This is a genomic window from Streptomyces sp. NPDC047880, assembly GCF_040706515.1.
GTDB lineage: Bacteria > Actinomycetota > Actinomycetes > Streptomycetales > Streptomycetaceae > Streptomyces.
The window spans coordinates 1-113,093 of the sequence record NZ_JBEZOK010000014.1 but is presented as its reverse complement, the minus strand read 5'-3'; the positions used below and the strand labels follow the sequence as shown (position 1 = coordinate 113,093).

Sequence of the window (113,093 nt, the reverse complement as noted above, 5' to 3'; positions counted from 1 at the left end):
TCCGCGTCCGCGTTCACCGGGTCGAGGTTGTCGACGAAGTCCTTCAACCGCGGGGAGTCGAGCGGGGCCTTGAGGCGGCCGAGGTTGACCTGGGCGAGTTCGTACGCGGCGGGCTCAGTCATGAACCGAACGGTAGGTCGGGCACCCCGCGGCCCGGTAGTCCCGTCTCATCAACTGGGCGGCGGCTCAGGGTGACTTCAGTACCGCTTCCATCACCGCCCGCGCGATCGGTGCCGCGTCGCCGCCCCCGCTGATGTCCCCGCGGTCCGCCTCCGCGTCCTCCACCACGACCGCCACCGCCACCCTCGGTGCCGGATCGCGCGCGCCCTGCGCCCAGGAGACGAACCAGGCGTACGGGATGCCCGAATTGCCGAGACCGTGCTGCGCGGTGCCGGTCTTGCCGCCCACCTTGGCGCCGCGGATCGCGGCGCCGCGCCCGGTGCCGTTCTCGACCACGTCCCGCATCATCGCCCGCAGCCGGACGGCGGTGGACGGGTACATCGCCTGGCGGATCGCCCGCGAACCAGCCGTCGCGAGGGTGCTGCCGCCCGGCCGGGTCGTACGCTCCACCACATAGGGTTCCCGCACCTGGCCGCCGTTGGCCACGGCCGCCGCGACCATCGCCATCTGCAGCGGCGTGGCCCTGGTGTTGTACTGGCCGATCGAGGACAGGGCCAGCTGGGCCTCGTCGAGGGTGGTGTCGAACGTGGACCGGGCCACCGGGAACGGGATCCTCAGCCCCCTGTTGTTGAAGCCGAAGGCGCGGGCCGTGGCCGTCATGCCCCCCACGCCCACCTCCACGCCGAGCTTGGCGAACACCGTGTTGCAGGAGAAGGTGAAGGCCTCGCGCACGGAGGCGTCCGCGCAGCCCTTGGAGGAGTTGGTCAGGCGCGTCCGCGTGCCGGGCAGGCGGTAGGGGTCGGGGGAGTCGGTCGGCGCCTCCAGGTCCGTGACCACGCCGGCGTCCAGCGCGGCGGCCGTGGTGACGACCTTGAACGTCGAGCCCGGCGGATACGTCTGCCGCACCGCCCGGTTGAGCATCGGCTTGTCCTTGTCCGCGGTGAGCCGCGCCCAGGCCCGGGCCGCCGCGGAGCCGTTGCCGGACAGCGGCTGGGGGTCGTACGACGGGGCGGACATCAGGGCCAGGATCCGGCCGGTCGACGGCTCCACCGCGGCCACCGCGCCCTTGCGGCCCGCCAGACCCCGGAAAGCGGCCTGCTGCGCCGCCGGGTGCAGCGTCGTGACGACGTCCCCGCCCGCGTTGCGCGCCCGCGTGAAGTCGTTCCACAGCGGGAACGGCGCGAGCATCGGATCCGCGCCGGACAGCACGCCGTCCTCGGCGCTCTCCAGGAACGTCGTGCCGTACAGCTGGGAGGCGAAGCCGGTGACCGGGGCGTACAACGGGCCGTTCGTGTAGGTCCGTTCGTAGCGGAGGTGCTCGCGGGTGTCCCGGGAGCCGGTGACGGGGCGCCCGCCCACCCAGATGTCCCCGCGTGGCTGCTCGTAGCGGGCGATGTCGGGCCGCCGGTTGGCCGGGTTGCGGTCGTACGACGGGGCCTGGACGACCTGGACCCGGGCGGCGTTCACCAGCAGGGCCACCAGCAGCAGGGCGCAGAAGTACCCGGCGTGCCGGATGTGCCGGGTCACCGGGCGTCCTGCCCGTCGTAACCGCGCCGGGCCGAGTCGCTCACCCGGACCAGCAGCGCCACGATCGCCCAGTTGGTGACCACCGACGAGCCGCCCTGCGCCAGGAACGGCATCGCCATGCCGGTCAGCGGGATCAGCCCGGTCACGCCGCCCGCGATCACGAACACCTGGAGCGCCACCAGTGAGGCGAGGCCGACCGCGAGCAGCCGGCCGAAGGGCTCGCGCTGCGCGAGCCCGGCCCGGAAGCCGCGCTCCACCAGCAGTCCGTAGAGGAGGAAGACGGCGCTGAGGCCGGCCAGACCGAGTTCCTCGCCCGCGGTGGCCAGGATGAAGTCCGACTTCACGGCGAAGCCGATGAGGAACGAGTGCCCGAGTCCGAGGCCCGTGCCGAGCATGCCGCCTTCCGCGAAGGCGAACAGCGACTGGGCGAGCTGGTTCGAGCCCTCGCCCGTCTCGATCGATGCGAAGGGGTGCAGCCAGGTCTCGATCCTGCTGTGCACGTGCGGTTCCAGCCGGCCCACGGCGACCGCACCCAGCGCGGCCAGTAGCAGACCGACCGCGATCCAGCCGGTGCGGCCGGTGGCGACGTAGAGGAGCACCACGAACAGGCCGAAGAACAGCAGCGACGTGCCGAGGTCGCGTTCCAGGATCAGCACGCCCACGCTGACCAGCCAGACGGCGACGATCGGGCCGAGGACGCGGCCGGTGGGCAGCTGGAGCTTCCAGACGCGGCGGCCGGTGTAGGCCAGCGCGTTGCGGTTCGCCGCCAGGTACGCGGCGAAGAACACCGCCAGCAGCACCTTCGCGAACTCGCCCGGCTGGATGGAGAACCCGGCGATGCGGATCCAGATGCGGGCGCCGTTCACCGCCGGGAAGAGGATCGGCAGCGTGAGCAGGGCCAGGGCCGCGACCACGCAGACGTACGTGTAGCGCTGGAGCACCCGGTGGTCGCGCAGCAGCAGCACGACGAGGATGAACAGGGCCACGCCCAGCGTCGACCACACCAGCTGGGCCGGCGCCGCCCGGTCACCGGGGGTCTCCAGGTCGAGCCGGTAGATCAGCACCAGCCCCAGCCCGTTGAGCAGCACCCCGATCGGCAGGAGCAGCGGGTCGGCGTACGGGGCTCGCAGGCGTACCGCCAGGTGGGCCAGCAGTGCCAGCACTCCGAGGCCGGCGCCGTAGCCGGCGGCGCCGGGCGGCGGCGTCCCGTGCCGGGCGAAGCCGACGGCGCAGTAGCCGTACACCGACAGCAGGACGGCCAGCACGATGAGGGCGAGTTCGATACCCCGGCGCCGGGGGAGGCGGCGGACGGCGGGTGCGGGCGGGTCCGCCGTCGCCACGGTGATTCCGGCCTTGCTCATGTCCGGAACCTACCCAAACGGTGCGTCTTGTGTGCCTTCGGGTGGGTGAGTGTCAGCACCAGCGTGGCGCGGGGCCGATGTTGTCGATGTACCGGGCCGCGCCCCAGGCCCAGGTGCCGTCCGTCAGCAGGTACCAGAGCGGGTTGCCCTGCACGGTCTCGCCGCCCGTCTTGCAGAAGATGCTGACGACGTCGCCCCGGTGGGCGTACCGGATGATCTGAGAACCGCGGTTCGGGGCGCTGCGCAGCGCCAGTGTGTCCGCCGTGACGACGCCCCTGTAGAGGCCCTGGTCCTGCCCGCCGTTCCCGCCGTTCCCGCCGCTCGGGTCGTGGTGGCCGTTGCCGCTCCAGTTGCCCGGGTCGTCGTTGCCGTTGCCGCCGTTGCCGTTGCCGTCACCGTTGCCGGGCCGGCTGCTGCTGTTGCCGTTGCCGCCGTTCGGGTCCCAGTCGTCGTGCGCGGCGGCGGCAGGTGTGATGGCGGCCGCGGCGGCGAGGAGGCCGGCGGCGGCCGCTATGCAGAGGCGGAAGCGCAGGGACATGGGAGGTACCTCCATGTGGGGGGGGCGAAGTGCCGAAGCTGACTAATCGCCACATTAGGAGCGGGCTGCGGGTGCCGCCCCTCACGCTGGGCCAGAGGGGGACGCGCTCCGGCCCCTCACTCCGCCGTGAGTCTCAGGGTGGCGACCGCGCCGCCCTCCGGCGCGTTCGCGAACTCCAGCCGCGCACCCAGCACCTCCGCCTGGCCGCGCGCGATGGTCAGCCCCAGGCCGTGCCCGCGCGTACCGCCCTCCGTGCGGAACCGCTGCGGGCCGTGCGCGACCAGGTACTCCGGAAACCCGTCCCCGTGGTCGCGAACCGTCACCACCGGACCGTCCACGGTCAGCACCACCGGCTCGCGCCCGTGCTTGTGCGCGTTCGCCACGAGATTGCCCAGCACCCGCTCCAGCCGCCGCCGGTCCGTCTCCACGGCCACGTCCCGTACGATCCTGATCTCCGTGCCGCTCCCTGCCGCCCGCACCGCCCGCTCGGCCAGCGGCCCCAACTGCTCCGTGTCCAGCTCCACCCGCTCCCGGCCGGTGTCCAGCCGGGAGATCTCCAGCAGGTCCTCGGTCAGCGTGCGCAGCGCCGCCACCCGGTCGCGCACCAGCTCCGTCGGACGGCCCGGCGGCAGCAGTTCCGCCGCCGCGTGCAGCCCGGTCAGCGGCGTACGCAGCTCGTGCGCGACGTCCGCGGTGAACCGCTGTTCGGCCAGCAGCTTCCCCTGCAGCGACGCCGCCATGGAGTCCAGCGCGGCGGCGACCGCGGCCACCTCGTCCTGCGGACTGGCCGTGGTCCGTGGGCCCGTGCGGGGGTCGTTCACCCGGGCGTCCAGGTCGCCCGCGCTGATCCGCCGGGCCACCCGGGCCGTGGTGTGCAGCCGCCGCGTCACCCGCGTCACCGCGAACGCCCCGACCAGCAGCGTCGCCCCGATGGCCAGGCCCGACGACCACACGATCGCCCGGTCCAGGCCCTCGATCGTGCGGGCCTGCTGCGAGTGGTCGACCGCGACGGCCAGCGCCCGTCCGCCGTCGACGGGACCCGCCGCCCACATCGTGGGGCGTCCCTCCTGGTCGGCGACCATCGTGCCGCGGTCCCCGGCCACCGCCAGTTCCCGCAGCTCCACGGGCAGCTCGGGCGGATCCACCCCGGCACCCCGCCCCAGGGTGTCCCCGGCCTCGTAGCGCTGCGTCGCCTGTGTCAGCCGCTGCAACGCCTGGTCACGGGCCTGGCCGACGGTCTGGTTCGTGACCTGTACGTGCACCAGGACGCCGAGCAGGGCCGCGAGCGCGCAGCACATCACGGTGATGAAGGCGGCGGCCTTCGCGGCGAGCGTCCCGGACCACAGGGGGAGTACGCGCCTCATCCGCCGCTCGCCGAGGAGGAGGCGGTGGGCGAGACGGTGGGCGAGGCGGTGGGGGAGGCGGACCGGGAACCGCCGGCGGAGGACGAGGGGTGCCGGGAGTGCGGGCGCGGACCGGTGCGCAGCATCTCGTCGTGGGTGAGCAGCATGGCCTTCTGGTCCCGGTCCCAGGTCCACTGCAGGCGGTACTCGTAGCCCGCGACCTCCGACGGCGAGCGGATCACCAGGGAGCGCCCGGCCACCTCGACGCCGCTCAGCGCGTCCTCCCAGGCCATCACCTGCACCAGCCGGTGCTTCTCGACCGTGTAGACGCGGACCGCGGTCGTCTTGCCGGGCCGCAGCGGGAAGCCCAGCGTCAGGTCGTCGTGCCCGTCGCCGGTCAGGTCCCGGTAGTACGGCCTGAGCACCGGGCACTTCCCGTGCGCCGGGCCCCGCGCGCAGTCGGCCATCTCGCGCTCGGTGTCGCGGTAGGGCGCCTTGGGGCCGTCGAAGTCACCCGGATTCCCGGCGATCTCGGCCCGGACGATCCGGACCGGGTCGACACGGCGGATGTCGTCGCCGGGCACCTTCACCCCCTTGACCACCTCGGTGTTCACCTCACCGATCTCGAACGCCGGGCTGGAGGCGGGCGTCAGCTCCGGCCAGAGCCGGGCAGGTCCCTGTGCCGTCGGGGTCGCCCCCGCGCCCTCCAGACCGCCTGCGTCCCCGCAGCCCGCGGCGGCGGCCAGCAGCAGGGCGACGACGGCCAGGCGGCGGGCGGCCTGTGCGGGGCGACTGAGGGGCACTGCGCTGCACTCCTGGCGGTTCACGGGCGATCACCCGACGGACATACTGCCGTACGGCAGGCGTACGGCAGGCGTACGGCAGACCTGCGGCGGGCATGCGACGGACGTACGACGGCACACGACGGACACCGCGGTCGGCCCCGTACACCTTATTCGCGGGGAAGTCCCATTTGCGCGCGAGGGTGGCCGTGTACGTACAGCCGTACGGGCGCACCGCTACTCCGTGAGCTCCTCCAGCAGCCGGGCCGTGGCCAGCCCGGCCCGCAGATACTCGACGAACAGGTCGTTGTGCAGCGCCCAGGGCGAGCGGCGGGCCCGGATCAGCCGGATCGCCGCCTCCGCGGAGTTGCCCTGGCGCATCAGCGCGTGCGCGACGACGAGACCGGAGCGGTTGTACCCGTGGAAGCAGCGGACGAGGACCCGGCGACCCTCCTCCAGCGCCTCGCACGCGGCCTCGGCCAGCCTGATCACCCCGGCGAGGTGGGTCCCGTCCAGCGGCCCGTCGGGAATGGGCCACACATGGTGCCGGACGCCCGGATCGGGCCCGTGCCCCGGCAGCCGCAGCAGCGTCTGCACAAGATCGAACTCGTCCCGTACGACGGCGAACTCCAGGTGCCCCAAGGCCCCCGTGTACTCGTGACCGCCCATCCAGAGCCCGGGAACGACCTCGCTCCACGGGCTCTCCGGCGCGGGCACGTCCGGTTTACTGCGGGTACGCAACGGCGCCTCCCCACCATGACCGCCCGAGGGTCCGCGGGCCGCCTGCCCAACTCCTCTCCAAGGTAACCGGGTTCTTGCCCCCGCAGCACCCCGCCTGTTCCCATGGACTGGGGTGATGGTGCATGAACGGACTGCGCGTCATACCGACCTGGCGGCACGGCAGGGAGCGGCTGTACGTCTGCCTCCCGGACGGCCGTAACATCGCCTGGTACGACCGTGAGGCCGCCCGGGTGAACCTGCTCGGCCGGGACCGCGAGGACGACGTCCTCAGGGTCCTCGGTCCATTCATCACCGGCCCCGTGACGGTGGGACCGCCCCCGGTGCCGACCCCCGCCGAGCTGGCCCGCCTCGCCCTCCACCCCGACGACGACCTGGCCCCCAACCGCCCCGGCGAAGCCCTTGTCATCGCCCTCGACCGCGACCCCGGCCCCGCCCACCGGCTGCGCCCCGACCCCCGCCGCAGGGCCCTGGCGGCCGAGCAGACGGTCGGCGACGCCCTGGACCGCCTCGACGGTGCGGGCTGGCACACCCTGCACTCCGTGCCGCTCCCCGGCGGCGACCGCATCCACCACCTGCTGATCGGCCCCGGCGGCCTCTACGCCGTCCACGCCCTGCACGCGCGCAAGCAGCGCGTCCGGGTCACCGACCCCATGATCACTCTGGGCCGCCACGACCCGTACCCGCTGCTGCGCCGCCTGCGCACCGACGCCGACCGTGCCACCCACGCCCTCACGGCGGAGGTCCGCCCCGTGCTCGCCCTGGTCGACCCGGCCGCCCTGTCGATCCCGACCGCACCCAGCGAGGTCCACGTCCTGACGGCGGCGGAGGTGGAGGGCCTGTCGCGACGGGGCGGCGTGCTGAAGCCGGCGGACGTGGAGGCCTTGCATGCGATGGCGCGGGACCGGAATACGTGGGCGCGGGTGTGAGGGGGGTGGGGGTGTGCGGGGTCGGGAGTGTGTTGGTCGGGAGTACGGGGGGAGTACGGGGGGCGGGGGACAGTGCGCTGGTCGGGGCGTACGGGGGACAGTGCGCTGGTCGGGGGTGCGCTTCATGGCGTGAGCGGTCGATCGGGGGTGCGCTTCACGGCGTGAGCGGTCGATCGGGGGTGCGCTGCACAGCGTGAGCGGTCGATCCGGGACGCACTCCACGGCGTGACGGCAGTCCGCCCGGGATGCGCCTCACGGCGTGACGGCAGGTCGCCCGGGATGCGCTTCACGGCGTGACGGCAGGTCGCCCCGCTACGGCAGGGTCCCGGCCTCGTCCGCGTCCAGCAGCGGAGCCAGGAGGTCGCCGTAGTCCTGGACCCTCGGGGCGATGTCCCCCGCCTGGAAGTCCAGCTGCCCCGGGGCGCGGCACTCCTCGATCTCCCCCCAGGTCACCGGCGCCGAAACGGTCGGTTCCGGGCGGGCCCGGAGGGTGTAGGGGGTCGCCGTGGTCTTGCGCGCGGCGTTCTGGCTCCAGTCGACGAAGATCTTCCCCGGGCGCAGACTCCTGGTCATCCGGTGCAGCGCGAGCCGGGGCATGGCCTTCTCCGCCTCGACGGCCAGCGCCTTGGCGTACTCGGACACCCGCTCGGAGGACGCCCCACGCACGGCGGCGAGCACGTGCAGCCCCTTCGAGCCGGAGGTCTTGGCGTACGTGTCCATGCCGTCGCGCGCGAGCCGTTCCCGCAGCCACAGCGCGACCTCGCAGCACTGGACGATGCTCGCCGGCGCCCCCGGATCGAGGTCGAACACGATCCGGTCCGCCTCGTCCGGCGTGCCCACGAGCCACTGGTGGGTGTGGAACTCGGTCACGAGGTTCGCCGACCACATCAGGCTCGGCAGATCCTGCACCAGGACCATCCGCGACGGCCCCTCCACCCGGGGCACCTCGGCGGTGGTGACCCACTCGGGCGTACCCGGCGGCACGTTCTTCGTGAAGAACACCTGCCCGTCCGGCCCGTCCGGGTAGCGCAGGAAGGACACCGCCCGGTCCCGCAGATGGGGCAGCAGGACCTCGGCGACGGTCGCGTAGTAGTGCAGCACCTCGCCCTTGGTGAAGCCCGTGGCGGGATACAGCACCTTCTCCAGGTTGCTGAGAGCGACCCGTCGCCCCTCCACCTCTGTGATAGGCGCCATACGATAAGAATCCCACGCAAACCATGACGAACACTCCCCAGAGTGACCGGAAGGGTGCTGCACGTGAGATCCATTTGGAACGGCGCCATCTCGTTCGGCCTGGTCAGCATTCCGATCAAGCTGGTGAACGCCACCGAGAGCCACTCGATCTCCTTCCGCCAGATCCACACCGAGGACGGCGGCCGCATCCGGTACCGCAAATTCTGCGAACTGGAGGACCGAGAGGTCACCCAGGGAGAGATCGGCAAGGGCTACGAGGACGCGGACGGCACGATCATCCCGATCACCGAGGAGGACCTGTCGAGCCTGCCCCTCCCGACCGCCAAGACCATCGAGATCGTCGCCTTCGTCCCGGCCGACCGGATCGACCCGCTGCAGATGGACGCCGCGTACTACCTCCAGGCCGGCGGCGCCCCGGCGGCGAAGCCGTACACCCTGCTGCGCGAGGCGCTGAAGCGCAGCAACAAGGTGGCCATCGCGAAGTTCGCCCTGCGGGGGCGGGAACGCCTGGGCATGCTCAGGGTCGTCGGCGAGGCCATCGCCATGCACGGCCTGCTGTGGCCGGACGAGGTCCGCGCCCCCGAGGGCCTGGCCCCCGACGCGAACGTCACCGTCCGCGACCAGGAGCTGGACCTGGCGGACGCGCTGATGGACACCTTGGGCGAAGTCGACCTGGAGGACCTGCACGACGAGTACCGCGAGGCCGTGGAGGAGGTCATCGCCGCGAAGGCCGCCGGCGAGGCCCCGCCGCAGGCCCCGGAACCGGCCACGGGCGGCAAGGTCCTGGACCTGATGGCGGCCCTGGAGAACAGCGTCCGCGCGGCCCGCGAGTCCCGCGGTGAGGAGGCGGAGCACGCCGAGGTGAAGCCGCTCCCGCAGCGCAAGACGGCCCGGGCGGCCCCCAAGCAGACCGGCGGCAAGAAGTCGACGTCCACCGCGAAGAAGACGGCGGCCAAGAAGACCACGGCGGCGAAGAAGTCGACGGCCAAGTCCGGCCAGGGCCAGGGGACGACGAAGAAGACGGCCTCGAAGAGCACCGCGAAGAAGACGGCGGCGAAGAAGTCGACGTCCCGCAAGCGCTCGGCCTGACAGACCGCGCGCCCGGTACCGGCCGGCTTCCGCCGGGGCAGCCACGCGGGGCCGGGGAGCGGGGGAGCCGGGGAGACCGTGGTCGTCATGGACGGCACCCAGGGCGCCGAACCGGCCCGCCGTCTCGACCCCCGGCTCGTCCTGCCCGTGCACTACGGGGACTGCACGGTGAGGCGCTCGCCCCTGTCCGCGTTGCACGCCGAGGCCGACGCGATCGGCCTCGGCGACCGCGTCGGCCCTGCGACCACGGCGACCGCGTCCGCCCGCCGAGCGACCCCGGGGCGGTCCCGAGGTGTACTGAAGGGCGGTCCCGGAGGCGTGACGAGGTGTACTGAATGAAGGTCGTCGCGGAGGTGCCCTGCAGGCCGGTCCGGTCAGGCGACCCGCCTGCCCTCCTGCTCCTCGGACTCGTCCTCCTCGTCCGGCAGGTGGACGTCGCCGACGGCGATGTTGACCTCCACGACCTCCAGTCCGGTCATCCGCTCCACCGCGTTGATGACGTTGGTCCGCACGTCCGCGGCCGTGTCGGCGATGGCGGCGCCGTACTCGACGACCAGATCGAGATCGACGGCGGCCTGGCGCTCGCCCACCTCGACCTTCACCCCCTGGGTGACCCCGCTGCCCCCGCCCGGCACCCGCTGACGGACGGCCCCGAAGGCCCTGGTCATGCTTCCGCCGAGGTTGTGCACCTCGGGAATCTCCCGGGCCGCCATACCGGCGATCTTCGCAACCACCGTGTCCGCGATGGTGGTGCTCCCGCGGGCGCCGGGAGCGCCCCTGCCGCCCTGCGATGGTGCCCCGTCCTGCCTGCCCGCTGTGGTCTTGCGCTGAGTGGTCTCGGTCATGACCGTCACCTCGATGATCGGTGAGGGGGATGAGCAGCGTCGTTCCCCTCCACCGTAGAGCAATGGTGCGAATGGGGCGAAAGTGGCAATTCTCCAGTCCCTGAACCTCACCCTTCACGGGTGAAGCTCCCCCTCTTTGCCGTGGGCACGCTGAGAGCAGCACGCGCCACCGGCCGGGGCCACCCCGCGCCGATCGCGCCCGGAACGGAGGACGAACATGAGCGCGCAGACGTACCTCGCCTACGACTTTCCGCTGTTGAGCGCCTTCTGGACGGTGTTCTGGGTCTTCCTGTGGATCATGTGGTTCGTCCTGCTGTTCCGGATCGTCGTCGACATCTTCCGGGACGACTCCATGAGCGGCTGGGCGAAGGCCGGCTGGCTGGTGTTCTGCTGCGTCCTGCCGTTCCTCGGGGTCTTCATCTACGTGATCGCCCGCGGCAAGAACATGGGCCGCCGCGAGGTCGCCCAGGCACGCGCCCAGCAGGAGGCGTTCGAAAGCTACGTCCGGGAAACCGCCAAGGGCGGCGACACCCGGTCCGGCAGCGTCGACGACCTCGCCAAGCTGTCCGAGATCCGCGCCCGCGGCGACATCACGGACGAGGAGTTCCGCAGGGCGAAGGAACTGGTCCTGGCCGGCGGCCACCCCTCACCGGACGACCTGAGAACGCGGTAGCGAGGCAGGACCGCCACGCACGGAGGACGGCGCGGCACGTCACACAACGAAGGGGCCACCGGCGTGACGGTGTTCGCGCCCACCATGCTGATGGTCACCGGCATCATCGACATCCAGCGCGGCGTGGCGAAGACATCTTCGCCACGCCGCGGACGTACATCTTGACGTTCGACCTGACGGCCCAGGGCTGCATCCACACAGCCCTGGGCGTCGTCGCCCTCGTCGTCAGCTCCGGCCTGTTCGCGGCGTCCACGTGAGCCCGAATCACCGGCGTGGCCAAAGCGGGCCACGTCATCATCGCCAACTCCCTCTCCCGGCCGCACTACCCGGCCTGGCCCATCGTGATGATCGCCGCATCAAGTTTCGTCGTCTGGCGCTGTGCGCAGGAGAAGGGACGAAGCATGAGGCTGCCGGGCACGCAAAAGAGGGCGGAGCCAGTGAAACTGACTCCTGCCCTCTGTCGGCATCCGCCCTGGTCTCAAACCAGACGAGTGCCCCCGGCAGGATTCGAACCTGCGCACACGGCTCCGGAGGCCGTTGCTCTATCCCCTGAGCTACGGGGGCGTGTCGGTCGCGTTGCTCGCGGCGACGGGTAGAACACTACCAGCTCCCATGGGGTGGTCATGAACGGGTTTCCGCTGTCGGGGGCGGGGATGTGAGTCGTTCGTGCGGGGTGGAAGTGGGGAAAACCCGGACGCGATGGCCGGGGCCGACCTACTCTCGAGTTGTGCCAGGCGCGTCGGGTCGGGTGCTTGTTGTGGACGACAACAAGGTCATCCGGCAGTTGATCAGGGTCAACCTCGAGCTGGAGGGGCTGGAGGTCGTGACCGCGGCCGACGGTGCCGAGTGTCTTGAAGTCGTTCACCATGTGCGGCCCGATGTCGTGACCCTCGACGTCGTCATGCCCCGGCTCGATGGGATCCGGACCGCCGCTCGCCTCCGGGCCGACCCGCGGACCCAGGACACGCCCCTCGCCATCGTCAGCGCCTGCGGCCACCACGAGATCGAGGCCGGTCTCGAAGTGGGCGTCGACGCGTTCCTCGCCAAACCCTTCGAGCCTGCCGAACTGGTCCGCATGGTGCGCCAGTTGGTCGATCGGGCCCGCGGCGGGGGGCGTCAGCGCGGTGGCGGCCCCGACCCCGACGGCGGTGGCGGCCATGCGAGGCAACTCGCACAGGGGGCAACGGAGGAGCAGGTGCACGGGCAGGCCGAGGGGCCGACGGTGCACGGGCAGGCCAAGGGGCCGACGAAGGAGCAGGCGAGGGAAGTGGATCTACCCGCCGTGCCGTAGCGGGTACAGCCTGCCGTAGCGGGAAGCAGGCCGTGCCGTAGCGGGAAGCAGGCCGTGCCGTAGCGGGAAACAGCCGTGCCGTAGCGGATGCGAGGGCAGCTCTCGATGAACGGCCGCCGTCCACATCCCGGACCGTACGGAAACCGGCTCGCATACCCACCCCCTCCCTCCCATACGCTTGTCCCGTGACCCCCGCCGAGCTCTCCCGCACCGTGCTGCACGCCGTGCGCCGTGCCGTCGACGAGGGTGAGCTCAGCGTGACCGTGCCGGAGCGGGCCGTGGTCGCTCCGCCGGGGCCGGGGGGCTGTGGCGACTACGCCACCAGCATCGCTCTCCAGCTGGCACGCGCGGCGGGCCGGCCGCCGCGTGACGTGGCCGAGGTCCTGCGGGCGCGGCTCCTCGACGAGCAGCGGTTCGCCGACGTCGTCGTCACCGGGCCCGGCTTCCTCAACGTCAGCCTGCAGGGCACCGCCTCCGGCGACCTGGTCGAGGAGATTTTGCGGCGCGGGCGGCGCTACGGGCACACGGAGAACGGGTTCAGCGGGATCGCCCTCGAGATCTGCTGCCGGGCGGAGGTGCGTGCCGTCGTGGTCACGGACGTCGTTGCCCGTCTGGCGCGCAGCCAGGGGGATGTCGTCCGTGTCTCGTGCACCGGACCGACCGCCCCGGAGTGGAAGTCCGTCCTCGGGGCGGACATCACCACCCGGGGGCCACGTGTCGTCCCCGACCGGTCCGTCACCGTCCAGCCCGTCCCGGCCCCCGCCGACCCCCTGCCGCTCGGCCGGGACGCCGCCCGCTGGGCGCTGCTGCACCCCGCCCCCCACGACCGGCCCCGGATCCCCGGTGACCACCTCGTCCAGCGGGAGACCAACCCCCTCTTCCGCGTCCGGTACGCCCATGCCCGCACCCGGGCCCTCCTGCGCAACGCCGCCGACCTCGGCTTCCACCCCGAGCCCGGTCCCGTGAGCGAAGCGGAAGCGCTGATCGCCGTACTCGGCGACCATCCCCGCGTCCTCGCCGCCACCGCCACGCAGCACACCCCCGACCGCCTGGCCCGGCACCTCATCGCCGTCGCCGATGCCGCGATGCCCCTGCTCCCCGCCGTGCTGCCCCGCGGTGAGGAGAAACCCTCGGCCGCCCATCGTGCCCGGCTCGCGCTCGCCGAAGCCGCCGGGACGGTGCTGGCCGGCGGCCTGTCCCTGCTCGGCATCGACGCACCCGACCACCTCTGAGAGACACGAACAGATCATGAGCCGATCCGCACACCCCGCCGGGCCCCGTCACGCCGATGTCCTTCCCGAGGGCCACTACTCCGCCCCGCCCTCCGACCTCAACGCGCTGGACCCCAAGGTGTGGGCCCAGACCGTGACGCGTGACGACGACGGAGTCGTGACCGTAGGCGGCATTCCCGTCACCCGGCTCGCCGAGGAGTTCGGCACCCCCGCCTACGTCCTCGACGAGGCCGACTTCCGGGCCCGTGCGCGTGCCTGGCGCACCGCTTTCGGGACCGACGCGGACGTCTTCTACGCGGGCAAGGCGTTCCTGTCCCGTGCCGTCGTGCGCTGGCTCCACGAGGAGGGGCTGAACGTCGACGTCTGCTCTGGCGGCGAGCTGGCCACCGCCCTCTCCGCCGGCATGCCCGCCGACCGCATCGCCTTCCACGGCAACAACAAGTCCGTCGGCGAGATCACCCGGGCCGTCGAGGCCGGTGTGGGGCACATCGTGCTCGACTCGTTCCAGGAGATCGTGCGCGTCGCCCACATCGCGCAGGGCCTCGGGAAGCGGCAGAAGGTCCTCATCCGCATCACCGTCGGTGTCGAGGCCCACACCCACGAGTTCATCGCCACGGCCCACGAGGACCAGAAGTTCGGCATCCCGCTGGCCGGCGGGCAGGCCGCCGAGGCCGTACGGCGGGCGCTGCAGCTCGACGGTCTCGAGCTGGTCGGCATCCACAGCCACATCGGGTCGCAGATCTTCGACATGTCCGGGTTCGAGGTGGCCGCCCACCGGGTGGTCGGGCTGCTCAAGGACATCCGCGACGAGCACGGTGTCGAGCTGCCCGAGATCGACCTCGGCGGCGGGCTCGGGATCGCGTACACCAGTGACGACGACCCGCGCGAGCCGCACGAGATCGCCAAGGCGCTCACCGAGATCGTCACCCGCGAGTGCGAGGCCGCGAAGCTGCGCACCCCCCGTATCTCCGTGGAGCCGGGGCGCGCCATCGTCGGGCCGACCGCGTTCACCCTCTACGAGGTCGGCACCGTCAAGCCCCTCGACGGGCTGCGGACCTACGTCTCCGTCGACGGCGGCATGTCGGACAACATCCGCACCGCGTTGTACGACGCCGAGTACAGCGTCGCGCTGGTCTCCCGCACCTCCGACGCCGAGCCGATGCTCGCCCGGGTCGTCGGCAAGCACTGCGAGAGCGGGGACATCGTGGTCAAGGACGCGTTCCTGCCGTCCGACCTGGCACCGGGCGACCTGGTCGCCGTGCCGGCCACCGGCGCGTACTGCCGCTCCATGGCCAGCAACTACAACCACGTGCTGCGCCCGCCGGTCGTCGCCGTCGAGGGCGGTGCGGCCCGGGTGATCGTCCGCCGCGAGACCGAGGAGGACCTGCTGCGTCTGGACGTGGGCTGAGGGACAGAGGCCGAAACGCCGGCGGCGGAAGATCTCCTGTCTTCCACCCCCGTGAAAATGAAATAGACATCTCACGATCCGGACCGGGGGCAGAAACTCCCGTCCGGTGAGTGAGACTGGTTCCACCGTAGACGGTAAAGAGGAAACGAGGTCGGATGATGCGTACGCGTCCGCTGAAGGTGGCGCTGCTGGGCTGTGGAGTGGTCGGCTCAGAGGTGGCGCGCATCATGACGACGCACGCCGACGACCTCACGGCCCGCATCGGGGCCCCGGTGGAACTCGCGGGTGTGGCCGTACGGCGGCCCGACCGGGTGCGCGAGGGCATCGCCCCCGAGCTCGTCACCACCGACGCCACCGCCCTGGTCAAACGCGGCGACATCGACGTCGTGGTCGAGGTCATCGGAGGCATCGAGCCCGCCCGGTCCCTCATCACCACCGCCTTCGAGCACGGCGCCTCCGTCGTCTCCGCCAACAAGGCGCTGCTCGCCCAGGACGGCGCGGCCCTGCACGCCGTCGCCGAGCAGCACGGCAAGGACCTCTACTACGAGGCCGCCGTCGCCGGTGCCATCCCGCTGGTCCGGCCGCTGCGCGAGTCCCTCGCCGGCGACAAGATCAACCGGGTGATGGGCATCGTCAACGGGACCACGAACTTCATCCTCGACAAGATGGACTCGACGGGCGCGGGATACCAGGAGGCCCTCGACGAGGCCACCGCCCTGGGGTACGCCGAGGCCGACCCGACCGCCGACGTCGAGGGTTTCGACGCCGCCGCCAAGGCCGCGATCCTCGCCGGCATCGCCTTCCACACGCGCGTGCGCCTCGACGACGTCTACCGCGAGGGCATGACCGAGGTGACCGCGGCCGACTTCGCCTCCGCGAAGGAGATGGGCTGCACCATCAAGCTGCTCGCCATCTGCGAGCGGGCCGAGGACGGGCAGTCCGTCACCGCGCGCGTGCACCCCGCGATGATCCCGCTGAGCCACCCGCTGGCCTCCGTCCGCGGCGCCTACAACGCCGTCTTCGTCGAGTCGGACGCCGCCGGTCAGCTCATGTTCTACGGTCCCGGTGCGGGCGGTTCCCCCACCGCCTCGGCCGTCCTCGGCGATCTCGTCGCCGTCTGCCGCAACCGGATCGGCGGCGCGACCGGACCGGGCGAGTCCGCCTACGCCGCACTGCCGGTGTCCCCGATGGGCGACGTCGTCACGCGGTACCACATCAGCCTCGACGTAGCTGACAAACCGGGTGTTCTCGCCCAGGTCGCGACCGTCTTCGCCGAGCACGGAGTCTCGATCGATACGGTTCGCCAGTCGGGGAAGGACGGCGAGGCCTCCCTCGTCGTCGTCACGCACCGTGCGTCCGACGCCGCCCTCACCGGGACCGTCGAGGCGTTGCGCAAGCTCGACACCGTGCGTGGTGTCGCCAGCATCATGCGGGTTGAAGGAGAGTAACCAGCAATGACCCACCAGTGGCGCGGAATCATCGAGGAGTACCGGGACAGGCTGCCGGTATCCGACAGCACGCCGGTCGTGACGCTCCGTGAGGGCGGTACGCCCCTCGTCCCCGCGCAGGTGCTCTCCGAGCGCACGGGCTGCGAGGTCCACCTCAAGGTGGAGGGTGCGAACCCCACCGGGTCCTTCAAGGACCGCGGCATGACCATGGCCATCACCCGGGCCAAGGAGGAGGGGGCGAAGGCGGTCATCTGCGCCTCCACCGGCAACACGTCGGCCTCCGCCGCCGCGTACGCCGTGCGGGCCGGGATGGTCTGTGCGGTGCTCGTGCCGCAGGGCAAGATCGCCCTCGGCAAGATGGGGCAGGCCCTCGTGCACGGCGCGAAGATCCTCCAGGTCGACGGCAACTTCGACGACTGCCTGACACTGGCGCGCGGCCTGAGCGACAACTACCCCGTGGCACTGGTCAATTCGGTCAACCCGGTCCGTATCGAGGGTCAGAAGACGGCCGCCTTCGAGATCGTGGACATGCTCGGCGACGCGCCCGACATCCACGTCCTGCCCGTCGGCAACGCGGGCAACATCACGGCCTATTGGAAGGGCTACACGGAGTACGCCCGCGACGGCGTGGCGAGCCGGAAGCCCCGGATGTGGGGTTTTCAGGCCTCCGGCAGTGCCCCGATCGTGCGCGGCGAGGTCGTCAAGGACCCCTCGACCATCGCCACGGCCATCCGCATCGGCAACCCGGCCTCCTGGCAGTTCGCGCTCGCCGCGCGGGACGAGTCGGGCGGTGCCATCGACGAGGTGACGGACCGTGAGATCCTGCGCGCCTACCGGCTGTTGGCGTCGCAGGAGGGCGTCTTCGTCGAGCCGGCGTCGGCCGCGTCCGTCGCCGGTCTGCTGAAGGCCGCCGAGCAGGGCAAGGTCGACCCGGGGCAGCGGATCGTGTGCACCGTCACCGGCAACGGGCTGAAGGATCCCGACTGGGCCGTCGCCGGTGCCCCGCAGCCGGTCACCGTACCCGTCGACTCCGCGGCCGCGGCGGAGCGCCTGGGTCTCGCCTGACGGCGCTCGAACCGGCCTGACGTGCGCCTATGCACCGAGCGCCGGTGCTGCGCCCGACATGGTCCGGCGTAAGACCGCGCCTGCCGGGGGAAGTTCCCTACGGGGGGTGCACAGGGGGCTTACGACACGCATCGTGCGCCTCCTGTGCGCCCTATGTCGCCACAGAACCTTCCTTCGATAGGCTGTACTGAACCCGCCCGCCGCATATGCCTCCGCATGAGCAGGGCGCCGCGCCGTCTCCGCGGCCGGGCAGCGGCCGGCCGTCCCGGTCGGCAGCGGCCCCCAGGGTTCTCGTACGCCATCGAATGTCCACTGAACGTCATTCGACAATCACCGCAGCTCAAGGAGAGTCATCGAGCGATGGCCGGTCCAGCGTTCCGCGCCGCCGCCGTCCGGGTGCGCGTCCCCGCCACCAGCGCCAACCTCGGCCCGGGCTTCGACGCCCTCGGCCTCGCGCTGGGCTTGTACGACGACGTGGTCGTCCGGGTGGCCGACTCCGGGCTGCACATCGACATCGCGGGTGAGGGAAGCGAAACGCTCCCGCGCGACGAGAAGCACCTGCTCGTCCGTTCCCTGCGCACCGCCTTCGACCTGCTCGGCGGACAACCGCGCGGTCTGGAGATCGTCTGCGCCAACCGCATTCCGCACGGACGGGGCCTCGGCTCGTCCTCGGCCGCCATCTGCGCCGGGATCGTCGCCGCCCGCGCCGTGACCATAGGGGCCGACGCCAAGCTCGACGACACCGCGCTGCTGGAGCTCGCCACCGAGATCGAGGGCCACCCCGACAACGTCGCCGCGTGCCTGCTGGGCGGCTTCACGCTGTCCTGGATGGAGGGCGGCGCGGCGCGCGCGATCAGGATGGACCCCTCGGATTCCATCGTTCCGGTGGTTTTCGTCCCCGGAAAGCCGGTACTCACGGAGACGGCGCGCGGCCTGCTCCCGCGCACCGTCCCGCACGTCGACGCCGCCGCCAACGCCGGCCGGGCCGCCCTGCTCGTCGAGGCCCTGACGCGCCGCCCCGAACTGCTGCTGCCGGCCACCGAGGACCGCCTGCACCAGGAGTACCGCGCCCCCGCCATGCCCGAGAGCGCGGCACTGGTGGAGCGGCTGCGGGGCGACGGCATCCCCGCGGTCATCTCCGGGGCCGGGCCGACGGTCATGGCGCTGGCCGACGCGGAGACCGCCGACAAGGTCGAGGCCCTGGCGGGCGCGGACTGGGCCGCGAACCGGCTGCGCCTGGACCAGCGGGGCGCGAGCGTGCTGCCGCTCGCGACCTCCGGTGACATCTGAAAGCGCTCGATTACCGGATTTCGAGAGGGGGAATGTTTGTTGGATCCGGTAGTGTTAACCTCAAGTCTGCACCCGACCCCACCATGGCGAGGTGCCTCGTGTCCCCGTCCGGGACAGACATTCTTCCGGGAGCCCCCCAAGCCGCACTGTGTTCCGTACGTCGGACCGTACGCCGTACGAGGACACTGAGCGGGGCGCAGGGCACGCTCCGGAACCGGTGCGACCACGCCGCGTGACACTGACACTGAGTGCCACGGCTCAAGGAAGCGCCATCACCAGATTCCTCCGCCGCTTAGGCGGACCACCGCCCCGGCACGGTTCACACCACACGGACCGAAGCCGGACAGCACAACCGGTCGCCGAGCCAGACAGGCCGACGTCCGCTCCAGGGAAGGACCCTTCGTGAGCGACACCACCGATCTGATGGGCGCACGTGTCGAGGAGACCGCTGCCGCGCCCGCCACGGACGCCTCCGCGCCTGCCACCGGTGCCGGCTCCCGGCGGCGCCGCGGTACCGGCCTCGAGGGCATGGTGCTGGCCGAGCTGCAGCAGGTCGCATCCGGCCTCGGCATCAGGGGCACCGCGCGTATGCGCAAGAGCCAGCTGATCGAGGTCATCAAGGAGGCGCAGGCGTCCGGCGGCGCCGCTCCGGCCGCGAAGGCCGACGCCCCCGCCGAGACCAAGCCCAAGCGCCGCGCCACCTCGCGGACCCGTACGGGCGACAACGCCGAGAAGGCGGACAAGAAGGCGGACGCGAAGGAGGCCTCCCCGGCCCCCGCGGACCAGGCCGAAAAGGCCGTGGCCCAGCAGCAGATCGAGATCCCCGGCCAGCCGGCCGGCGGCCCCTCCCGCGACGGGTCGCGCGCGAGCGCGGGCGAGGACGCGCCCGAGCGCCGTCGCCGCCGGGCCACCGCCGAGGCCGGAGCCCCGGCTTCCGCCACGGAGACCGTCGTCGCCGAGGCGAAGAACGACACCAAGGCCGAGACGCAGTCGCAGAACAACGACGCCAAGTCCGACGGCGGTGACGGCGGTGAGGGCCGTCGTCGCGACCGCCGTGACCGCGGCGACCGCGGCGACCGTGGTGACCGCGGAGGCCGGGACCGTGACCGCCGTGGCGGCAAGGGCGACGACCAGCAGGGCGGCGGCCAGCGCGGCCAGCAGCAGAACCAGCAGGGCGGCGGCCGCCAGGACCGCGGCCAGCAGGACGACGACGACTTCGAGGGCGGCCGTCGTGGCCGTCGCGGCCGCTACCGCGACCGCCGTGGCCGTCGTGGCCGCGACGACATGGCCACCGAGCCGCAGATCAACGAGGACGACGTCCTGATCCCCGTCGCGGGCATCCTCGACATCCTCGACAACTACGCGTTCATCCGGACCTCCGGCTACCTGCCCGGTCCGAACGACGTGTACGTCTCCCTCGCCCAGGTCCGCAAGAACGGCCTGCGCAAGGGCGACCACATCACCGGTGCGGTCCGTCAGCCCAAGGAGGGCGAGCGCCGCGAGAAGTTCAACGCGCTGGTCCGCCTGGACTCCGTCAACGGCATGGCCCCCGAACACGGCCGCGGCCGCCCGGAGTTCAACAAGCTCACCCCGCTGTACCCGCAGGACCGCCTCCGCCTGGAGACGGACCCGGGCGTGCTCACCACCCGCATCATCGACCTCGTGTCGCCGATCGGTAAGGGCCAGCGCGGTCTGATCGTGGCCCCGCCGAAGACCGGCAAGACCATGATCATGCAGGCGATCGCCAACGCGATCACGCACAACAACCCCGAGTGCCACCTGATGGTCGTCCTCGTCGACGAGCGTCCGGAAGAGGTCACCGACATGCAGCGGTCGGTGAAGGGCGAGGTCATCTCCTCGACCTTCGACCGCCCCGCCGAGGACCACACCACGGTCGCGGAGCTCGCCATCGAGCGCGCCAAGCGCCTGGTGGAGCTGGGTCACGACGTGGTCGTGCTGCTCGACTCGATCACCCGTCTGGGCCGTGCGTACAACCTCGCCGCCCCGGCCTCCGGCCGCATCCTGTCCGGTGGTGTCGACTCGACCGCCCTGTACCCGCCGAAGCGCTTCTTCGGTGCGGCCCGCAACATCGAGGACGGCGGTTCGCTGACCATCCTCGCCACCGCGCTGGTGGACACCGGGTCCCGCATGGACGAGGTGATCTTCGAGGAGTTCAAGGGCACCGGCAACGCCGAGCTCAAGCTCGACCGGAAGCTCGCCGACAAGCGCATCTTCCCGGCGGTGGACGTCGACGCGTCCGGCACCCGTAAGGAAGAGATCCTGCTGGCCCCCGACGAGCTCGCCATCGTCTGGAAGCTGCGCCGGGTGCTGCACGCCCTCGACCAGCAGCAGGCGGTCGAGCTGCTGCTCGACAAGATGAAGCAGACGAAGTCGAACGCCGAGTTCCTGATGCAGATCCAGAAGACCACCCCGACGCCGGGCAACGGCGACTGAGGTACGTCGGCTGAGGCAAGCACCGCACAAGAGGGCCGCTCCCCGAACCGGGGGCGGCCCTCTGTGCTGTTCGTGTGCGGGTAGGATCACGCTCTCTTCGAACTTGTGATCCCGAGGGGGGACATACGTGGGTACACCCATGCCCGGGGGCGGTCGTCACAGACGCCGGATACGCATCGCACTGCCCGTCGCCGCGGCGGGTGTCGCCGCCGCCGTCGCCGGCGCGCTGCTGACGACGTCCGCCGACGCGGCCACCCCGCTGCCGCAGCCGACGGTCAAGCCCGCCGTCAGCTCGCCGTCGCTCGCCGAGCTGGAGAAGCGCGTCGCGGGCGCCATGGCCGGTGACGACGTCGCCGGCAAGACGAGCAAGTCCTCGCTCACCGCGGGCACCGTCGCCGGTAGCATCGACCCCAAGATCATCGGTGGCAACGAGACCACCATCAGCACGGCCCCGTGGATGGCGCAGCTCCACTACTACGACGACCGGGGCACCTCCGGCACCAGCGACGACATCGGCTTCTTCTGCGGCGGCGCCGTCGTCGCGCCGACGAAGATCCTCACCGCCGCGCACTGCGTCAAGGGCTACAACTGGAACGCCAACGGCGCCGTCATCACCGGCACCTCCCAGCTGCCCTCCGCCGACGGCACCGACCTGCACGGCGGCACCGTCACCGGCGTCTGGCGGCAGTGGAACCACCCGTCGTACAGCGCGACGACCATCGACAACGACATCGCGGTGCTGACCCTGCCCGTCCCGGTCAAGGCCACCCCGATCCGCATGACGACGTCCGGCGACACCACGTCGTACCAGGCCGGCACCAGTGCCAAGGTCTACGGCTGGGGCCGCACCAGCTCCACCAGCGACGACATCTCCGAGACGCTGAAGACGGCCACGCTGCCCATGCAGTCCGACACGACGTGCTCCGGTGCGTACGGCGCCGACTTCGTCAAGGGCCACATGGTCTGCGCGGGCAAGCCCGCCACCGGCAGCGACACCGGCACCGTCTCGGCCTGCAACGGCGACTCCGGCGGCCCCCTGGTCGTCAACAACCGGATCGTCGGTGTCGTGTCCTGGGGTGTGACCGACTGCGTCGCCAAGGGCGCGTACAGCGTCTTCAGCAAGGTCAGCACGTACGTGGGCGCCGCCTACCCGCGCCTCGACGACACCAACATCAGCGGTGACCACAAGGCTGACCTGTGGGTGCGCAACGCCTCCACCAAGACCGGCTACTCCAAGGACTCCAACGGCACGTCGTTCGCCGCCCGCCAGTCCTGGGGCAACTGGGACGGCGTCAACGTCGTCCTGCAGACCGACCTCGACCGCGACGGATACCAGGACCTGGTCTACCGGCGCAGCAGCGACGGGGACGTCTTCTGGACGCACTACGTCATCTCCAGTGGCAGCTGGAGCACCAAGCAGATCGCCGACAACTGGAAGACCCGCACCCGGATCATCACCCCCGGTGACGTCACCGGCGACTACCTGCCCGACCTGCTCTCGGTCGACTCGGCGGGCGTGATGTGGATCTACCCGGGCAAGGGCAACGGCACCTTCGCGTCCCGCGTGCAGGTCGGCTCCGGCTGGAACCAGTACAACTCCGTGCGGGGCAAGGGCGACTTCAACGGGGACGGCAAGACCGACCTGATCGCCCGCAGCAAGTCCGGCAGCTACCTCTACCTGTACAAGGGCACCGGCAAGGCCGGCTCGGGCGCGTTCTCGGCCCGGGTCAAGGTGCGCACATGGGACGGTTACAACGCCTTCGACGCGCCCGGTGACGTCACCGGCGACGGCAAGGCCGACTTCCTCGCCCGCACCCCCGGCGGCACGCTCTACCTGTACGCCGGCACCGGCAAGGGGACCAGCGAGATCTTCACCACACGCAAGTCCGTCGGCACCGATTTCAAGCAGTACGACATCTTCGGCTGAAATTGCAGGTGAGTGGGGTACATCCCGCCGCGCCGAACACGCACTGTGCCCACCGTCGTACACGGTGGGCACAGTCCGTTGTGCAACCCTTTCCCGAGTTTCCCCGTCTGACCTGGTGGGGCGACGATAGTGCGAGGAAGGTTCATTTCGGCCACGCCTGGCACTGACCGCAGGGGGTAAGCGACCGTAGAAGAGCTGAGGAGTACATGTCTGCCGAGAGCACGCCGGATCCGGGCATACCGGGAAGTAACGGCACCGACGGAGCGCGCGACCGCGGCAAGGGCCGGCGGCGCAAGCCCCCGAGACGCCGCAAAGGCCTGATGATCACGGCCTGGACCACCGCGGGCATCGTCGTGCTGGGTGGCGCCGGAGCCGGTTACCTGTACTTCAAGCTCAACGGCAACCTCAAGAGCGTCGACATCGACCAGGCTCTCGGCACGGACCGGCCCAAGAAGGCCGACAACGGCTCCGAGAACATCCTCGTCCTCGGCTCCGACACCCGCGCCGGAGGCAACAAGAAGCTCGGCGGCGGCACCGACGACGGCAGCGCTCGCTCCGACACGGCGATGATCGTGCACATCTACAAGGGCCACAAGAAGGCCAGTGTCGTCTCCATCCCGCGCGACACCCTGATCGACCGCCCCTCCTGCACGGACACCCAGGGCGACGACCACCCCGCCGCCCAGAGCGTGATGTTCAACTCCGCGTACTCCACCGGCGGGGCCGCCTGTGCCGTGAAGACCGTCGAGTCGATCACCGACCTGCGCATGGACCACTACCTGGAGGTCGACTTCGCCGGCTTCCAGAAGCTCATCGACGACCTCGGCGGCGTCGAGATCACCACGACCAAGGGCATCGACGACCCCGACAGCCACCTGAAGCTGAAGGCCGGCACCCACACGCTCGACGGCAGGCAGGCCCTCGGCCTGGTCCGCACCAGGCACGGTGTCGGCGACGGCTCCGACCTGGGCCGCATCCAGCTCCAGCAGGCCTTCATCAAGGCCCTGGTCAACCAGATCAAGGACGTCGGCGTCTTCTCGAACCCGAAGAAGCTGCTCGACCTCGCGGAAACCGCGACCAAGACGGTGACGGCGGACTCCGACCTCGGTACGGTCAACAAGCTCGCGTCCTTCGCGAACGGCCTCAAGAGCATCAGCCCGTCCCAGATGCACATGGTCACGATGCCGGTGGCCTACGACCCGGCCGACCCCAACCGCGTCCTCCTCCAGAAGAAGAAGGCCGACCAGATCTGGAAGGCCCTGGAGAACGACAAGCCGATCCCGAAGTCGGCCACGTCGGGCTCGGCGACAGGTGAGGCCAAGGGTGTCGTGACCGCACCCTGACGGCACGTCCCCAAGGGACGCGGGGAACCGCGCGAACACCCCCACCGGCCCGCGGGGGAATAGATCACAACAACCCCCGGTTTTGGGAGTAGGCCCCAGTCCTGGCAGACTGGTACGTCGGCCCCGGTTCACGCTCCCGCACCCCGCGGCAGCGACCCGGCGCCCTCCCGAATCTAGGAGACACCTTGAAGCGCGACATCCACCCCGAGTACGTCGAGACGCAGGTCAGCTGCACCTGCGGCGCGTCGTTCACCACCCGCAGCACCATCGAGTCCGGCACCATCCGCGCCGATGTCTGCTCCGAGTGCCACCCGTTCTACACGGGCAAGCAGAAGATCCTCGACACCGGTGGCCGTGTGGCCCGCTTCGAGGCCCGCTTCGGCAAGGCCGCCGGCTCCAAGAAGTAGCGAGCCTCCTAGGGCCTGCCCGGCGGATCCTGTCGGAGACGCGGGGCCTGGCACGCACATCTGCGGCGTTGTCGCTGCACGCACCAGGCCCCGCTCACCGGCACTGACAGGTACGGCGGCTTTCCTCCGACCTGATCCGCCGGGCAGGCCCTAGCGCCGGTCCACGGACGCGCTCCCTCACCGGGCGCTCCGGGACCGGCGTTTTTGGTCGCCCGCCCTTCACCCCCGCCGTACACAGGAGCCCCAAGATGTTCGAGGCCGTCGAGGAACTCGTCGCCGAGCACGCCGACCTGGAGAAGAAGCTCGCCGACCCGTCGGTCCACGCCGACCAGGCCAACGCGCGCAAGCTGAACAAGCGGTACGCCGAGCTCACCCCCATCGTCGCCACGTACCGCTCCTGGACGCAGACGGGCGGCGACATCGAGGCCGCGCGTGAACTGGCCGCCGACGACCCCGACTTCGCGTCCGAGGTCAAGGACCTGGAACGGCAGCGCGAGGAACTCACGGAGAAGCTGCGCCTGCTGCTGGTCCCGCGCGACCCCAGCGACGACAAGGACGTCATCCTCGAGATCAAGGCGGGCGCGGGCGGCGACGAGTCGGCCCTGTTCGCCGGCGACCTGCTCCGCATGTACCTGCGCTACGCCGAGCGCGTCGGCTGGAAGACCGAGATCATCGACGCCACCGAGTCCGAGCTGGGCGGCTACAAGGACGTCCAGGTCGCGGTGAAGACCAAGGGCGGCCAGGGCGCCACCGAGCCCGGCCAGGGCGTCTGGGCGCGCCTGAAGTACGAGGGCGGCGTGCACCGCGTGCAGCGCGTGCCCGCCACGGAGTCCCAGGGCCGTATCCACACCTCCGCGGCCGGTGTGCTCGTCACACCCGAGGCCGAGGAGGTCGACGTGGAGATCAACCCGAACGACCTCCGCATCGACGTCTACCGGTCCTCCGGGCCCGGCGGACAGTCCGTCAACACCACCGACTCCGCCGTGCGCATCACGCACCTCCCGACCGGAGTCGTCGCCTCCTGCCAGAACGAGAAGAGCCAGCTGCAGAACAAGGAGCAGGCACTGCGTATCCTGCGCTCCAGGCTGCTCGCAGCGGCGCAGGAGGAGGCGGAGCGGGAGGCCGCCGACGCCCGCCGCAGCCAGGTCCGCACGGTCGACCGCTCCGAGAAGATCCGCACGTACAACTTCCCGGAGAACCGCATCTCGGACCACCGGGTCGGCTTCAAGGCGTACAACCTGGACCAGGTCCTGGACGGCGACCTCGACGCGGTGATCCAGGCCTGTGTCGACGCGGATTCCGCGGCGAAGCTGGCGGCTGCGTAAGGCAGGCACGAGCACGTACGAGTGATCACGTACGAGTAATACGGAGGACTTGCGTGAACCTGCTGCTCGCGGAGGTGGCCCAGGCCACCCAGCGGCTCGCCGACGCCGGCGTGCCCTCGCCGCGTACCGACGCGGAGGAACTCGCCGCGTTCGTGCACGGCGTCAAGCGCGGCGAGCTGCACTCCGTCAAGGACTCCGACTTCGACGCCCGCTACTGGGAGGTCATCGCCCGCCGTGAGGCCCGCGAACCGCTCCAGCACATCACCGGGCGCGCCTACTTCCGCTACCTGGAACTCCAGGTCGGCCCCGGGGTGTTCGTGCCGCGGCCCGAGACGGAGTCCGTGGTCGGCTGGGCCATAGACGCCGTACGGGCCATGGACGTCGTCGAGCCGTGCATCGTCGACCTGTGCACCGGCTCCGGCGCCATCGCGCTCGCCCTCGCCCAGGAGGTGCCGCGCTCGCGCGTGCACGCCGTGGAGCTGTCCGAGGACGCCCTCAAGTGGACCCGCAAGAACGTCGAGGGGTCCAGGGTCGACCTGCGGCAGGGCAACGCGCTCACCGCCTTCCCGGACCTGGACGGACAGGTCGACCTGGTCATCACCAACCCGCCGTACATCCCGCTCACCGAGTGGGAGTACGTCGCCCCCGAGGCGCGGGACTACGACCCCGACATGGCCCTCTTCTCCGGCGAGGACGGCCTGGACCTCATCCGCGGCCTGGAACGCACCGCGCACCGGCTGCTGCGCCCGGGCGGTGTGGTCGTCGTCGAGCACGCGGACACCCAGGGCGGCCAGGTGCCGTGGATCTTCACCGAGGAGCGGGGCTGGGCCGACGCGGCCGACCACCCGGACCTCAACAACCGCCCGCGCTTCGCCACGGCCCGCAAGGCGCTGCCGTGAGCACACCGGGCACCCCGCGTTCCTCGCGGACTTCATCCCAGCAGCACGTGTACGAGGAGGCCAGCTAAAGATGGCACGGCGATACGACACCAACGACGCGACCGACCGTGTGACCGGTCTGCGCGAGGCAGCGTCCGCCGTCCGCCGTGGCGAGCTCGTGGTGCTGCCGACGGACACGGTGTACGGCATCGGCGCCGACGCGTTCTCCTCGGAGGCGGTCGCCGACCTGCTGGACGCGAAGGGCCGGGGCCGCAACATGCCCACCCCCGTCCTCATCGGCTCCCCGAACACGCTGCACGGCCTGGTCACGGACTTCTCCGAGCTGGCCTGGGAGCTGGTCGACGCCTTCTGGCCGGGTGCCCTGACGCTCGTCGCGCGGCACCAGCCGTCCCTCCAGTGGGACCTCGGGGACACCCGTGGCACGGTCGCCGTGCGCATGCCGCTGCACCCGGTCGCCATCGAGCTGCTCACCGAGGTCGGTCCCATGGCCGTCTCCTCCGCCAACCTGACCGGCCACCCGGCGCCGGAGGACTGCGACGCCGCGCAGGAGATGCTGGGCGACTCGGTCTCCGTCTACCTCGACGGGGGCCCGACCCCCGGCATCGTGCCGTCGTCGATCGTCGACGTGACCCGTGAGGTGCCGCTGCTGCTGCGCGCGGGTGCCATCTCGGCGGACGAGCTGCGAAAGGTCGTACCCGACCTCGAGGTGGCGAATTGACGGCCCCTGGATCGGGGCGTGGCATAGGCAACGGGGAAAGCGCGGCGGAGATCACGACGACGTTCGTGGGGCTTCCGCGTGACAGCTTCCGCATCCTCCACGTCAGCACCGGCAACGTGTGCCGCTCGCCCATCACCGAGCGGCTGACCCGCCATGCCGTGCGGGAGCGGCTCGGGATCCTGGGCGGCGGGCTGATCGTGGAGAGCGCCGGCACCTGGGGCCACGAGGGCGCGCCCATGGAGTCCCACGCGGAGACCGTCCTGGCCGACTTCGGCGCGGACGCCTCCGGCTTCACCGGGCGCGAGCTCCTCGACGAGCACGTGATCCGCGCCGACCTGGTGCTGACCGCCACCCGGGACCACCGGGCGCAGGTCATCTCCATGGGGCACTCGGCGGGCCTGCGCACCTTCACGCTCAAGGAGTTCACCCGCCTGGTCAAGGCCATCGACCCGGCGACCCTGCCGCCCCTGGAGGAGGGCGTGGTCATCCGCGCGCGTGCCCTGGTCCGCGCAGCGGCCGCTCTACGCGGGTGGCTGCTCGCGCCGACCGCCGAGGCGGACGAGGTCTACGACCCCTACGGCGCGCCCCTGACGTTCTTCCGTTCCATCGGGGACGAGATACACCAGGCCCTCGATCCGGTCGTCACGGCCCTCACCGGCGTCCCCGCGAAGACGTAACAGCCGAGCGCTCCGCAGGCCCCGGGCCTACATTGGTCGTACGTCACCGTCGACGCCCGGAGCCCACCATGACGGTCACCCCTGCCATCGAGGCCGACGTCCTGCGCCGCCAGGACCCCGAGCTCGCCGACATCCTGCTCGGGGAGCGGGAGCGGCAGTCGACGACGCTCCAGCTGATCGCCGCCGAGAACTTCACGTCCCCGGCCGTGCTGGCCGCGCTCGGGTCCCCCCTGGCCAACAAGTACGCCGAGGGCTACCCGGGGGCGCGGCACCACGGCGGCTGCGAGATCGTGGACGTCGCCGAACGCATCGCGGTCGACCGGGCCACGGCCCTGTTCGGCGCCGACCACGCCAACGTCCAGTCCCACTCGGGCTCTTCGGCGGTGCTCGCCGCCTACGCCGCCCTGCTCCGCCCCGGCGACACCGTCCTCGCGCTCGGCCTGCCCTACGGCGGGCACCTCACGCACGGCTCGCCCGCCAACTTCTCCGGCCGCTGGTTCGACTTCGTCGGATACGGCGTCGAGGCCGAGTCCGGGCTCGTCGACCACGAGCAGGTCCGCACCCTGGCCCGCACGCGCCGGCCCAAGGCGATCGTGTGCGGCTCGATCGCCTACCCCCGCCACCTCGACTACGCGTTCTTCCGCGAGGTCGCCGACGAGGTGGGCGCGTACCTCATCGCCGACGCCGCGCACCCCCTGGGCCTGGTCGCCGGGGGAGCGGCCCCCAGCCCGGTGCCGTACGCGGACATCGTCTGCGGGACCACCCACAAGGTGCTGCGCGGCCCGCGCGGCGGTCTGATCCTGTGCCGCGCGGAGCTGGCCGAACGGGTCGACCGGGCCGTGTTCCCCTTCACACAGGGCGGTGCGCAGATGCACACCATCGCCGCCAAGGCGGTCGCGTTCGGGGAGGCGGCGACACCGGCGTTCGCCGCGTACGCCCACCAGGTGGTGGCCAATGCGCGGGTGCTGGCGGCCCGGCTGGCGGTGGAGGGCCTGGTCGTCACCACCGGCGGCACGGACACCCACCTGATCACCGCCGACCCGGCGCCGCTCGGCGTCGACGGACGCACCGCCCGGGGCCGGCTCGCGGCGGCCGGCCTGGTCCTGGACTGCTGCGCGCTGCCGCACGGCGACGCCCGGGGACTCAGGCTCGGTACGGCCGCGATCACCACCCAGGGCATGGGCGAGGCGGAGATGATCCGGATCGCCGGACTGCTCGCCGGGGTGCTCCGGGGCGTGACGGATCCCTCAAGAGCCCGTGAAGAAGTGCGGGAGCTGGCCGGTGGATTTCCGCCGTATCCCGCTTGAGTCGGGGTAGGCGCACCAGGGTGCACAGACACTCGTGCAACCATCGTCGCTACCCGGAAGTCCCCACCCATATGCGCGCATCGCTAGGGTGTGGGGCTGAGATGGCCAGCGAGACCTGTGGGGAAGCCCGTGCGTGAATACCTCCTGACGCTCTGCATCACGGCCGCGGTGACGTATCTGCTGACAGGGCCGGTACGGAAGTTCGCGATCGTGGCCGGAGCGATGCCGGAGATCCGGGCACGTGACGTGCACCGGGAGCCGACCCCGCGCCTCGGCGGTATCGCGATGTTCTTCGGCCTGTGCGCGGGCCTGCTGGTCGCCGACCACCTGACCAACCTCAACCAGGTCTTCGAGACGTCGAACGAACCCCGGGCACTGCTGTCCGGGGCCGCCCTGATCTGGCTGATCGGCGTCCTGGACGACAAGTTCGAGATCGACGCCCTGATCAAGCTGGGCGGCCAGATGATCGCCGCGGGCGTGATGGTCGTGCAGGGTCTGACGATCCTGTGGCTGCCGGTCCCGGGCGTGGGCTCGGTCGCGCTCACCCAGTGGCAGGGCACCCTGCTCACGGTCGCCCTGGTCGTCATCACCATCAACGCGGTCAACTTCGTCGACGGACTGGACGGCCTCGCGGCCGGCATGGTCTGCATCGCGGCCACGGCGTTCTTCCTGTACGCCTACCGCATCTGGTACTCGTACGGCATCGAGGCCGCCGCCCCGGCCAGCCTCTTCTCGGCGATCCTGATGGGCATGTGCCTGGGCTTCCTGCCGCACAACATGCACCCCGCGCGGATCTTCATGGGCGACTCGGGCTCCATGCTGATCGGCCTGGTCCTGGCCGCCGGTGCGATCTCCGTCACGGGCCAGGTCGACCCGGACGCGCTCAACCTGTACGTGGGCTCCGAGAAGGAGGCCGTGCACCAGACGGTCCCCGTCTACATCCCGCTGCTGCTGCCGCTGACGATCATCGCGGTACCGGCCGCCGACCTGATCCTGGCGATCGTGCGCCGCACCTGGCGGGGCCAGTCCCCGTTCGCCGCCGACCGCGGCCACCTGCACCATCGGCTGCTGGAAATCGGCCACTCGCACAGCCGCGCGGTGCTGATCATGTACTTCTGGTCGGCGCTGATCGCCTTCGGCGCCCTCGCCTATTCGGTCAACTCTGCGTCCATGTGGATCGTGCTCGGTGTGGTGTTCCTGAGCGCGATCGGTCTGCTCCTGCTCCTGCTGCCGCGCTTCACGCCACGTGCCCCGCGTTGGATGGAGCGTTTCGTGCCGCCGCGCTACCGGCGCCGCGGCTCGGTGGAGGCGCTCGCACCGGAGGCCTCGACGCCGGCGTCCGCGGCGGACCAGCACACGCCGGTCGGGGCGGAGAGCCGTACCCCGGTGGTGTCCGGGGTCGGTGGCGTCAACGGGGCGACCGCCATCGGCGCCCGTTCGCGTCCGGCCGACCGGCGCAAGGCGGGGACAAGGTAAGAATCTGACGAGAGCATTGCCAAGTCGTGGGGTGGTGATGGGGGTGCGAAGCGCCCCAATACCAGACATCTCGGCGCGGTTCTCGCTCAGACGCGCAGGTTCACTCTCATGTGTGACTGTCCGCACACCGTCAGGTAAAGACTGCATCAAATAGTTTGTGATACGGTTCACGAGAACCCCCCGGATAGAGCCGAAGGACCGTAGTGCGACGGTCCATTGGTGTGAGGTCTCCACTCAGCCCGGGACTACGCTCGTCCATGACGACACCCCTGCCCCCTGCGAAAGCGGAGTTGCCGCCATGCCGTCCAATGACGCCCGGAACCTCTTGCAGTGCGCTGTGCCCACAGCCGCTGCTGGTGCTGTTGTGGTCGCCGTCAGTGGCGTGGTGGCCGGAGGTAAGGGGGCCATCGGAGCGGCCGTCGGCGTCGTGCTGGCCATCCTCTTCATGGGAATCGGCCTGTTCGTTCTTCAGTGGACGGCAAAAACGCTCCCGCAGCTGTTTCAGGCCATGGGCCTGATGCTTTATGGCGCTCAGCTGCTGCTGCTTCTGATCTTCGCTGCTGTCTTCAAGGACACTTCTCTCTTCAACCCGAAGACGTTCGCCCTCGGGCTCGTCATCGCGACCGTCGTGTGGATGGCTGCGCAGGCTCGTGCGCATATGAAGGCCAAGATCTTCTACATCGACCCGGACTCCGCGAAGAGCGAGAAGCCCGAGAAGACCGGACCGTCGTCGTGACGAGTAGGGGCGCGATAAAGGGCAGTAGGAACTCCTGCTATCGTCCGGTGCCAACTGCGGCATCGCGGGCGCGGGCATCTGAGCTGACGCCTGCTCGAACGCGAGGCTCGATGCCCCCCAGCCGCTCTCACATCCGTAACACCAGTCCGGTGCCGATCCGCGGCTGCGCGCCGCGCCGACACAACGAGGTTGCCGTACCTATGCGTCACGCCGAAGGAGCCCGCGGTGAGTGCTGACCAGACCCAGCTCGCCTTTGACTGGAGCTGTCGGATCATGTCCGACAACGGGTGTGGTTTTCCGGCTCCGGGCCTGCACTCGTTCCTCTTCAAGCCGATCACCACGGTCGGGGGGTTCGAGTTCAACAAGGTGATGCTGCTCGCCATCATCACCACCGTCCTTGTCATCGGCTTCTTCTACGCGGCCTTCGGCAAGGCCAAGGTGGTGCCGGGCAAGCTGCAGATGGTCGGTGAGGCCGGCTACGACTTCGTCCGCCGCGGCATCGTCTACGAGACCCTCGGCAAGCGTGAGGGCGAGAAGTACGTCCCGTTCATGGTCTCGTTGTTCTTCTTCATCTGGATCATGAACATCTGGTCCGTGATCCCGCTCGCGCAGTTCCCGGTGTCGTCGATCATCGCGTACCCGGCCGTCCTGGCCGCGATCGTCTACGTGACCTGGGTTTCGCTGACCTTCAAGCGGCACGGCTTCGTCGGGTTCTTCAAGAACGTGACCGGCTACGACAAGTCGCTCGGCCCGGTGCTGCCGCTCGTGATGGTCATCGAGTTCTTCTCGAACCTGCTCGTCCGGCCGTTCACGCACGCCGTGCGACTGTTCGCGAACATGTTCGCCGGTCACCTGATGCTGGTCATGTTCACCGTCGCCTCCTGGTACCTGCTGAACAGCTGGATGGTCCCGGCGGCCGGTGTCTCCTTCGTCATGACCATCGCCATGATCGGTTTCGAGCTTTTCGTGCAGGCCGTCCAGGCGTACGTCTTCGTACTCCTCGCCTGCACGTACATCCAGGGCGCTCTCGCCGAGCACCACTGAGCCCCATCACCCCCCGTCGTCCGGTGGCCAACCCCCACCGGTCCGTTAAGAGAAGGAAGATTCAGCATGGCTGCCACTGAGACCCTCGCCGCTGTCTCCGGTTCCATCGGTTCCGTCGGTTACGGCCTCTCGGCTATCGGCCCCGGCATCGGCGTCGGCATCATCTTCGGTAACGGCACCCAGGCTCTCGCCCGTCAGCCCGAGGCTGCCGGCCTGATCCGCGCCAACCAGATCCTCGGCTTCGCCTTCTGTGAGGCGCTGGCCCTCATCGGCATCGTCATGCCGTTCGTGTTCGGTACGAAGTAAGACTTCCCTACCGACACGTTTCGACGAAAGGCACTGATGTGATCGCCAACCTGGTGCAGCTGGCGGCCGAGGAAGAGCAGAACCCGCTCATTCCTCCGGGCCCCGAGCTGCTCGTCGGCACCATCGCCTTCGCCATCGTGTTCTTCTTCTTCTGGAAGAAGCTGCTTCCGAACATCAACAAGGTTCTGGAGGAGCGCCGCGCGGCGATCGAAGGCGGTATCGAAGAGGCCGAGACCATGAAGGTCGAGGCCCAGAGCGTCCTTGAGCAGTACAAGGCACAGCTCGCCGAGGCCCGGCACGAGGCCGCGCGCCTGCGCCAGGAGGCGCAGGAGCAGGGTGCCGCGCTCATCGCCGAGATGCGGGCCGAGGGCCAGCGTCAGCGCGAGGAGATCGTCGCCGCCGGCCACTCCCAGATCGAGGCCGACCGCAAGGCCGCCGCGTCCGCGCTGCGCCAGGACGTCGGCAAGCTCGCCACCGACCTGGCCGGCAAGCTCGTCGGGGAGTCCCTCGAGGACCACGCCCGCCAGAGCCGCGTGATCGACCGGTTCCTCGACGAGCTCGAGGAGAAGGCCGAGGCCGGGCGATGAACGGAGCGAGCCGCGAGGCCCTGGCAGCCGCACGTGAGCGTCTGGACGCGCTGACGGACTCGACGTCCGTGAACGCGAGCTCGCTCGCCGACGAGCTGGCCGCCGTCACCGCGCTGCTCGACCGCGAGGTGTCGCTGCGTCGGGTCCTCACCGACCCGGCGCAGGCCGCAGAGGCGAAGGCCGAGCTGGCCCAGCGTCTGCTCGGCACCCAGGTCAGCGGCCCCGCCGCCGACCTGGTCGCCGGCATGGTGCGCTCCCGCTGGTCGCAGTCGCGCGACCTGGTGGACGCGCTGGAGGAGCTGGCCAACACCGCCGACCTCACGGCCGCCCAGCAGGCCGGCAAGCTCGACGACGTCGAGGACGAGCTGTTCCGGTTCGGCCGGATCGTCTCCGGCAGCACCGAGCTGCGGGCCGCGCTGACCGACCGCAAGGCCACCACCTCGGCCAAGGGCGAGCTGCTGCGCAGCCTCCTCGGCGGCCGGGCGCAGTCGGCCACCGAGCGTCTGGTCACGCGCCTTGTGACCGCGCCGCGGGGACGTAGCCTGGAGACGGGACTCGAGTCCCTGTCCAAGCTCGCCGCCGAGCGCCGGGACCGCATGGTGGCCATCGTCACCTCGGCGGTGCCGCTGAGCGACCCGCAGAAGCAGCGCCTGGGCGCCGCCCTCGCGAAGCTCTACGGCCGCACGATGCACCTCAACCTGGACGTGGACCCCGAGGTCCTCGGCGGGATCCGGGTGCAGGTCGGCGACGAGGTCATCAACGGCTCCCTCGCGGACCGCATCGAGGACGCCAGCCGCCGGCTCGCCGGCTGAGCAGCAACTCAATAGGCACAACGTACTTACGACGGCCCTGGTTGGGCCGTGCAGAAGAATCCTGGGGGTCGCCCCCAGACCCCCTAAGAAACTTCGGGCCCAACAAGGAGAGCAGGGAACCCAGATGGCGGAGCTCACGATCCGGCCGGAGGAGATCCGGGACGCACTGGAGAACTTCGTCCAGGCGTACAAGCCGGACGCGGCCTCGCGCGAGGAGGTCGGTACGGTCACCTTTGCCGGCGACGGCATCGCGAAGGTCGAGGGCCTGCCCTCGACCATGGCCAACGAGCTGCTGAAGTTCGAGGACGGCACCCTCGGCCTCGCCCTCAACCTCGAGGAGCGCGAGATCGGTGCCATCGTCCTCGGTGAGTTCAGCGGCGTCGAGGAGGGTCAGCCGGTCTCCCGTACCGGTGAGGTTCTCTCCGTCGCGGTGGGCGAGGGCTACCTCGGCCGCGTGGTGGACCCCCTCGGCAACCCGATCGACGGCCTCGGCGAGATCGAGACCGAAGACCGTCGCGCCCTGGAGCTGCAGGCCCCGGGCGTCATGGTCCGCAAGTCGGTGCACGAGCCGATGGAGACGGGTTACAAGGCCGTCGACGCGATGACCCCCGTCGGCCGTGGCCAGCGTCAGCTGATCATCGGTGACCGCCAGACCGGCAAGACCGCCCTGGCCGTCGACACCATCATCAACCAGCGCGACAACTGGCGCTCGGGCGACCCGAAGAAGCAGGTCCGCTGCATCTACGTCGCCATCGGCCAGAAGGGCTCCACCATCGCCGGTGTGCGCGGCGCTCTGGAGGAGGCCGGCGCGCTGGAGTACACGACCATCGTCGCCGCCCCGGCGTCCGACCCGGCCGGCTTCAAGTACCTGGCGCCGTACACCGGTTCGGCCATCGGCCAGCACTGGATGTACCAGGGCAAGCACGTCCTGATCATCTTCGACGACCTGTCGAAGCAGGCCGACGCCTACCGCGCCGTGTCGCTGCTGCTGCGCCGCCCGCCGGGCCGTGAGGCCTACCCGGGTGACGTCTTCTACCTGCACTCCCGCCTGCTGGAGCGCTGCGCCAAGCTCTCCGACGAGATGGGTGCCGGCTCGATGACCGGTCTGCCGATCGTCGAGACCAAGGCCAACGACGTCTCGGCGTTCATCCCGACCAACGTCATCTCCATCACCGACGGCCAGTGCTTCCTGGAGTCGGACCTCTTCAACGCCGGTCAGCGCCCCGCGCTGAACGTCGGTATCTCCGTCTCCCGAGTCGGTGGTTCCGCGCAGCACAAGGCGATGAAGCAGGTCTCCGGCCGTCTGCGCGTGGACCTCGCCCAGTTCCGTGAGCTGGAGGCGTTCGCCGCCTTCGGTTCCGACCTGGACGCCGCGTCCAAGGCGCAGCTGGAGCGCGGTCAGCGCATGGTCGAGCTGCTGAAGCAGCCGCAGTACCAGCCGATGGCCACCGAGGACCAGGTCGTCTCCGTCTGGGCCGGCACCACCGGCAAGATGGACGACGTCCCCGTCGCCGACATCCGCCGCTTCGAGAAGGAGCTGCTGGACTACCTGCACCGCAAGGAGCAGGGTCTGATGACCTCCATCCGCGAGGGCGGCAAGATGTCCGACGACACCCTGCAGGCCGTCGCCGAGGCCATCGCGGAGTTCAAGAAGCAGTTCGAGACCTCCGACGGCAAGCTGCTCGGCGAGGACACCCCGGCTGCCGGTAAGTGACGACGGAAGGGACCTGACTCATGGGAGCCCAGCTCCGGGTCTACAAGCGTCGCATCCGATCCGTCTCCGCGACCAAGAAGATCACCAAGGCGATGGAGATGATCGCCGCCTCGCGCGTCGTCAAGGCGCAGCGCAAGGTGGCGGCCTCCACCCCGTACGCGACCGAGCTCACCCGCGCGGTCACGGCGGTCGCCACCGGCTCTAACACCAAGCACCCGCTGACGACGGAGGCCGAGAACCCGACCCGCGCCGCGGTCCTGCTCCTCACGAGCGACCGCGGTCTGGCCGGCGCCTTCAACTCCAACGCCATCAAGGCGGCGGAGAAGCTGACGGCGAAGCTGGAGGCCGAGGGCAAGGAGGTCGTCAACTTCATCGTCGGCCGCCGCGGTGTCGCCCACTACAACTTCCGCGAGCGCAAGATCGCGGAGTCGTTCACGGGCTTCACCGACGACCCGTCGTACGCGGACGCCAAGAAGGTCGCGGCCCCGCTGATCGAGGCCATCGAGACGGAGACGGCCGAGGGCGGCGTGGACGAGCTCCACATCGTCTACACCGAGTTCGTGTCGATGATGACGCAGACGGCGATCGAGGCCCGGCTGCTGCCGCTCAGCCTCGACGAGGTCGCGGCGGAGGCGGCGCCCAAGGGCGAGATCCTCCCGCTGTTCGACTTCGAGCCCTCGGCGGAGGACGTCCTCGACGCCCTGCTGCCGCGCTACGTCGAGAGCCGCATCTACAACGCGCTGCTCCAGTCGGCCGCCTCCAAGCACGCCGCCACGCGACGCGCGATGAAGTCGGCCACCGACAACGCCGGAGAGCTCATCGAGACGCTCACCCGGCTTGCCAACCAGGCCCGCCAGGCCGAAATCACCCAGGAAATCAGCGAGATCGTCGGTGGCGCGAGCGCCCTGGCCGACGCGACCGCGGGGAGTGACCGATAAATGACCACCACTGTTGAGACGGCCACGGCGACGGGCCGCGTCGCGCGGGTCATCGGCCCGGTCGTCGACGTGGAGTTCCCCGTCGACGCGATGCCGGAGATCTACAACGCCCTTCACGTCGAGGTCGCAGACCCGGCGCTGGCGGGCGAGAAGAAGACGCTGACCCTGGAGGTCGCCCAGCACCTGGGTGACGGCCTGGTCCGCGCCATCTCCATGCAGCCCACCGACGGCCTGGTCCGCCAGGCCCCGGTGACCGACACCGGCGCGGGCATCACCGTCCCGGTCGGCGACTTCACCAAGGGCAAGGTGTTCAACACCCTCGGTGAGGTGCTGAACACCGACGAGGTGCACGAGGGCGAGCGCTGGTCCATCCACCGCAAGGCCCCCGCGTTCGACCAGCTCGAGTCGAAGACCGAGATGTTCGAGACGGGCTTGAAGGTCGTCGACCTCCTCACCCCGTACGTCAAGGGCGGCAAGATCGGTCTGTTCGGTGGTGCCGGTGTCGGCAAGACCGTGCTGATCCAGGAAATGATCATGCGTGTCGCCAACCTCCACGAGGGCGTCTCCGTCTTCGCGGGTGTCGGCGAGCGCACCCGTGAGGGCAACGACCTCATCGCGGAGATGGAAGAGTCCGGCGTTCTGGACAAGACCGCCCTGGTCTTCGGCCAGATGGACGAGCCCCCGGGCACCCGTCTGCGCGTGGCCCTGGCCGGCCTGACGATGGCGGAGTACTTCCGTGACGTCCAGAAGCAGGACGTGCTGTTCTTCATCGACAACATCTTCCGCTTCACCCAGGCCGGTTCCGAGGTGTCGACCCTGCTCGGCCGTATGCCCTCCGCGGTGGGCTACCAGCCGAACCTGGCCGACGAGATGGGCACCCTCCAGGAGCGCATCACCTCGACCCGTGGTCACTCGATCACCTCGATGCAGGCGATCTACGTCCCCGCGGACGACCTGACCGACCCGGCCCCGGCCACCACCTTCGCCCACCTCGACGCGACGACGGTTCTGTCCCGTCCGATCTCCGAGAAGGGCATCTACCCGGCCGTGGACCCGCTGGACTCGACGTCCCGCATCCTCGACCCGCGGTACATCTCGGCGGACCACTACAACGCCGCGATGCGCGTGAAGAACATCCTGCAGAAGTACAAGGACCTGCAGGACATCATCGCGATCCTCGGTATCGACGAGCTCGGCGAGGAGGACAAGCTCGTCGTCCACCGTGCCCGTCGCGTGGAGCGCTTCCTGTCCCAGAACACCCACGCCGCCAAGCAGTTCACCGGCGTGGACGGTTCGGACGTGCCGCTGGACGAGTCGATCGCCGCGTTCAACGCGATCTGCGACGGCGACTACGACCACTTCCCCGAGCAGGCGTTCTTCATGTGCGGTGGTCTCGAGGACCTGAAGAAGAACGCGAAGGAGCTGGGCGTCTCCTGACCCGGGCAGCGCTCGAGTCATGAGGGGGCGGGGTTCGTCCCGCCCCCTCATTCACGCCTACTAGACTTGTAACCAACACCCGGCACTCCCGCCGGGTGGTGACCCGAGGAGCCACCCTTGGCTGCTGAGCTGCACGTCGCGCTGGTCGCGGCCGACCGTGAGGTCTGGTCCGGCCAGGCCACCCTGGTCGTCGCGCGCACCACGTCCGGCGACATCGGCGTCATGCCCGGTCACCAGCCGCTGCTCGGTGTGCTGGAGTCGGGCCCGGTGACCATCCGCACGAGCGACGGCGGGACGGTCGTCGCCGCGGTCCACGGCGGATTCATCTCGTTCGCGGACGACAAGCTCTCGCTGCTCGCGGAGGTCGCCGAGCTGTCGGACGAGATCGACGTCCAGCGCGCTGAGCAGGAGCTCGAGCGCGCGAAGGCGGAGGACGACGCGGAGGCCCAGCGCCGCGCGGACGTCCGGCTGCGGGCTGCGACGGCGGCGCGCTGACTCCGTCCGCCGTGTGATGACGTCACTCAGCCGCGGCTGGGTACCGGAGACATCCGGACCCAGCCGCGGCTGAGGCGGATGTGGGTGATTTTTACGTTCCGTTACCTAGGAGACGAGGAGGTCGGTGTCGATGGTCCTCGCTCTGACTGTGTGCGGAATCGTGGTGGCCCTCGTGGTGGTGGGCCTGTTCGTCTTCGGTCTGCGCCGTCGGCTGATCCAGCGTTCCGGCGGCACCTTCGACGCCAGCCTGCGCTGGGACGCCCCGGCGGAGGGTGACACCAACGGCAAGGGCTGGGCGTACGGGGTGGCCCGGTACAACGGTGACCGCGTCGAGTGGTACCGCGTCTTCTCGTACTCGCCGCGTCCGCGCCGCACTCTGGAGCGGTCCGCGATCGAGGTGGCCGGCCGCCGGGTTCCGGAGGGCGAGGAGGAGCTGGCGCTGCTCTCCGACCATGTGATCCTGGCCTGTCTGCACCGGGGCACGCGTCTCGAACTCGCGATGAGCGAAGACGCGCTGACCGGTTTCCTCGCGTGGCTCGAAGCGGCTCCGCCCGGACAGCGGGTGAACGTGGCGTAGCCACGGTCACCCGCTGGGTAGGGACCCCGGACGAAGTCCGGGGGAGCGTCAATGTCGCCCAGGGTCTACGGCCCGTCGAACTTCTCTTTCATCGGCCTGCTTCAGGCCGCTGTCGATGGCGGTCGCCAGCTCTCCGTTGGCGGTGTCACCGCTGAACTCCCAGAAGAACGCGCCACCCAGGCCCTGGTTCTTGGCCCAGCTCATCTTCCCGGCAATCGTCGACGGGGTGTCGTAGGACCACCAGTTGCTGCCGCAGTGCGCGTACGCGGTGCCGGCGACGGTGCCGGTCACCGGGCAGGAGTTTTTCAGGACCTTGTAGTCCTCGATGCCCGCCTCGTACGTGCCCGGGGCCGCGCCGGTCGCCGAGCCGCCCGGGGCGGACTGGGTGACGCCGGTCCAGCCGCGGCCGTAGAAGCCGATGCCGAGCAGCAGCTTCTTGGCGGGGACGCCCTTCGCCTTGAGCTTGGCGATCGCGTCGGCCGAGTTGAAGCCGGCCTGCGGGATGCCCGGGTACGAGGTGAGCGGCGAGTGCGGGGCGGTCGGACCGTCCTTGTCGAAGGCGCCGAAGTAGTCGTAGGTCATCACGTTGTACCAGTCGAGGTGCTGGGCGGCGCCGCCGTAGTCGGCCGCGTCGATCTTGCCGCCGGAGGAGCCGTCGGCGGTGATGGCCGCGGTGACCAGGTAGTTCGGGCCGAACTCGGTGCGCAGCGCCGACATCAGGTTCCTGAAGGCAGCGGGGCCGGAGGTGTCGCAGCTCAGGCCGCAGGCGTTCGGGTACTCCCAGTCGATGTCGATGCCGTCGAAGACGTCGGCCCAGCGCGGGTCCTCGACGACGGCCTTGCAGGACTTCGCGAAGGCGGCGGCGTTGGCCGCTGCCTGGCCGAAGCCGCCGGAGTAGGTCCAGCCGCCGAAGGAGTACAGCACCTTGATGTGCGGGTACTTGGCCTTCAGCTGGCGCAGTTGGTTGAAGTTGCCGCGCAGCGGCTGGTCCCAGGTGTCGGCGGTGCCGCTGACGGACTGGTCGGCGGTGTAGGCCTTGTCGTAGGCGGCGTAGGTGTCGTCGACGGTGCACTGCCCGTTCTTGACGTTGCCGAAGGCGTAGTTGATGTGGGTGACCTTCGAGGCGGTGCCCGAGGTCACGAGGTTCTTGACGTGGTAATTGCGGCCGTAGACGCCCCACTCGGTGAAGTAGCCGAGCTTGACCTTGTCGCCGGTGGGCGGCTCGGTGGTGCCGCCGGTGGTGCGGACCCGGACGGCGCCGCTGACCGGGCCGGTCTGGTCGGCGGTGTCACGGGCCTGGACCGAGTACGAGTAGTCCGTGCCCTTGGTCAGGCCGGTGTCCGTGTACGAGGTCGTCGTCACGGTGGCGACCTTCGTGCCGTCGCGCAGGACGTCGTAGTTCTTGATGCCCTTGTCGTCGGTCGCGGCGGACCAGGACAGCTTCACCGAGGTGTCGGTGATGCCGGAGGCGGTGGGGGTGCCGGGGGCGCTCGGCGCGCTGTCACCCGGTTCGGTGGTGCCGCCGTCGCAGCTGCCGCCGTTGAGATTGCAGTTGGCGGGGGAGCCGGTGCCCGAGCCGTTGAAGCCGAAGGAGACGGAGGCGCCGGGGGCGAGGCTGCCGTTCCAGGACTTGTTCTTCGCGGTCCAGTGGGTGCCGGAGGACGTGACGTCGGCGTCCCAGGAGGAGGTGACGGAGGTGCCGGAGGGGAAGTCCCACTCGACGGTCCAGGAGCTGATGGCGGTGGTGCCGGTGTTCTTCACCGTCCACTTGCCCTCGAAGCCGGAGCCCCAGTCCTGGGTCTTGGCGTAGGTGGCGGTGGCGGACGTGGCTGCCTGGGCCGGGCTCGCCAGGCCGACGAGGCCGGCGAAGGGGAGCAACAGGGTCGCGAACCCTGCCGCGGCTCTGTGTCTGAAGCGCATGCTGCGCCTCCTCGATGGAGTTGTGGGGGGCGTGACTGAGCCTCACGCCACTCATGGTGCGGTGAGAATAGAAAGGTCTGGACCACCGGTCAATAGGTCTGGACCACCATGCACCGGACTCCTCAGACACCCAACTCCTGGGCCAGCACGGCGGCTTGCACCCGGCTGCGCAGCCCGAGCTTCCCGAGCAGCCTGCTGACGTGGGTCTTCACGGTCGCCTCGGCCATGTCGAGGCGCTCCGCGATGCCCGCGTTGGACAGGCCCTCGCCGAGACAGGCCAGCACCTCGCGCTCCCGCCGGGTCAGCTGGTCGAGCACCGCAGGATCGGCCGCGGGCTCCCGGGCGGGCTTCGCGGCGAACTCCGCGATCAGCCGCCGCGTCACCGCCGGGGCGATCAGCCCCTCCCCCCGCGCGACCGTCCGCACGGCCTCCAGCAGCTGCTTCGCCTCGGTGTTCTTCAGCAGGAAACCGGACGCTCCCGCCCGCAGCGCCCCGAAGACGTACTCGTCGAGGTCGAAGGTGGTCAGCACGAGCACGTCCGCGAGCCGCTCCGCGACGACCTGCCGGGTCGCCGACACCCCGTCCAGACGCGGCATCTGAACGTCCATCAGCACCAGGTCCGGCCGCAGCTCGCGGGCCAGCGCCACTGCCCGCTCCCCGTCCGCGGCCTCACCGACCACCTCGATGTCGGGCGCGCTGCGCAGGATGAGGACCAGGCCGGCGCGGACGGCGGACTGGTCCTCGGCGACCAGGACGCGGATCATGCGGTGTCTCCTTCGAGGGTGTCGTCGACGGGGAGGGTGGCGCGCACGGCCCAGATCTTGCCCTCCGGCGCGTCCTCGGGGGCGGCTTCGAATGTGCCGTCCAGCAGGGCCACGCGTTCTCTCATGCCGACCAGACCAGCGCCGGAGCCGGGGGCGCGCGGGGCGTCCTGGTCACCGTACGGGCTGGTCACGCCGACGACGAGGGAGCCGTCCCGCCGAGCGAGAGAGACGGTGACCCGGCCCGGGGCGGCGTGCTTGAGGGCGTTGGTCAGCGACTCCTGCACGATGCGGTAGGCGGCGAGCTCGACGGGGGCGGGAACCTCGCACCGCTCGGCGTCCAGGGTGACGTCGAGGCCGTTGGTGCGGGCGCCGTCCACGAGTGCGGCGAGGCCGTCGAGCGTGGGAGCGGCGGACGGTGCCACGTCGCCGCTGCTGTCCCGCAGGATGCCGATCAGCCGTCGCATCTCGGCGAGCCCCTCCACGCTGTTCTCGCGGATGACCACGAGCGCGTCCTGAGAGGTCTTCGGATCGTCGAGGGACAGGGCGGCGGTGGAGTGGATGGCGATCGCGGACAGGTGGTTGGCGACCATGTCGTGCAGCTCCCGGGCCATCCGGGCCCGTTCGGCGGTGACGGCCTGGGTGCGGTCCATCTCGGCCAGCAGCGCGGTCTGTTCGGCGCGCAGCAGGGCCGCGTCGGCGGCCTCGCGGTGGTTGCGCACGATCAGCCCGGTGGAGGCGGGCCCGAAGGCGACCAGGCCGGTGACCACACCGATCAGCAGCGCCTCGGGCTCGCGCCAGACCGCGAACGGCACGACGGCTCCGGCCACGGTGAGCAGCCCGGTGATCCGCGGGATGCGGTGCGCCGAGGCGGGCGGGCCGTACAGGACGGCCGCGTACATCAGGTCCGTGTACATCAGGATCGTGAACAGGTTGCCCTGGGTGAGGAGGTCCAGGACGATCGTGGCGGTGCCGATCAGCAGCGCGGTGCGCGGTGCGGTGCGCCGCAGCAGCTCGCAGCCGGCCATGACCAGCAGCGGCAGCAGCACCGGCCAGCGGCCCGGCAGCAGCACGTACACCTCGGTGGCGGGGCGGGTGGCCAGCCCGAGCGCCCACAGCAGCAGCCCGCCCAGCAGACTGCCCAGGGCGACGTACACGTCGAAGCGGCGTGGGCGGGGGAGTCGTACGGCCATGCCACCATCCAACACGGCGGCCGCTCTCCGGGCGTGACCCCCGCGGAGGGTCCCCGACTGCATCTTTCGATGTACCGCGCGTTCGTCACTCGCGACGACGATTCCCGCCGCCCCGCCCGGGAGCCTGGAGAGGTGACCGAGAGGAGCGAACCGTGATCGTCGCCTTGATCGCCGCCTGCGAGATCGGGTTCTGGGTGCTGCTGGCGGCCGGACTGTCCGTCCGCTACTTGCTGCGCATGCCGCGTACGGGGCTGGCGCTGCTGTTGGGCGAGCCGCTGCTGGAGGTCGTCCTGCTGGTGGCCACCGCGCTGGACCTGAAGAACGGCGCCGACCCGAACTGGACGCACGGGCTGGCCGCGCTGTACATCGGCTACACGGTCGGGCATGGCCACCGCACGGTGAAGTGGCTCGACGGCCACGCCGCCCACCGGCTGGGCGGCGCCCCGAAGCCGGCCGGCCCGCCGCGCTACGGCATGGCCCGGGCGCGCCACGAGGGCACGGTGTGGCTGGGCACGCTGACGGCGGCCGTCGTCGCGACCGTGCTGCTCCAGCTGGCCATCTGGTACGTCGACGACCCGAGCCGCGTCACCTCGCTGGAGGGCTGGCGCTATGTGGCCTGGCGCGCGGCCGGGATCCACGGCCTGATCACGCTGAGCTACCTGATCTGGCCGCGGAAGGCCCCCGCGGAGGCCTCCGGGGTGCGGCAGGAGAAGGAGGAGGCGCAGCGATGAGCAAGAGCCGCGGGAACCTGGTGGAAGGGGTCGTCACCCTGGTGATCGGCCTCGGACTGTGGCTGTTCACCGGCGATGTGGAGGTCCCGGTCGTCACCCTCACGAAGGTCGGCATCGTGATGATGTGCGTCGGCGGCGTCCTGGTCGCCACGGGTCTGTGGCAGGAGGCGCGGCGACGGACCTAGTGCCGCGGCAGGCACCGTTCGCCCCGTCGCGACGCCCGGCACGCCCTCTCGCCGCACCGGCCGAAAGCCCGGGTACGCCCAGTACGAGGGCTTCCGGCCGGCACGCCGGGAGCACGCACCGGACGCCGCTCCGTCACGGGCACACGTTGCCTGCCGCGGCACTAGCGCTCCCCGCCCGGCACCCACAGCACGTCCCCGGCCGCCTTGTTCGCCGTCCTCGCGAGGATGAACAGGAGGTCGGAGAGGCGGTTGAGGTAGGTCGCCGTCAGGGGGTTCATCACCTCGCCGTGCACCTCCAGTGCCGCCCAGGTGGAGCGCTCCGCCCGGCGTACGACCGTGCAGGCCTGGTGGAGCAGGGCCGCGCCGGGGGTGCCGCCGGGGAGGATGAAGGAGCGGAGCTTCTCCAGCCGTTCGTTGAAGCGGTCGCAGTCCGCCTCCAGCTTGTCGATGTAGAACTGCTCGACCCGCAGGGGCGGGAACTCCGGGTTCTCCACCACCGGCGTCGACAGGTCCGCGCCCACGTCGAACAGGTCGTTCTGCACGCGGGTGAGGACCGTGACGATCTCCGCGTCCAGACCGCCCAGCGCGATGGCCGTGCCGATCACCGCGTTCGCCTCGTTGGCGTCGGCGTACGCGGAGATCCGCAGATCGGTCTTGGCGACCCGGCTCATGTCGCCGAGGGCGGTCGTGCCCTGGTCGCCGGTCCTGGTGTAGATGCGCGTCAGATTGACCATGTGGCCAGCGTAGTTACGCTCAGGCGGTTCGGAACACGCGTGTGCCCACTGTCACGGACAGCGCGGTGAGGCCGACGGCCACCAGAGCGCCGTAGAGCATGTGCGGCGTCGTGTAGCCGCCGACGTACGCGTCCCGCACCGCGTCCACCAGGTAGCGGAACGGCATGAGGTGCGAGAGGACGTCCAGCCAGGCCGGGCCCAGTGTCATCGGCAGCATCAGACCGGACAGCAGCATGGACGGCATGGTCAGCGCGTTGATCGCCGGGCCGAAACTCTGCGGGGTGTCCATCCTCATCGCCAGCGCGTACGACAGGGCGGCCAGCGAGACGGTGAGCAGGGCGACGAAGGCGAACCCGATCAGTACGCCGGCCAGCGGCGCCCGCAGGCCCATCGCCACCGCCGCGAGCACCAGCAGGACGGCCTGGAAGACGAACACCGTGGCGTCCCGCAGCACCCGGCCGAGCAGCAGGGCCAGTCGGCTCACGGGGGTGACGCGCATGCGCTCGACCACGCCGTGGCCCTTCTCGACGATGATCGAGAAGCCCGCGAACGACGCCCCGAACAGACCGAGTTGGAGCAACAGCCCGGGCACGAGCACCTGCCAGGAGCTGCCCGCCACGCCGAGCGGCAGATCCGTGAGCAGGGGGCCGAAGAACAGCAGGTACAGCAGCGGCATGAGCACGCCGAAGAGCAGCGCGAAGCGGGAGCGCAGGGACTGGCGGAGGTAGCGCCCGTAGACGAGGGCGGTGTCGTGCAAGAGCATCGATGTGCCTCGGTTTCTCATACGGCGACGGGGGTCTGCTCGGCCGGGGCGGCGCTGCGGCCGGTGATGGCCAGGAACGTGTCCTGCAGCGAGGCGTCGAGCGATCCGCCGTGGCGCAGTTTCAGCGCGCTCGGGGTGCCCTCGGCGACGACCACGCCGTGGTCGACGACGACCAGCCGGTCGGAGAGGGCGTCGGCCTCGTCGAGGTAGTGGGTGGTCAGGAACACCGTCGTGCCGTGCTCGTCGCGCAGCCGGCGCACCAGGGCCCACAGGTCGGCGCGGCTGCCCGGGTCGAGCCCGGTCGTCGGTTCGTCCAGGAACAGCACCTTGGGCCGGTGAGTGAGGGCCATCGCGATGTCCAGCCGCCGCCGCTGTCCGCCGGACAGTGCGCCGCACTTGCGGTCGAGGAGCCCGGTGAGGTCCAGGTCGCGGGCCAGTTCCCCGGCGCGCTCGGCGGCCCGGGCCTTGGACAGCCGGTACAGACGCCCCTGGGTCACCAGCTCCTCCCGCACGCTGATCTGCGGATCGACCCCGCCGGACTGCGCCACGTAGCCGCAGGCCCGCCGCACCCCGGCCGCGTCGGTCGCCAGGTCGCGTCCCGCGACGGTCGCGGCACCGCCGGTGGGTCGCAGCAGGGTCGTCAGCATGCGCAGGGTCGTCGTCTTGCCGGCGCCGTTGGGGCCGAGGAAGCCGAGGATCTCGCCCTCGTGGACGGTCAGGTCGATCGAGCGCACGGCCTCCACCGGGCCGTTCTTGGTCTGGAAGGTACGGGCCAGGCCGGCCGTACTGATGATGGTCATGCCACCAGAAAAACAGAGTCTCTTAAAGTTTGCAATGACTCCAAGCTTTCAGGATCCCCAGGGAAGCTAGGATTCGGACATGGCTGAGGGGCTCAGGGAGCGGAAGAAGCGCGAGACCAGGCAGCGCATCTCGGACATCGCCACCGGGCTGTTCCTGGAGCGCGGGTTCATGACAGTGACGATCGCGGACGTGGCGGAAGCCGCCGACGTCTCCGTGAACACCGTCTACAACTACTTCCCGGCCAAGGAGGACCTCTTCCTCGACCGCAGCAAGGGTGTCGTCGACCGCCTCGCGCGCTGGGTGCGCGGCCGTGACCTCGGCGAGTCCGCCGCCCACGCCGTCCTGCGCGAACTGCGCGACGAGGTCGAGGCGGTGTCGCCGCGGATCGGCCTCATGGAGGGCTACGACCGGTTCATGAAGGTCATCCACGACGCGCCGCCCCTGCGCTCCCGGCTGTGGGCGATCCAGCAGGAGGTCCAGGAGAACCTGGAGGCGGCCCTGCGTCAGGAGACCGGAGCCGCAGCGGGTGATCCCATGCCCGCCCTGATCGCCGGTCAGCTCAACTGGCTCCACCAGACCGTGATGGGCTCCATCGGCCGCGCGATGGTCGACGGGCGCGACCGCGGCGAGGTGTCCCGGGAGACCCTCGTCCTGCTGGACGAGATGGAGGGGTTGTTGAGCGAGAGGGTGCTCAACTACGCCGTCCGGGGCGCCCCGTGACCCCTGCCGGTGTGATGTCCGTCATGTGAGACGTGACGCGCATTACTTACTGGTCACACAGCCCCTCGCGAGCGCTAGTGTCCGCCCGGGAAGCAGACATAAGCAGCGCGTCAGGGGAGTCGCACAGTGGCAGGGAAGCTCGCCGTCATCGGAGCCGGCCTCATGGGATCCGGCATCGCCCAGGTCTCCGCACAGGCGGGCTGGGAGGTCGTCCTGCGTGACGTCACCGACGAGGCGCTCAAGCGCGGCACCGACGGCATCAAGGCGTCGTACGACAAGTTCGTCGCCAAGGGCAAGCTGGAGGCGCACGACGCCGACGCCGCCCTCGCCCGCATCACCGCGACCACCGACCTGGACGCCGTGGCCGACGCGGACGTCGTCGTCGAGGCCGTGTTCGAGAAGCTGGAGATCAAGCACGAGATCTTCCGCGCGCTCGACAAGATCGTGAAGGACGAGGCGATCCTCGCCTCCAACACCTCCGCCATCCCGATCACCAAGATCGCGGCGGCCACGGAGCGCCCCGAGCGGGTCGTCGGCACGCACTTCTTCTCGCCGGTGCCGATGATGCAGCTGTGCGAACTGGTCCGCGGCTACAAGACCAGCGACGAAACCCTCGCCACGGCCCGGGAGTTCGCCGAGTCGGTCGGCAAGACCTGCATCGTCGTCAACCGCGACGTCGCCGGCTTCGTGACGACCCGCCTCATCTGCGCCCTGGTCGTCGAGGCCGCGAAGCTTCAGGAGTCGGGTGTGGCGAGCGCCGAGGACATCGACCTGGCCTGCAAGCTGGGCTTCGGTCACGCGATGGGCCCGCTGGCGACGGCGGACCTGACCGGCGTCGACATCCTGCTGCACGCCACGAACAACATCTACACCGAGTCCCAGGACGAGAAGTTCGCGGCTCCCGAGTCGATGCGCCGGATGGTTGACGCCGGTGACATCGGACGCAAGAGCGGGCAGGGCTTCTACAAGCACTGAAACCGCACATGCTCGGGATCCATCACACCCCAGGGTGAATTCGGTATCGGTTCGCTCACAAGAAGCAACCTCTGACTCCTCCACGCAGTCAGAGGTTGCATCACCCACATCCAGAACGCGGAGCACGATTCGCACGCACGGGGAGCGCATATGCACATCAGGGGCGACCACGCCGAGCTGGTCGTCGGGGGCCGCCTCGACGTCCGCAGCGCGGCGGACGCCCGTACGGTCCTGCACTCGGCCGTCGACGACGGCGTCGGGGACCTGGTGCTGGATCTGTCCGAACTGGACTCCTGGGACGCCACCGGACTGGGTGTGATCATGGGGGCCCACCGGCGGGCCGGCCGCTGCGGCCGGCGCCTGGTGCTGCGCGGTGTGCCGCCGCAGATGCAGCGTCTGCTGGTGGCCACCCGTCTGCACCGGATCCTGGCGATCGAGGGGGGCATCGGGGTGGAGACCCTTCCCCGCGTGTGACGGCTCGTACGGGTGTGAGCCGGGCGGCCGGGGACACCCGGACGCACGTCGTCGAATCGTGCGACGCGCACAATCCTCACGAGACCGTGACGTTACGGACGGCGCGGTACCCCGGACTGTCGTAGATACTGTGCGAAGGTTTAGGGTTCGGCTGCCCGCTGACTTGAACCCTTCGAGCGGGACCGGACCAGAAGCGACAGCGCGGTGTGCAGCAAGGCCGGGAGGGGCTTTTCCACGCACACACACGCTTTTGGGGGGCTTGACCTATGGATCCTGACAACCAGGGACCCGAGGAGTACGGCCACGAAGGTGACGGCCCCGCGCCGCGCCAGCGCCCTCCCAGGGAATCCCTCACACCCGACTTCGCGCAGCACGCGCCGGCGCTCGCCCGCACGGTGCGGCTCGTCTCCGGTGACTTCCTGCTGACGGTCAACCCCGTCGACGGCAGCGAGATAGAGGCCTGCCCGCCCGCGGAACGCCCCGCCCGGCCCGTGAAGCTCACCACGGCCGAACGCGCCGAGGCGGAACGCGCGGCCCGCCCGCCCGTTCCGCCCGGCCCCCCGCAACCCGCCCTGCCGCTGCTGGCCCGCCAGGAGGAGCGCGAGCGCCTGGTGCGCCTGCTCGCCCGCGGCCGCTCCACCCGCCTCACCGGCGCGCCCGGCTCCGGCCGCACCCGTCTCCTCGATCTCGTCGCCGAGGACTGCTCCGACCTCGCCCCCGACGGCGTCGTCCGCCTCAACGGCTTCGGACGCACCGCCGACGACCTGCTGTACGACCTGTTCCACGCGGTCTACGGCGCCCCCCTGCACCGCCCGGACCGGGACGAACTGCTCACCCACGTCGGCGAGATCGGCGCCGTCGTCGTCCTCGACGACCTGGAGTTCGGTGGCGCCGCGCTCGACGAGCTGCTGGAGGCCACCCCCGAGTGCGCCTTCCTGTTCGGCGCCACCCCCGACGTGCCGACCCCCTCAGCCGACGCCGGCGTCGAGGAGGTCCTCCTCGGCGGACTGGAGCGCGCCGCCGGGCTCGACCTGCTGGAACACGCCGTCGGCCGGACCCTCACCGAGGAGGAGTCCACCTGGGCCGGAGACCTCTGGTTCGAGTCCGAGGGCCTGCCGCTGCGCTTCGTCCAGGCCGGCGCCCTGCTGCGCCAGCGCGACCGGCTGCGCGCCGGCACCAGCGCCGTCGACGAGTTCGGCGTCTTCGAGGACGCGCCCTTGGCCGACACCGCCGAGGCCTACGACCTCGGCGACGACGTGCCGCTGCCCGCGCTCGGCGAGGCCGCCGCCCCCGCGCCGCTGCTCGCCTCCCGGCTGAGCGCCTCCGCCCGCGCCACCCTGAAGTTCGCGCTCGCCCTCGGCGGCGAGATCCCGCACCAGGCGCATCTGCCGGCCCTGGTCGGCGACACCCACGCGGACGCCGCGCTCGGCGAACTGGCCGCCTGCGGCCTGGTCTCGCCGGTCGGCTCCCGCTACCGCCTCGCGGCCGGCGTACCGGCCCAGCTGGAGGCCGCCGGGTACGCCGACGAGGCCGAGGCCCGGGCCCGCAGCGCCGCCCAGCACTACTCCTGGTGGGCCGGGCACCCCTCGGTCACCCCCGAGCGCGTGTGCGCCGAGGCCGACGCGGTCCTCGCCGCCCTGGCCGTCCTCGGACCGGTCACCCGCCCGCCCGCCGAGGGGGAGGAGAGCGCGGCCGTGCACCTGGCCCGCACCGCCGCCCCCGCCTTCGCCGCCGGACTGCACTGGAGCGCCTGGGAGCGCGCCCTGCGCTCGGGTGCCGAGGCCGCCCGGCTCGCCGGGGAAGTCGCCGAAGAGGCCTACTTCCACCACGAGCTCGGCGTCCTCGCCCTGTGCCGGGGCCGGCTCGACCGGGCCCGCGCCGAACTGGAGGCCTCCATCGGCCTGCGCGGCGCCCTCGCCGACAAGCGGGGCACCGTCGCCGGCCGCCGTGCCCTCGCCCTGGTCGCCGACCGCTCGGGCACACCGCTCGGGCTCGGACCGACCGCGGGGGAGGAGGTGCCCGACACCCGTGACGAGGAGTCTGCGTCCCCGCCCGGCGGTGTTCCCGCGCCCTTCCCCACGCTCCAGCAGCCGCCCTCCCCGGCCCTGGTCACCCACCGCACCACGCCCGGGACCTCCCGGGCGGCCCGGGGCGGTCTCAAGGGCCTGGCCCGGCGCAACCTCGTGGCCGCCGGGGCCGGTGCCCTGCTCGTCGCCGTCCTGGGCACGGTGGTGACGCTCGGCGCCACCTCCGACAACGACAAGAACCCGCCCTCCGGCCAGGTCGGCGTCAACCCTTCCGCGAGTCAGGGCGTCAGCGACGACAGCCTCGGCGCCGACCGGCCCGGGAACGACGGCGGTGACACCGGCGAGGTGCCCGCCCGGCCGACGGACCCGGGCCCGGACGGAACCCTCGGCACGTCGGACGACCCGACGCCGACGGCCTCCCCGAGCGGTTCACCGGACCCGAGCGGTTCCGCGTCCCCGTCGAAGCCGCCGTCGTCCTCGAAGCCGCCGTCCACGTCCAAGCCGCCCGCGACGTCCAAGCCGCCTGCGACGTCGAAGCCTCCGACGTCCAAGCCTCCGACGTCCGAGCCGCCGACCTCGCAGCCGCCCACGTCCGAGCCGCCCACCTCGCAGCCGCCGACGACCAGCCCGTCCACCTCCGACTCGGCCAGCGGCCCGGCGCCGAGCGCTCCCACGAGCAACTCGGCGAGCGCGCCGCAGAGCACCACGGGCACGCCCAGCGGCCCGGAGACGGTGATCTGAGGCCCGTACACACGGCAGGGCCGGGTCCGTCGCACGGACCCGGCCCCTTCGTCGTCGTACGGGCCGTCAGAACAGCCGCAGCTTGTCGTCCTCGATGCCGCGCAGCGCGTCGTAGTCGAGCACCTGGCAGCCGATGCCGCGGTCGGTCGCGAGGACGCGCGCCTGCGGCTTGATCTCCTGTGCCGCGAAGACACCGCGCACCGGGGCCAGATGGGGATCCCGGTTCAGCAGCTCCAGGTAGCGCGTGAGCTGTTCCACGCCGTCGATCTCACCGCGCCGCTTGATCTCCACCGCGACGGTCCTGCCGTCGGCGTCCCGGCACAGGATGTCGACCGGTCCGATGGCCGTCGGGTACTCGCGGCGGATCAGGGTGTAGCCCTCGCCGAGTGTCTCGATGCGGTCGGCCAGCAGCTCCTGGAGGTGCGCTTCCACGCCGTCCTTGATCAGGCCGGGATCGACGCCCAGTTCGTGCGAGGAGTCGTGGAGGACTTCCTCCATCGTGATGATGAGCTTCTCACCCGCCTTGTTGACGACGGTCCAGACGCCCTCCTCCTCGCCGGTGCCCTCCTTCAGGGTGCACGGCGGCGACATCCAGTTCAGGGGCTTGTAGGCCCGGTCGTCGGCGTGGATCGAGACGCTGCCGTCCGCCTTCACCAGGATCAGGCGCGGGGCCGAGGGGAGGTGGGCGGTGAGCCGCCCGGCGTAGTCCACGGAGCAGCGGGCAATGACGAGACGCATGGTCGGCAACGCTACTCGACGGGCGCCTGTCGACGCGATTCGCCCTGGAAAACACGCGTTCGGTATTGGCCGATTGTGTGCACGGTGTGCTCAGCGGGAGTGTCTCATCTGCGCATTTTCCTGGTGCCGTCACCGTACGTTGCTTACCGTATGAACGGGAGGTCGCGGTGCGTGTACGCAGCGTGTCCGGTGTCGCGAACTCCCTCATCTGTCCGGCAACCCCTGCCCGCCGGGCGGGGGTGCGAGAGGAGAACTCATGTCGCTCGACGTCTCACCGGCCCTACTCGAACAGGCCGAGCGAGGCGAGGTCGACGAAGCGGAATTCGTCGACTGCGTCCGGGCCTCCCTGCCCTACGCATGGGAGATGATCAGCTCACTGGTGGCCCAGCTGAAGGTGGACGGCGGTGCGTTCGCCGACAACCAGACGCCCCCGCCGGACGAGCAGGCACGCGGTCAGCTGCTGCGTGCACTTGCGAGTGACGCGATACGCGGCGCGCTGCAACGGCACTTCGGTGTGCGGCTGGCCTTCCAGAACTGCCACCGGGTGGCCGTGTTCCCGCTCGACTCCTCGGTCGACGAGAAGCTGGACCGCTTCACCTCGATCCGCAGTCAGGTACTGAACCAGTCACCCGAGTTCCGGGACTGCTGACGCGGCGCCACTTGCTTGCCGCTCCGTACGCGGGAGGTGCAGTTCTGTACCGGAGCGGCAAGCCCACAGGAATGCATGGCGCACTCAGACGAGTTGGGGGAGCACCTCGGCCCCCAGCCGCCGCACGTTCTCCTCGGTCGCCGCCAGATCGCCCGAACCCTCGACGAGCAGCGCGAAGCGGGAGATGCCGGTCCGCTCACTGGTCGCCGCCAGCCGGTCCGCGCACAGCCGCGGGGTGCCCACCGGGTGCAGCCCGCAGAGCAGTTCGGTGTAGGCCAGCGGGTCGCGCATCCGGCGCGAGCGCCCGTCGACCGTGACATGCGCCTCCAGGCCCTGCTTCAGCCAGCCGGGCATCGCCTTCATCAACGTCTCCGCCGCGTCGACCCGCCGGTCCGCGATCTGGCAGACGCCGGCCGACACATGGGACGCGCCCAGGATCTCCTCCGGCGACCGCCCGCAGGCTCGCGCGTGCTGCCGCCACAAGGCGACCATCTCGGCCTTCTCCTCGTCCCCCACGTGCATCCCGAGCAGCATCGACAGACCCCGCTCGGCGGCCAGCCGCACGCTCGCCGGTGAGGTGCAGGCGACGACGACCTCGGGTCCCGGGCCCTCCGCCAGGGCCTCCGACGGCCGCGGCACCACCGGGACTTCGCGGAAGCGGAAGCGCTCCCCGTCGGCCGCCACGGACGACTCGCGCAGCCAGCGCACCAGAAGCTCCAGGGACTCCGGGAACCCCTGTTCGTACGCCTCCAGACCCGCGCCGAACACCTCGAGGTCGACCCAGGGGCCGCCGCGCCCGACACCGAGAGTGAAACGGCCGTCGCTCGTGTGGTGCAGCAGCGCCGCCTGTTCGCCGAGGGCCACCGGGTGGACCGTGGGCAGCACACTGACCGCCGTACCGACCCGGATGCGCCGGGTGCGGCCCAGCAGCAGGGCGGCCAGGGTGATGGCCGACGGACACGTGCCGTACGGCACGAAGTGGTGCTCGGCCAGCCAGACCGTGTCGAGCCCGGCCTCCTCGGCCACCTCGGCCGAGCGGACCGCGCGGTGCAGCGCCTCCCCCTGGCCCTGGCCGGGGAACTGGGCCGCCAACACGAAACTTCCAACGCGCATTGCTTTCCTGCTTCCTTGGCTCCGACACGGAGCTCCCCCACAGCGCATAACCGTCTGACACGTGCCGAGGACACGGCCGGGCGGAGTATTTTGCGGATTGTCTGCAGAATGGGTCGTTCCGCCGGCGGTCAGGAGCAGAGCAACGAGGGGCCGGGACCGCCGGACCACGAGGCACCGAGGGCGATCCGCGCCGTACGCGTACCCCTGTGCGCGCCGCGTAGGCTGGACGCGGCCCGTGCTTCCTGTATAGCCCCGAGAGGTGTCCCGTGTCCCCGCGTCGCAACCGACCCAAGGGCGCCGCTTCGTCCGGCCGGAGCGCCGAGGACGACCGGCCCGGCCGCTACGGCGGCTGGCAGGCCTCGGAGAACTGGCAGGGCGAGAACTGGAGCGTGCGGCACGTCGCCGGCGCGAGCGCGCAGGGCAAGTCCTACCGCTGCCCGGGCTGCGACCAGCTGATCCCCGACGGGGTGCCGCACGTGGTGGCCTGGTCGGAGCATACGGGCGTGGACGACCGGCGGCACTGGCACAAGGCCTGCTGGAACGCGCGGGACCGCCGCACCCCGGGGGTGCAGCGGTCCCGTAACGCGCCGAAGTTCTGAACGGGCTCAGACGTCCCGCTTCTCCTGCAGTACGAAGGCGCCGGCGAACGCGACGGCCGTGACGCCGAGGATGATCCACAGCGGGTCCCAGCCGGACGGGCCGGACTCGCTGAGGGAGTTGGCGTAGAAGACGCTGAGCTGGTTCGGGATCGAGTACTCGAACAGGGCGTCGCGCACGTCCTGGAGGGACTCCGAGAACATGAACAGGGCGATCACCAGCGGGGCCAGGACGGCACCGATCATGATGGTGATGGCGCCCGCCGAGTGCCGGATGATCGAGCCGACCAGGAGCGAGAGCAGGCCCAGCAGCGCGATGTAGAGCGAGATGCCGACCGTGCCCTTGAGCCACTCGCCGCCGGAGGGGGACTTGGCGCCGTCGCCCTCCAGCATCGCCACGTGCATCAAGGCCACGAGCGACGCGGACACCAGCGTCACGACGAACGCGGTCAGGAAGAACACCACGGCCTTCGCCGCCAGCACCCGGCCCCGGCTCGGGCACGCGACCATCGTGGTGCGGATCATGCCGGTGCCGTACTCCGAGGCCGTGGTCAGCACGCCCAGCGTGATGATGCACATGCTGCCCAGCAACAGCCCGAAGAAGCCCAGACCGAGGGGGCTCTCGCCGTCCAGGGCCGGGTCGGATTCGGCCACCACCACGCCGGTCAGCGTGCCGATGCCGATGACGAGCAGGACGAACACTCCGAGCGTCCACAGGGTGGAACGCACCGACCTGATCTTCGTCCACTCGGATGCGACGGCATGCCCGAGGTGCGTGCGCACGACCGGGATCGGCGAGGTGTAGCCGGGCGGGAACGAAGTGCCGGGCGCCGCCTGCCAGGCGGGCGCGGCCTGCGGCATCTGGGACTGGGGGCTGCTCATCGGGCGTCCTCGGGCTTGGTCAGGTCGGGAGTCGGGGCGGCGGCGGGCGCGGACGGCGCGGTGGCGGGCTGCGCGGGCGCGGCGGCCGGCTGGGCCGCGGGCTGCGGAGCGCTCTGCGGCACGGGCGGGGCGGCGGGGGCCTGACCCGGCCCGGGCCGGGCTGCGCCCTGCGGAGCGTCCTGGGGCGCCGGCGGCGTCTGGGGCGCGGGCTGGGCGTACGGGTTGGCCGTGCCCGGGCCGGAAGCGCCCTGGGCGGAGCCGTACGGGCCCGCCGGTGCCTGACCCGGTGCGCCCTGGGGCGCGAACGGCTGCCCGCCCTGCTGGGGCGGCGGCGGGGCGTACCAGCCCGGCTGGCCCTGCCCGGGCACCGGCATCGGCGGCTGCGCGCCGGGCGGCAGCGGCTGCTGGAGCCCTTCCTTCTGGTCGATGGTCGAGCGGTAGTCGACGGCGCCCTGCGTCATGCGCATGTACGCCTCCTCCAGGGAGGCCTGGTGCGGCGACAGCTCCCACAGCCGTACGCCGTGGTCGTGCGCGATGTCGCTGATGCGCGGCAGGGCCAGCCCCGTCACGCGCAGCGCGCCGTCCTGCTCGGGCAGCACGTGCCCGCCCGACTCGGTCAGCGCGGCCGACAGCTTCTCGCGCTGCTGCGGCTCGGTGTCGGGCGTGCGCACCCGTGCGAAGTCCGCGGAGTTCGCCGAGATGAAGTCGGTGACGCTCATGTCGGCGAGCAACTGACCGCGCCCGATGACGATGAGGTGGTCGGCCGTCAGCGCCATCTCGCTCATCAGATGGGAGGAGACGAAGACCGTACGGCCCTCCGCCGCCAGCGCCTTCATCAGGTTGCGCACCCAGAGGATGCCCTCGGGGTCGAGGCCGTTGACCGGCTCGTCGAACAGCAGCACCTGCGGGTCGCCGAGCAGTGCCGCCGCGATGCCGAGCCGCTGCCCCATGCCGAGCGAGAAGCCCTTGGACCGCTTCTTGGCCACGTCCTGCAGACCGACCACGCCGAGCACCTCGTCCACCCGCCGGGCCGGGATGCCCGAGAGCTGGGCCAGGGACAGCAGGTGGTTGCGGGCGGAGCGGCCGCCGTGCACCGCCTTGGCGTCCAGCAGGGCGCCGACCTGACGGGCGGCGTTGGGCAGCCTGCGGTACGGATAGCCGCCGATCGTCACCTGCCCGGCCGTCGGGTTGTCCAGGCCGAGGATCATGCGCATCGTCGTCGACTTGCCCGAGCCGTTGGGCCCGAGGAAGCCGGTGACGGCCCCGGGCCGCACCTGGAAGGAAAGGTTGTACACAGCGGTCTTGTCGCCGTAGCGCTTCGTCAGGCCGACTGCTTCGATCATGCTCCGCACCCATCGCAAGGTTCAGGACAGCGGGGCACACGCCCCCGTAAGGGTTAGGAGGATATCGAGGCGCTGACGGTTCCGGCCAAGAGCAGGTAAAAGGTCACGCCATGCCCGCCCCCGCTCTTTACGAGGGTCTTCGCCCGGCACCCCGAGAGCACGCACCAGACGCCGCGCGGCCCGCCCTCCGGGCGGACGAGGGGACTTCTGCGGACACGACCTAGGCATCGCGTTTCTTCAGCAGCACATAGCCGCCGACGAGCGCCGCGAGCACCCACAGCCCCATGATCCCGAGGCCGCCCCACGGTCCGTACGGGGTGTCGTCGTCGATCGGCGTGACCACCTGCATGATCTTGCTGCCGGCCTGGTCGGGAAGGAACCGGCCGACCTTCTTGGTCGCGTCGACGTTGCCCAGGATGTTGGAGATCAGGAAGAAGAACGGCATCAGGATGCCCAGCGACAGCATCGGCGAGCGCAGCATCGCGGCGATGCCCATGGAGAACATCGCGATCAGCGCCATGTAGAGGCCCCCGCCGAGCACCGCCCGCAGCACCCCCGGGTCGCCGATCTCCGCCCGGTGCGAGCCCAGCATCGCCTGCCCCAGGAAGAAGGCGGCGAAGCTGGTGACGAGACCGACCAGCAGGGCGAGCCCACTGGCGACGGCGATCTTGCTGAACAGGAAGGAGCCGCGCTGCGGCACCGCGGCCAGCGAGGTGCGGATCATGCCGGTGCTGTACTCGTTCGACACGACGAGCACCCCGAACACGATCATCGCGAGCTGACCGAGACTCATCCCCGCGAAACTGATGAACGTCGGGTCGAACTCCGCCCGGTCCTGCGCGTTCATCGAGTCGAACTCGTTCTTGGACAGCGCCGAGATCAGCATGCCGAGGGCGACCGTCACGACCACCACCAGCGAGAGTGTCCACACCGTGGATGCCACCGACCGGATCTTGGTCCACTCCGACCGGACGACCTGCGTCACCGCCATGCCTCAGCCCCTCTTCCAGCCGTCGCCCCACTGCTGCCGCGGTGGCTCGGGGCTCGTCGCGCTCGTCCCGCTGTGTGCGTGGTACTCCACCGACTCCGCAGTCAGCTGCATGAACGCCTCCTCCAGCGAGGCCTGTTGCGGACTCAGCTCGTGCAGCGTGATCCGGTGCTGCGCCGCCAGCTCACCGATCTGCTCCGCCTTGCCGCCGTCCACCTCCAGCACCCCGCCGCCGCTCTCCACGGCCACGATCCCCGCCTGGTGCAGCACGTCGAGCAGCCGCTCCCGCTGCGGACTGCGGACCCGGACGTACGACCGCGAGTTGCGCGCGATGAAGTCGGCCATGGAAGTGTCCGCGAGGAGCCGGCCCTGCCCGATGACGACGAGGTGCTCGGCCGTCAGGGCCATCTCGCTCATCAGATGGGAGGAGACGAAGACGGTCCTGCCCTGCGCCGCCAGCGACTTCATCAGGGTGCGGATCCAGTGGATGCCCTCGGGATCGAGGCCGTTGACCGGCTCGTCGAACATCAGGATCCGCGGGTCGCCGAGCAGCGCGGCCGCGATGCCGAGCCGCTGCCCCATGCCCATCGAGAAGCCCTTGGTCTTCTTCTTCGCGACCGCGGTGAGACCGACCGTCTCCAGTACGTCCCGCACCCGGCTGCTCGGGATGCCGTTGCTCTGTGCGAGGCACAGCAGATGGTTGTAGGCGGTGCGCCCGCCGTGCCAGGCCTTGGCCTCCAGCAGGGCTCCGATGCACGTCAGCGGGTCCTTGAGCTGCTCGTAGTGCTTGCCGTCGATGCGGACGTCGCCCGCGGTCGGGTGGTCGAGACCCAGGATCATCCGCATGGTCGTCGACTTGCCCGCGCCGTTCGGACCCAGGAAGCCGGTGACGATGCCCGGTCTCACGGTGAACGACAGGTTGTTGACCGCCACCTTCTCGCCGTACCGCTTGGTCAGCCCCGCCAGCTCAATCATGCCCGCCACGCTAGAACGGGACAAAGCCCTCTGCCACCCGGGCGGCAGAGGGCTTTGCGGAGATTCAGCCTCCGTATGCCCGCGTGTTACCGGGACTGCTGCGCCGGGACCCCACGGGAGATCGGCTCGTCCTCGGCCGGCGTACCGGCGGCGGCCACCGCGGCGCCCGTGAGCGTCGCGAGCATCTCGCGGACGTTCGTCAGCTGGGCGTTGATGCTGTCGCGGCGGTTGGTGAGGGCCGCGAGCTCCCGCTCGGATTCCGAACGGATGCGGTCGGCCTTGGCGTTGGCGTCGGCCACGATGTCCTCGGCCTGGCGCTGGGCCGTCTCCACCGTCTGGCGGGCGCGGCGCTCGGCGTCCGTGCGCAGCTTCTCGGCCTCTAGGCGCAGCTGCTCGGCACGGTGCTCGATCTCGGCGAGGCGCTTCTCGGCCTTGGCCTGACGGGAAGCCAGGTCGCGCTCGGACTGCTCCCGGCGCTTGGCGAGGTTTGTCTCGAAATCGGCGGCGGCCTGCGCGGCCTTGGCGCGGGTCTCCTCGAAGAGGGCGTCCGCCTCCTCACGCTTGGACTGCGCGTCCTTCTGCGCGTCGGCACGCAGCTGGGAAGCGTCGCTCTTGGCCTTCTCGACGATCCGCAGACCCTCGTCCTCGGCCTTCGCCTTGCGCTCCGCCGCGTACGACTCGGCGTCGTTGCGCACCTGCTGGGCGGCCGACTCGGCGAGCTCGCGGTGCTGCTCGGCCGCGCGCCGGGCCTCCTCGCGCAGGTCCTTCGCCTCTTCCTCGGCGAGGCGGAGGATCTTCTCCACGCGCGCGCCGAGACCCGCGTACGACGGCTCGGCGTCGGTGACCTGGGCCTGGGCGTTCTGCGTCTCGAGGTGGAGCTCTTCGATGCGCTTTTCCAGAGCGGTGATGCGGGCGAGAGCGCTGTCACGGTCGGAGACGAGCTTGGAGATACGTTCGTCCACCTGAGCGCGGTCGTACCCACGCCGCACAAGCTCGAAGCCGTAGGGGGAAGTGTCGCTCATGGGGTTCCTGTCGAATGAGACCGGTGAGGTGATAGGTGGAATCCTAGGGGCCGGAACGGTGTGTCATCGAGCGGATGCGCGTTTGATCTGGAAAATGAGACCCCTTTTGAGTGGCTAAGCGGCGGATCACTTGCCAAAACTTGGTCAAAGCCCCCGGAGAGCCCCGGAATCGGACTCGTCAGCCCGGCCGGACCGCTAGCCGTCCGAGGACTTGCCACCCGATCGGGGTGCGCCGACCGTCGCGCCCGCCTTGACTCCGTTGTCCTTGGACCCGGCGGGTGCCTCGAAGGATTCCAACGCCTCCAGGACGTCCTGGACACGGGAGATCTCGGCGTTGATGTCCTCGCGACGGCGGACCAGGACCTCCAGCTCGCGCTTGCCCTCCTCGACCGTGCGCTTGGCCTCGCGGATCGCCTCGGCCTTGAGCTCCTCGGCCTCCCGGACCAGCGTGGTCTTCTTCTGCTCGGCCTCCTTGAGCAGCCCCTCCGCCTTCTTCACCGCGGCGATACGGACCTTGCCCGCCTCGGAGTTGGCCTCCGAGACGATCTCCTTCGCCTTGGCCTGAGCCTTCGCGAGCTGCTCCTCGGCCGCCTTGACGAGCGCGTCGCAGCGGTCGCCCGCCGACTTCATCGTCTCGGCCGACTCACGGCGGGCCCGCTCGTGCAGCTCCTCGATCTCGGAGGTGATGCGGTCGCGCAGCTCCTCGGCACGCTCCCTTATCTGCGTGGCGTCCCGGCGCGCGCCGACCAGCAGCTCGTCCGCGTCCGTACGGGCCTTCTCCACCATGGAGTTGCCCTCGACCGTCGCCTCGGACACCAGCCGGTCGGCCTCGGTACGGGCCGCGCCCACCATCTTGTCGGCCTGCGACTCGGCCTCCGCCGTGGTCTTGTGCGCCTGCTGCTGGGCCTCGCTCAGCAGCTTGTCCGCCTCGGCCGTGGTCTCCGTGATGAGCTTGTCGACCTGCTCGGCCGCCTCGGAGCGCCGCTTGTTGGCGTCCTTGCGGGCCTCGTCCAGGGTGCGGTCGGCCTCCTCGCGCGCGGCGGTGACGAGCCGCTCCGCCTCCGCCTCCGCGTCCGTCTTGACGCGCTCGGCCTCACGGCGGATCCGCTCGGCGTGCTGCTGCGCCGAGCCGACCGTCTCGGCGGCCTCGGCCCGCAGCCGCTCGGCCTCGCCGGTGGCCTCCGCGACCAGCTGGTCGGCCGTGGCGGCCGACTCGGACCGCACCCGCTCGGCCTCGGACAAGGCCTCCGTGCGGACCCGCTCGGCCTCGGCGACCGTCTCCCTCCGCAGCCGGTCGGTCTCCTGGACCGTCTCGGTGGTGAGCCGCTCCGCCTCGCTGCGTGCCTCGGCGATGAGCGTGTCCGCCTGCGTCGCCGCGTCCGACCGGATGCGGTTGGCGTCCTCGCGCGCGTCCGCCCGGGTGCGCGAGGCACTCTGCTCCGCCTCGGCGATCGCGTCCGACGCCTCCGTGCGCACCCGCTGGGCGTGCTCGGCGACGTCCGCGCGGATCCGCTCCGCCTCCGCGACCGCCTCGGACATCGTCCGCTCGGCGAGCGCCTTGGCGGCCTCGGCCTCCTCGTGCGCCTCGCGCCGCAGCCGGCCCGCGTCCTCGCTCGCCCGCTCCCGCTCGGCGTAGGCGTCGGAGCGGACCCGGTCCGCCTCCTCCTGGGCCTCCCGGCGCGTACGGTCCGCCGCGTGCTCCGCCGCGGAGCGCAGCCCGGTGATCTCCTCCTGGGCCTGCTCGTGCAGCCCGGCGACGGAGTCGCGGACCTGCTGGGCGTGCTGCTCGGCCGCCGACACCATCTCCGTGGCCCGCCGGTCGGCCTCCTCGACCAGCCGGACGGCCTCGGTCTGCGCGTCCTCCACGCGCTTGCGCGCCGAGGCCAGCAGCTCCTCGCTCTGCTCGCGGGCCCGCTCGCGCTCCTGGTCGGCCTCCTGGCGGGCGCTGCCGAGGAGTTCCTCGGCCTCGCGGCGGCGCCGGTTGGCCTCCTCCTGGGCGGCGGCCAGTGTCTCGGACGCCTCCGCGCCGAGCCGCTCGGCGGCGGCCTGCGCCTCCGCGCGCACCCGGTCGGCGCTCTCCTGCGCCTCCGACTTCAGCCGCTCGGCCTCACCCGCCGCCTCCGAGCGCAGCCGTACGGCGACGGCCTCGCCCTCGGCACGCGCCGCGGACGCGTCCGCGGCGGCCTCGTCACGCAGCCGCTCGGCCTCCGCCTCGGCCTGCTGCTGGAGCGTACGGATCCGCTCGGCGGCCTCGGCGCGCAGCCGCTCGTTCTCCTCGGCGGCCTCGCGGCGGATCCGCGCGGCCTCCTCACGGGCGTCCGACAGCGCCTGCTCGGCGGCCGTCAGCCGCTCTTCCGCCTCCCTCTGGAGCCGCGTCAGCTCCTCGGCGGCCTCGGCGCGACGGGCGTCTATGGCCCGCTCGGTCTCCTCGTGCAGCTCCCGGGCCGCGCGCTCGGCCTCCTCCTTGAGCGCCTCGGCCTGCTCGACGACCTCCTCGCGGTGCCGCTCGGCCTCCTGCCGGGTGCGCTGGAGGGTCTCCTCGGCCTGCCTGCGCAGGGTCGTCGCCCGCTCGATGGCCTCGGTGCGGACCTTCTCGCTGTCCGCCTGGGCCGTCGTACGCAGCTCGTCCGCGTCCGCCTTGGCCTTGGCGAGCAGCTCCTCGGCGGACTTCGCCGCCTCCTCGATCTGCGCCACGGCCTCCTTGCGGGCCTCGGCGCGGATCTTCTCGCCCTCGTCGACCGCGTCCGCCCGCAGCTGCTCGGCCTCGCCGCGCAGCCGGCGGGCCTCCTCCTGCAGCTCGACCGTCTTGGCGCGGTACTCCTTGGTGTCGTCCTTCGCCGCGCCCTTGAGCTGTTCGGCGATGTCGTGTGCCTCGGCCCGCAGCCGGTCCGCCTCGGCCTCGGCCTCCGAGCGGATCCGCTCGGCCTCCTCCGCCGCGGCCCTGGTGGTCTTCTTGGCGTCCTCCGACGCCTTGTCGAGGACCTCCTCGGCCGTGCGCGCCGCCTTGGACAGCTGGGTCGCGGTCTCCTCGGCGGTGAGCGTGCGGGCCTTCTCGGAGGCCTCCGCGACGATCTTCTCGGCCTCGGCCTTGGCGTCGGCGACGATCTGCTCGGCCTCGGACTTGGTGTTCTCGGCCTCCTTCGTGGCCTCCTCGACCAGCCGGGCGACCTGCTCCTTGGCGGTGCGCGTCCGCGTCTCGTTGGCCGACTCGGCGCTCGCCAGGGCCTTGGCGGCGGCCTCCTTGGCCTCCGTGACCAGCTTCTCCGACTCGGCCTGCGCCTTGCGCAGCGCCTCCTCGGCCTCCGCCATCCGCTGCTCGGCGGCCTTGCTCAGCTCCTGGGCCTCGCGGCGGGCGGACTCCGACTCCGTGGCGCTGGAGGTGCGCAGCTGCTCGGCGTGGTCGGTGGCCTCCTGGGCCTGCGTGGAGGCGGCGTTGAGCAGGCGCTCGGCGTCCGTACGGGCGCGGCGCAGGATCTGCTCGGCCTCGGCCCGGGCCTCCTCGGCCGCGCTCGTCAGCCGCTGCCGGGCCTCGGTGGCCAGCCGCTCGGCCTCCGCGCGGGCGGTGGCCAGGGCCTGCTCGGCCTCGGCGCGGGACTCGTCCAGCAGCCGGCGGGCCTGCTGCTCGGTGCGGGCCCGCAGCTGTTCGGCCCACGCCACGTTCTCGTTGACGTGCGACTCGACCGTCTGACGGCGCTCGGCCAGCTCCTGGTCCAGCTGCTGGCGGCGGGTCACCGCCTCCTGGTGCAGCTCCGCCTGGAGCCGGGCCGCCTGCTCTGCGTGTTCCTGGAGGATCCGCTGGGTCTGGGCCCGGGCCTCGCTCAGCTCACGGTCGGCGTCCGCCCGGATCTGGTCGGCCTGCACCTGCGCGTTGCGCAGCAACTGCTCGGCCTGCCAGCCGATGTCGCCCCCGTCGAAGGAGGGCCGGGACATGATGGTGCGCCGCGCCTCGTGCAGCTTGGCGCGCAGCACCTCGACCTGGTAGCCGAGGTCCTCGGCGTGCTGGATCGCCTTTTCCCGTTCGGTCTTCAGCCGCTTCATCTCGGCTTCGAACCGAGAGAGGTGGTCGACGTCAGCCGCCGGCTCTCGCTCCTGGCTCTCGTAGCCCCGCACTGCGCGGTCCCATCCGTCCCCTGGTCGCAACTCTTACCGAACGAGCTCCGTCCATCCGCCGAACGGGGCCCCCGGGGAATGGTGTCAGATCATCGGCGGAGCAGAGGCTGCTGCCCCGACGCTCGTCCCCCGAAACCCGGACCCCGGTGGTCCTGCCGTCGCACGGCGGGACCGCGGTCACCCTGGACTGAGCGGCGACCGCCCCCAACCCTACCGGCCCTTATGTACGAGGGTCAGTGCTCAGGTGACTCAACGGGCGCCGAAGTGACCAGTTCTGTCAGTACGCCATGACAGTCCTTGGGGTGCAGGAAGGTGATCCGTGACCCCATGGAACCGACTCGCGGCTCTTCGTACAGCACGCGTACGCCCTTGCCCTTGATCTCCTCGGCGTCCCCGTCGACATCTGCCGTACCGAAAGCGATGTGGTGGACGCCCTCCCCGTTCTTGGCGAGCCACTTCGCGACGGTGGAGTCCTCGCGGGTCGGCTCCAGGAGCTGCAGGTAGGAGGCGCCGCCGTCGGACGTCTCGTTGATCTTGAGCATGGCCTCCCGCACGCCCTGCTCCTCGTTGACCTCGGAGTGGAACACCTCGAAGCCGTAGGTGGCACGGTAGAACTCGACGGTCTTGTCGAGGTCGAAACAGGCGATTCCGATGTGGTCGATTCGCGTCAGCATGGATTCAGTGCAGCGCCCCCGAGGTGGTTACGCAACGTGCGCGCGATCACACCGACAGCCCGATGACGGCACGGAGTGCCACTCAGTACATTCGAAGTAAACCCTCGTTCACTCCTCGGCTGTGCAGCCGGTAAGGGGATCGCAGCTCATGTCTTCTGGAACTTCCGAAGCGAACAGCACGGTGATCGTCGCGGGCGCGCGTACGCCCATGGGTCGGTTGCTCGGATCGCTGAAGTCCTTCTCCGGAGCCGACCTCGGCGGCTTCGCGATCAAGGCCGCCCTCGACCGTGCGGGGATCGGTGGCGACCAGGTGCAGTACGTGATCATGGGGCAGGTGCTCCAGGCCGGTGCGGGGCAGATCCCGGCCCGCCAGGCCGCCGTCAAGGCCGGCATCCCGATGAACGTGCCGGCGCTGACCATCAACAAGGTGTGTCTGTCGGGCCTCGACGCCATCGCGCTCGCCGACCAGCTCATCCGCGCGGGTGAATTCGACGTGGTCGTCGCCGGTGGCCAGGAGTCCATGACCAACGCCCCGCACCTGCTGCCGAAGTCCCGCGAGGGCTACAAGTACGGCGCGGTCGAGATGCTCGACGCCATGGCCCACGACGGTCTGACCGACTCCTTCGACGGTGTCGCCATGGGCGAGTCGACGGAGAAGCACAACACCCGCCTGGGCATCGCGCGGCCCGAGCAGGACGAGATCGCCGCGCTGTCGCACCAGCGGGCCGCCGCGGCGCAGAAGAACGGCCTGTTCGACGCCGAGATCACCCCCGTCGAGATCCCGCAGCGCAAGGGCGACCCGGTGCTGTTCAGCAAGGACGAGGGCATCCGCGGTGACACGACCGCCGAGTCGCTCGGGAAGCTGCGTCCGGCGTTCGCCAAGGACGGCACGATCACGGCCGGTTCCGCCTCGCAGATCTCCGACGGTGCCGCCGCCGTCGTCGTGATGAGCAAGGCCAAGGCCCAGGAGCTCGGCCTGGAGTGGATCGCCGAGATCGGGGCGCACGGGAACGTGGCCGGGCCGGACAACTCGCTGCAGTCGCAGCCGTCCAACGCGATCCTGCACGCCCTGAAGAAGGAGGGCCTGGAGGTCGCGGACCTCGACCTCATCGAGATCAACGAGGCGTTCGCGGCTGTGGCCGTGCAGTCCATGAAGGACCTCGGAGTGTCCACCGAAAAGGTGAATGTCAACGGTGGTGCAATTGCCCTGGGTCACCCGATCGGGATGTCCGGCGCGCGTCTGGTGCTGCATCTGGCGCTGGAGCTGAAGCGGCGCGGCGGTGGTGTGGGCGCGGCCGCGCTGTGCGGTGGCGGCGGGCAGGGTGACGCGCTGATCGTGCGGGTACCGAAGGCCTGAGAGCACGTTCGGCAGGTTTCTCGGCTAGGTCCCTTTTTCTGAACGGAGCTGTGATGCAGGACGTCTCCACCCTGGTGGCCCAGGCCAGGGAAGGCCGGCCGCGGGCCGTGGCCCGGCTGATCTCCCTGGTGGAGGGGGCGTCCCCGCAGCTGCGGGAGGTCATGGCGGCGCTCGCGCCCCTGACGGGCGGGGCGTACGTCGTGGGGCTGACCGGGTCGCCCGGGGTCGGCAAGTCGACGTCGACCTCGGCGCTGGTCACCGCGTACCGCAAGCAGGGCAAACGGGTCGGCGTGCTCGCCGTCGACCCGTCGTCCCCGTTCTCGGGCGGTGCGCTGCTCGGGGACCGGGTGCGGATGTCGGAGCACGCGTCCGACCCGGGCGTGTACATCCGCTCGATGGCGACGCGCGGGCATCTGGGGGGGCTGGCCTGGGCGGCCCCGCAGGCCATCCGGGTGCTGGACGCCGCCGGCTGTGACGTGATCCTCGTCGAGACGGTGGGTGTGGGGCAGTCGGAGGTGGAGATCGCCTCGCAGGCGGACACGTCCGTCGTGCTGCTCGCGCCGGGGATGGGCGACGGGATCCAGGCGGCCAAGGCCGGGATCCTGGAGATCGGTGATGTGTACGTCGTGAACAAGGCGGACCGGGACGGGGCGGACGCCACGGCCCGCGAGCTGAACCACATGCTGGGGCTGGGGGAGTCCCGGGGGCCGGGCGACTGGCGTCCGCCGATCGTGAAGACGGTCGCCGCGCGGGGTGAGGGCGTCGACGAGGTCGTCGAGGCGCTGGAGAAGCACCGGGCCTGGATGGAGGAGCGGGGCGTCCTCACGGAGCGCCGGGCGGCCCGGGCCTCGCGTGAGGTCGAGACGATCGCGGTGACGGCGTTGCGGGAGCGGATCGGGGACCTGCACGGGGACCGGCGCCTCGGGGCGCTGGCGGAGCGGATCGTGGCGGGCGAGCTGGATCCGTACCGGGCGGCTGACGAGCTGGTGGCCGGGTTGACGGAGGGCTGAGAGGGCTTCGGTCTTTTCGCCTGGCGGTGGGTGGGGGTGCGCGCTCGCTTCGCCTTCGCGTGGGGTGCGGGTCGGGGCCGCGCCGGGGGGTGTCCGTCCTCGGAACGGCGCGATGGACCTTCATACCGGCTGACTGTCCGTTGACGCGCCAACCGCTGCGGGCGGACACCCCCCGGCACGGCCCCTTCTCGCCGTACGCGGGTGCGGGTCCGCCCATCCGCGGGCATGCGCAGCCGCCCCCGCTGCAGGCATGCGTGCCGCCAGGGGCGGCACGGGTGGGCGCAGCGGTACCCCGCTACGCCGGGCTGCGGACCCACCCGGCCTCAGCACCGACGCAGCGGCACCTCGGGACTCCGGGTTGCGGACCCACCCGGCCCCGGCGTCCGTGTGGGGACGCCGGGGCCGTGAAGAGGGGCAGCTGGTGATCAGTCCTGGTCGTCCGCGTCGTCGTCCTGCGCGTCGGCGCGGTCCGCCGTGACCTTGCCCGAGGTGGGGTCGATCTTCCAGTCCTGCTCGGCGCCGCCGGACTTGCGGGTCTCGGCCTCCCAGGACTTGTTCTTGCCGTCGTCGTCGAGGTCCACGGACGTCACCACGCCCTTGCCGGCGGCAGCCTTCGCGGCCTCCTCGGCCGTCACCGACGAGCCCTTCAGCGCCGCCCGCACCTGCGCCGTGCCGTCCTCGTCGTCGGTGTGCGAGCCGAGGACCTTGCCGCTGGCCGGGTCGACGTCCACGCTGTGCCAGGTGTCGTCGCCGGACAGGACGTCGACCGTCCAGACGGCCTTGCCGCTTTCGTCCTCGTCGTCCAGCTCGGCGGAGACGACCGTGCCCGACGTGTGCTTCAGCGCGGAGGCGATCGCCTCGGACGCCGTCACGTCCGCCGGCACCGTCTTCTCGGCGTCGTCGTCCCGGTCGCCGTCGTCGCCCCGGTCGTCCCGGACGTCGTCGTTCGACAGCTGAGTGGTGGCCGCCTGCCGCGCCGAGCCCCCGTCGCCTCCCGTGGTCGCCAGAGCGGTGGCCGTCCCGCCTCCGATCAGAGCGGCGGCGGTCACGGCGGCGATCACGATGTTGCGCTTCATGCGGATTCCTCCCGAGTCGTTTCGTTTTCGACGTCTTCGACTCTGGCGGACGGAGGCTGAGAGGACCCTGAAGGCCCCTGAAGGGATCTTCAGGTTGGCTTTGCCACTCTTTACCCATGCGCCTGTTGATCGTGGAGGACGAGAAGCGGCTGGCCCTGTCGCTCGCCAGGGGCCTGACGGCCGAGGGGTACGCCGTGGACGTCGTCCATGACGGCCGCGAGGGGCTGTACCAGGCCTCGGAGGGCACGTACGACCTGGTCATCCTCGACATCATGCTGCCCGGCCTCAACGGCTACCGGGTCTGCGCCGCCCTGCGGGCCGCGGGCCACGAGGTGCCGATCCTGATGCTGACCGCCAAGGACGGCGAGTACGACGAGGCCGAGGGGCTCGACACCGGTGCGGACGACTACCTGACCAAGCCGTTCTCGTACGTCGTGCTCGTGGCCCGGGTCAAGGCGCTGCTGCGGCGGCGCGGGCAGGGGGCCGGGGCGTCGCCCGTGCATGTGCACGGCGACCTGAAGGTGGACACCGCGGCCCGGCGGGTCTTCCTGGGCGAGGACGAGATCACCCTCACCGCCAAGGAGTTCTCCGTGCTGGAGCAGCTCGTGCTGCGGGCCGGCGAGGTGGTGTCCAAGCCCGAGATCCTGGAGCACGTCTGGGACTTCGCGTACGAGGGTGATCCCAACATCGTCGAGGTGTACGTCAGCACCCTGCGGCGCAAGCTGCGGGCGGGGCTGATCCGGACCGTGCGCGGGGCCGGCTACCGGCTGGAGACGTCGCCGTGAGGCGGCTGTTCGGGTCCGTCCGGGCGCGGGCCACGCTGGGAGCCACGCTCGTGGTCGCGGTGGCACTCGTCGCCGCGGGCGCCGCCGTGCTGCTGTCGCTGCGGTCCAACCTGATCGGCGAGGCCGGTACGCAGGCGGAGCGCTCCGCGCGGGCGGTCGCCGCCGAACTCGCCGCCGGCACGCCGTACGACAAGCTCTCGGGGCTGGACGGCGACGACGGGCCGGTGCAGGTCGTCGACGAGCACGAGCGGCTGGTCGCGGCCAGTGAGGATCTGGAGCGGATCAGCGGGACCGACACCGGGCAGGTGAAGCCGCAGCCGGCGGCGAGTCCCACCGGCGATGACGACGACGACTCCGATGACGCGGGCGAGGCGCTGGAACCCGGTGAGATCTCCGGGGAGAGCGTCTTCAGCAACGGGTCCGCGACGATCGACGGCGACGAGGAGGACTACCGCTTCGCCGCCGTCGAGGTGGAGACCCACGACCGGGGCCACCTCAAGGTCTACGCCGGTTCCCCGCTGGCCGCCGAGCACGGGGCCGTGCGGACCGCGCTGACGGTGATGCTGATCGGATTCCCGCTGCTGCTCGCCGTCGTCGCGGCCGTCACCTGGCTGGTCACCCGCAGGGCCCTGCGGCCCGTGGAGGGCATCCGGCGCGAGATGGCCGCGATCACCCACTCCGAGGACCTCGCCCGGCGCGTTCCGGAGCCGGACACGCACGACGAGATCGCCCGGCTCGCCAGCACCACCAATGAGACGCTCGCGGCCCTGGAAACCTCCGTGGAGCGGCAGCGGCGGTTCGTCGCCGACGCGTCCCACGAGCTGCGGAGCCCGATCGCCTCGCTGCGGACGCAGTTGGAGGTGGCCGCAGCCCATCCCGAGCTGCTGGACCTCGACGGGGCCGTGGAGGACACCGTGCGGCTCCAGCGGCTCGCCGCCGACCTGCTGCTGCTCGCCCGGCTGGACGCGGGGGAGCGGTCCAATGACGCGAAGATCGACCTCGCCGCACTCGCCCGCGAGGAGGCCGACGGGCGGACGGGTGTCACCGTGGACGCGGAGCCGGTGGAGGTGGCCGGATCGCGGGGGCAGCTGGGGCGGGTGCTGGCCAATCTGCTGGACAACGCCCAGCGGCACGCCCGGTCGGCGGTCACCGTGACCGTGCGGCGCGAGGGTGACCGGGCCGTGGCCGGGGTGGCGGACGACGGTGACGGGGTGCCCGAGGACGACCGGGAGCGGATCTTCGAACGGTTCGTCCGGCTGGACGCCGCACGCAGTCGCGACGACGGCGGTGCCGGGCTGGGGCTCGCCATCGCCCGGGACGTCGCCGTCCGGCACGGCGGCAGCCTCACGGCGGGGCGGGGGCCCGCAGGCGGAGCCCTCTTCGAACTCCGCCTGCCGCTCGCCTGAAGGACTGTTGCGAAAGCGGCGTCGTCGCCCGAAGGGCGGCCGCGCGGCAGGCGCCACTTTCGCAACAGGCCCTGGCGGGAAGCGCGGGCTATGGGCGCCCGCGCTGGCCGCGCAGGTGCTCCGCGATGGGCTTGAGGCCCTTGTCCAGCTCGGCCAGGGCCTCGGGGGACAGCAGGTCGATGAAGTGCCTGCGCACGGAGGCGACGTGGTGGGGCGCGACTTTCTGCATCGTCGACATGCCGTGGTCGGTGAGGACCGCGTAGAGCCCCCGGCGGTCCGACTCGCAGTTCTCCCGCCGGACCAGGTTCGCGTTCTCCATGCGCGTGATCTGGTGCGAGAGGCGGCTCTTGGACTGGAGCGTGGCGGAGGCGAGGTCGCTCATCCGCATTCTCTGGTCGTCGGACTCGGAGAGATTCACCAGGATCTCGTAGTCGTTCATTGTCAGGCCGAACGGCTGCAGGTCCTTCTCGAGCTGGTACGTCAACAGCCTGTTGACCTCCAGGTGGGTGCGCCAAGCGCACTGCTCCGCATCGGTCAGCCAGCGGGTGGCCGTCTCGGTCTCCATGAATGAAGTCTACCTAAAATGTTGAAAGGCGAACTAGTGAGGGGTGGCGTGTGACCCCGCACGCCTGGCGAACAGCCCTGCGCAGACGTTCGATGTCACACTCCGCAGACTACCGCTCACAGCCCGAAGCGACGCTGGAGGTCGCCCAGCTGTCCGGGAAGGCGCGGTACGCCGGACTGCCCTGCCTGGGGGCCGTGAGCCCCGCCGCCGGGCACGCCGGCCTGATGCGGAACGGCCCCCGTGGCCTGCTCGGCCATCAGTGTCTCGGACGACTGCAGCAGTACCGTCCCCGCGCCGACGAACTCGAACTGGTGCTCCTCGCCGGAGGCCCCTCCGAGGCCCGTCAGCGCACGTAGACCGCCCATGACGCCGGTCATGTATCCGTGGTCGTAGTGGTGGCACGGGGAGGGGCAGTCGGCCCATCCGACCAGTGCCTGGGGGTCGACCCGGATCGGGGGTTCCATGAACACCACCGGTCCGTTCGACGCGGCCACGAACTTTCCGGTTCCGATGAGGGTCAGAAAACCCGGCACGATTGATTGCTTCAGTGCCAGAGTTGGCTGAAAAGCGAGGAGGTTGCCCGAGCGAATGGTCAGGTTGCCGTCCTCCAGGTCGTACGAATTGACGTCGAAGGCCCGGTCGGCGAGGAGCATCTTGCCCGAGCCCTCCGCCACCACCCAGTCGCTCGCGTGCAGTGGCGAATGGAAGGAGGTGCGGACGAGACGGTCCAGTCGGCCGTGTCCGACGCCGTTGAAGTCGATCGACCCGTAGTAGGCGATCATCTTCCCCTTCTGCAGGAACCACTGGCTCCCCTTGAGCTCCACGCAGAAGGTGTAGGCATTGACGTTGTCGTCCGGCGGCAGCGTCGCCGGGTCGAAGACGGCGGGGCCGGCGCCCGGCGTTCCGTACGTGCTCACAGCTTCTCCTCCGACGCCTGGACGTACACCGCACCGCTGCCGCTGAGCTCCAGCTGGAACGCCTCGCCCGAGCCGCGGCCCACCATGTCCCGCCAGCCCAGCGCCGTCGACAGCTTGTTGCGGACATCGCCGTGGTGGGCGACGTAGGCCTGCGGGTCCACGTGGACCGGGCGCTGCGGGCTGATCGGGATCTCGATGACGCCGCCGTGGGCCATGACCGCGACGGCCCCGTGCCCCTGCAGCGTCGTCGTGAACAGCCCCTGACCGCTGACCTGCCCGCGCACCATGCCCATGACGCCGCCCTGCGAGCCCAGGAACATCGTGCCCTGCTGGAGCGTGCCCTCGAAGGCCAGGAGGCGGTCCGCCTCGACGTAGAGCGTGTCGCCGGCGAGACGGATCACCTGGACGTGGTGCCCGCCGTGCCCGAACAGCACGGTGCCGCTGCCCTCGACGGACATCAGGGGGGTGTCCTCGTTCGCCACCCGGCGGCCGATCATCGACATGATCCCGCCCTGACCGCCCGCCATGTTGGGCGTGAAGGACACCTCGCCCTTGTACGCGAGCATCGCACCGCGCTGACTGAACAGCCGCTGCCCCGGCGCGACCGTCGCCTCGACCATCTTTCCGTTGATCTCCCGGAAGGCCATGTCACACGTCCCCCGCGATCGTGTTCCGCTCGCTCGGCTGCACGTACACCAGCCCGTCACCCTCGAACCGCATCTGGAACGCCTCGCCGCCGCCCTCCCCGAGCAGCGTGCGGAACGTCACACCGGACTGGAAGGACTGCCGCAGGTTCCCCTGGTGCGCCACGTACGCCCCCGGGTCGACGGTCAGCGGGTACTGCGCGCTCACCCGCAGCACCACCGCCGGGCCGTCCGACATGATCGCCGCCTGGCCGTGGCCCTCGACGGTCGTCGTGAACAGCCCGTTGCCCTGCGAGGCGCCGCGCAGGCCGGTGAACTCCGTGCCCGTGCGCAGGCCGCCGTCGGTCGCGAGCAGGTTGCTCGACTCGACGTAGAGCTTGTCGCCCCGGACACTGACCAGGTTGATCTCGGAGGCCCGGTCCGCGAACCAGCAGGTCCCCCGCCCCTTCACCTCCATCAACGTCATCTGCTCACCGGTCAGCCGCCGGGTCACCATCCCCCGGATCCCCTCGCCGCCGCCGCTGAGCTTCTTGAAGGCCATCTCGCCGTCGTACGCGACCATCGAGCCGTTCTTCGCCTTGACGGCGTCTCCGGTCATGTCGACGGCGAGCACCTTGCTGCTCTGAAGTCGGAACATCGCCACGACTGGAAGGTATCCGCAGGCCGGGCCCCCGGGACAGGGCCCGTGGGTGGAGAACGTCCCTGACCGCACCCCTAGGGGCCGGGTGCCGAGGCGGTTTGCCACAATGGGCGGGACGCTTGTGCGCGTGTTCACAAACTGTTTCTCTCCCACCGAAGGTGACCCGTGGACCTCAAGACCGCCACCGCCATCCGCCGCCTCCGCCTGGTCTCGGCCCCCGAGGCGATCTCCTTCCTCCTCCTGCTGGTCTGCTCGGTGCTGAAGCGGACCACGGACTTCAACGCCGTGCCGGTGATGGGCGCGGTGCACGGTGCGCTCTTCGTCCTGTACGTCATCTTCTGGGCCGACGCGTGGAACCGGGCGAAGTGGTCGCTGGGGACCGCCGCGCTGTACTTCGTCCTCTCGGTGCTGCCGGCCGGCGGGTTCTTCGCCGAGCGCCGGCTGCGCCGTGAGACCGAGGACGCGGTCATCGCCTCCCGCGCGCGCAAGGAAGGCGTGGTGGGCGCGTGATCGTCGCCTTCTCCGTGACGCCGCTCGGGGCCGGCGAGGACGTGGGGGAGTACGTCGCCGACGCCGTGCGGGTGGTGCGCGAGTCCGGGCTGCCGAACCGCACCGACGCGATGTTCACGTCCGTCGAGGGGGAGTGGGACGAGGTCATGGACGTGGTCCGGCGCGCGGTCGCCGCGGTCGAGCGACGCGCGCCCCGTGTGTCCCTCGTCCTCAAGGCGGACATCCGCCCCGGCGTGACGGACGGCCTCACGTCGAAGGTGGACACGGTGGAACGCCACCTCGCCGAATAGCGGACCCGCTGACTGTCATGAGAACCCCGGCCCCTGCGGGCCGGGGTTCTCGTCGTCCACGGTGGCCGCCGATCCGTACAAGTGCCCGAATCCTGATAATGAGCCAAAAAGCCCATCTGATCACCGTGTGAGTGCCATGGTGGGTGGGACGGGAGCCGGTCGAAATCCGGGGGTGGGCGTGGATCGGTTCGGCAGATGGCTTCTGGCGGTCACTGCGACCGCGGTCGCCTTCGCGGTGAGCACATGGCTGTGCGGAGCACTGCTCCTGCCGCGGGTGATGGACGACTCGGCCGTGCGATGGGCCGTGGCGTGCGGAGCCGGAGCGGCCATGGCCGCACTGGCGGCCATGTGGGGGTACGGCTTCGCGGGCGGCGGCCGTGCCGCCCCCGGACCGGCCCCGCAGGGCGCCGCCGACGCGCCCGGGAGCCGCTCGGTCACCGTCCGGGGCAGCAACAGTGGCGACGTCTCCACCGGCGACCGGCGCGTCCCGCACGTCCCGCACCCGCCGTCGCGCAGAGCGCGCGGGAGTGCCGCGGCCTCACCGGGGGAGCGTTCCATCACCATCGGCGGTGACAACCAGGGCACGCTCACCACCGGTGACACCCACGACGACACAGCCTCGTGACGCCCCGGTCCCTCAAGCGGCGGCCGTTCGGCAACCGGTCCGTCATCGTCGAAGGCGACAGCTCCGGCACCATCAACACCGGGGACACCACGGTCGAGATGCCCCGCATCGTGCGGGTGCCGCTGGCGGTGCTGCTCGCCGCCCTGCTGACCGTCGGCGTCGGCTGGCTCTACTTCGACTGGTTCTCACCGAAGTTCGCCCCGAACTACCGGACCCAGTTCCTGATCGACACCGCGGCGGGCGCGCATCCCGAGGGCACCGCCGAGGTCGCGAGGTCGCTGCGCAAGACGGTGGTGAACTCGGGCGACAAGGACGCCCTCGCCCTGCGCCGTTTCGGCGGCGAGTGCGGCGCCGCTGACAACACGGCCCGGCTGGTCGGCTTCGGGGACGGCAACCGGCAGGAGATCGGCCGGGCGGCGGCGCGCGTGCGACCGGGCGGGCGGCCGACGCTGGTGCGCGGGATCGTCCAGGCGGTCGAGGACTTCTCCGAGCCGTTCGACCGCAAGGCCCGCCAGGTCAACAGGATCATCGTCGTGACCCGGCACGGCGTGGACGCGTGCGAGGACGACATCGCCTTCGTCGAGAGGGAGATCCGCGAACGCGTCGGGGCGGCAGGTCTGTCCCTTCAGTTCCGGGTGGTCGGCTTCCAGGTCCCCGACGAGCAGCGACGGGACCTCGACCGGATGGCTACGGCAGCCAAGGCGCCCCCGCCCGTCTACGCCGAGAACGCGACGGATCTCGACCGGACCCTCGACTGGTTCTCCAACGCGGAACCGGTGCTCGCCTCGGCCCAGAGGATCGTCGACACCCTCAACACCACGGTCGACCAGGTGAACACGGCCATCCGGGCGGTGAAGGAGGGACGTCTCGACACCGCGGACAGCACCTTGAGCCGGGCCCGGACCGCGGTGAACGGCACCCGCCCGGAGTTCGACGACCTCGCAGACCGCGCCGGGAACGACGACGCCCGGAACGTGAACGAGGCGGCCGGCCGGCTGCGCCGGAAGCAGAAGCAGGTGGTGGACGAGGCCTCCCGGGTCCTGGAGGCCGCCGAGGCCGGCTCGCCGCTCGATGCGCGGATGAAGGCGTTCGAGCGTGCCGCCGCGCACTACAACGACGAGGCGAAGAGCATGAACAAGCTGCTCACCGCCCTGCGCGGGAAGCTGACCGGGACCTCATGACCGTCGACTCCACCCCGAGGCGCAGGCGATGGGCCCGCCGCGTGCTGGTCGTCTCCGTCGTCGTCGCGCTGGTGGCCGGCGTCGGGGCCTTCTTCGTCCTGCGAGCCGTCCCCGACTACCGCACGGCGTTCGTCGTCGACACCTCGCTGGTCGGACACGGCAAGCAGTTCCCCGCGGTCAGGGCCGCTGTCGCCTCCGCCGCGCAGAACTCCGCCGACGGGGACTCCCTGTCCCTGCGCCGGTTCGGCGGCGCGTGCGGGGACGGACGGAACACGGAGTCGGTGGTCGGCCCGGGCACGGGGCACGCCCAGCGGATCAGCACGTCGGCGCACGCGCTGTCACCGTCGGGGAAACCCACGCTGGAGAGCGGCCTCCTCGCCGGGATCGACGACTTCTCGGGGTACTACCCGTTCCGGGGGAGCAAGCGGAACCGGGTCGTCGTGGTGACCTCGCACGGCGTCGACGCCTGCACGGCCGACCAGGCCGCGGTCAGGGCGGCGGTGCGCAGGAAGGCCGCCGACAGCGGTGTACGGGTGGACGTCCGGTTCGTCGGCTACAAGGTCCCGCACAAGGAACGGCGGCCGCTCGCCCGGCTGGCCGAGGTCACCGGTGCCGCCGAGCCGCGCTTCACGGACACCCCGGCGGATCTCGCCGAGACCCTGAGACGCCTGACCGTTCCCGGTTCTCCGGAGGTCAGGCACATCGACGTCCCGGCCACGCCGGCCACGTCGCGACCCCCGCGCCCGGCCCGGCTCGCCCTCTCCGCGTCGACCCTGAAGCCCGGAGGAACCTGCACGGCGACGGCAAGCGGCTTCCAGCCCGGCGAGCCCGTCACCTTCACCTGGACGGGCCCGTCCGGAGGCAGCGCGGGCACGTTCACCGCGGGACGGACGGGGAAGGCCTCGGCGAGGATCCAGGGGATCGGCAAGCCGGGTCGGTACACCGTCCGTGCCCGAGGGGAGCGGTCCGACCGGAAGGCGTCGGCGCGGCTGCGGGTCACGCCGGCAGACAGGACCCGGCCTCGCCCCGCACCGAAACTGGTCCTCAACCCGACCACCGTCCGTGTAGGCCAGCCCACCACGGCCACCGCCTCGGGGTTCAAGCCGGGGGAGACCGTCGACATCTGGATGGGCCCGTGGGGGCACAGCGGCAGTTACGCCCACCCGAAGGCGAACGCCGCGGGGGTCGCCATCGGTCGCCTCGGCGAGGAATGGAGGGTGCCGGAGCCCGGGAGCACCCAAGGCGTCGCCGCCGTGGGCACGGAGTCCCGCCGTCAGGCCCACGCCGAGCTTCGGTACGAGAAGGAGAAGCCGACCGGCCCGGTGACCGCACAGGCCAGCCCCGACCCGGTCGCTCCCGGCGGAACCGTCACCGTCACGGGCAGCGGGTTCGCCCCACGTCGTACTGTGCAGTACAGCTCCGACCTGTTCCCCGCCAACGCGACCAGCGCGTCCGAAACAGGTTCCATCAGTTTCACCGCGACGGTCCCGGCGGACGCCGCAGCGGGCGACTACGTCGTTCACATCGCGCAGACCGCCTCCGGAAGCGAGCTCACGGTCCCCGTCAGGGTGAAGTCGGCCGCCCCCACTCCCACCCCGACGTCTCCGCCACCACCCGCCCCCACGGCGACCTCGCCTGCCCGGGCCCCACGCGCCCGAAGGGCGAGACGGGGCTGACCAGCATGTGACCGGCCGGTAAGGTCGGGTTCGTGCCGAAGCCGCTCAGTCTCTCCTTCGATCCGATCGCGCGCGCCGACGAACGCTGGAAGCAGCGCTGGGGGAACGTGCCGTCCATGGCCGCGATCACCTCGATCATGCGCGCCCAGCAGATCCTCCTCGCCGAGGTCGACGCGGTGGTCAGGCCGTACGGGCTGACGTTCGCGCGCTACGAGGCGCTGGTGCTGCTCACCTTCTCCAAATCCGGCGAGCTGCCCATGTCCAAGATCGGTGAGCGGCTCATGGTGCACCCCACGTCCGTGACGAACACCGTGGACCGGCTGGTGAAGGCGGGTCTGGTCGCCAAGCGGCCCAACCCGAACGACGGCCGCGGCACCCTCGCCAGCATCACCGACAAGGGCCGCGAGGTCGTCGAGTCGGCCACCCGCGACCTGATGGCGATGGACTTCGGACTCGGGGTCTACGACGCGGAGGAGTGCGCGGAGATCTTCGCGATGCTGCGGCCGCTGCGGGTCTCGGCGGGCGACTTCGAAGAGGAGTGACCCGGGGCAAGATCTCCCGGAACGGGTCGTTACGCTCGACGGCATGAAGAAGAGCGTGCTGACCCGCTACCGGGTCATGGCCTACGTCACCGGTGTGCTGCTCGTCGCGCTGACCCTCGGCATGATCGGCAAGTACGTCCTGGATCTGGGCGGCGCGGCTGACTTCACCCAGGTGGTCAGCATCGCGCACGGCTGGTTGTACGTCGTGTACCTGATTTTCGCCTTCGACCTCGGTTCCAAGGCGAAGTGGCCGGTCAAGAAGCAGCTGTGGGTGCTGCTGGCCGGCACGATCCCCACGGCCGCGTTCTTCGTGGAGCGCAGGATCAGCCACGAGCTGCAGGGCAAGCTCGCGGAGGACGCGCCCGCGCCCGTCAAGGCCTAGTGCCGCGGCAGGCAACGTTCGCCCCGTCGCGACGCCCGGCACGCCCTCTCGCCGCACCGGCCGAAAGCCCGAGTACGTCCAGTACGAGGGCTTCCGGCCGGCACGCCGAGAGCACGCACCGGACGCCGCTCCTTCACGGGCAAACGGTGCCTGCCGCGGCACTAGCAGGCATCTCGCGGCCACCGCGCGCCGGTGCGCGGCGGCCGCCTTCACCCGTTCGCCAGGTCACTCCCGTCAGCCATCGACATTTACTAGGACGTCCAAGTAAATTCGAAGGCATGGACGCTGACGCCATCGAGGAGGGCCGCCGCCGCTGGCAGGCCCGGTACGACGCCGCACGCAAGCGCGAGGCCGACTTCACCACGCTCTCCGGCGACCCCGTGGAGCCGGTGTACGGGCCGCGGCCCGGGGACACCTACGAGGGGTTCGACCGGATCGGCTGGCCGGGGGAGTACCCCTTCACCCGGGGCCTGTACGCGACCGGCTACCGAGGGCGGACGTGGACCATCCGGCAGTTCGCCGGGTTCGGCAACGCCGAGCAGACCAACGAGCGCTACAAGATGATCCTCCGCAACGGCGGAGGCGGGCTCTCGGTCGCCTTCGACATGCCGACCCTCATGGGACGCGACTCCGACGACCCGCGCTCGCTGGGCGAGGTCGGGCACTGCGGTGTCGCCATCGACTCGGCGGCCGACATGGAGGTCCTGTTCAAGGACATCCCGCTCGGTGACGTCACGACGTCGATGACCATCAGCGGCCCGGCCGTCCCCGTCTTCTGCATGTACCTGGTCGCCGCCGAACGGCAGGGCGTCGACCCGTCCGTCCTCAACGGCACGCTCCAGACGGACATCTTCAAGGAGTACATCGCCCAGAAGGAGTGGCTCTTCCAGCCCGAGCCGCACCTGCGGCTCATCGGTGACCTCATGGAGCACTGCGCGGCCGGCATCCCCGCCTACAAGCCGCTGTCCGTCTCCGGCTACCACATCCGCGAGGCCGGGGCGACGGCCGCGCAGGAGCTGGCGTACACGCTGGCGGACGGCTTCGGGTACGTGGAGCTGGGCCTGTCGCGCGGGCTGGACGTGGACGTCTTCGCCCCCGGTCTGTCCTTCTTCTTCGACGCGCACGTCGACTTCTTCGAGGAGATCGCCAAGTTCCGCGCGGCCCGCCGGATCTGGGCCCGCTGGATGCGCGACGTCTACGGGGCGAAGTCGGAGAAGGCCCAGTGGCTCCGCTTCCACACGCAGACCGCGGGCGTCTCCCTCACCGCGCAGCAGCCGTACAACAACGTCGTACGGACGGCCGTGGAGGCGCTGGCGGCCGTGCTCGGCGGGACGAACTCGCTGCACACCAACGCGCTCGACGAGACCCTCGCCCTGCCCAGCGAGCAGGCCGCCGAGATCGCGCTGCGCACGCAGCAGGTGCTGATGGAGGAGACCGGCGTCGCCAACGTGGCCGACCCGCTGGGCGGTTCCTGGTACATCGAGCAGCTCACCGACCGCATCGAGGCGGACGCGGAGAAGATCTTCGAGCAGATCAAGGAGCGCGGTCTGCGGGCGCACCCCGACGGGAAGCACCCCATCGGCCCGATCACCTCCGGGATCCTGCGCGGCATCGAGGACGGCTGGTTCACCGGGGAGATCGCCGAGTCGGCGTTCCGCTACCAGCAGGCGCTGGAGAAGGGTGACAAGCGGGTCGTCGGCGTGAACTGCCACGACGGGTCGGTCACCGGGGACCTGGAGATCCTGCGGGTCAGCCACGAGGTCGAGCGCGAGCAGGTCCGGGTGCTGGGCGGGCGCAAGGCGGCCCGTGACGACGCCGCGGTGCGCACCGCACTCGACGCCATGCTGGCCGCAGCCCGCAGCGGCGCCAACATGATCGAGCCGATGCTGGACGCCGTCCGCGCGGAGGCGACGCTCGGGGAGATCTGCGGGGTGCTCCGCGACGAGTGGGGCGTGTACACGGAGCCGGCCGGCTTCTGAGGGGCTACGACCCCAGCCCCTGCAACAACACCCTGGTGAAGCTGCGGACCCACTCCTCGTCGGCCGGTTCCGCGCTCACCAGGGTGCGGTGCACCACCGCACCCGCCACCATGTCGAAGATCAGGTCCACCGTGCGGGCGGCCGACTCGGGGTCCTCCTCCGCCGGGAGCTCGCCCCGCACCTGGGCCCGGGCACGGCCCTCCAGGACCAGCCGCTTCTGCCGGTCGACCACGGACGCGCGGATGCGTTCGCGCAGGGCCTCGTCACGGGTGGCCTCCGCCACGACCGCCATCAGGCCGCTCCTCGCCTCCGGCAGGGCCAGGATCGTGGCGAACTGCAGCACCACGCCCTCGATGTCGGCGGCCAGCGAGCCGCAGTCGGGGAGCTCCAGCGCGTCGAACAGCTCGGCCACGGCGTCGACGACCAGTTCGTTCTTGCCCGCCCACCGGCGGTAGAGCGTCGTCTTCGCGACCCCGGCACGGGTCGCCACGTCTCCCAGGGTGAGCTTGGACCAGCCCAGCTCCACCAGCGCCTCACGTGTCGCGGCCAGGATCGCGGCGTCCGCCTCGGCGCTGCGCGGGCGCCCGGAACGGCCGGCTGGGCTGCGACTGTGCATGCCCCGACCATAAACCGGCGGTTCCCGCGTGGCCCCGTGAGGGAGATCACCGGGGGGCGGTGTCCCGGAGCCTGCGTGTGGCATTACGCTACGACTCGTAGCGAAAGCCCGTGAGGGACGTACACGGGCCTCGACACACCCGGCGTGGGGTGGGGACCCGGCGCCAAGGGCACGGACCGGCCCTGCTTTCACACCGTTTTTCACACGCGCGCACCGTACGGGGGAGGATAGGCGCATGCAGCCACGGAACATGTCCATGAGCGGAGTCGTCGACCTCGCCGCGGTGAAGGCGGCCCAGGAGGCCAAGGCGAAGGCGGAGCAGGCGCGCGCACAAGCAGCCCGGGAGGGCGGGGCGGGGGCGATCTCCCCGGCCGACCTCGTCATCGATGTCGACGAGGCGGGGTTCGAGAGGGACGTCCTGCAGCGTTCCGCCGAGGTGCCCGTCGTCATCGACTTCTGGGCCGAGTGGTGTGAGCCCTGCAAGCAGCTCAGCCCGGTCCTGGAGCGGCTGGCCGTCGAGTACAACGGCCGTTTCCTGCTCGCCAAGATCGACGTCGACGCCAACCAGATGCTGATGCAGCAGTTCGGCATCCAGGGAATCCCCGCGGTGTTCGCGGTCGTCGCGGGGCAGGCGCTGCCGCTCTTCCAGGGGGCGGCCGGCGAGGCCCAGATCCGGCAGACCCTCGACCAGCTGGTGCAGGTCGGCGAGCAGCGCTTCGGTCTGACCGGCCTCACCGTCGACCCCGAGGCCGAGCCGGGCGGTGCCCAGGCGGCTCCGGAGCGGCCGGCCGGCCCCCACGACGGTCTCCTCGAGGCCGCCGTGCAGGCGCTGGACTCGGGCGATCTGTCCGGTGCCGTCCAGGCGTACAAGAACGTGCTGAACGAGGACCCGGGCAACGAAGAGGCCAAGCTGGGCCTCGCGCAGGCCGAGTTGCTCCAGCGGGTGCAGGGCGTCGACCCGCAGCAGGTGCGCCGGGACGCGGCCGACAAGCCGGCCGACGTGCAGGCGCAGATCGCCGCGGCCGACCTGGATCTGGTGGGCGGCCACGTCGAGGACGCGTTCGGCCGGCTCATCGAGACCGTGCAGCGCACGGTGGGTGACGACCGGGACACCGTACGCGTGCGGCTGGTGGAGCTGTTCGAGGTCGTCGGTCCCGACGACCCCCGCGTGATCGCGGCCCGCAGGGCCCTGGCGCGCGCCCTGTTCTGACCAGTCGTTAAACGCGCGGGCATGTGGTGCCCGCGTGAAAAGTTTGCCGACAACAGGTCACTGCGGCCGCGCTTTACCAAAACTTGGTAATCGCGGCCGCTGTTACTACGAGTAAGTCATCGCCGTTGATCTGTCGGATTCTGTCCATCGATCAACAGCTTTGTACCGCCGTCCGGCGCCACCCTGAGTCGCCGACCGAGACCGACGGGTCGGTGTTCGGTTATCCGGCCGTTACTAGCGAGTAACGAACCCCCTTGTGCGGGCGGCGAGAATGCACCACGATCGGCCACGCTCGGTCCAATCCCGTACCCCGGCAGCCGGTTGGGTCGCGGGACGTCCTGGGTCCCCACCGAGCAGAGCCGGCGGCAGTGGCGCCGGCTCTTGGACAGGGGGGTCTTCGCCCTTCCGGCGAAGCCTGTCCAGCAGGGTTGTGCGTGATGCGTGTCAGGCGCGACCAGTGGTTGTCGCTCGGGGGTGATCGCCGGTGATTCGGGCGCAGTTGCGCCGCCGAGTGCAGGCGCTCTCCTTCCCGAGGACGTAGCACTTCTCCCATCCCTGCCCGGCTGAGCCGCCAATCGGGGCGAGCCAGGACAGGAGATGTACGTCCGAGAAGGAGGAAATATGGAGTCCCAGGTGCGTGGCGGGACCAGATGGAAGCGGTTCGCTGTGGTCATGGTGCCCAGCGTCGCCGCCACGGCTGCGATAGGTGTCGCCCTCGCGCAGGGCGCTCTCGCCGCGTCGTTCAGCGTCTCCGGCCAGTCGTTCAAGGTCACGACCGACCAGCTCGTCGGTGAGGGCTTCTCGCAGTACGGCGCCCTCGACGAGGGGTACACGCTCGACGGCAAGAAGTCGGTGCACCCGGTCGCGGTCTCGTCGTTCAAGTCGGCGACGATCAAGAACCTGTGCCAGTCGGTCGTCACCCCGAACATTCCGGTGCTCGGGAACGTCAGCCTCATCCTGCGTGCGGGTCAGGGTGCGAAGCCGGTGGAGGCCCAGAACCTCTACATCGACGTCGCCGACCTCAGCGCCGATGCGACGTTCGAGAACATCGACATCGGTGTGGCCGCCAAGGACGCCAGCAAGGGTCCGGCCATGCGGAAGGGCGAGACGACCAACCCGTACGGCTTCGCCCAGCAGGCGGACAGGGCGACCCTGACCGACGTGAAGCAGACGGCGTGGGCGACCACCGCCGGAACCTTCAAGCTCAGCGGCCTGAAGATGTCGCTGTCGACGGGTGTCAAGGAGTGCTACTAAGCACCCGATGACGGGCGGGGGAGCCGGTGGCGCCCCCGCCCGTCCACCTTCCGGCCGCGCCTTCACGCGCGGTCCACATCACCACCACAGCAACGCTGTACCAGGGAGCTGTTTTTCCATGAGCGCCGAGACTCCTGCCGCCACCGGCCAGTTCACCGTCCGGAGGCAGCAGTTCCGCGCCTGGCGGGGTGAGCGGCCGTTCTGGGCCGGGCTGTTCGTCCTGCTCAGTGGACTGCCCATCGCCTACTTCCCGTACGCCAACCTCCAGATCGGTCACCTGACGCTGGCGATGGCGACCACCGCGGGTGCCGGGTCCCTGATCATCGGCGTGCTGCTCGTCGTACTGGGCGTCAGCCTCTGGTTCCAGAAGCACGTCCGCGTCTTCGCGGGAGTCGCGGCGATCCTGCTGGCGCTGGTGTCCATCCCCGTGTCCAACCTCGGCGGCTTCCTCATCGGCTTCCTCCTGGCCCTCGTGGGCGGGGCGATGGCCGTGGCGTGGGCGCCGGGCGCACCGCCCGCGGGACAGCCCACCGCCATGGCCAGCACGGGCGTCGACGGGGCTCCCGAGGCCACGGACCACGACACCGCGGCGCTGCGGCCCGTGGACGAGGTGGGCGAGCCGAACGATCTGTCAGGAACGAACCCGGCCAACGGGGCGAACGGGAGGCACAGTGCCGGCTGACGAGGTGACCCACGGGGCAGGTGTGGAGGCGTCCCGTGTGAGAACCGGGCCGCGCCACGCGGCACCCAAGAAGCCGCTGTTCACCAGGTTCAACAGGCCGGCCGGCAAGGCGATAGCCATGGCGGCGATGCCGACGGCGGTGCTCATGGGCATGGGCTTCACGTCGACGCTCGCCATAGCCGACAGCGACACCCCGGTGGCGCCGACCTCCAAGAGCCTGACGGCCGACGAGTACAAGGACTGTGTGGCGGCCCTCGAGGACGCCGACAAGGACGGCAAGGCCGGCAAGGACGGCAAGGACTCCGAGGACGACTCCGCCTCGCCCACGCCGTCCCCCTCGGCGAGCGACGGTGCGGCGGGCGAGAAGGACGACCAGGGCGGCACCGCCCCGAAGCCGTCCCCCTCGGGTGGCGCGGACGCGGACAACAGCGGTTCCTCTTCGTCGGATTCAGGTTCCGACGACGAGGCCGAGCCGAAGCCGGCCCCGTCCACCAGTGCCCCCGCCACGGGCGGTGACGACGCGGCGGCCACTCCGTCCCCCTCCCCGTCCCAGAGCGGCGGCAACATCCTGGAGGACATCGGCGACGCGATCGGCGGCATCTTCGACGGCGCGAAGGACGGCGAAACGGACGGGGCGAGCCCCGGCCCGGCCCCGTCGGCCTCGGCGTCGGAGAGCACCGAGAAGCCGGCCGAGGACGCCTCCGGTGCCGAGCAGGACACGGCCGAGAAGGCCGCCGGCACGGTCGAGGACACCGTCGAGGACACCACCGGCAAGGTGTCCGACACGGTGAAGGACACCGGGAAGACGGTCGAGGACACCACCAAGGCCGTCGAGAAGGCGGCCGAGGACGCCAAGGAGAAGGCGCAGGAGGCCACCGCCTCCCCCAGCCCCTCCCCGAGCGCCACCACGGACGCCGACGACTGCCCGGCCGCCACCGACGCCGAGGGCGGTGTCGACAACAAGGTGCCGCTGCCCGACGACCCGTGGTTCCTCAACGCCAGCTCGCTGACGCTGAAGGGCGCCGACTACAAGGGCGTCGTCGAGGTGCGCACCGCCAACGGCACCGTCAAGAAGGTGCTCAAGTACGTCATATCCGGCGGCACGGACATCGGCGACCTGCACCAGACCGTCAAGGACAAGCAGTCCGGCAAGACCTACCACGTGCAGGCGGCCAAGGGCTCGACGTCCACGATCCGCGACGGCGACACGGTGATGTACACGGAGAGCATCTCCGGCAACCTGCTGGGGCTCATCCCGATCACGTTCGACCCGGAGCACCCGCCGCCGCTGAACATCCCGCTGATCTACTTCACCAACGTGAAGGTCCAGCAGGCCGGCCAGTTCGGCGGGACCCTCCACGTGCCGGGGCTGCACAACTTCGTCACCGACTGAGCGCCCCCTCCAGCCCGTTCGGGAGCCGCACACGCCGAGGGCGCCCCCTGGATCCCAGGGGGGCGCCCTCGGTGGCGTGCAGGGGCCCTCACGGCCCTCGTATGTGCACGGGGAAAGAGGAGAGGTTGAGAACCCAGCTGAAACTTACCCGCGACGGCGACGCGTTCATCGTGCGGCTCGCGCCCCGTCAGGTGGCGGCGATGTACGAGGCGCTGAGCTGTCTGAGGGAGCGGGACTACGGCGACACGGAGCTGACCCTGCTGGTCGGCTCGGGCCGGGAGGCCGTCGACGCGCTCGTGGAACGCCTGGCCGGACGGCACACGGAGTCACGCGACTTCCGCCTCACCACGGAGGAACTCCACATGGTGCACAGCGCGCTGACCGCCGTACCCGCCCTGTTCGTCGAGCGCGGCGGCCTCTTCGCGGAGGAGCCGTTCAACATCCGTCTGGGCTTCTACCGGGAGAACTTCTACGCCCTGGCCCAAGCCGTCCTTCAGGCGGTTACCGAGGCATGACACCCGACGCAAGCCACTGAGCGCATCAGGACGAGGGCGCCACCTGGTGATTTCAGGGGGCGCCCTCGGTGGCGTGTACGGGCCTTCACGGCCCTTGGCGGATCAGCCCTTGGCCTCGCCCAGGTGGTGGACCCGCACCATGTTGGTGGTGCCGGGCACGCCGGGGGGCGAGCCGGCGGTGATGACCACGATGTCGCCCGCGTTGAAGCGGTTCAGCTTGACCAGCTCCTGCTCCACCAGGTCGACCATCTCGTCGGTGCTGTTCACGAACGGCACCACGTACGGCTCGACGCCCCAGCTGAGCGCCATCTGGTTGCGGGTGCCCTCGTCGGTGGTGAAGGCGATGATCGGCTGCTGCGCGCGGTAGCGGGACAGGCGGCGGGCCGTGTCGCCGGACTGGGTGAAGGCCACCAGGCCCCGGCCGCCGAGGAAGTCGGCGATCTCGCAGGCGGCCCGGGCCACCGAACCGCCCTGTGTGCGCGGCTTCTTGCCCGGGACGAGCGGCTGCAGGCCCTTGGAGAGCAGTTCCTGCTCGGCCGCGGTGACGATCTTCGACATCGTCTTGACCGTCTCGATCGGGTACGCGCCCACGCTCGACTCGGCGGACAGCATGACCGCGTCGGCGCCGTCCAGGATCGCGTTGGCCACGTCGGAGGCCTCGGCGCGGGTCGGACGGGAGTTGGTGATCATCGACTCCATCATCTGGGTCGCCACGATCACCGGCTTGGCGTTGCGGCGGCACAGTTCGATGAGCCGCTTCTGCACCATCGGGACCTTCTCGAGCGGGTACTCGACGGCCAGGTCACCACGGGCGACCATCACGCCGTCGAACGCCATCACGACGTCCTCCATGTTCTGCACCGCCTGCGGCTTCTCCACCTTGGCGATGACGGGGACCCGGCGGCCCTCCTCGTCCATGACGCGGTGCACGTCGTGGACGTCCTTGGCGTCGCGGACGAAGGACAGCGCGACCAGGTCACAGCCCATGCGGAGGGCGAAGCGGAGATCCTCGATGTCCTTCTCGGACAGGGCAGGCACGTTGACGGCCGCGCCGGGCAGGTTGATGCCCTTGTGGTCGGAGATGACACCGCCCTCGATGACGATCGTCTTCACCCGGTGCCCGTGGACCTCGGTGACCTTCAGTTCGACGTTGCCGTCGTTGATGAGGATCTGGTCGCCGTGGGAGACGTCGCCCGGCAGGCCCTTGTAGGTCGTTCCGCAGATCGTCTTGTCGCCCGGGACGTCCTCGGTGGTGATGGTGAACTCGTCACCGCGGACCAGCTCCACCGGCCCCTCGGCGAAGGTCTCCAGACGGATCTTCGGGCCCTGGAGGTCGGCGAGGACACCGATGGCCCGGCCGGTCTCCTTGGCGGCGGCACGGACCCGGTCGTACCGGCCCTGGTGCTCGGCGTGCGAGCCGTGGCTGAAGTTGAAGCGGGCCACGTTCATGCCGGCTTCGATCAACGCGACAAGCTGCTCGTGGGAGTCGACCGCGGGGCCGAGAGTACAGACGATTTTCGAACGGCGCATGGGGCGATCCTATCGGTTTGTTTCGCAAGGGAATATTCCGTCTGGCGGAAAATACAAAAGGGCGGGATGCCGCTCAGGTGTGATTCCCCGAACCAATTACCAGCGCGTAGGTCTGTGTCGCGATCTCCAATTCCTCGTCAGTAGGTACCACCGCCACCGCGACCCGGGCGCCGTCGGGCGAGATCAGCCGGGCCTCGTCGGCGCGCACGGCGTTGCGCTCGCCGTCCACGGCCAGGCCCAGCTCCTCCAGACCCGCCAGGGCGGCCGCCCGCACGGGGGCCGCGTTCTCGCCCACACCGGCGGTGAAGGCGACCGCGTCCACCCGCCCGAGGACGGCGTAATAGGCACCGATGTACTTCTTCAGGCGGTGAATGTAGATGTCGAACGCCAGCTCCGCCTGCTCGTCGCCCTCGTCGACGCGACGGCGGATCTCCCGCATGTCGTTGTCGCCGCACAGACCGATCAGACCGCTCTTCTTGTTGAGAAGAGTGTCGATCTCGTCGGCGGACATTCCACCAACACGCATCAAATGGAAGATGACGGCCGGGTCCATGTCTCCGGAGCGCGTACCCATCACGAGCCCCTCCAAAGGTGTCAGCCCCATGGAGGTGTCCACGCAACGGCCGCCCCGCACGGCCGAGGCGGACGCCCCGTTGCCCAGGTGCAGCACGATCACGTTCGTCTCGGACGGGTCCTTGCCCAGCAGCTCGGCGGTGGCCCGGGAGACGTAGGCGTGCGAGGTGCCGTGGAAGCCGTAGCGGCGGATGCGGTGCTCGTCGGCGGTCCTGACGTCGATGGCGTAGCGGGCGGCCGACTCCGGCATCGTCGTGTGGAACGCGGTGTCGAAGACGGCGACCTGCGGCAGGTCGGGCCGCAGCGCCTGTGCCGTACGGATCCCGGTGAGGTTGGCCGGGTTGTGCAGCGGCGCCACGGGGATGAGCCGCTCGATCTCGGCGAGCACGGCGTCGTCGATGGCGGTCGGCTCCGTGAAGTACTTGCCGCCGTGCACCACCCGGTGCCCGATCGCGGCCAGTTCGGGCGAGTCCAGGCCCAGGCCGTCCTTGGCGAGCTCCTCGGCGACGGCCTTCAGGGCGGCGTCGTGGTCGGCGATCGCACCGCCGCGCTCCCGGCTCTCGCCGCCGGCCGGGGTGTGCTTCAGACGGGAGGTCTGCTCGCCGATGCGCTCCACCAGGCCCACCGCCAGCCGGCTGCTGTCGCGCATGTCGAGCAGCTGGTACTTCACGGAGGAGGAACCGGAGTTGAGGACGAGGACGCGGGTGGGGCTCACTGGGTGGTTGCCTTCTCGCTCGGGGACGGGGCGGGGGACTGGGCCTGGATCGCCGTGATGGCGACGGTGTTGACGATGTCCTGGACGAGGGCGCCCCGGGACAGGTCGTTGACCGGCTTGCGCAGACCCTGCAGCACCGGGCCGACGGCGATCGCGCCGGCCGAGCGCTGCACGGCCTTGTAGGTGTTGTTGCCGGTGTTCAGGTCGGGGAAGATCAGCACGCTCGCCTGCCCGGCGACCTCGGAACCGGGCAGCTTGGTCGCCGCGACCGACGGCTCCACGGCGGCGTCGTACTGGATCGGGCCCTCGATCTTCAGGTCGGGGCGGCGGGAGCGGACCAGCTCGGTGGCCTCGCGGACCTTGTCGACGTCGGCGCCGGAGCCGGAGGTGCCGGTGGAGTACGACAGCATCGCGATGCGCGGCTCCACCCCGAACTGCTCGGCCGTGGTCGCCGACTGGATGGCGATGTCGGCGAGCTGCTCGGCGTTCGGGTCCGGGTTGACCGCGCAGTCGCCGTAGACGAGGACCTTGTCGGCCAGGCACATGAAGAACACCGACGAGACGATGTCCGCGTCCGGCTTGGTCTTGATGATCTCGAAGGCCGGGCGGATGGTCGCGGCCGTGGAGTGCACCGAGCCCGACACCATGCCGTCGGCGAGGCCCTCCTGGACCATGAGCGTGCCGAAGTAGTTCACGTCGGAGACGACGTCGTAGGCCAGCTCCACGGTGACGCCCCGGTGGGCGCGCAGGGCCGCGTACTGCTCGGCGAAGGTGTCCCGCAGCTCGGAGGCCGCCGGGTCGATCAGCTGGGATTCGCCGAGGTCGATGCCGAGGTCGGCGGCCTTCTTGCGGATCTGGTCGACTGGGCCGAGCAGCGTGAGCTCGCACACGCCGCGGCGCAGGAGCACCTCGGCGGCGTGCAGCACCCGTTCCTCGGTGCCCTCGGGCAGCACCACCCGGCGCAGGTCGGAGCGGGCCTGCTCCAGCAGCTTGTGCTCGAACATCATCGGCGTGACGCGGTCGCTGCTCGGCGCGGAGACCCGGCGGGCGAGGTCGGCGGTGTCGGCGTACCGCTCGAACAGGCCGAGGGCGCGCTCCGCCTTGCGCGGGGTGGCCGCGTTCAGCTTGCCCTCCAGGGAGAACAGCTGCTCCGCGGTGGGGAAGCTGGTGCCGGCCACCGACAGCACGGGCGTGCCGGGGGCGAGGCGGTCGGCGAGGGTGAGGATGTCGGTGCCGGGCACCTCGTCCAGGGTGAGCAGCACGCCCGCTATCGGCGGGGTGCCGGCGCTGTGCGCGGCGAGCGCGCCGACGACCAGGTCGGCCCGGTCGCCCGGGGTGACGACCAGGCAGCCCGGGGTCAGGGCACCCAGGAAGTTCGGCAGCATCGCACCGCCGAAGACGAAGCCGAGCACGTCCCGCGCGAGCCCGGAGTCGTCGCCGAGCACCACCTTGGCGCCGAGGGTGTGGCCGATCTGCGAGACGGTCGGCGCGGACAGCGCGGGCTCGTCGGGCAGGACGTAACAGGGCACGGGAAGCCGGGAGCCGAGCTGGCCGGCGATCTCGTCACGGTCCTCGCGGGCCACCCGGTTGGCGACCATGGCCAGCACGTCGCAGCCCAGGGTGTCGTAGGCGCGGTAGGCGTTGCGCGTCTCGGCGAGCACGGACTCGACGGTCTGCTTGCGGCCGCCGACGACGGGGATGACGGACGCGCCGAACTCGTTCGCCAGCCGGGCGTTGAGCGACAGCTCGTCGGGGAGCTGGGTTCCGGCGTAGTCGGTGCCGAGGACCAGCACGACGTCGTAGTCCCGGGCGACCAGGTGGAAGCGGTCGACGAGGGTGGACACCAGCTCGTCCGTGCCGGCCTCGGCCTGGAGGGCGGACGCCTCGTGGTAGTCCATGCCGTAGACGGTCGAGGGGGCCTGGGTGAGCCGGTAGCGGGCGCGCAGCAGCTCGAAGAGGCGGTCGGGCCCGTCGTGGACCAGAGGGCGGAACACACCGACCCGGTCGACCTGCCGGGTGAGGAGCTCCATGACCCCCAGTTCGACGACCTGGCGTCCGTCGCCGCGGTCGATGCCGGTCACGTACACGCTGCGGGTCACGCGCGCTCTCCGTTCGTCTCGGATGGGGGTAGGCCTCTCGCCCCACTGCTATCCAGCCGGGGACACAAAAATCGCCCACCGAGGTGAGCAGAACCCTCTTGACAATACCTCTGCCGCTAGATAAGGCGCCCGTCAGGCCGGGGTGCCACAGCGGGTCGTGGAGCGTGAAACAATCGGCAGTGGCTCACCGGTGTCAACAGCGAGCAGGAGACACAGCACGATGCGTATCGGAGTTCTCACCGCAGGCGGCGACTGCCCCGGCCTGAACGCCGTGATCCGGTCGGTCGTGCACCGGGCGGTCGACAACTACGGCGACGAGGTCATCGGCTTCGAGGACGGGTACGCCGGTCTGCTGGACGGCCGCTACCGCAGTCTCGACCTGGAGTCCGTCAGCGGCATCCTGGCCCGCGGCGGCACGATCCTCGGGTCGTCCCGGCTGGAGCGGGACCGCCTCCGCGAGGCCTGCGAGAACGCCTCCGACATGATCCACGAGTTCGGCATCGACGCGCTGATCCCGATCGGCGGCGAGGGCACGCTGACGGCCGCGCGCATGCTGAGCGACGCGGGCCTGCCCGTCGTGGGCGTCCCGAAGACGATCGACAACGACATCTCCTCCACGGACCGCACCTTCGGTTTCGACACCGCGGTGGGCGTCGCCACCGAGGCGATGGACCGGCTGAAGACCACCGCCGAGTCCCACCAGCGGGTGATGGTCGTGGAGGTCATGGGCCGGCACGCGGGCTGGATCGCCCTGGAGTCCGGCATGGCGGCCGGTGCGCACGGCATCTGTCTGCCGGAGCGGCCGTTCGACCCGGCCGACCTCGTGAAGATGGTCGAGGAGCGCTTCTCCCGCGGCAAGAAGTTCGCGGTGGTCTGCGTCGCCGAGGGCGCCCATCCCGCCGAGGGCTCCATGGACTACAACAAGGGCGCCATAGACAAGTTCGGCCACGAGCGCTTCCAGGGCATCGGCACCGCCCTCGCCCACGAGCTGGAGCGTCGGCTCGGCAAGGAGGCCAAGCCGGTCATCCTCGGCCACGTCCAGCGCGGTGGTGTGCCGACCGCCTACGACCGGGTGCTCGCCACGCGGTTCGGCTGGCACGCGGTGGAGGCGGCGCACCAGGAGCAGTTCGGCATGATGACCGCCCTGCGCGGGACCGACATCGTGATGGTCCCGCTCGCCGAGGCCGTGACCGAGCTGAAGACGGTGCCGAAGGACCGCATGGACGAGGCCGAGTCGGTCTTCTAACGGGCCTCCGGGCCGGTGTCGTCCTGGAGCTTCGTCCAGAAGTGCTCCACGATCCGGTCCAGGAACTCCTGGCCGGCGCCGCCCGCGTCACCCCTGCCGCCGCCCCAGCTGAGGGTTGCGGCCATGTGGCCCTGGTAGTCCTCGTGCAGACCCTGAAGGGCCGCCTCCAGGAACCGGCGGTCCAGGGGCACGAGCTTGGCCACCTGGCGGACATGGGCCTGCCAGCGGGTCGTGGCCGCACTGCGCAGCAGGGCGCCCAGCTTGGCGTCACGGCCGGTGACGGACACGAAGTCGGGCAGTGTCAGCCCGAGCAGATCGGCGAGGGCGCCGGCCTGGCGTTCCGTGCCGCGCCAGGTGTCGGTCTCCTCCATCCGCAGGTACGCGTGAACGTCGTGCCCGACCGCCCGGGCCACGTCCTCCGGGGCGAGGCAGCGGGCGATGCGGTGTTCGCGCAGGGTGCGCGGTCTGCCGATCAGTTCGGCCGGCGAGCACCACAGCACGCCCGCGAGCGCGGTGAGTTCGGAGCCGGTCGGGGCGGCGGCCCCGCGTTCCCAGGCCATCACGTGGTCCGGGGTGATGTGGGGATGCCCGTACGAGATGCGCATGCCGTGGGCGACGTGTTCGGGTGCCATGCCGAGGGCCGCGCGCAGCCGGCGGGCGGCGGGGGCGTTGAACGGCGGGGCCATGGGGGTGGCCTGCGCGGAGGGAGGAGGAGACGGCAGGTTCGGTCGGGCTGAAGGTCGGCGCACGGCTCACAAGTTAGGACGGCCGGAACACGCTGACTACGGTCTGTTCGGCCAGGAGCACGGATTGTAGGAATCTACGGCTACCGGTGGGTTCGACCGGGGCTGAAGATCGTCTGTCGGCCGGGGCGCCGGCCGGGCGAGGATGGCGCCGGGTTCGGTGATCACGGGCCCGGAAAGGCAGTGACTCACGTGAACGGCAAGCTCAACGGGCATATTCGCGAGCGTCTTCGCGCGCCGAACTTCTGGCACCTCGCGACGGTGGGGGCGGACGGGGCGCCACAGGTGTCGCCCATGTGGGCGGACATCGAAGGGGAGTACGTCATGGTCAACACCTCCATCGGGCGGGTGAAGGAGGAGAATCTGCGGCGCAATCCGTACGTTTCGCTGTCCCACCACGACCCCGTGAACCCGTACGACCGCGCGGAGATCCGGGGCAGGGTCGTCCGCTTCGTGGAGGGCGAGGACGCGGAACGGGCGATGGACCGGCTGGCACGCAAGTACCTCGGCGAGGACCGGTACCCGTGGCTGCTGCCGGGCGAGCGCCGGGTGATGCTGCTGATCGAGCCGACGCGGGTGCGGAGGCTGGAGGGCGTCGAGCCGTTCCGGGCGGGCGTCCTCCCGGAGGAGCCGGCCGGCTGAGCCGTCTCAGGGCAGTGGATCACGACGTCCCGGCCGACGGGCCGTCACTGTCCCGGGACCCAGCGGTACTGCAGCTCCGGCCGGCCCACCGTGCCGTACTGCGGGCGGCGTGCGGCGCGGCCCGCGTCGACCAGGTGCTCCAGGTAACGGCGGGCCGTGATGCGGGAGATGCCCACCGTCTCCGCGACGCCGGCGGCCGTCAGGCCCTCCGCGCTGTCGCGCAGCGTCACCGTCACCCGCTCCAGCGTCGGCGCGCTCAGCCCCTTGGGCAGTGCGGCCGGGCCCGGTGCGCGCAGGGCCGCGAGCGCCCGGTCCACCTCGTCCTGGCCGCTCGCCTCACCGACCGCCGCGTGGAACTCGGCGTAGCGCACGAGGCGGTCGCGCAGGGTCGCGAAGGTGAACGGCTTCAGGACGTACTGCACGACGCCGAGCGAGACGCCCTCGCGCACGACGGCCAGGTCGCGGGCCGACGTCACCGCTATCACGTCCGCGTGGTGGCCGGCCGCCCTGAGGGACCGGGCCAGGTGCAGTCCGTGCACGTCCGGCAGGTGCAGATCGAGCAGGAGGAGGTCCACCGGGGTGCGCTCCAGGATCCGGCGGGCCTCCGCGCCCGAGTGTGCCTTGCCCACGGCCGCGAAGCCGGGCACCCGGCCGACGTACAGGACGTGCGCGTCGGCGGCGACCGGGTCGTCCTCCACGACCAGGACCCGGATGGCCTTCTCGCTGCTCGTCATGCGTCGCCTCCAGCGCCTCTGGCCGCCGAGGCCCCTGAGGGCACGCTCCCGGCCGCCGTCCCCGGCTCCCGCAGCGGCAGCCGTACCTCGAACTCCGCCCCGCCCCCGTCGGCCTCCGCGACCGTCAGGGAGCCTCCGTGCCGCTGAGCCGCCTGCCGGACGAGCGCCAGCCCGAGCCCACGGCCGCCCGGCCCCGCCGGCTTCGTCGAGAAGCCGCGCTGGAAGACCGCCTCGGCGTGCTCGGGGTCCACGCCCGGGCCGGTGTCCGAGACCCGCAGCACCAGTTCCGGGACGTCATCGCGGTCGCGGGTGTAGGCCGCGACCGTCACCCGGGCCCGGGTGCTGCCCTGCGCCGCGTCCACGGCGTTGTCGATGAGGTTGCCGAGGATGGTCACCAGGTCCCGCGCCGGCAGGGTCTCGGGCAGCAGGCCGTCGTCCAGGCTGCTCTCCTCCGACACCATCAGCTCCACGCCCCGCTCGTTCGCCTGGGCCGTCTTGCCGAGCAGCAGTGCCGCCAGCACCGGTTCGCTCACCGCCGCCACGACCTGGTCGGTCAGTGCCTGCGCCAGCTCCAGCTCGGCCGTCGCGAACTCCACCGCTTCCTCCGCCCGGCCCAGCTCGATCAGTGAGACCACGGTGTGCAGCCGGTTCGCCGCCTCGTGCGCCTGTGAGCGCAGCGCCTGTGTGAAGCCCCGCTCGGAGTCCAACTCGCCCATCAGCGACTGGAGTTCGGTGACATCGCGCAAGGTGACGACGGTACCGCGCCGCTCGCCGCCCGACACCGGCGAGGTGTTGACGACCAGCACCCGGGACGCCGTCAGGTGCACCTCGTCCACGCGCGGCTCCGAGGCGAGCAGGGCACCGGTCAGCGGGGCCGGAAGCCCCAGTTCGGCCACCGACCTGCCCACCACGTCCCCGGCCACGCCGAGCAACTCCCGGCCTCCGTCGTTGATCAGCGCCACACGGTACTGCCCGTCCAGCATCAGCAGCCCCTCCCGCACGGCGTGCAGGGCCGCCTGATGGTAGTCGTGCATCCGGCTGAGCTCGGTCGCGTTCATGCCGTGGGTGTGGCGGCGCAGCCGGGCGTTGATGACGTACGTGCCGACCGCGCCCAGCACCAGCGCGCCGGCCGCCACGCCGAGCAGGGCCGTCAGCTGGTCCTGGACCCGCTGGGTGATCTGCTCGACCCGGATCCCCGCGCTGACCAGGCCGACCACCCTGCTGCCGTCCCGGATCGGGGTGACCGCGCGGACCGACGGGCCGAGCGTGCCCGTGTACGTCTCGGTGAAGGTCTCGCCCTTCAGGGCCCGCTCGGTGTGCCCCCGGAAGGTCTGGCCGATCTGCTTCGGGTCGGGGTGGGTCCAGCGGATGCCCCGCGGATCCATGATCGTGATGAAGTCGACCTCGGTGTCCCGCATCACCTTCAGCGCGTACGGCTGGAGCTCGGCGGTCGGGTCGGGGGTGCGGGTCGCCGCCAGCACCGACGGGGAATCGGCCACCGAGCGTGCCACCGCCCTGGCCTGGCGCGTCGCCGCCTCCTCGGCCTGGCTGCGGTCGCTGACGTAGGAGAACAGCGCGTATCCGGCCACGACGACCGCTATCAGCACGGCCTGCATGGCGAAGAGCTGGCCCGCCAGACTGCGGGGGCCGGGGACGGTGAAGCGCATGCCGTCAGTCTGCACCGTGGCTGATTGTGAACTAAATGAACGGAAGGGTGACCGCGCTCACAGAGCAGGACATAGTCACGGCATTCCCCATAACGCATCTCCGGGAGCCCCGCTCCGAGTTTCCCGGGCCTCCCGGAGTCTTTTCCGGACGTGAGCCGCACGCCGGTGATGCCGACGACGTCGTCAAGGAGGGCCGCCGTGACCAGCGCAGCCGATACGGCACCTGCCGCACGCAAACCCAAGCGGGACCGCACGCACTACCTCTACATCGCGGTGATCATCGCGGTTGCCGCCGGTATCGCGGTGGGCCTGGCCGCACCGGAGTTCGCGCAAGAGCTGAAGCCCATCGGCACGGGATTCGTGGCCCTGATCAAGATGATGATCTCGCCGATCATCTTCTGCACGATCGTGCTGGGCATCGGCTCGGTGCGGAAGGCCGCGAAGGTCGGCGCCGTGGGCGGCATCGCCCTGGGCTACTTCATGGTCATGTCGCTGGTCGCGCTGGGCATCGGTCTGATCGTCGGCAACATCCTGGAGCCGGGCACCGGCCTCGCGGTGACCGACGCGATCAAGGACGCCGGTCACGCGCAGATCGATTCCGAGGCGAAGGACACCACGGAGTTCCTGCTCGGCATCATCCCGACGACCATCGTCTCCGCCTTCACCAACGAGTCGGTGCTGCAGACGCTGCTGATCGCCCTGCTCGCGGGCTTCGCGCTGCAGGGCATGGGATCGGCCGGCCAGCCGATCCTGCGCGGCATCGAGCACATCCAGCGGCTCGTCTTCCGCATCCTCGCGATGGTCATGTGGGCCGCCCCGGTCGGTGCCTTCGGTGCCATCGCCGCCGTCACCGGCTCGGCCGGTCTGGAGGCGCTCAAGAGCCTCGCCGTGCTGATGCTCGGCTTCTACGTGACCTGCTTCCTGTTCGTCTTCATCGTGCTCGGCACCCTGCTGCGCGTCATCTCCGGCCTGAACATCTTCACGCTGTTCAAGTACCTGGGCCGGGAGTTCCTGCTGATCCTTTCCACGTCCTCGTCCGAGTCCGCGCTGCCGCGGCTCATCGCGAAGATGGAGCACCTGGGCGTCAGCAAGCCGGTGGTCGGCATCACCGTCCCGACCGGCTACTCCTTCAACCTCGACGGCACCATGATCTACATGACCATGGCCTCGCTGTTCATCGCCGACGCCATGGGCACGCCGATGTCGATCGGCGAGCAGATCCCGCTGCTGCTCTTCCTGCTGGTCGCCTCCAAGGGTGCCGCCGGCGTCACCGGCGCCGGTCTCGCGACCCTGGCCGGTGGTCTGCAGTCGCACAAGCCGGCCCTGGTGGACGGCATCGGCCTCATCGTCGGCATCGACCGCTTCATGAGCGAGGCCCGCGCCCTGACCAACTTCGCCGGCAACGCCGTGGCCACCGTGCTGATCGGCACCTGGACGAAGGAGATCGACAAGGACCGGGTGAACCAGGTCCTCGCCGGTCAGCTGCCCTTCGACGAGAAGACGCTGCTGGACGACGGCCACGACGGCCCGGCGGAGGACCGCGCCGAGGTCGAGGTGCCCGAGCAGGGCGGCGAGAAGGAGCTGGCGAAGGCCTGACGGCCGCGCCGCCCCCACAGAATCCGGGCGGCTGGGTGTCCCCCCGTCGCTCAGCCGCCCGGTCCACAGCGCACAGACGAATCAACGGTTCAGCTTCGCCACCAGTTCGGTGGCCTTCGAGGCGGGCACGCCCGCCGCGGTCAGTACGGTGACCGCGGCGCAGCGGCCCGCCTCCCGCGCTGTCAGCAGGCCGTCGTTCACCGCCTCCATCACCGCGAACAGCATCTGTTCGTGCACGTACGCCAGAGCCGGGGCCGGCAGCGGTGAGCGGAAGACTCCGTCGTCCAGCCCGCGCTGCAGCAAACCGATGCTCTTCTCCCTGACCGGCGCGAGCCGCTCGCGGATGCCCTGCATGGTGACCGTGCGCTGGGCGAGCGCCACCAGCAGCCGGTAGCGGTCGGCGATCTCCCACACCGCCAGCACCGAGCGCGCCACCGCCTCCGCCGGTTCCCGCACGTCCTCGCGGCCCGCCGCGTGCGCGGCCGCCAGCGCCTCGACGGCTTCGTCGACGAGCGTGCTGATCAGTGCCTCGCGGCTCGGGAAGTGCCCGTACACCGTCCGCCGTACGACGCCCGCGGCCCGTGCGATCTGGTCCATCGACGCGTCGGGGTCGCGCAGCAGCTCGGCGAGGGCGACGTCGAGGATGCGCCGGCGGTTGGCGTCGGCGCGGCTGGTTCCCGTGGTCATGGACGTCATTGTGCCCCTTCCCGAGTCGAGTTGCACAGTGCTATGCAACGACGTAGATTGCACAGCGTTGTGTAAATGCACACCCATGTGCAAACCCAGTCGGGAAGGCGACCCCTGCCATGCGACTCGTCATCAACCAACCGGCCGAGAGGATGGACCGCCCCTACGCACGCCGCTGGTGGGCGCTCCTGGTGCTCTGCCTCAGCCTGCTGATCATCGTGATGGCCAACACGGCCCTCACCGTCGCCGCGCCCGCCATGACCGAGGACCTCGGTCTGACCAGCGCCGACCTGCAGTGGGTGATCGACGGCTACACCGTCCCGTACGCCGCGCTGATGCTGCTGCTCGGCGCGATCGGCGACAAGTACAGCCGCCGGGGCGCCCTCGTCCTCGGACTGGTCGTCTTCGCGGGCGGCTCCGTCTTCGGCTACCTCGCCGACAGCGCCGCGACCGTCATCGCCGCCCGGGCCGTGATGGGCGCCGGCGCCGCGATGATCATGCCCGCCACCTTGTCCCTGCTCGCCGCGACCTTCCCGCGCGCCGAACGGGCCAAGGCCATCACCCTGTGGACGGCAACGGCCGGGCTCGCCATCGCGGCCGGACCGCTGGTCGCCGGGGCGCTGCTGGAGGATCACGGCTGGTCGTCGACGTTCCTCATCAACGTCCCCGTCGCGGTCCTGGCCCTCCTCGGCGCCTTCGTCCTCGTACCGCCGTCCAAGGCCGCGGACCGGGGGCGCGTCGACTACGGCGGCGGACTGCTGTCGGTGGTGTGGATCGCCGCGCTGGTCTACATGATCATCGAGGGACCGCACTTCGGCTGGGGCGCCACGGCCGTCACCGCCGCGGTCGTCACCGGAGCCGGACTCGTCGCCTTCGTCCTGTGGGAGCTGCGCCACCCGCGCCCGCTGCTCGACGTCCGCCGCTTCACCCACCGCGGCTTCGCCGGCTCCAACCTCGCCGTCGCCCTGTTCTTCCTGGCCGTCTTCGGCGCCTTCTACTACCTGACCCAGCACCTGCAGTTCGTCCTCGGCTACGACGCCCTGGACACGGGACTGCGCATGCTGCCGCTGGCGGGTGCCGTGTTCGTGGGCGCCGCCCTCACCGCCCTCCTCACGCCCCGGGTCGGCATGAAGTGGACCGTCACGGCGGGCATGGTCGGCGGCACGGCGGCCCTGGCGCTGCTCACCCGGGTCGACGCCACCTCCTCGTACGGCGACTTCGTCGCGCCCCTCGTCGTCCTCGGCCTCTCGATCGGGCTCGCCCTGTCGCCCTGCACGGACGCCATCATGGGGGCGTTCCCGGAGTCGAAGCTGGGCGTCGGCGGCGCGGTGAACGACACGTCGCTGGAGCTCGGGGGCTCGCTCGGCATCGCCATCCTGGGCTCGCTGCTCGCGACGTCGTACTCCGGCCACCTCTCGGACGCGACGGCCGGCAGCAAGCTCCCCGCCTCCTCCCTGTCCACGGCCCAGGACTCCGTCGGCGCCGGGTACGCCGTCGCCCAGGGCATCGGCGACAAGGCACGGCAGCTCGCCGAGCAGGCCGCGCACACCGGCGACCCCCGGCAGGCGGAGCGGCTCCGGGCGCAGGCCGAACAACTCGGCGGCGGCGCCCGGCAGATGGCCGACGCGGTCGGGTCCGCGTTCTCCGACGCGGTCGCGCACACCAGCCTGATCGGGGCCGTGATCCTGGGCGTCGGCACGCTGGTGGTGGCGCTGCTGCTGCCCGGCAGGCAGCAGACGACGCAGGAGCCCGTCGAGGAACCCGTCGAGGAGAGCCAGGAGCTGGAGTCCTCCGGGGTCCGCTAGGGACTGTCGCGCAAGAGGGGTCGCGCGGCAGGCGCCACCTTGGCAACAGTCCCCAGGACGGATCGCGCGAGTGGCGCCGCCGCCCGGGTGCGGTCGGCGTCACCTTCGTGTGCGGGGCCGGGCCGATCGGCGTCACCTCATGCGCGGGGCCGGACCGGCCCGGCCGCCTCGTCCAGCCGGGCGCGTTCCTCCGGGGTGAGGAGCAGGTCCGCCGCGGCCGCCGAGTCCCTGATGGTCCGCGGCCGGCTCGCCCCCGGGATCGGGACGACCACCGGGGACCGGCCCAGCAGCCAGGCCAGGCCGACCTGCTGGGGACTGACACCGCGCTCCGCCGCCACCGCGTGGAAGGCGGCGAAGCGCTGCTCGCCCTCCGTACGTGAGGGCCCGTCCAGGGAACTGCGGGACAGCCCGCCCAGCGGACTCCACGGCAGGAACGCCAGCCCCAGTTCCGCACAGAGCCGCAGCTCCGGCTCGCTGTCGAGGACCGCGGGGGAGTACCGGTTCTGGACCGACACCAGCCGGTCGCCGAGGATCTCCCGGGCCCGGCGGATCTGGTCCGCGTCCGCGTTGGACACACCGGCCAGCCGGATCGTGCCCGTGTCGAGCAGCTCGCGCAGCGCTCCGACGGACTCCTCGAAGGGCACCGCGGGGTCGGGCTTGTGCAGCTGGTAGAGGCCGATCGCCTCCACGCCCAGCCGCTCGCGCGACGCCTCGGCTGCGGCCTTGAGGTGCCGGGGGGAGCCGTTCACCGTCCAGTCGCCGTCCGCCGGCCGGCCCCGTCCGCCCTTCGTCGCCACCAGGACGCCGGAGGTGTCACCGCCGTAGGAGGCCAGCGCCCGGGCCACCAGCCGTTCGTTGTGGCCGGGTTCCGCCCCCGGCAGGTGGTACGAGTCGGCCGTGTCCAGGAGGGTCACACCGGCGTCGAGCGCGGCGTGCACGGTGGCCAGGGCACGCTCCTCGTCCGGTCTTCCCTCGATGGACAGCGGCATCGCCCCGAGCCCCACCGCGCTCACCCGCAGCCCGCCGAGTGTCCTGTACCGCATGTCAGTCGCCCTTCCCGAGCGTCTCGGCGACGGCACGCGGCAGCCACTGCCGGGCCTCCCCGAAGCGGAAACCGAGCCGGTCGGCCCGGGAGTTGTCCATGCCGTAGGAACGGCGGAACGAGAACGGCGAGACCTCGCCGACCTCCACGGACCGGAACTCGGCCCGGCCGCCGGGGACATGGACGGCCACCGCCGCGCACAGCTCCTCCGTGCTCAGCACCCCGGAGGATGCGGCGTTCACCGGCCCGGTGAAGTCCTCGCCCGCCGCCCAGGCCAGGAAGCGGGCGACCTCCTCGACGTAGGCGTAGGTGGCCGGCCGGTTCGCCGCCGGCACGGCGATCGGCTCGCCGGTGCGTATCCGCTCGGCGTAGTGCGCCAGCCGGCCGGTGAAGTCGTCGTCCCCGCCCAGCACATGGGCCACCCGCACCGCCGTGTACGGCAGCGCCGCGCCGCCGGCCGCGAGGACCGCCTCGGCCTGCCGCTTGCCCTCCCCGTAGTGGGCCGCTACGAACGCGGGATCGTCCCAGGGCAGTTCCAGGTCGACGGAGACGGCGGACGGGTCGACGGTATCCTCGCGTACGAGCGCGGGGGAGTCCTCGTACTCGTACACCTCGACCGTCGACGTCATCACATAGCGCCGGGCGCGGCCGGTGAAGACCCGACGGGCGAGCGCGGCCTGGCGCGGGGTGTAGCAGACCTGGTCGACGACGACGTCGAAGACGCGCGAGCCGAGGGCGCCGGTCAGCGACCGCTCGTCGTCCCGGTCGGCGCGCAGGTGCTCCACCCCGGCGGGCGGCGGCGAGGACCCCCGGTTCAGCACGGTGACACGGTGGCCTTCGGTGAGCAGCCGTGCGATCAGGCGCTTTCCGACGTAACGGTTGCCGCCGATGACCAGGACGTCCAGGGCTTTTTCCATGGCCATAATTCTCCCGGCGTACATTCACGCCCTGAAGGGGGAACCATGGGAGTTCAGGCTGCCGCGCCGAAAGAACCACGGCATCTGCGCACCGCCGCCGACGAAACGTCGGCGGCCTTCGACACGCTGGACCGGCAGATCCTCCAGCTGCTCCAGACCGACGGCCGGATCAAGCTCAGCGAGCTGGGCCGCCGGGTCAGGCTCAGCCCCGCGGCCGTCACCGAGCGGGTGCGCCGACTGGAGGCGGCGGGCGTGATCAGCGGCTACGGCGCCCACGTCGTGCCCGCCCGGCTCGGCTACGGCATCCAGGCGTTCATCCGCGTCAACCCGCACGGCGGCTACAACCTGAAGCACCCCAGGACCCTGGAGCTGATCGAGCGCCCCGAGATCACCGAGGTGCACCACGTGGTCGGGGAGGACTGCTGGATCCTCAAGGTCGCGGTGCGCGACACCGTCCACCTGGAGGAGGTCCTGGAGGCCGTCTCCGCGCTGGGCCGTACCACCACGTCGATCGTGCTGACCTCCCCGGTGGAGCGGAAACCGCTGTTGCCTTGACGCCGGGGTCAAGGATTACGTTCGACCGCATGCGAATCGGCGAGCTGGCCGCACGGGCCGGGACCACGACGCGGACGCTGCGGTACTACGAGTCGCGGGGGCTGCTGCCCGCGCGGCGCACCGGCAACGGTTACCGGACCTACGACGAGAACGATCTGCGCCTGCTCCGGCAGATCAGGACGCTCCAGGACTTCGGGTTCGACCTGGAGGAGACACGGCCCTTCGTGGAGTGCCTGCGCGCCGGGCACCCCGAAGGCGACTCGTGCCCGGCCTCGCTCGCGGTCTACCGGCGCAAGCTGGACGAACTCGACGCGCTGATCGGCCAGCTGACCGGCGTACGGGACACCGTCGCACGGCAGTTGGAGCGCGCCGAGCTGGCCCGGGCCGAGCTGGCCGCCGAGGCGGAGGTTCCGGGCGGTCCGGAACCCGTGTGCGAGCTGGGAGGGGACACATGGCGACCGGCGTGACGGATGTGACGGACGCGGACTTCGAAACGGAGGTGATCGGGGCGGAGCTGCCGGTGCTGGTGGAGTTCACCGCCGACTGGTGCCCGCCCTGCCGGCAGATGGGCCCGGTGCTCAAGGCCCTCGCCACCGAGGAGGGCGATCGGCTGAAGGTCGTGCAGCTGGACGTCGACGCCAACCCGGCGACGACCAACGCCTACAAGGTGCTGTCCATGCCGACCTTCATGGTGTTCCGGGGCGGTGAGCCCGTGAAGGCGATGGTCGGCGCACGGGCCAAGCGGCGGCTGCTGGAGGAAATCTCCGACGTGCTGTGACCGCAGGCCTGGACGACGGCCCTGCGCACGACCCCGGATACGGGAAATCCCCCGAGCAATTGCGCTCGGGGGATTTCCTTGCGTATATTTGTCTGTTCGTGACTTCAAGTCGATTGAAGTCACAGTGAAGTTCAGTGAGCACAGTATATCCGGGCGGGAGCGGAATTGTCAAACACCGAGTTTCCGGACGATGAATTGCGACAGGAACAGGAATTCATCGACGGGTTGTACGCGCGCGTGGACGCGCTGCGCGGCGACGCCGAGACCTCCGTCACGGACGCGCTCGCGCAGGGCAACACCCCCATGCAGGCCAGACTCGAGCGGGACATCCTCGTCGCCGAGCGCTCCGGGCTGCTCGCCGCGCTGAACGCGGTGGACGGCTCCCTGTGCTTCGGCCGGATCGACCTCACCTCGGGCGTCACCCACCACATCGGCCGTATCGGCCTGCGCACCGACGACGCCGAACGCACCCCGGTCCTCATCGACTGGCGCGCCGACGTCGCCCGCCCCTTCTACCTGGCCACCGGCCACACCCCGATGGGCCTCAGGCGCCGCCGGCACATCGCCACCGACGGCCGCACGGTCACCCACCTGCACGACGAGATCCTCGACCTCGGCGACGAGACCCGCACCGGTCACGAGGACCCGACGGGCGACGCCGTGCTGCTCGCCGCCCTCAACTCCGCGCGCACCGGGCGCATGGGCGACATCGTGCAGACCATCCAGGCCGACCAGGACCGCATCATCCGCGCCCCGCACCGCGGCGTCATGGTGGTGGAGGGCGGTCCGGGGACCGGCAAGACGGCCGTCGCCCTGCACCGCGCCGCCTACCTGCTCTACGAGCACCGGGAGCTGCTCGCCAAGCGGGCCGTACTGATCGTCGGGCCCAACCCGGCGTTCCTCGGCTACATCGGCGAGGTGCTCCCCTCCCTCGGCGAGACCGGAGTGCTGCTCGCGACCGTGGGCGAGCTGTTCCCCGGAGTGAAGGCGACCTCGACCGACACACCCGAGGCTGCCGCCGTGAAGGGCCGCGCCGGCATGGCCGACGTCCTCGCCGAGGTCGTCCGCAGCCGGCAGGCGCTGCCCGACCCGGTGATCGCCATCGAGCACGACCGCGAGGTCCTCATGCTCGACGACGGCCTGGTCAACGTGGCCCGCGAACGCACCCGCGCCGCCAGGCTGCCGCACAACGCCTCCCGCGAGCACTTCGAGGGGCACATCCTCAACGCCCTCACCGACCTGTACGCCGAGCGGATCGGCACCGACCCCTTCGACGGGTCCAGCCTGCTCGACCCCAGCGACATCACCCAGATCCGCGACGACCTCGCCGAGAACCCCGAAGTCCGGGCGGCCGTCGACCAGCTGTGGCCGCTGCTGACCCCGCAGCGGCTCGTCGCGGACTTCCTCGCCGCGCCGGAGGAGTTCCTGCCGGCCGAGGACGCCGACGCCGTACGCCGCCCGGTGACCCGGCGCTGGACGGTCGCGGACGTGCCGCTGCTCGACGAGGCCGCCGAACTCCTCGGCGACGACGACCGGCTCGCCCGCGACCGCGCCGAGCGTGAGCGGCAGCGGCAGATCGCCTACGCCCAGGGCGTGCTCGACGTGTCCTACGCGTCCCGGACCTACGAGTTCGAGGACAAGGAGGAGGACGACCCCGAGGGCTCCGAGGTGCTGTCCGCGCACGACATCATCGACGCCGAGCGGTTCGCCGAGCGGCACGAGGAGGACGACCACCGCAGCGCCGCCGAGCGCGCCGCCGCCGACCGCACCTGGGCGTTCGGGCACATCATCGTCGACGAGGCGCAGGAGTTGTCGCCGATGGCATGGCGGCTGCTGATGCGACGCAGCCCGACCCGCTCGATGACCCTGGTCGGCGACCCGGCGCAGACCGCGGAGGCGGCCGGGGTCGGGTCCTGGTCCGGCATCCTCGAGCCGTACGTCGAGGACCGCTGGGAGCACACCCGCCTGGGCGTCAACTACCGCACCCCCGCCGAGATCATGGACGTCGCAGCGGCCGTGGTCCGCGCCGAGCACCCGCGGTTCGAGCCGCCCAGCTCGGTCCGCTCCACGGGCGTACGCCCCTGGGCACGCGCCACCGACGACCTTCCCGGCGACGTCGCCAAGGCGGTCGGAGAGCTCACCCCGGCGGAGGGCAGGCTGGCGGTCATCGCGCCGCGCGACCTCCACCGCTCCCTCGCGGCCCGGCTGGACGGCGTCACGGCCGGCGCCGAGCCCGACCTCACCCGGTCGGTGGTCCTGCTCGACCCGCGCCAGGCCAAGGGCCTGGAGTTCGACTCCGTCCTCGTGGTCGAGCCCGGCCGGTACGGCACGAGCGACCTGTACGTGGCCCTGACCCGGGCCACCCAGCGGCTGGGCGTGCTGCACACCGGCGCACTGCCGCAGCCCCTGGCGGAAGCCTTCGCGTAGTAGCGGGGTGGCCCCGTACCCGGCCGGGTACGGGGCCACCTACCGCAGGAGCGACCCCGGATCCCGCAGCGCGTGCCACAGCCCGGCCCCGAGCGGTACGACGGTCAGGGCGAAGAAGACCCAGAACTGGAACGAGGCCCCGGGCGCGATCGGTGCGTACGCTCGCCGACCACCTCGCGCACACGCTGACGGGAGCGGCGGTGGGAGCCGCTCCCGTCCACGCCCTGCTTCTTTCCCGGCCCCTTACGCCGGCCGCAGCCAGACCGTCGCCAGGGGCGGCAGGGTCAGCCGGATGCTGGCCGGGCGGCCGTGCCAGGCCAGCGGCTCGGGCTTGACCGGGTCGGGGTTGGTGACGTCACTGCCGCCGTAGCGGGCCGCGTCGGTGTTGACGGCCTCGTGCCAGGCGGGGATGTCCTCCGGAACGCCCAGACGGTATTCCTGGCGGGTGACCGGCGCGAAGTTGGACACCGCGAGCACCGGCACGCCCTCCGGGTCCAGCCGCAGGAACGCGAAGACGTTGTCGTCGGCGGCGTCCCCGACGATCCACTCGAAACCGGCCGGGTCCGTGTCCAGGCGCCACAGCGCCGGGGTCGCCCGGTAGACGGTGTTGAGGTCGCGGACCAGGTCGCGCACCCCGCGGTGGTCGGGCTCGGCCCCGTAGCCCGGGTCCAGCAGCCACCAGTCGGGGCCGTGCGCCTCGGACCACTCGGCTCCCTGGGCGAACTCCTGCCCCATGAACAGCAGTTGTTTGCCCGGATGCGCCCACATGAAGCCCAGGTAGGACCGGACGCCGGCGCGCTGCTGCCACCAGTCGCCGGGCATCTTCGACACCAGGGAACGCTTGCCGTGCACGACCTCGTCGTGCGAGATCGGCAGCACGTAGTTCTCGCTGTAGGCGTACACCATGGAGAAGGTCATCTCCCCGTGGTGGTACTTGCGGTGCACCGGCTCGTGGCTCATGTACTGCAACGAGTCGTGCATCCAGCCCATGTTCCACTTCAGCCCGAACCCCAGCCCGCCGAAGCCGCTCGGGCCCTTGTGATGGGTGGCCCGGGTGACGCCGTCCCAGGCGGTGGACTCCTCGGCGACCGTGACCACGCCCGGCACCCTGCGGTACACCGTCGCGTTCATCTCCTGGAGGAACGCCACCGCGTCCAGGTTCTCGCGGCCGCCGTGCTCGTTGGGCGTCCACTGGCCCGGCTCGCGCGAGTAGTCCAGGTACAGCATCGAGGCGACGGCGTCCACACGCAGGCCGTCGATGTGGAACTCCTCGCACCAGTACACGGCGTTCGCCACGAGGAAGTTGCGCACCTCGTTGCGCCCGAAGTCGAACTCCAGCGTGCCCCAGTCGGGGTGCGCGGCCCGGAGCGGGTCCTCGTGCTCGTACAGCGGACGCCCGTCGAACTCGGCGAGCGCCCAGGCGTCCCGCGGGAAGTGCGCCGGCACCCAGTCCATGAGGACGCCGATGCCCGCCTGGTGCAGCTTGTCGACCAGGTACCGGAAGTCGTCCGGCGTGCCCAGCCGGGCCGTCGGCGCGTAGAAGCCGGTCACCTGGTAGCCCCAGGAGCCCCCGAACGGATGCTCGGCGACCGGCATCAGCTCGACGTGCGTGAAGCCCAGGTTCTTCACGTATCCGGGCAGTTGCTCGGCGAGCTGCCGGTACGTCAGCCCCGGCCGCCAGGACGGCAGATGCACCTCGTACACCGAGAACGGCGCCTCGTGCGCCGGGACTTCGGCGCGCCGGGCCAGCCACTGCGCGTCGCCCCACTCGTACTGCGAGGAGGTGATGACCGACGAGGTCGCGGGCGGCACCTCCGTGCGGCGGGCCAGCGGGTCGGCGCGCAGCGTCTTCGAGCCGTCGGGGCGGGTGATCTCGAACTTGTACAGCTCGCCCTCGCCGATGTCCGGCAGGAACAGCTCCCACACCCCGGACGAGCCCAGCGAGCGCATGACGTGCGCGGTGCCGTCCCAGAAGTTGAAGGTGCCGGCCACGCGCACACCGCGCGCGTTCGGCGCCCACACCGCGAACCGGGTGCCGGTCACGTCCTGGTGGGTCATCGGGTGCGCGCCCAGCGCCGTCCACAGCTCCTCGTGCCGGCCCTCGCCGATGAGGTGCAGGTCGAGGTCGCCCAGCGTGGGCAGGAAGCGGTACGCGTCCTCGGTCTCCAGGACCGTGCCCTCGTACTCCACGACCAGCCGGTACTCCGGGACCTCCGTCAGCGGCAGCAGCCCCGAGAAGAACCCCTCACCGTCGTCGTGCAGCTCGGCTCGCAGCTCCCCGGCGACGACGCTCACCGACAGGGCGTACGGCCGGAACGCCCGGAAGGCGACGCCGCCGGGCACGGGGTGGGCGCCCAGCACGGAGTGCGGGTCGTGGTGCGTGCCGTTGAGCAGCCGCTCCCGGTCCGCCGACCCGACGGCGGGTGCGGCGGCGACCTCCATCTCCGGCGGAACGACCTGAGCGGAAGCGGCCGTCCCCGCGGGGCTCTTCCCGGCAGGGGCCTTCTTGACCGCGCTCTTCTTCGGGAGGGCCTTCTCCGCGGGCGCCCCGGACACGGTGGCCTTCTTCGCGAGGGCCTTGGCGGCGGGCGCCTTCCTTGCTGCGGCCTTCTTCGCCGTTGCCTTTTTCGCCGCGGCCTTCCTGACGGGGGACTCGGTGGCTGCGGCCTCGGTGGCGGTGGCCTCCTTCGCGGCGGACCCGGCCGCCGTCGACCCGACCGTCGTGGCCTTCTCGGCGGCGGTCTTCTTCACGGCCGTCCTGGCCGCGGTCTGCTTCGCAGCCGTCTGCTTCGCAGCGGTCTTCTTCACCGCCGCCTTCTTCGCGGCGGTCTTCTTCGCTGCCGCCGTCGTCCCGGCGGCGGCAGCGGGCTGTTCCACCGACGTCTTCTTGGCGGGAGCCTTCTTCGTCGCCGCCTTCTTGGCCACGGTCTTGGCGACGGTGGTCTTGCCGGCGGCCGCCTTCTTGGCGGTCGTCCTCGCGGGGGCCGCCTTCTTCGCCGCTGCCTGTTTCGGCACCGCCGTCTTCTTCGCGGCGCTCTTGTGCTGGGCGGCCGTGGGCTGCTCGGGGATCTTCTCCCCGGCGGTCCCCTTGGGACGCGAACCGCTGGACTCAGGGCGGGGGGTCACGGGCGGAGCCTCCAGGACGAGGGTGGTCGGTCAGGTCAGGTGGCCGGTCGAGGCGAGCCGGTCTATGGCGGCCAGGGGCACCGGCAGCCAGTCGGGGCGGTGCCGGGCCTCGTACACCACCTCGTAGATCGCCTTGTCCGTCTCGTAGGCGCGCAGCAGCACCGGGTCGGTGCGCGGATCGCGGCCGGAGGCCTCCGCGTAGCCGGAGCAGTACGCGGACCGGCAGGTATCGGCCCAGTCCGGCTGGGGTGGGTCGGCCGAGCGTGCCGCGTAGTCGAAGGACCGCAGCATGCCGGCGACGTCGCGCACCGCCGGCTGCGGCATGCGGCGTTCGGCCAGCGGCCGGGCCGGTTCGCCCTCGAAGTCGATCAGCCACCACTCGCCGGACGGCGAGCGCAGGCACTGGCCGAGATGCAGGTCGCCGTGCACCCGCTGCGCGGTCCAGGTGCGGCCCTCGGCGGCCAGGTCGCCCAGCGCGGTGAACGCCGACCGCAGGCCGCGTGCGTACGGCCGCAGCGCGGCCACCGCCTGGACGGCCGCGTCCAGGCGCTCGATCATGCCGTCGACCATGAGCTGGAGCTGTGTGTGACCGAGCGTGACGGTCGGCAACGCCCGGGCCAGTGCGGTGTGCACCTCGGCGGTGGCCCGCCCCAGCGCCCGCGCCTCGGCGCCGAAGTCCTCGCCCTTGGCCAGCTCGCGCAGCGCCAGCTCCCAGCCGTCGGAGGCGCCTTGCAGGAACGGCTGGAGCACTCCCAGGACGTAAGGCTGGCCGGCGAGGTCCACCGGGCCCGCCGGGACGACCGGGTCCGCCGTGGGGGCGATGTCCGCGACCATCCAGGCCGTCGGCGCGGGCACCCGCGGGCAGCCCTCGCGGGCCAGCGCGAGCGGCAGCTCCAGATCGGGGTTGACCCCCGGCACGATCCGGCGGAGCAGCTTGAGGATAAACGTATCTCCGTAGACGAGCGACGAGTTGGACTGCTCGGCGGTCACCACGCGCGGGACGAGTCCGGTGCGGATGTCCTGGCCGGGGTCCCGCTCGAAGCGGAGCCTGCCGACCCGGGCCTGCGTGCGCAGCGCCTCCAGGAGCAGCTCGGCGGGCCTGGTGTCGTGCAGGGCGTCGTAGACCGTCCGGCCGGCCAGCGGTCCCGTCGGCACGTGTCCGATCAGCGCGGGCGCCAGCCGAGGCGGCAGCGCCTCGCGCACGCCTATCAGCAGCTGGTAGCAGTCACCGGGGTGACCGGGCGCCCCGTGGGACGGCACGGAGGGCTGATGGGCGCGGACGAGCAGGTGGTACAGCCCCAGCTTGGACGTGGCCGGGAGCAGCTCGGTGGCCTCGACCAGCGTGAACCCGGTGACCGGCCGTCCCTTGCCCGCGAACCAGCGCTGCCGCGGCAGCCATTCCCGCAGCAGTGGATCCAGGGAGGCAAGAAGGCCGGGCGGGGTGGTGACGGTGCGTGTGACGGCTTCCGACATGGCGTCGCGTCCTTTCACCCATTTGTGGTGCGCCTCCGGCGCCTGTGACCGGCCCCGGACGGCGCCCCTCCGGCTCACGCGGGTGGGCGGGTGTTACTGATGCGTGCCCCGGGCGGGGCGGAGGAAACGCCCCGCCGCCGGGGTTTGCGGCCCGTCCCGCGGATCAGGCCTCAACAGGCCTTTTCAGGCCTCACACGGTCTCCTTGCGGAGCCGGAACCAGTAGAAGCCGTGACCGCCGAGGGTCAGCAGGTACGGCAGCTCGCCGATCGCGGGGAAACGCACCCCGCCGAAAAGCTCCACCGGGTGCCGCCCCTCGAAGGCGCTCAGGTCCAGCTCGGTGGGCTGTGCGAAACGCGAGAAGTTGTTCACGCACAGCACCAGGTCGTCCTCGTACTCCCGCAGGAACGCCAGCACCGCCGGGTTCGTCGACGGCAGCTCGGTGTACGAGCCGAGCCCGAAGGCCGGGTTCTGCTTGCGGATCTCGATCATGCGGCGGGTCCAGTGCAGCAGCGACGACGGCGAGGCCATGGACGCCTCGACGTTCGTGACCTGGTAGCCGTAGACCGGGTCCATGATCGTGGGCAGGAACAGCCGCCCCGGATCGGACGAGGAGAAACCCGCGTTGCGGTCGGGCGTCCACTGCATCGGCGTGCGCACCGCGTCGCGGTCGCCGAGCCAGATGTTGTCGCCCATGCCGATCTCGTCGCCGTAGTACAGGATCGGCGAGCCCGGCAGGGCCAGCAGCAGGGCCGTGAACAGCTCGATCTGGTTGCGGTCGTTGTCCAGCAGCGGGGCGAGCCTGCGGCGGATGCCGATGTTGGCGCGCATGCGGGGGTCCTTGGCGTACTCGGCCCACATGTAGTCGCGCTCTTCGTCGGTGACCATCTCGAGCGTGAGCTCGTCGTGGTTGCGCAGGAAGATGCCCCACTGGCAGTTCGACGGAATGGCCGGTGTCTTGGCCAGGATCTCGGAGACGGGGTAGCGGGACTCGCGCCGCACGGCCATGAAGATGCGCGGCATGACCGGGAAGTGGAACGCCATGTGGCACTCGTCGCCGCCGCCGGCGTAGTCGCCGAAGTAGTCGACGACGTCCTCGGGCCACTGGTTGGCCTCCGCCAGCAGCACGGTGTCCGGGTACTGGGCGTCGATCTCCTTGCGCACCCGCTTCAGGAAGTCGTGCGTCTCCGGGAGGTTCTCGCAGTTCGTGCCCTCCTGCTGGTACAGGTACGGCACCGCGTCCAGCCGGAACCCGTCGATGCCCAGGTCCAGCCAGAACTTCAGGGCGGAGATCATCTCCTCCTGCACGGCCGGGTTCTCGTAGTTGAGGTCCGGCTGGTGGGAGAAGAACCGGTGCCAGTAGTACTGCTTGCGGACCGGGTCGTAGGTCCAGTTGGAGGCCTCGGTGTCGACGAAGATGATCCGCGCGTCCTGGAACTGCTTGTCGTCGTCCGCCCACACGTAGTAGTCGCCGTAGGGTCCGTCGGGGTCCTTGCGCGACTCCTGGAACCACGGGTGCTGGTCACTGGTGTGGTTCATGACGAAGTCGATGATCACGCGCATGCCCCGCTGGTGGGCGGCGTCGACGAACTCCACGAAGTCGGCCAGGTCGCCGAACTCCGGCAGGACGGCCGTGTAGTCGGAGACGTCGTAGCCGCCGTCGCGCAGCGGCGACTTGAAGAACGGCGGCAGCCACAGGCAGTCGACGCCCAGCCACTGGAGGTAGTCGAGCTTCGCGGTCAGGCCTTTGAGGTCACCGACGCCGTCGCCGTCGCTGTCCTGGAAGGAGCGGACGAGCACCTCGTAGAAGACGGCGCGCTTGAACCACTCCGGGTCACGGTCCCTGGCGGGGGTGTCCTCGAAAGTGTCCGGAACGGGTTCGTTGACGATCATGTTGTGGGTGACCCTCCGATCTCCGGGGTGGACGGTCGCAGGACCGTGAAGACGTGCGCGGGCCTGCGGCCCGGTTCGAGGCGCACATAGTTGGCCCTGCCCCAGTGGTAGGTCTCGCCGGTGAGCTCGTCGCGCACCGGCACCGACTCGTGCCAGTCCAGGCCGAGTTGCGGCATGTCCAACGAGACCGTCGCCTCCTGGGTGTGGTGGGGGTCGAGGTTGGCGACCACCAGAACCGTGTTCGAACCCTTCCGCTTCGAGTAGGCGATCACCGCCTCCTGGTCGGCATGGTGGAAGTGGAGGTCGCGCAGCTGCTGGAGGGCCGGGTTCTCGCGCCGGATGGTGTTGAGCCGGGTCAGCAGCGGGACGATGGTGCGGCCCTCACGTTCGGCGTTCTCCCAGTCGCGGTGCCTGAGCTGGTACTT

At 70.9% G+C, this 113,093-nt stretch carries 106 protein-coding genes and 1 tRNA gene (1 of these 107 running past the window's edge); 63 read left to right on the top strand and 44 right to left on the bottom strand.

Annotated features, from left to right (window positions below):
• The 7 genes from AB0937_RS21790 to AB0937_RS21760 form a co-directional block, all read right to left on the bottom strand.
• Nucleotides 1–122: the 5' portion of a DUF3291 domain-containing protein gene (locus AB0937_RS21790; RefSeq protein WP_366713829.1), read on the bottom strand. The gene continues 388 nt to the left of window position 1, outside the view; 122 of the gene's 510 nt are visible here — the first part of the coding sequence; it begins with the start codon at nt 120–122; its stop codon lies beyond the left edge, outside the window.
• 64 nt (nt 123–186) lie between these two features.
• Complete coding sequence (locus AB0937_RS21785) at nt 187–1,647, bottom strand: penicillin-binding transpeptidase domain-containing protein (protein ID WP_366713827.1); 1,461 nt, start codon at nt 1,645–1,647, stop codon at nt 187–189.
• Complete coding sequence (locus tag AB0937_RS21780) at nt 1,644–3,008, bottom strand: FtsW/RodA/SpoVE family cell cycle protein (protein WP_366713825.1); 1,365 nt, start codon at nt 3,006–3,008, stop codon at nt 1,644–1,646. Before AB0937_RS21780 ends, AB0937_RS21785 begins: the two co-directional genes overlap by 4 nt.
• Nucleotides 3,009–3,060: 52 nt before the next feature.
• The gene (locus AB0937_RS21775; RefSeq protein WP_366713824.1) at nt 3,061–3,546 is read right to left on the bottom strand and encodes an SH3 domain-containing protein; all 486 of its coding nucleotides are present in this window, start codon (nt 3,544–3,546) and stop codon (nt 3,061–3,063) included.
• Between the two features lie 116 nt (nt 3,547–3,662).
• Entirely contained in the window at nt 3,663–4,910 is a 1,248-nt protein-coding gene (locus tag AB0937_RS21770) for an ATP-binding protein (RefSeq protein ID WP_366713823.1), read from the bottom strand.
• Nucleotides 4,907–5,692, bottom strand: coding sequence for a hypothetical protein (locus AB0937_RS21765; RefSeq protein WP_366713822.1), 786 nt, complete (start codon nt 5,690–5,692; stop codon nt 4,907–4,909). The genes AB0937_RS21770 and AB0937_RS21765 overlap by 4 nt, the downstream gene beginning before the upstream one ends.
• Before the next feature lie 216 nt (nt 5,693–5,908).
• Nucleotides 5,909–6,412, bottom strand: coding sequence for a dual specificity protein phosphatase family protein (locus AB0937_RS21760; protein ID WP_366713821.1), 504 nt, complete (start codon nt 6,410–6,412; stop codon nt 5,909–5,911).
• A gap of 122 nt (nt 6,413–6,534) precedes the next feature.
• Between AB0937_RS21760 and AB0937_RS21755 the strand changes: the two genes are divergently transcribed.
• Nucleotides 6,535–7,338 carry a nuclease-related domain-containing protein gene (locus AB0937_RS21755; RefSeq protein WP_366713819.1) on the top strand — a complete coding sequence of 268 codons (804 nt, stop codon included), beginning with the start codon at nt 6,535–6,537 and terminating at the stop codon, nt 7,336–7,338.
• 312 nt (nt 7,339–7,650) lie between these two features.
• On the opposite strand, the gene ligD is transcribed toward AB0937_RS21755, so the two are convergent.
• Nucleotides 7,651–8,532, bottom strand: coding sequence for a non-homologous end-joining DNA ligase (gene ligD / locus AB0937_RS21750; RefSeq protein WP_366713818.1), 882 nt, complete (start codon nt 8,530–8,532; stop codon nt 7,651–7,653).
• A gap of 54 nt (nt 8,533–8,586) precedes the next feature.
• On the opposite strand from ligD, the gene AB0937_RS21745 reads away from it, so the two are divergent.
• Both AB0937_RS21745 and AB0937_RS21740 read left to right on the top strand, forming a co-directional pair.
• A complete protein-coding gene (locus AB0937_RS21745; RefSeq protein ID WP_366713923.1) occupies nt 8,587–9,621 on the top strand; it encodes a Ku protein in 1,035 nt (344 codons plus the stop codon).
• Between the two features lie 87 nt (nt 9,622–9,708).
• Complete coding sequence (locus tag AB0937_RS21740) at nt 9,709–9,960, top strand: hypothetical protein (protein WP_366713817.1); 252 nt, start codon at nt 9,709–9,711, stop codon at nt 9,958–9,960.
• 35 nt (nt 9,961–9,995) lie between these two features.
• Here AB0937_RS21740 and AB0937_RS21735 read toward each other — a convergent pair whose 3' ends face one another.
• Nucleotides 9,996–10,466: an Asp23/Gls24 family envelope stress response protein gene (locus AB0937_RS21735; RefSeq protein WP_366713815.1), complete on the bottom strand. Its 471-nt coding sequence runs from the start codon at nt 10,464–10,466 to the stop codon at nt 9,996–9,998.
• Nucleotides 10,467–10,683: 217 nt separating this feature from the next.
• Between AB0937_RS21735 and AB0937_RS21730 the strand changes: the two genes are divergently transcribed.
• Entirely contained in the window at nt 10,684–11,139 is a 456-nt protein-coding gene (locus AB0937_RS21730; protein WP_366713814.1) for an SHOCT domain-containing protein, read from the top strand.
• 492 nt (nt 11,140–11,631) lie between these two features.
• On the opposite strand, the gene AB0937_RS21725 is transcribed toward AB0937_RS21730, so the two are convergent.
• Nucleotides 11,632–11,703, bottom strand: a tRNA-Arg gene (locus AB0937_RS21725).
• A gap of 115 nt (nt 11,704–11,818) precedes the next feature.
• On the opposite strand from AB0937_RS21725, the gene AB0937_RS21720 reads away from it, so the two are divergent.
• From AB0937_RS21720 to AB0937_RS21595, 26 genes are all read left to right on the top strand, one after another.
• Nucleotides 11,819–12,430 carry a response regulator gene (locus AB0937_RS21720; protein WP_366713813.1) on the top strand — a complete coding sequence of 204 codons (612 nt, stop codon included), beginning with the start codon at nt 11,819–11,821 and terminating at the stop codon, nt 12,428–12,430.
• A 185-nt stretch (nt 12,431–12,615) separates the two neighbouring features.
• Nucleotides 12,616–13,662, top strand: coding sequence for an ArgS-related anticodon-binding protein NrtL (nrtL, locus tag AB0937_RS21715; protein ID WP_366713812.1), 1,047 nt, complete (start codon nt 12,616–12,618; stop codon nt 13,660–13,662).
• A gap of 16 nt (nt 13,663–13,678) precedes the next feature.
• Entirely contained in the window at nt 13,679–15,070 is a 1,392-nt protein-coding gene (lysA, locus tag AB0937_RS21710) for a diaminopimelate decarboxylase (RefSeq protein ID WP_366713811.1), read from the top strand.
• A gap of 155 nt (nt 15,071–15,225) precedes the next feature.
• Nucleotides 15,226–16,518 carry a homoserine dehydrogenase gene (locus tag AB0937_RS21705; protein ID WP_366713810.1) on the top strand — a complete coding sequence of 431 codons (1,293 nt, stop codon included), beginning with the start codon at nt 15,226–15,228 and terminating at the stop codon, nt 16,516–16,518.
• A gap of 6 nt (nt 16,519–16,524) precedes the next feature.
• A complete protein-coding gene (thrC, locus tag AB0937_RS21700; protein ID WP_366713809.1) occupies nt 16,525–17,583 on the top strand; it encodes a threonine synthase in 1,059 nt (352 codons plus the stop codon).
• Between the two features lie 360 nt (nt 17,584–17,943).
• Nucleotides 17,944–18,873 (top strand): homoserine kinase, encoded by a 930-nt coding sequence (thrB, locus tag AB0937_RS21695; RefSeq protein WP_366713808.1) that lies wholly within the window; start codon nt 17,944–17,946, stop codon nt 18,871–18,873.
• Between the two features lie 402 nt (nt 18,874–19,275).
• Complete coding sequence (rho, locus tag AB0937_RS21690; RefSeq protein ID WP_366713807.1) at nt 19,276–21,327, top strand: transcription termination factor Rho; 2,052 nt, start codon at nt 19,276–19,278, stop codon at nt 21,325–21,327.
• Between the two features lie 139 nt (nt 21,328–21,466).
• Nucleotides 21,467–23,254 (top strand): trypsin-like serine protease, encoded by a 1,788-nt coding sequence (locus AB0937_RS21685; protein ID WP_366713922.1) that lies wholly within the window; start codon nt 21,467–21,469, stop codon nt 23,252–23,254.
• 206 nt (nt 23,255–23,460) lie between these two features.
• On the top strand, nt 23,461–24,597 hold the full coding sequence (locus AB0937_RS21680) for an LCP family protein (protein ID WP_366713806.1): 1,137 nt from the start codon (nt 23,461–23,463) through the stop codon (nt 24,595–24,597).
• 185 nt (nt 24,598–24,782) lie between these two features.
• Nucleotides 24,783–25,004, top strand: coding sequence for a 50S ribosomal protein L31 (rpmE, locus tag AB0937_RS21675; protein WP_003992975.1), 222 nt, complete (start codon nt 24,783–24,785; stop codon nt 25,002–25,004).
• 248 nt (nt 25,005–25,252) lie between these two features.
• Entirely contained in the window at nt 25,253–26,329 is a 1,077-nt protein-coding gene (gene prfA, locus AB0937_RS21670; protein ID WP_366713805.1) for a peptide chain release factor 1, read from the top strand.
• A gap of 53 nt (nt 26,330–26,382) precedes the next feature.
• On the top strand, nt 26,383–27,228 hold the full coding sequence (gene prmC, locus AB0937_RS21665; protein ID WP_097220578.1) for a peptide chain release factor N(5)-glutamine methyltransferase: 846 nt from the start codon (nt 26,383–26,385) through the stop codon (nt 27,226–27,228).
• A gap of 70 nt (nt 27,229–27,298) precedes the next feature.
• On the top strand, nt 27,299–27,946 hold the full coding sequence (locus AB0937_RS21660; RefSeq protein WP_030854964.1) for an L-threonylcarbamoyladenylate synthase: 648 nt from the start codon (nt 27,299–27,301) through the stop codon (nt 27,944–27,946).
• Entirely contained in the window at nt 27,943–28,623 is a 681-nt protein-coding gene (locus AB0937_RS21655; RefSeq protein WP_142159456.1) for a protein-tyrosine-phosphatase, read from the top strand. Before AB0937_RS21660 ends, AB0937_RS21655 begins: the two co-directional genes overlap by 4 nt.
• A gap of 68 nt (nt 28,624–28,691) precedes the next feature.
• A complete protein-coding gene (glyA, locus tag AB0937_RS21650; RefSeq protein ID WP_366713803.1) occupies nt 28,692–29,930 on the top strand; it encodes a serine hydroxymethyltransferase in 1,239 nt (412 codons plus the stop codon).
• 129 nt (nt 29,931–30,059) lie between these two features.
• Nucleotides 30,060–31,406 carry an MraY family glycosyltransferase gene (locus AB0937_RS21645; protein WP_366713802.1) on the top strand — a complete coding sequence of 449 codons (1,347 nt, stop codon included), beginning with the start codon at nt 30,060–30,062 and terminating at the stop codon, nt 31,404–31,406.
• A 298-nt stretch (nt 31,407–31,704) separates the two neighbouring features.
• Nucleotides 31,705–32,142, top strand: coding sequence for a hypothetical protein (locus AB0937_RS21640; RefSeq protein ID WP_234848497.1), 438 nt, complete (start codon nt 31,705–31,707; stop codon nt 32,140–32,142).
• Nucleotides 32,143–32,415: 273 nt separating this feature from the next.
• Entirely contained in the window at nt 32,416–33,186 is a 771-nt protein-coding gene (gene atpB, locus AB0937_RS21635; RefSeq protein ID WP_366713921.1) for a F0F1 ATP synthase subunit A, read from the top strand.
• A gap of 66 nt (nt 33,187–33,252) precedes the next feature.
• Nucleotides 33,253–33,492 carry an ATP synthase subunit C gene (locus AB0937_RS21630; RefSeq protein ID WP_053670587.1) on the top strand — a complete coding sequence of 80 codons (240 nt, stop codon included), beginning with the start codon at nt 33,253–33,255 and terminating at the stop codon, nt 33,490–33,492.
• Nucleotides 33,493–33,530: 38 nt separating this feature from the next.
• The gene (locus tag AB0937_RS21625) at nt 33,531–34,079 is read left to right on the top strand and encodes a F0F1 ATP synthase subunit B (RefSeq protein WP_366713800.1); all 549 of its coding nucleotides are present in this window, start codon (nt 33,531–33,533) and stop codon (nt 34,077–34,079) included.
• Complete coding sequence (locus AB0937_RS21620; RefSeq protein ID WP_366713799.1) at nt 34,076–34,891, top strand: F0F1 ATP synthase subunit delta; 816 nt, start codon at nt 34,076–34,078, stop codon at nt 34,889–34,891. Before AB0937_RS21625 ends, AB0937_RS21620 begins: the two co-directional genes overlap by 4 nt.
• 124 nt (nt 34,892–35,015) lie before the next feature.
• Nucleotides 35,016–36,605, top strand: coding sequence for a F0F1 ATP synthase subunit alpha (gene atpA / locus AB0937_RS21615; protein WP_362245453.1), 1,590 nt, complete (start codon nt 35,016–35,018; stop codon nt 36,603–36,605).
• A gap of 20 nt (nt 36,606–36,625) precedes the next feature.
• On the top strand, nt 36,626–37,543 hold the full coding sequence (locus tag AB0937_RS21610; protein ID WP_053670583.1) for a F0F1 ATP synthase subunit gamma: 918 nt from the start codon (nt 36,626–36,628) through the stop codon (nt 37,541–37,543).
• Complete coding sequence (gene atpD / locus AB0937_RS21605; protein WP_366713797.1) at nt 37,544–38,980, top strand: F0F1 ATP synthase subunit beta; 1,437 nt, start codon at nt 37,544–37,546, stop codon at nt 38,978–38,980.
• A 117-nt stretch (nt 38,981–39,097) separates the two neighbouring features.
• Nucleotides 39,098–39,475 (top strand): F0F1 ATP synthase subunit epsilon, encoded by a 378-nt coding sequence (locus AB0937_RS21600; protein ID WP_053670581.1) that lies wholly within the window; start codon nt 39,098–39,100, stop codon nt 39,473–39,475.
• A gap of 130 nt (nt 39,476–39,605) precedes the next feature.
• Entirely contained in the window at nt 39,606–40,052 is a 447-nt protein-coding gene (locus AB0937_RS21595) for a DUF2550 domain-containing protein (RefSeq protein WP_030854234.1), read from the top strand.
• A 48-nt stretch (nt 40,053–40,100) separates the two neighbouring features.
• Here AB0937_RS21595 and AB0937_RS21590 read toward each other — a convergent pair whose 3' ends face one another.
• From AB0937_RS21590 to AB0937_RS21580, 3 genes are all read right to left on the bottom strand, one after another.
• On the bottom strand, nt 40,101–41,972 hold the full coding sequence (locus AB0937_RS21590) for a glycoside hydrolase family 18 chitinase (protein ID WP_366713794.1): 1,872 nt from the start codon (nt 41,970–41,972) through the stop codon (nt 40,101–40,103).
• A gap of 122 nt (nt 41,973–42,094) precedes the next feature.
• Nucleotides 42,095–42,736: a response regulator transcription factor gene (locus AB0937_RS21585; protein WP_366713792.1), complete on the bottom strand. Its 642-nt coding sequence runs from the start codon at nt 42,734–42,736 to the stop codon at nt 42,095–42,097.
• Entirely contained in the window at nt 42,733–43,926 is a 1,194-nt protein-coding gene (locus tag AB0937_RS21580; RefSeq protein ID WP_366713791.1) for a histidine kinase, read from the bottom strand. The genes AB0937_RS21585 and AB0937_RS21580 overlap by 4 nt, the downstream gene beginning before the upstream one ends.
• Before the next feature lie 152 nt (nt 43,927–44,078).
• Here AB0937_RS21580 and AB0937_RS21575 point away from each other — a divergent pair, with 152 nt between their 5' ends.
• Both AB0937_RS21575 and AB0937_RS21570 read left to right on the top strand, forming a co-directional pair.
• Nucleotides 44,079–44,657: a hypothetical protein gene (locus AB0937_RS21575; protein ID WP_366713790.1), complete on the top strand. Its 579-nt coding sequence runs from the start codon at nt 44,079–44,081 to the stop codon at nt 44,655–44,657.
• Entirely contained in the window at nt 44,654–44,842 is a 189-nt protein-coding gene (locus AB0937_RS21570; RefSeq protein ID WP_366713788.1) for a DUF5708 family protein, read from the top strand. The genes AB0937_RS21575 and AB0937_RS21570 overlap by 4 nt, the downstream gene beginning before the upstream one ends.
• A gap of 161 nt (nt 44,843–45,003) precedes the next feature.
• On the opposite strand, the gene AB0937_RS21565 is transcribed toward AB0937_RS21570, so the two are convergent.
• The 3 genes from AB0937_RS21565 to AB0937_RS21555 are packed head-to-tail and all read right to left on the bottom strand — an operon-like array spanning nt 45,004 to nt 47,139.
• Complete coding sequence (locus tag AB0937_RS21565; RefSeq protein WP_366713786.1) at nt 45,004–45,576, bottom strand: cob(I)yrinic acid a,c-diamide adenosyltransferase; 573 nt, start codon at nt 45,574–45,576, stop codon at nt 45,004–45,006.
• 19 nt (nt 45,577–45,595) lie between these two features.
• Nucleotides 45,596–46,339: an ABC transporter permease gene (locus tag AB0937_RS21560; RefSeq protein WP_366713784.1), complete on the bottom strand. Its 744-nt coding sequence runs from the start codon at nt 46,337–46,339 to the stop codon at nt 45,596–45,598.
• Nucleotides 46,340–46,356: 17 nt separating this feature from the next.
• On the bottom strand, nt 46,357–47,139 hold the full coding sequence (locus AB0937_RS21555; RefSeq protein ID WP_366713783.1) for an ATP-binding cassette domain-containing protein: 783 nt from the start codon (nt 47,137–47,139) through the stop codon (nt 46,357–46,359).
• Nucleotides 47,140–47,218: 79 nt separating this feature from the next.
• Between AB0937_RS21555 and AB0937_RS21550 the strand changes: the two genes are divergently transcribed.
• The 4 genes from AB0937_RS21550 to AB0937_RS21535 all read left to right on the top strand — a co-directional run bounded on the left by AB0937_RS21550 (nt 47,219) and on the right by AB0937_RS21535 (nt 52,077).
• Nucleotides 47,219–47,860, top strand: coding sequence for a TetR/AcrR family transcriptional regulator (locus tag AB0937_RS21550; protein ID WP_366713782.1), 642 nt, complete (start codon nt 47,219–47,221; stop codon nt 47,858–47,860).
• A 126-nt stretch (nt 47,861–47,986) separates the two neighbouring features.
• Nucleotides 47,987–48,835, top strand: a complete 849-nt coding sequence (locus tag AB0937_RS21545) for a 3-hydroxyacyl-CoA dehydrogenase family protein (RefSeq protein ID WP_234848483.1) — start codon at nt 47,987–47,989, stop codon at nt 48,833–48,835.
• A 150-nt stretch (nt 48,836–48,985) separates the two neighbouring features.
• Entirely contained in the window at nt 48,986–49,309 is a 324-nt protein-coding gene (locus tag AB0937_RS21540; protein ID WP_003993003.1) for an STAS domain-containing protein, read from the top strand.
• Between the two features lie 266 nt (nt 49,310–49,575).
• Nucleotides 49,576–52,077, top strand: a complete 2,502-nt coding sequence (locus tag AB0937_RS21535; protein WP_366713781.1) for an ATP-binding protein — start codon at nt 49,576–49,578, stop codon at nt 52,075–52,077.
• A 66-nt stretch (nt 52,078–52,143) separates the two neighbouring features.
• Here AB0937_RS21535 and nucS read toward each other — a convergent pair whose 3' ends face one another.
• On the bottom strand, nt 52,144–52,815 hold the full coding sequence (gene nucS, locus AB0937_RS21530) for an endonuclease NucS (RefSeq protein ID WP_184560231.1): 672 nt from the start codon (nt 52,813–52,815) through the stop codon (nt 52,144–52,146).
• Nucleotides 52,816–53,071: 256 nt separating this feature from the next.
• On the opposite strand from nucS, the gene AB0937_RS21525 reads away from it, so the two are divergent.
• Nucleotides 53,072–53,464 (top strand): SCO5389 family protein, encoded by a 393-nt coding sequence (locus AB0937_RS21525; RefSeq protein ID WP_366713779.1) that lies wholly within the window; start codon nt 53,072–53,074, stop codon nt 53,462–53,464.
• Between the two features lie 84 nt (nt 53,465–53,548).
• Here AB0937_RS21525 and AB0937_RS21520 read toward each other — a convergent pair whose 3' ends face one another.
• Nucleotides 53,549–54,577 carry an LLM class flavin-dependent oxidoreductase gene (locus tag AB0937_RS21520; protein WP_366713777.1) on the bottom strand — a complete coding sequence of 343 codons (1,029 nt, stop codon included), beginning with the start codon at nt 54,575–54,577 and terminating at the stop codon, nt 53,549–53,551.
• Nucleotides 54,578–54,843: 266 nt separating this feature from the next.
• On the opposite strand from AB0937_RS21520, the gene AB0937_RS21515 reads away from it, so the two are divergent.
• Nucleotides 54,844–55,176: an ATP/GTP-binding protein gene (locus AB0937_RS21515; RefSeq protein ID WP_366713775.1), complete on the top strand. Its 333-nt coding sequence runs from the start codon at nt 54,844–54,846 to the stop codon at nt 55,174–55,176.
• A gap of 6 nt (nt 55,177–55,182) precedes the next feature.
• Here the strand turns inward: AB0937_RS21515 and AB0937_RS21510 are convergent, their stop codons facing one another.
• From AB0937_RS21510 to mce, 7 genes are all read right to left on the bottom strand, one after another.
• Nucleotides 55,183–56,055, bottom strand: coding sequence for an ABC transporter permease (locus AB0937_RS21510; RefSeq protein ID WP_366713773.1), 873 nt, complete (start codon nt 56,053–56,055; stop codon nt 55,183–55,185).
• A complete protein-coding gene (locus AB0937_RS21505) occupies nt 56,052–57,398 on the bottom strand; it encodes an ATP-binding cassette domain-containing protein (protein ID WP_366713771.1) in 1,347 nt (448 codons plus the stop codon). The genes AB0937_RS21510 and AB0937_RS21505 overlap by 4 nt, the downstream gene beginning before the upstream one ends.
• A 220-nt stretch (nt 57,399–57,618) precedes the next feature.
• Complete coding sequence (locus tag AB0937_RS21500; RefSeq protein ID WP_366713769.1) at nt 57,619–58,389, bottom strand: ABC transporter permease; 771 nt, start codon at nt 58,387–58,389, stop codon at nt 57,619–57,621.
• A gap of 3 nt (nt 58,390–58,392) precedes the next feature.
• Nucleotides 58,393–59,361, bottom strand: coding sequence for an ABC transporter ATP-binding protein (locus AB0937_RS21495; protein WP_366713767.1), 969 nt, complete (start codon nt 59,359–59,361; stop codon nt 58,393–58,395).
• A gap of 86 nt (nt 59,362–59,447) precedes the next feature.
• Nucleotides 59,448–60,383 (bottom strand): cellulose-binding protein, encoded by a 936-nt coding sequence (locus AB0937_RS21490; protein ID WP_366713765.1) that lies wholly within the window; start codon nt 60,381–60,383, stop codon nt 59,448–59,450.
• 195 nt (nt 60,384–60,578) lie between these two features.
• The gene (gene scy / locus AB0937_RS21485; RefSeq protein ID WP_366713763.1) at nt 60,579–64,493 is read right to left on the bottom strand and encodes a polarized growth protein Scy; all 3,915 of its coding nucleotides are present in this window, start codon (nt 64,491–64,493) and stop codon (nt 60,579–60,581) included.
• 233 nt (nt 64,494–64,726) lie between these two features.
• Nucleotides 64,727–65,167, bottom strand: a complete 441-nt coding sequence (mce, locus tag AB0937_RS21480; RefSeq protein WP_031107947.1) for a methylmalonyl-CoA epimerase — start codon at nt 65,165–65,167, stop codon at nt 64,727–64,729.
• 148 nt (nt 65,168–65,315) lie between these two features.
• Between mce and AB0937_RS21475 the strand changes: the two genes are divergently transcribed.
• On the top strand, nt 65,316–66,524 hold the full coding sequence (locus AB0937_RS21475) for an acetyl-CoA C-acetyltransferase (protein ID WP_366713761.1): 1,209 nt from the start codon (nt 65,316–65,318) through the stop codon (nt 66,522–66,524).
• A 53-nt stretch (nt 66,525–66,577) separates the two neighbouring features.
• Nucleotides 66,578–67,534, top strand: coding sequence for a methylmalonyl Co-A mutase-associated GTPase MeaB (gene meaB, locus AB0937_RS21470; protein WP_366713759.1), 957 nt, complete (start codon nt 66,578–66,580; stop codon nt 67,532–67,534).
• Nucleotides 67,535–67,959: 425 nt separating this feature from the next.
• On the opposite strand, the gene AB0937_RS21465 is transcribed toward meaB, so the two are convergent.
• Complete coding sequence (locus AB0937_RS21465) at nt 67,960–68,610, bottom strand: PepSY domain-containing protein (protein WP_366713757.1); 651 nt, start codon at nt 68,608–68,610, stop codon at nt 67,960–67,962.
• A gap of 116 nt (nt 68,611–68,726) precedes the next feature.
• On the opposite strand from AB0937_RS21465, the gene AB0937_RS21460 reads away from it, so the two are divergent.
• Together AB0937_RS21460 and AB0937_RS21455 are read left to right on the top strand one after the other, a co-directional pair.
• Nucleotides 68,727–69,395 carry a response regulator transcription factor gene (locus AB0937_RS21460; RefSeq protein WP_366713755.1) on the top strand — a complete coding sequence of 223 codons (669 nt, stop codon included), beginning with the start codon at nt 68,727–68,729 and terminating at the stop codon, nt 69,393–69,395.
• Nucleotides 69,392–70,801, top strand: coding sequence for a HAMP domain-containing sensor histidine kinase (locus tag AB0937_RS21455; RefSeq protein WP_366713753.1), 1,410 nt, complete (start codon nt 69,392–69,394; stop codon nt 70,799–70,801). The genes AB0937_RS21460 and AB0937_RS21455 overlap by 4 nt, the downstream gene beginning before the upstream one ends.
• Nucleotides 70,802–70,889: 88 nt before the next feature.
• Here AB0937_RS21455 and AB0937_RS21450 read toward each other — a convergent pair whose 3' ends face one another.
• The 4 genes from AB0937_RS21450 to AB0937_RS21435 all read right to left on the bottom strand — a co-directional run bounded on the left by AB0937_RS21450 (nt 70,890) and on the right by AB0937_RS21435 (nt 73,564).
• Complete coding sequence (locus AB0937_RS21450) at nt 70,890–71,366, bottom strand: MarR family transcriptional regulator (protein WP_366713751.1); 477 nt, start codon at nt 71,364–71,366, stop codon at nt 70,890–70,892.
• 116 nt (nt 71,367–71,482) lie between these two features.
• Nucleotides 71,483–72,283, bottom strand: a complete 801-nt coding sequence (locus AB0937_RS21445) for an AIM24 family protein (protein ID WP_366713749.1) — start codon at nt 72,281–72,283, stop codon at nt 71,483–71,485.
• Complete coding sequence (locus AB0937_RS21440; protein WP_366713747.1) at nt 72,280–72,930, bottom strand: AIM24 family protein; 651 nt, start codon at nt 72,928–72,930, stop codon at nt 72,280–72,282. Before AB0937_RS21440 ends, AB0937_RS21445 begins: the two co-directional genes overlap by 4 nt.
• A gap of 1 nt (nt 72,931) precedes the next feature.
• The gene (locus AB0937_RS21435) at nt 72,932–73,564 is read right to left on the bottom strand and encodes an AIM24 family protein (protein ID WP_366713920.1); all 633 of its coding nucleotides are present in this window, start codon (nt 73,562–73,564) and stop codon (nt 72,932–72,934) included.
• 168 nt (nt 73,565–73,732) lie between these two features.
• On the opposite strand from AB0937_RS21435, the gene AB0937_RS21430 reads away from it, so the two are divergent.
• The 8 genes from AB0937_RS21430 (at nt 73,733) to AB0937_RS21395 (ending at nt 80,752) form a co-directional block, all read left to right on the top strand.
• A complete protein-coding gene (locus AB0937_RS21430) occupies nt 73,733–74,077 on the top strand; it encodes a DUF3817 domain-containing protein (RefSeq protein WP_366713745.1) in 345 nt (114 codons plus the stop codon).
• Complete coding sequence (locus AB0937_RS21425; RefSeq protein WP_366713743.1) at nt 74,074–74,367, top strand: MTH1187 family thiamine-binding protein; 294 nt, start codon at nt 74,074–74,076, stop codon at nt 74,365–74,367. Before AB0937_RS21430 ends, AB0937_RS21425 begins: the two co-directional genes overlap by 4 nt.
• A gap of 178 nt (nt 74,368–74,545) precedes the next feature.
• The gene (locus AB0937_RS21420; protein WP_366713741.1) at nt 74,546–74,992 is read left to right on the top strand and encodes a hypothetical protein; all 447 of its coding nucleotides are present in this window, start codon (nt 74,546–74,548) and stop codon (nt 74,990–74,992) included.
• Nucleotides 74,989–76,173 carry a hypothetical protein gene (locus AB0937_RS21415; protein WP_366713739.1) on the top strand — a complete coding sequence of 395 codons (1,185 nt, stop codon included), beginning with the start codon at nt 74,989–74,991 and terminating at the stop codon, nt 76,171–76,173. Before AB0937_RS21420 ends, AB0937_RS21415 begins: the two co-directional genes overlap by 4 nt.
• Entirely contained in the window at nt 76,170–77,849 is a 1,680-nt protein-coding gene (locus AB0937_RS21410) for a hypothetical protein (RefSeq protein ID WP_366713737.1), read from the top strand. The genes AB0937_RS21415 and AB0937_RS21410 overlap by 4 nt, the downstream gene beginning before the upstream one ends.
• Before the next feature lie 32 nt (nt 77,850–77,881).
• Nucleotides 77,882–78,391: a MarR family transcriptional regulator gene (locus AB0937_RS21405; RefSeq protein WP_366713736.1), complete on the top strand. Its 510-nt coding sequence runs from the start codon at nt 77,882–77,884 to the stop codon at nt 78,389–78,391.
• Between the two features lie 43 nt (nt 78,392–78,434).
• Nucleotides 78,435–78,773 (top strand): DUF3817 domain-containing protein, encoded by a 339-nt coding sequence (locus AB0937_RS21400; protein ID WP_366713734.1) that lies wholly within the window; start codon nt 78,435–78,437, stop codon nt 78,771–78,773.
• Nucleotides 78,774–79,051: 278 nt separating this feature from the next.
• Nucleotides 79,052–80,752, top strand: coding sequence for a methylmalonyl-CoA mutase family protein (locus tag AB0937_RS21395; protein ID WP_366713732.1), 1,701 nt, complete (start codon nt 79,052–79,054; stop codon nt 80,750–80,752).
• Nucleotides 80,753–80,756: 4 nt separating this feature from the next.
• On the opposite strand, the gene AB0937_RS21390 is transcribed toward AB0937_RS21395, so the two are convergent.
• Nucleotides 80,757–81,368 (bottom strand): TetR/AcrR family transcriptional regulator, encoded by a 612-nt coding sequence (locus AB0937_RS21390; protein WP_366713731.1) that lies wholly within the window; start codon nt 81,366–81,368, stop codon nt 80,757–80,759.
• A 235-nt stretch (nt 81,369–81,603) separates the two neighbouring features.
• On the opposite strand from AB0937_RS21390, the gene AB0937_RS21385 reads away from it, so the two are divergent.
• The 5 genes from AB0937_RS21385 (at nt 81,604) to AB0937_RS21365 (ending at nt 86,422) form a co-directional block, all read left to right on the top strand.
• Nucleotides 81,604–82,578, top strand: a complete 975-nt coding sequence (locus AB0937_RS21385; protein ID WP_366713730.1) for a tetratricopeptide repeat protein — start codon at nt 81,604–81,606, stop codon at nt 82,576–82,578.
• 621 nt (nt 82,579–83,199) lie between these two features.
• Nucleotides 83,200–83,832 (top strand): DUF6230 family protein, encoded by a 633-nt coding sequence (locus tag AB0937_RS21380; protein ID WP_234848099.1) that lies wholly within the window; start codon nt 83,200–83,202, stop codon nt 83,830–83,832.
• 118 nt (nt 83,833–83,950) lie between these two features.
• A complete protein-coding gene (locus AB0937_RS21375) occupies nt 83,951–84,514 on the top strand; it encodes a DUF6114 domain-containing protein (protein ID WP_366713728.1) in 564 nt (187 codons plus the stop codon).
• Nucleotides 84,504–85,907, top strand: coding sequence for a hypothetical protein (locus tag AB0937_RS21370; RefSeq protein ID WP_366713726.1), 1,404 nt, complete (start codon nt 84,504–84,506; stop codon nt 85,905–85,907). The genes AB0937_RS21375 and AB0937_RS21370 overlap by 11 nt, the downstream gene beginning before the upstream one ends.
• Nucleotides 85,908–86,032: 125 nt before the next feature.
• Nucleotides 86,033–86,422, top strand: coding sequence for a hypothetical protein (locus tag AB0937_RS21365; protein ID WP_366713725.1), 390 nt, complete (start codon nt 86,033–86,035; stop codon nt 86,420–86,422).
• A gap of 102 nt (nt 86,423–86,524) precedes the next feature.
• Here the strand turns inward: AB0937_RS21365 and pyk are convergent, their stop codons facing one another.
• From pyk to pta, 3 genes are all read right to left on the bottom strand, one after another.
• Nucleotides 86,525–87,952 (bottom strand): pyruvate kinase, encoded by a 1,428-nt coding sequence (gene pyk, locus AB0937_RS21360; protein ID WP_366713723.1) that lies wholly within the window; start codon nt 87,950–87,952, stop codon nt 86,525–86,527.
• A gap of 73 nt (nt 87,953–88,025) precedes the next feature.
• On the bottom strand, nt 88,026–89,240 hold the full coding sequence (locus AB0937_RS21355; protein ID WP_366713721.1) for an acetate kinase: 1,215 nt from the start codon (nt 89,238–89,240) through the stop codon (nt 88,026–88,028).
• On the bottom strand, nt 89,237–91,339 hold the full coding sequence (gene pta / locus AB0937_RS21350; protein ID WP_366713720.1) for a phosphate acetyltransferase: 2,103 nt from the start codon (nt 91,337–91,339) through the stop codon (nt 89,237–89,239). The genes AB0937_RS21355 and pta overlap by 4 nt, the downstream gene beginning before the upstream one ends.
• 220 nt (nt 91,340–91,559) lie before the next feature.
• On the opposite strand from pta, the gene AB0937_RS21345 reads away from it, so the two are divergent.
• Nucleotides 91,560–92,585 (top strand): ATP-dependent 6-phosphofructokinase, encoded by a 1,026-nt coding sequence (locus tag AB0937_RS21345; protein WP_366713719.1) that lies wholly within the window; start codon nt 91,560–91,562, stop codon nt 92,583–92,585.
• Here the strand turns inward: AB0937_RS21345 and AB0937_RS21340 are convergent.
• Nucleotides 92,582–93,271, bottom strand: coding sequence for an XRE family transcriptional regulator (locus AB0937_RS21340; RefSeq protein WP_366713919.1), 690 nt, complete (start codon nt 93,269–93,271; stop codon nt 92,582–92,584). The genes AB0937_RS21345 and AB0937_RS21340 overlap by 4 nt on opposite strands.
• Before the next feature lie 240 nt (nt 93,272–93,511).
• On the opposite strand from AB0937_RS21340, the gene AB0937_RS21335 reads away from it, so the two are divergent.
• The gene (locus AB0937_RS21335; RefSeq protein ID WP_366713717.1) at nt 93,512–93,970 is read left to right on the top strand and encodes a PPOX class F420-dependent oxidoreductase; all 459 of its coding nucleotides are present in this window, start codon (nt 93,512–93,514) and stop codon (nt 93,968–93,970) included.
• Between the two features lie 44 nt (nt 93,971–94,014).
• On the opposite strand, the gene AB0937_RS21330 is transcribed toward AB0937_RS21335, so the two are convergent.
• Together AB0937_RS21330 and AB0937_RS21325 are read right to left on the bottom strand one after the other, a co-directional pair.
• Nucleotides 94,015–94,704 (bottom strand): response regulator, encoded by a 690-nt coding sequence (locus tag AB0937_RS21330; protein ID WP_366713716.1) that lies wholly within the window; start codon nt 94,702–94,704, stop codon nt 94,015–94,017.
• The gene (locus tag AB0937_RS21325; RefSeq protein ID WP_366713715.1) at nt 94,701–96,371 is read right to left on the bottom strand and encodes a sensor histidine kinase; all 1,671 of its coding nucleotides are present in this window, start codon (nt 96,369–96,371) and stop codon (nt 94,701–94,703) included. Before AB0937_RS21325 ends, AB0937_RS21330 begins: the two co-directional genes overlap by 4 nt.
• 198 nt (nt 96,372–96,569) lie before the next feature.
• On the opposite strand from AB0937_RS21325, the gene AB0937_RS21320 reads away from it, so the two are divergent.
• Entirely contained in the window at nt 96,570–97,967 is a 1,398-nt protein-coding gene (locus tag AB0937_RS21320; RefSeq protein WP_366713714.1) for a cation:dicarboxylase symporter family transporter, read from the top strand.
• An 81-nt stretch (nt 97,968–98,048) separates the two neighbouring features.
• On the opposite strand, the gene AB0937_RS21315 is transcribed toward AB0937_RS21320, so the two are convergent.
• Nucleotides 98,049–98,663, bottom strand: coding sequence for a TetR/AcrR family transcriptional regulator (locus AB0937_RS21315; protein ID WP_366713712.1), 615 nt, complete (start codon nt 98,661–98,663; stop codon nt 98,049–98,051).
• Between the two features lie 110 nt (nt 98,664–98,773).
• Here AB0937_RS21315 and AB0937_RS21310 point away from each other — a divergent pair, with 110 nt between their 5' ends.
• The gene (locus AB0937_RS21310) at nt 98,774–100,459 is read left to right on the top strand and encodes an MFS transporter (RefSeq protein ID WP_366713710.1); all 1,686 of its coding nucleotides are present in this window, start codon (nt 98,774–98,776) and stop codon (nt 100,457–100,459) included.
• A gap of 137 nt (nt 100,460–100,596) precedes the next feature.
• On the opposite strand, the gene AB0937_RS21305 is transcribed toward AB0937_RS21310, so the two are convergent.
• Entirely contained in the window at nt 100,597–101,502 is a 906-nt protein-coding gene (locus AB0937_RS21305) for an aldo/keto reductase (RefSeq protein ID WP_366713708.1), read from the bottom strand.
• A gap of 1 nt (nt 101,503) precedes the next feature.
• Nucleotides 101,504–102,418: an NAD-dependent epimerase/dehydratase family protein gene (locus tag AB0937_RS21300; RefSeq protein WP_366713706.1), complete on the bottom strand. Its 915-nt coding sequence runs from the start codon at nt 102,416–102,418 to the stop codon at nt 101,504–101,506.
• A gap of 45 nt (nt 102,419–102,463) precedes the next feature.
• Between AB0937_RS21300 and AB0937_RS21295 the strand changes: the two genes are divergently transcribed.
• The 4 genes from AB0937_RS21295 to AB0937_RS21280 all read left to right on the top strand — a co-directional run bounded on the left by AB0937_RS21295 (nt 102,464) and on the right by AB0937_RS21280 (nt 106,178).
• Nucleotides 102,464–102,973, top strand: a complete 510-nt coding sequence (locus tag AB0937_RS21295) for an Lrp/AsnC family transcriptional regulator (protein ID WP_366713704.1) — start codon at nt 102,464–102,466, stop codon at nt 102,971–102,973.
• 29 nt (nt 102,974–103,002) lie between these two features.
• Nucleotides 103,003–103,440, top strand: a complete 438-nt coding sequence (locus AB0937_RS21290) for a MerR family transcriptional regulator (RefSeq protein ID WP_366713702.1) — start codon at nt 103,003–103,005, stop codon at nt 103,438–103,440.
• Nucleotides 103,425–103,751, top strand: a complete 327-nt coding sequence (locus tag AB0937_RS21285) for a thioredoxin domain-containing protein (RefSeq protein ID WP_366713700.1) — start codon at nt 103,425–103,427, stop codon at nt 103,749–103,751. The genes AB0937_RS21290 and AB0937_RS21285 overlap by 16 nt, the downstream gene beginning before the upstream one ends.
• Nucleotides 103,752–103,946: 195 nt before the next feature.
• Nucleotides 103,947–106,178 (top strand): ATP-dependent DNA helicase, encoded by a 2,232-nt coding sequence (locus AB0937_RS21280; RefSeq protein ID WP_366713698.1) that lies wholly within the window; start codon nt 103,947–103,949, stop codon nt 106,176–106,178.
• 243 nt (nt 106,179–106,421) lie between these two features.
• On the opposite strand, the gene glgB is transcribed toward AB0937_RS21280, so the two are convergent.
• The 4 genes from glgB to AB0937_RS21260 all read right to left on the bottom strand — a co-directional run.
• The gene (gene glgB / locus AB0937_RS21275; protein ID WP_366713696.1) at nt 106,422–109,304 is read right to left on the bottom strand and encodes a 1,4-alpha-glucan branching enzyme; all 2,883 of its coding nucleotides are present in this window, start codon (nt 109,302–109,304) and stop codon (nt 106,422–106,424) included.
• Nucleotides 109,305–109,334: 30 nt separating this feature from the next.
• Nucleotides 109,335–110,777, bottom strand: a complete 1,443-nt coding sequence (locus AB0937_RS21270) for a maltokinase (protein WP_366713694.1) — start codon at nt 110,775–110,777, stop codon at nt 109,335–109,337.
• Nucleotides 110,778–110,967: 190 nt separating this feature from the next.
• The gene (gene treS, locus AB0937_RS21265; RefSeq protein ID WP_366713692.1) at nt 110,968–112,668 is read right to left on the bottom strand and encodes a maltose alpha-D-glucosyltransferase; all 1,701 of its coding nucleotides are present in this window, start codon (nt 112,666–112,668) and stop codon (nt 110,968–110,970) included.
• On the bottom strand, nt 112,665–113,093 hold a 429-nt coding region (locus AB0937_RS21260), incomplete at its 5' end, for a DUF3459 domain-containing protein (protein ID WP_366713690.1). The genes AB0937_RS21260 and treS, both read right to left, overlap by 4 nt.

Excerpts from the sequence above, each read along its gene's own strand:
- AB0937_RS21525 (WP_366713779.1), top strand. The coding sequence starts at position 53,072 with ATGTCGCTCGACGTCTCACCGGCCCTACTCGAACAGGCCGAGCGAGGC.
- meaB (WP_366713759.1), top strand. The coding sequence starts at position 66,578 with ATGCAGGACGTCTCCACCCTGGTGGCCCAGGCCAGGGAAGGCCGGCCG.
- AB0937_RS21440 (WP_366713747.1), bottom strand. The coding sequence starts at position 72,930 with ATGGCCTTCCGGGAGATCAACGGAAAGATGGTCGAGGCGACGGTCGCG.
- AB0937_RS21730 (WP_366713814.1), top strand. The coding sequence starts at position 10,684 with ATGAGCGCGCAGACGTACCTCGCCTACGACTTTCCGCTGTTGAGCGCC.
- AB0937_RS21620 (WP_366713799.1), top strand. The coding sequence starts at position 34,076 with ATGAACGGAGCGAGCCGCGAGGCCCTGGCAGCCGCACGTGAGCGTCTG.
- prfA (WP_366713805.1), top strand. The coding sequence starts at position 25,253 with ATGTTCGAGGCCGTCGAGGAACTCGTCGCCGAGCACGCCGACCTGGAG.
- atpD (WP_366713797.1), top strand. The coding sequence starts at position 37,544 with ATGACCACCACTGTTGAGACGGCCACGGCGACGGGCCGCGTCGCGCGG.
- AB0937_RS21285 (WP_366713700.1), top strand. The coding sequence starts at position 103,425 with ATGGCGACCGGCGTGACGGATGTGACGGACGCGGACTTCGAAACGGAG.
- AB0937_RS21450 (WP_366713751.1), bottom strand. The coding sequence starts at position 71,366 with ATGGAGACCGAGACGGCCACCCGCTGGCTGACCGATGCGGAGCAGTGC.
- AB0937_RS21570 (WP_366713788.1), top strand. The coding sequence starts at position 44,654 with ATGAGCAAGAGCCGCGGGAACCTGGTGGAAGGGGTCGTCACCCTGGTG.
- AB0937_RS21400 (WP_366713734.1), top strand. The coding sequence starts at position 78,435 with ATGAAGAAGAGCGTGCTGACCCGCTACCGGGTCATGGCCTACGTCACC.
- lysA (WP_366713811.1), top strand. The coding sequence starts at position 13,679 with ATGAGCCGATCCGCACACCCCGCCGGGCCCCGTCACGCCGATGTCCTT.
- AB0937_RS21380 (WP_234848099.1), top strand. The coding sequence starts at position 83,200 with ATGGAGTCCCAGGTGCGTGGCGGGACCAGATGGAAGCGGTTCGCTGTG.
- AB0937_RS21520 (WP_366713777.1), bottom strand. The coding sequence starts at position 54,577 with ATGCGCGTTGGAAGTTTCGTGTTGGCGGCCCAGTTCCCCGGCCAGGGC.
- AB0937_RS21540 (WP_003993003.1), top strand. The coding sequence starts at position 48,986 with ATGCACATCAGGGGCGACCACGCCGAGCTGGTCGTCGGGGGCCGCCTC.
- AB0937_RS21310 (WP_366713710.1), top strand. The coding sequence starts at position 98,774 with ATGCGACTCGTCATCAACCAACCGGCCGAGAGGATGGACCGCCCCTAC.
- AB0937_RS21775 (WP_366713824.1), bottom strand. The coding sequence starts at position 3,546 with ATGTCCCTGCGCTTCCGCCTCTGCATAGCGGCCGCCGCCGGCCTCCTC.
- AB0937_RS21435 (WP_366713920.1), bottom strand. The coding sequence starts at position 73,564 with ATGTTCCGACTTCAGAGCAGCAAGGTGCTCGCCGTCGACATGACCGGA.
- AB0937_RS21735 (WP_366713815.1), bottom strand. The coding sequence starts at position 10,466 with ATGACCGAGACCACTCAGCGCAAGACCACAGCGGGCAGGCAGGACGGG.
- AB0937_RS21490 (WP_366713765.1), bottom strand. The coding sequence starts at position 60,383 with ATGAGCGACACTTCCCCCTACGGCTTCGAGCTTGTGCGGCGTGGGTAC.
- AB0937_RS21505 (WP_366713771.1), bottom strand. The coding sequence starts at position 57,398 with ATGATCGAAGCAGTCGGCCTGACGAAGCGCTACGGCGACAAGACCGCT.
- AB0937_RS21375 (WP_366713728.1), top strand. The coding sequence starts at position 83,951 with ATGAGCGCCGAGACTCCTGCCGCCACCGGCCAGTTCACCGTCCGGAGG.
- AB0937_RS21610 (WP_053670583.1), top strand. The coding sequence starts at position 36,626 with ATGGGAGCCCAGCTCCGGGTCTACAAGCGTCGCATCCGATCCGTCTCC.
- atpB (WP_366713921.1), top strand. The coding sequence starts at position 32,416 with ATGTCCGACAACGGGTGTGGTTTTCCGGCTCCGGGCCTGCACTCGTTC.
- AB0937_RS21330 (WP_366713716.1), bottom strand. The coding sequence starts at position 94,704 with ATGACGAGCAGCGAGAAGGCCATCCGGGTCCTGGTCGTGGAGGACGAC.
- AB0937_RS21560 (WP_366713784.1), bottom strand. The coding sequence starts at position 46,339 with ATGCTCTTGCACGACACCGCCCTCGTCTACGGGCGCTACCTCCGCCAG.
- thrB (WP_366713808.1), top strand. The coding sequence starts at position 17,944 with ATGGCCGGTCCAGCGTTCCGCGCCGCCGCCGTCCGGGTGCGCGTCCCC.
- AB0937_RS21510 (WP_366713773.1), bottom strand. The coding sequence starts at position 56,055 with ATGAGCAGCCCCCAGTCCCAGATGCCGCAGGCCGCGCCCGCCTGGCAG.
- AB0937_RS21315 (WP_366713712.1), bottom strand. The coding sequence starts at position 98,663 with ATGACGTCCATGACCACGGGAACCAGCCGCGCCGACGCCAACCGCCGG.
- AB0937_RS21460 (WP_366713755.1), top strand. The coding sequence starts at position 68,727 with ATGCGCCTGTTGATCGTGGAGGACGAGAAGCGGCTGGCCCTGTCGCTC.
- AB0937_RS21755 (WP_366713819.1), top strand. The coding sequence starts at position 6,535 with ATGAACGGACTGCGCGTCATACCGACCTGGCGGCACGGCAGGGAGCGG.
- AB0937_RS21585 (WP_366713792.1), bottom strand. The coding sequence starts at position 42,736 with ATGATCCGCGTCCTGGTCGCCGAGGACCAGTCCGCCGTCCGCGCCGGC.
- AB0937_RS21565 (WP_366713786.1), bottom strand. The coding sequence starts at position 45,576 with ATGGTCAATCTGACGCGCATCTACACCAGGACCGGCGACCAGGGCACG.
- AB0937_RS21685 (WP_366713922.1), top strand. The coding sequence starts at position 21,467 with ATGCCCGGGGGCGGTCGTCACAGACGCCGGATACGCATCGCACTGCCC.
- AB0937_RS21770 (WP_366713823.1), bottom strand. The coding sequence starts at position 4,910 with ATGAGGCGCGTACTCCCCCTGTGGTCCGGGACGCTCGCCGCGAAGGCC.
- AB0937_RS21395 (WP_366713732.1), top strand. The coding sequence starts at position 79,052 with ATGGACGCTGACGCCATCGAGGAGGGCCGCCGCCGCTGGCAGGCCCGG.
- AB0937_RS21290 (WP_366713702.1), top strand. The coding sequence starts at position 103,003 with ATGCGAATCGGCGAGCTGGCCGCACGGGCCGGGACCACGACGCGGACG.
- AB0937_RS21410 (WP_366713737.1), top strand. The coding sequence starts at position 76,170 with ATGACCGTCGACTCCACCCCGAGGCGCAGGCGATGGGCCCGCCGCGTG.
- AB0937_RS21550 (WP_366713782.1), top strand. The coding sequence starts at position 47,219 with ATGGCTGAGGGGCTCAGGGAGCGGAAGAAGCGCGAGACCAGGCAGCGC.
- pyk (WP_366713723.1), bottom strand. The coding sequence starts at position 87,952 with ATGCGCCGTTCGAAAATCGTCTGTACTCTCGGCCCCGCGGTCGACTCC.
- AB0937_RS21705 (WP_366713810.1), top strand. The coding sequence starts at position 15,226 with ATGATGCGTACGCGTCCGCTGAAGGTGGCGCTGCTGGGCTGTGGAGTG.
- atpA (WP_362245453.1), top strand. The coding sequence starts at position 35,016 with ATGGCGGAGCTCACGATCCGGCCGGAGGAGATCCGGGACGCACTGGAG.
- AB0937_RS21535 (WP_366713781.1), top strand. The coding sequence starts at position 49,576 with ATGGATCCTGACAACCAGGGACCCGAGGAGTACGGCCACGAAGGTGAC.
- AB0937_RS21340 (WP_366713919.1), bottom strand. The coding sequence starts at position 93,271 with ATGGCCCCGCCGTTCAACGCCCCCGCCGCCCGCCGGCTGCGCGCGGCC.
- AB0937_RS21680 (WP_366713806.1), top strand. The coding sequence starts at position 23,461 with ATGTCTGCCGAGAGCACGCCGGATCCGGGCATACCGGGAAGTAACGGC.
- AB0937_RS21495 (WP_366713767.1), bottom strand. The coding sequence starts at position 59,361 with ATGATTGAGCTGGCGGGGCTGACCAAGCGGTACGGCGAGAAGGTGGCG.
- AB0937_RS21555 (WP_366713783.1), bottom strand. The coding sequence starts at position 47,139 with ATGACCATCATCAGTACGGCCGGCCTGGCCCGTACCTTCCAGACCAAG.
- AB0937_RS21270 (WP_366713694.1), bottom strand. The coding sequence starts at position 110,777 with ATGTCGGAAGCCGTCACACGCACCGTCACCACCCCGCCCGGCCTTCTT.
- AB0937_RS21780 (WP_366713825.1), bottom strand. The coding sequence starts at position 3,008 with ATGAGCAAGGCCGGAATCACCGTGGCGACGGCGGACCCGCCCGCACCC.
- ligD (WP_366713818.1), bottom strand. The coding sequence starts at position 8,532 with ATGGCGCCTATCACAGAGGTGGAGGGGCGACGGGTCGCTCTCAGCAAC.
- glyA (WP_366713803.1), top strand. The coding sequence starts at position 28,692 with ATGACGGTCACCCCTGCCATCGAGGCCGACGTCCTGCGCCGCCAGGAC.
- nucS (WP_184560231.1), bottom strand. The coding sequence starts at position 52,815 with ATGCGTCTCGTCATTGCCCGCTGCTCCGTGGACTACGCCGGGCGGCTC.
- mce (WP_031107947.1), bottom strand. The coding sequence starts at position 65,167 with ATGCTGACGCGAATCGACCACATCGGAATCGCCTGTTTCGACCTCGAC.
- AB0937_RS21595 (WP_030854234.1), top strand. The coding sequence starts at position 39,606 with ATGGTCCTCGCTCTGACTGTGTGCGGAATCGTGGTGGCCCTCGTGGTG.
- AB0937_RS21465 (WP_366713757.1), bottom strand. The coding sequence starts at position 68,610 with ATGAAGCGCAACATCGTGATCGCCGCCGTGACCGCCGCCGCTCTGATC.
- AB0937_RS21325 (WP_366713715.1), bottom strand. The coding sequence starts at position 96,371 with ATGCGCTTCACCGTCCCCGGCCCCCGCAGTCTGGCGGGCCAGCTCTTC.
- treS (WP_366713692.1), bottom strand. The coding sequence starts at position 112,668 with ATGATCGTCAACGAACCCGTTCCGGACACTTTCGAGGACACCCCCGCC.
- AB0937_RS21345 (WP_366713719.1), top strand. The coding sequence starts at position 91,560 with ATGCGTATCGGAGTTCTCACCGCAGGCGGCGACTGCCCCGGCCTGAAC.
- thrC (WP_366713809.1), top strand. The coding sequence starts at position 16,525 with ATGACCCACCAGTGGCGCGGAATCATCGAGGAGTACCGGGACAGGCTG.
- AB0937_RS21580 (WP_366713791.1), bottom strand. The coding sequence starts at position 43,926 with ATGGCCGTACGACTCCCCCGCCCACGCCGCTTCGACGTGTACGTCGCC.
- AB0937_RS21300 (WP_366713706.1), bottom strand. The coding sequence starts at position 102,418 with ATGGAAAAAGCCCTGGACGTCCTGGTCATCGGCGGCAACCGTTACGTC.
- AB0937_RS21640 (WP_234848497.1), top strand. The coding sequence starts at position 31,705 with ATGCCGTCCAATGACGCCCGGAACCTCTTGCAGTGCGCTGTGCCCACA.
- AB0937_RS21475 (WP_366713761.1), top strand. The coding sequence starts at position 65,316 with ATGTCTTCTGGAACTTCCGAAGCGAACAGCACGGTGATCGTCGCGGGC.
- AB0937_RS21500 (WP_366713769.1), bottom strand. The coding sequence starts at position 58,389 with ATGGCGGTGACGCAGGTCGTCCGGTCGGAGTGGACCAAGATCCGGTCG.
- AB0937_RS21630 (WP_053670587.1), top strand. The coding sequence starts at position 33,253 with ATGGCTGCCACTGAGACCCTCGCCGCTGTCTCCGGTTCCATCGGTTCC.
- AB0937_RS21390 (WP_366713731.1), bottom strand. The coding sequence starts at position 81,368 with ATGCACAGTCGCAGCCCAGCCGGCCGTTCCGGGCGCCCGCGCAGCGCC.
- AB0937_RS21295 (WP_366713704.1), top strand. The coding sequence starts at position 102,464 with ATGGGAGTTCAGGCTGCCGCGCCGAAAGAACCACGGCATCTGCGCACC.
- AB0937_RS21385 (WP_366713730.1), top strand. The coding sequence starts at position 81,604 with ATGCAGCCACGGAACATGTCCATGAGCGGAGTCGTCGACCTCGCCGCG.
- AB0937_RS21590 (WP_366713794.1), bottom strand. The coding sequence starts at position 41,972 with ATGCGCTTCAGACACAGAGCCGCGGCAGGGTTCGCGACCCTGTTGCTC.
- AB0937_RS21740 (WP_366713817.1), top strand. The coding sequence starts at position 9,709 with ATGGACGGCACCCAGGGCGCCGAACCGGCCCGCCGTCTCGACCCCCGG.
- AB0937_RS21660 (WP_030854964.1), top strand. The coding sequence starts at position 27,299 with ATGGCACGGCGATACGACACCAACGACGCGACCGACCGTGTGACCGGT.
- AB0937_RS21305 (WP_366713708.1), bottom strand. The coding sequence starts at position 101,502 with ATGCGGTACAGGACACTCGGCGGGCTGCGGGTGAGCGCGGTGGGGCTC.